Raw genomic sequence first — 115,343 nt, forward strand, 5'->3', positions numbered from 1 at the left:
ACCGGCGTGTCGAAAACACGGGTGCCGATGAAACCTCTCAGTCTCATCGGTACCCGGATACCGTCCGTTGCGGCGACGCAACGCACACACGACGCAATGGCGTCCCTACGCAACATGATCCGGCGGTGCACCTCCCATCGGCGGGATCACGCCGGCGACGATGCTGCGTCACCGCATCGCGTATGGCGAATCAATACAGTTCGATGAAGATCTTCAGCACGCGGTCGTAATCCAGCGGCACGAAATTGTTGCGCATGAGCCGCTCCTGCGTGGTCATCACACGTTCGGCGAACTCTGGCAGATCCTCGCGGGTCACGCCGTACTCGTGCAGCGCCTTCTTCGGTAGGAGCTTGTTGATCAGCTCCTCGAGGCGGTCATAGACCACGCTGGTATCGCATCCGAGGATCTTCGCGAGGAAGGCGTTGAGCGTGGCGATCTCTCCGTCGGATTTGATTTCCATGTAGTTGCGCAACACGCCCGTGAACATGGCGTAGTTCGATTCGCCGTGCGGCACATGGTATTTGCCGCCCAGCTGATAGCTCAACGCGTGCACGGCCGCGCATCCGGCGGTGTCAAAGGCGATGCCGGCGAAATCGGAGGCGATGAGGAAGTCGTCCATCAGCTCGTTGCGTTTCGCCCGTCGTTCTGCAGACCCCGCCTCACCGGCCTCGGTCACTTGCTGGTATCCGCCGACGATCATTTCGATTGCCTTGTAGCTGAACATCTTCGTGTATGGTGTGGCGTTCGGTGACAGCGCGGATTCGACCGAATGCACGAGCGCATCCATGGAGCTCGTGGCGAAGACGCGATTGGGCAGGCCGGTGAGCAGTTCGGGTATCAGCACGGCGTCATCGGCGAACATCTCCGGCCCGGCGATACCCGCCTTGCAGCCCAGACGCGTGCGGTTCACCGCGGCGATCTCGGTGACCTCGCTGCCTGTACCGCAGGTGGTCGGCACGAGCACCAGACGCACCTTGCGATGATGGTCGGCCAGATGGTCGATGACATCATCGATGCCGTCACCGCCGGCTACGGCCACGATTTTCGACATGTCCATGACGGCGCCGCCGCCGACGGCGATGATGCGGGAATACTTGTATGTGGAGGCGTCGGCGATGAGCGCGTCGACCATCTCGTCGGTCGGCTCCTGGCTGCCGTACTTGTCTACGGTGATCACGTGGGCGCCGTTGGTGATGCCGGCGAAGAACGACTCGTGCATCACATCCATGGTGACCAGCAGGTCGTCAGGCCCAAGATCGAATTCCTTCGCAAATTCCGCGACCGTGGGGAACTTGTGGATCACGGGGCCAACGGTGAGCTGCTTCATACCAACCTTCTTTCAACGGCCCGCACACACACTGCGGCGTGCGGGAACGATACGCGCATTATCGGGCCGGACATTTCACCGGATGTGTCCGGTGTGTTTCCTGCATGTGACAGCGGTCCGGAATCGTTCAAACCCGTGGAGAACATACCAGTGCGGCGTTGGCCATGATGCGGACACATCACGCGCCTGCCCTCAAGGACCGCGGCATGCGGTATGGTTGGTTCACGCGCATGCGGGGCGAACCGATGGACCCGCAATCGATACGGAGGATGTCATGGCACTGACCAAGAAACAAACCAAGCAGCTGAGGGCGATGGCCAATCAGCTCAACCCGTTGCTGTGGATCGGCAAGAACGATGTGACCGATGCGGCCGTCAAGCAGGCCGATGAGACAATCGACAAGCATGAGCTCATCAAATGCGCGGTCCAGGACGGCTCAGGCCTGACTGCCCGCGAAGCGGCCGACCAGCTCGCCCAGCGGCTTGGGGCGGATGTCGTACAGGTGATCGGCAACCGGTTCGTGCTATATCGCGAATCTCGCCGGGATGACGTGAAGAAAATCATACTGGTGCGTGAGTAGGCGTTCCTGATCGTCGTCCATCAATCAGTCTGGGCCGTTGCATCCGATGATGTGTGCGACGCCCCGGACCCGGATTGCGGCGAAGCGTGCTGATCCGGCGATGTCGCCGGCTTGGATTGCGTAGCGTGCCCAGGTTCCGACGATGCTGGTTGGACACCGGTTCCTGTAGCTCCGGAGGTTCCGGTTCCATGCAGAATCGGCTTGATTCGCGTCAGATTCTCCTTCACCTGACGCTCATACCCACGGTCGTTGGGGCGATAATACTCGCGTCCGACCAATTCGTCAGGCATGTACTGCTGTGGTGCCACCGCACCCGGATAATCATGGGCGTACTTGTACCCTTCGTGGTTGCCCCAGCTTTTCATCAGCTTGGTCGGGGCGTTGCGCAAATATAGCGGAACCTGGCCGATATGCCCGGCATCGATGTCGGCGAGCGCCTCATTGATCGCATTGTAGCTGGCGTTGGATTTCGGGGCGGTGGCCACGGCGATGGTCGCCTCGGCGAGGATGATCCGCGCTTCCGGCATGCCGATCATGGCGACCGCTTGGGCGGCGGCGACCGTGACCTGGAGGATCTGCGGGGCGGCCATACCGACTTCCTCGGCCGCTGCGATCATGATGCGCCGGGCGATGAATCTCGGGTCCTCTCCCGCCCTGAGCATCTGGGCGAGATAGTGGATGGCGGCGTCCGGGTCGGAGCCGCGCATGGATTTGATGAACGCCGAGATGACATCGTAATGGTCGTCGCCATGCTTGTCGTATCGTACGGTCGCCACATCCATGACACTGCCGACGATGTCCGGGGTGATTACCGGGGGCTTGCCGGTATCGTTCGCGCGCTTGCCGCCGCTGACCGCCCCCGCGGCCGCTTCGAGGATGGTCAGGGTTTTGCGCCCGTCTCCCCCGCCCATGCGGATGATCTCGTCGCGGGCGTCATCGTCGATGGCGACGGTGCCTTCCAGTCCGCGTGGACTGGCGATGGCACGGTCGATGAGCGTACCGAGGTCGGTGTCGTCGAGCGATTCGAGTTTGACGACGACAGAACGGCTGAGCAACGGTTTGATGACCGAGAAGCTCGGGTTTTCCGTAGTGGCCCCGATGAAGGTCACGTCACGGTTCTCGACGCTGGGCAGGAGGGCGTCCTGCTGGGATTTCGAGAAACGATGGACCTCGTCGATGAACAGGACGGTCTCCTTGTGCGAGGTGACCAGCCGTTCATGGGCGCGTTCGAGGACCGCCCGGACATCCTTGACCCCCGAGGTCACGGCGGAGAGCTCCTCGAAGGCACGCCCGGATTGTTTGGCGACAATGTAGGCGAGCGTGGTTTTGCCCACTCCCGGGGGGCCGAACAGGATGATCGAACTCGGAGCGGTCAATGAGCCTTGCGACTGCGGGTCGGCAAGCCGGCGCAGCGGCGAACCGTCCCCCAGCACATGCTGTTGGCCGACTACTTCATCGAGGGTTTCGGGACGCATACGCACGGCAAGCGGACGCAACACGTCGTCAGGCGCGTCGGCGGCGGCGAACAGATCATCGGTCATGCTTCCACCCTACTCCAATTCGAACAATCGTTCGACTCCGGCGATGCGCGGTCAGTCCTCGATCTGGCCGTCGGAGCCGATCGGGCCGACGTGATAGTCGACAAACACGGTTTCACCGGTTTCCTGCGTGGCATCGAGATCGACCGTGCCGCCGATCGCCCAGTCATGGTCACCGTCGGAATCGTCGATGATCTGCCTGACCTGCCATGTATGTTCCTTGTGCTCGTTCGTGTCGTCGACGATGAACAGTTCGGGCGAGCGGGCGGCTGCGTCGATACCGACATAGTCGTGCTCGTCATAGTAGTCTTCGAGCGCGTCCTCCCATTCGTGCACGCCGTAGCCCCAATCATGGTCGAGGTCTCCCAGTGCCTCGGGACGGTCGAGATCCATGAGCTGAATGCGGCGGAACATCGCGTTGCGGATGAGCACGGTGAGCCCGCGACGGTCGGCGACCACGGCGTCACGGCTGGTGGGCGCCGCCGCGTCAAGCGCGGATTCATCGTTCTGGCCGGCATGCTCCCACTCGTCCACGAGGCTGGAATCAACGGAGCGGACGACAAGCCGCAGCCAGGAGATGACGTCGCGCAGCTGGTCGTCAAGCATGTCCTGCGGAACCGTGCGTGCGAGCGAACGGTAGGCGTCCGACAGGTAACGCAACAGGGTGCCCTCGCAGCGGGCGATATTGTACCGGGCGATGTACCCGTTGAAATCGGAGGCGGTTTCGACCATGTCACGCAGCACGGATTTGGGGCTGAGCATGTAGTCGCCCGCCCACGGCACCGACTGGCGGTACGTGTCGAAGGCCTGATTCAGCAGATCCTCAAGCGGCTTGGGATACGTGATCTCCTGGAGGCGTTCCATGCGTTCGTCATAGTCGATGTCGTCGGCTTTCATCTCCTGCATCGCCTTGTCGCGGGCTTGCCGTTGCTGGGCTTTGAGCACCGGCATCGGGTCGTCGAGCGTCGCCTCGACCATCGAGATGACGTCGAGCGCATACGTGGGCGAATCCGGGTCGAGCAGGTCGAGCGCGGCGACAAGGAACGGGGACAACGGCTGGTCGAGCGCGAAATCATCAGGCATGTCGACGTCAAGCACGTAATCCGTGGTGTCGTCGTCACGCGGAACGGCCTCGATGAAATGCTCGTCGAGCATGGTGCGGAAGATGTCGTCCGCCAGCTGGTGCAGATGCGCTTTCTGCTCGTCGGTCTGCGCTGAGTCGTCGATGAGCTTGTCGACGCGGGCACGGGCGTCGCCGCCTTGGGCGACCTCGTTGAGCACCATCGAATGCGTGATTTTCAAATGCGGGACCAGAGTCTCGGGGGCCGCCTCGATGAGCTTGTCGAAGGTGTGCTCATTCCAGGTGACGAACCCCTCCGGCGGCTTCTTGCGCTTGACTTTCTTGAGTTTCTTCGGGTCATTGCCGGCTTTGGCCAGCTGGTGCGCGTTCTCGATCTCGTATTCCGGAGCCTCGGCGACTACCAGCCCTTCCGTGTCGAAGCCCATGCGGCCGGCGCGGCCGGCAATCTGGTGGAATTCGCGGGCGCGAAGACGGCGGGTCTTGACACCGTCGAATTTCGTCAACGCGGTGAGTACCACGGAGTGGATCGGCACGTTGATGCCGACGCCCAAGGTATCGGTACCGCAGATCACCGGAAGCAGGCCCTGCTGGGCGAGCTGCTCGACCAGCCGGCGGTAGCGCGGGAGCATGCCGGCATGATGCACGCCGACACCGGTGCGCAGCAGACGTTGCAAAATCTTGCCGAACGCCGTGGTGAACTTCGTGCCCTTCATCGCCTCGGCGATGGCCTGACGCTGCTCCTTGGTGGAGACATTGCTGTTGGCGAGCGCCTGCGCGGTGGTCAATGCGGCATCCTGCGAGAAGTGGACGATGTAGATCGGGGTGTCGCCCTTGCCGACCAGCAGCTCGATGGTCGCTGGCAGCGGCTTGTCGGTGTATTCGTAGGTGAGCGGCACCGGGCGCGGGGCGTCGGCGATGATGTCGACATCCGTGTCGGTGGCGTCTTCGAGCCGGTCGGCGATCGCATCGACGTTGCCGAGCGTCGCGCTCATGAGCAGGAACTGCGTGTTCGGCAGCGTAATCAGTGGGACCTGCCAAGCCCAGCCGCGCTCACTATCGCCGTAATAGTGGAATTCGTCCATCGCCACGCAGCCGATATCCGCCTGGTCGCCTTCCCTGAGCGCCTGGTTCGCGAGGATTTCCGCCGTGCAGCAGATGATGGGCGCGTCGGCGTTGATATGCGTGTCACCGGTGATCATGCCGACGTTGTCCCTGCCGAACACCTCGACCAGGTCGAAGAACTTCTCGGAGACGAGCGCCTTGATCGGCGCGGTGTAGTAGGAGCGGCGGCCGGTGCACAACGCGGCGAAATGCATACCGAGCGCCACCAGCGACTTGCCGGAGCCGGTCGGGGTGTTGAGGATCACGTGGTCGCCCGAAAGCAGGTCCATGATGGCCTCTTCCTGGTGGGGCCACGGGGTGATGCCCTTGGTGTCCTCCACCCAACCGAAGAAGCGATCGAAAATCGCGTCGGCGTCAAGGTTGCGTTGCTCGCCGTCGTGCGGGGCCAACACCCCGAGTGACCCGTACCCGTTCGTTCCGTCGGCATCCAGCCGTTGCTCGTCCTGCGTCATACCCCTGAGTCTAACGCGTGGCGTGCCTTGCGGGCGATGGGGACAGCGGAAGCTCGGCGTGCAGGCGCCATATGCCCCCAGTATCTTGGAGTCACGCGACGGAATCATCGCACGGTAAGCGGATAGGAGCCGGTTCTACGACGGGGACGTCGGTACTCGTCAGCCGTGTTACCGGGTAGTCGCACGCCAGTGAGATATCGCAGGCGCTGACGGATGGATGGAATGGCATCTGGCTGCTGTGCGGCAGGTGAGTCGCAGAGCAGGCCAGTTAAGACGGATGCGGAGGTAGGGCAGCCGGTACTGAGCTGTTGTGAGACCGGGCAGGTGCACAGCACCAAGGATCCGGGAATCTCAGCAGCCGAACTGAAGGCATCGGGCCACTGTGCGACAGACAATCGCACGAAGGCCAGATACCAACGGACTGAGCAGCCGAGACGCAGGCACCGAGCCTGGGTGCGACCAAGGAGTCGCGCAACGGCGAGACAGCAGGAGAATCAGCGGGACAGGCGGCGATATCAAAGCACAGTGCGACCGGGAAATCGCACGACAGCAAGATAGCACGGGCATCGGCGAGGCAGGCAACGGCATCAGAGCGCAATGTGACAGGAAAATCGCACAACGGCAAGATAGCCGGGACTTACCGGACAGAACAGAAGACACCTGACCATCATGCAATCGGAAAGTCACACGGCGGCAGGATAGCGTGGGAATCGGCAGGGCAGGCGGCGGTACCGGGCAGCAGTGCGACCGGGGAGTCGCACGGCGGCGGAGTTATCCAAGCACCAAACACCACACGCCGAGCCGCTCCCCCAGCCGCTACTCCTCATCGAGGCGACGGCGCATCGCGTCCGCGTCGCAGTTCAGCGGCGGCCAGCTCAGGCCCATATCGCGCAGGGATGTGCGCAGCAGCTCGCTGACGACCGCCCTGGAATACCAGCGGTTGTCCGCGGGGACCAGGTACCACGGCGCCTCCGGGGTGCTGGTTTTCTCGAACACCTCCTGCCATGCTGCCATGTAGTCATCCCACCGGGCTCGGGCGTCCAAATCGCTCACGTCGAACTTCCAGTGCTTGGTCGGGTCGCTCAGGCGCGTGAGGAAGTGCTCTTTCTGCTTGTCCTTGGTGATCACGAGGAAGATCTTGATGACCGTGCAGCCGCTGTCCACAAGCTCGTGCTCGAACTCGTTGACCTGGTCGTACCGGGCGCGCCACACATCCTCAGGGAACGTGCCATAGATATGCGGCATGACGATGTCCTCGTAATGGGACCGGTCGAACAGCGAAATCCAGCCGGGTTTCGGCAGTTCACGGCGGACCCGCCACAGGTAGTCGTGCGCCTGCTCCTCCTTGGTAGGGGCGCCGAAGCCGTGGTAATGGATGCCCATCGGGTCGGTCTGGCTGAACACATGCCGTACGATGCCGCCCTTGCCGGACGCATCCATGCCTTGCAGCACGATGAGCATACGCCTCGGGGACCCTTTCGTCCCGTTCGCGTACAGCAATTGCTGGTATCTCGCGATTTCGCCGGAGCTGATGGCGATGAAACGCTCACCTTGCGCCTTGTTGCCGGGAAAGCCGGGGGTGGAACCGCCATCGACATCCGTCAACCGGTCTCCCGGATGGAATTGCAGAAGCTCAGCGGGCGGCTCGTCCCACACCGAACTGAGCAGCTTGGACGACGCGTCGGCACGTTCGAGACGGCGTTCGATATCGTCATCCGGGCCCTTGTCGAGGTTCTCGATATGATGCTCGGCTTTGCGCAGCGCCTTGCCGACCTGCTTGGCACCGTCCTTGTCCCTGGCTTTATCTTTATCCTTGTCGTGGCCCTTATGCTCGTGGTTGCGCTGCTTGCCGTCTTCGGCAGTATGTGGTGCCGTGTCTGTCATCGTATGCCTCCTGATACGTGCGGAAGCAGGCCTACCGACGAATTGCCGCGCCTACCCGCGAGGCCTGCCGAGCCCTTCGATGACACGCACACCCGGCAGGTATGCGAACAGTGCGCCGTTGACGACCAGTTTCGAAGGACGTATGCCGCTTCCGATGAACAGTGTAGGCGTTTCCAGGATGCGCGCGTCGACCAACACGGGCCATTGAGGAGGCAAACCGATCGGCGACATGCCTCCGGACTCCATACCGGTGGCGGCTGTGGCGTCGGCCACGGGGGCGAACGAGACCTTGCTGACCTGCAACGTGTGCTTGACCAGGCCGTTGAGATCCGCCCGCGTGTCGCCGTTGACCAGTGCCGCGGCGAATTGCGGCGGGGCCTTGCGCGTCTTATGCGTATGCACGATGACGACATTGCCGGCTTGCGCAAGATCGAGCCCGTGCCGCGGGCAGAAGATATCCGTATCCGATTCCTCGTCGAGGTTCTCGGTGACACCGAGTATCTGGGCCGGATCGATGATGCCTTCCGAAGTGAATCGCGTCAGGGCGTCCAATACGGGCTGGGCGAGCAGCTTGCTGCCGTGCCAGTCGTGAAGTTCCAGATCGCCGGTCGTCGCCTTGAAATCCGCCATGGGATCCTCGCTTTCATGTCCGTACCTGTTGTTGCCTACGCTCTATTCGTGGGCGATTGTGGTTGCGAGCATAACGCGGGGATGTGTGGGGAAACGCCTGCCGGGGCCTTCAGCGTATACGCGTTGGTTATGGCCGGTGTTCATGGCCACAGACACCGCCGATATGCGACGGAGTCAGGCACGGGCAAGGACGGCGTCTACAGTGGCATCCACTCCCCTACGGACACCGCCGCTCAACGGCACCGGCCCGGCCGGCGGGATATCGAATCCGCCGACCGGGCCGGTGCCGGTATGTTCGGGCATACTGATGCCAGATGTCGGTCAGTCTGCGCGTCTGGCGTCGTCGCGACCTTCACCACCCTGCCCCGCATCACTGTCCCGCTTCTTGTGGGTACCGGGTATGCCGGGCAAGGCAACCTCGAGATGATGGCGCTGCTGGGCCACATCCGGGTGTTTCTCGTCGTAACCCTGCATGTACCGGGTCTTCTGCCATTCATGGATGGACGCGTTCGAACCACGGTGGTGCTCATGATAGGTGCGTGGCGCACCGCCGCGCGGCAATTCGCCCGATTCCTTGGCCACCGCGATCTGGTTGACATTGGACGGGTCCATGATGGCAATCGGCGCGACCACTTCCGGTTCGGCCGGTGCCGCCGTATGGCGCTGCATGCGCGAGGGCAGCCATTCAGCGAGCCGGGACAGCAGCCAGCACAGCACGAAGTAGATGACCGCGGCGACCACGAGCGTTTGCAGGATGTTGAAGTACATCGAGCCGAGGCGACGGGACTCCTGCAGCAGATCCGTATACATGATGATCGAGCCGAGCGCGGTGTCCTTCAACACGACCACCAGCTGGGTGACCGCCGCGGGGAGCATCGCGTAAATCGCCTGCGGGACCTCGACCTGCATGAGGGACTGCGTGCGGGTCAGGCCGAGGGCGAGCGCCGCCTCATGCTGCCCGTTCGGCAGGTTGCCGACGCCGGAGCGCACGAGTTCGGCGACCACGGAACCGTTGTAGAGCACCAGACCGAGGACCACCGACCAGTAGGCGGGGTCTTCCATGCCCATGAAGGCGAACAGGCGCCAGAAGAAGATCATCATCATGAGCACAGGCACGGCACGGCAGAATTCCACGATCACCGCGGAGACCCAGCGCACCGGGGCCGCCGGCAACAGGCGCCCGATGCCGAAGACGATGCCGAAGAGCACGGCGCCGATCACCGCGACGAACGCGGCCTTGACGGTCATCCACAGGCCGGGCAGATAGAAGTCGGTCCACGCCTCGGCGTCCAGCGCAGGTTTCCACAGTTCCCATGCGAGCTGGTTCTCGCCTTGTGGCGGGTTGTGCAGGCGCATGAGGATGAGCACGAGCACGACGGCGAAGACGACGACCGCCACCGCGTTGGCGATGCGGATGCGTTTGCGGCCGCGCGGGCCGGGCGCGTCGAACAGGACCGACGTGTCGGTGTCGTTGTTGCTTGTTGCGTTCGCCATACCGGTCACCTCCGTACCGCGAGCTTGTTGGACAGATATGTGGTCAGCGCCCCGAACGGGATGATGAGGATCACGTAGCCGAAGGCGAAGGTCAGGAAGATCGGCACGATCACATCCGCGTGGTATTCGATCATCTCGCTCATCATGGTCGAGGTTTCCGTCGCCACCGATGCCGCCGCGGCGACGGTGGAGTTCTTGAGCAGCGCGATGAACGTGTTGCCCAACGGCGCGACCGAGCCGCGGATGGCCTGCGGCAGGATGACCTGTGTGGCCGCCTGCCAGAAATTCAGTCCCAGGGCGCGTGCGGCTTCGGCCTGGCCGATCGGCACGGTGTTGATGCCCGAGCGCAGGGACTCGCATACGAACGCCGCCGTATACAGGGACAGGCCGGTGATGGCCAGCCAGAAGAAGTTCGTGGCGAAGGTGTTCGAGAAGCTGAGTTTGAGCTGCGCGTACACGCCAAGCACCATGAACACCATGATGATGGTCAGCGGCATGTTCTTGAACAGCTCGACGTACCCGCTGGCCACCCGGCGCAACGAGGAGATCGGCGAGATCCGCATGAGCAGCAGGATGACGCCGAGTATCGTGGAGAACAGCGCCGACCACAGGGTCAGCTCGATATTCACCAGGAAGGCGCCAGGAATGTCATACTGGCTGAATAGCTGGGCAAACGCGTTCATTGCTTCTCCCCTTCCGTCGGTGTCGGCGGGTTGTATTTGGCGTTCGGCGTGTAGGCGACACCCTGGGTGTTGTCGTCGATCGCACGCTTCCAGGAGCCGTCCTGGATCATCTGGGTGATGGCATTGTTGATTTGCGCGGCGAGTTTGGTGTTGCCTTTCTTGATGCCGACGCCGTAGCGTTCGACAGTGAACGGCTTGCCTACCACCCGCAGCCTTCCGCGGGACGCCGAGGCGAGACCGGCGAGGATGATGTCGTCCGTGGTGACCGCGTCGACGATACCGGACAGCAGCGCGGTCGCACATTCCGCGTATCCGGGCTGTTCCATGAGCTGCACCTTGCTGGCGAACCGCTCCTTGACTGTGACGGCGGACGTCGAGCCGGTCACCGAGCACAGGCGCTTGCCGTTGAGGTCCTGCGGGCCGTTGATGCCCTTCTCGTCCTTGCGTACCAGCAGGTCCTGCCCGGCGACGAAATACGGGCCGGCGAAGGAGACCACGCGCTTGCGGTCATCGGTGATGGAATAGGAAGCGAGAATCATGTCGACGTCGCCGTTCTGCAGCATCGCCTCACGCTGTTTGGACGGGGCCTCCTTCCAGATGATCTCGTCCTCGGAATACCCCAGGCTTTTGGCGATGTACTTGGCCACATCCACATCGAAACCGACATACGTGCCGGACTTCTTGAAGCCCAGGCCGGGCTGGTCGAATTTGATGCCGATGCGGATCTTGCCCGCCTCGTCATCCGCCCCGCAGGCGGCGACGGACAGCACGCAAGCGACCGCGCATACGGCCGCCACGACCGTGCGTATCATACGCCCGGTCATACTGCTCAATCTCTTGTTCATAATGCCTTTCCTTGGCGCCACCGGTGTCTGCGCCCTCATCCCCGCAGGGCGGCCCCACACCGATGGATTGCAATGCTCAGTGGGTGAGGATCTTCGACAGGAAGTCCTTGGCACGGTCGGTCTTGGGGTGTTCGAAGAACTCGTCGGGCGCGCCGGATTCGAGGATCTTGCCGTCCGCCATGAACACGACCCGGTCGGCCACGTTGCGGGCGAACCCCATTTCGTGGGTCACGCAGATCATGGTCATGCCCTCGTGGGCGAGTTCGGTCATCACGTCCAGAACCTCGTTGACCATTTCCGGGTCGAGCGCGGAGGTCGGCTCATCGAACAGCATGACCTTCGGCTTCATCGCGAGAGCGCGGGCGATGGCCACGCGCTGCTGCTGGCCACCGGACAGCTGGGCCGGCATCTTGCTTGCCTGGGAGTCGACGCCGACGCGTGCGAGCAGGTCCATGGCGAGGTTCTCGGCCTCGTCCTTGGGCATGTGACGCACCTTGATCGGAGCGAGCGTGACATTGTCGAGGATCGTCTTGTTGGCGAACAGGTTGAAGGACTGGAAGACCATGCCGACTTCGGCGCGCAGGGCGGCCAGCTCCTTGCCTTCCTGCGGCAGCGGCTTGCCGTCGATGCGGATGTCGCCCGAATCGATGGTCTCGAGGCGGTTGATGGTGCGGCACATCGTGGATTTGCCGGAGCCGGACGGCCCGACCACGACCAGCACCTCGCCTTTGTTGACGGTGAGGTTGATGTCCTTGAGCACGTGCAGGTGGCCGAAGTGCTTCTCGACGTGGGTCAGTTCGACCAGCGGATGCGCATCCTGCCCCTGTATGGTAGTGGTATTCGCGGTGTGTTGTTCTTGGATTTCAGACATGCATGCCAGTCTAACCGGTTCGAGCCGACAATTCAGGATGCATTCCGCCTATTCGCCTCGATGGCCGCCGGCAGCGGCATGCGGGCCGGAACGCAGGATGCCCTGTTCCGCACCGTTGCGCGGGACAGGGCATCATGTTTCCTGGAGGTTAATTTTTTGTGTTCGCGGCATCAACCCCCAGACGTCCTGGCGAACGCGGACTCAGTCCTCGTCCTCCTCGGGGTCGTAGTCGACACCGGTTTCGGCGCGCTGCTCGTCCGAAATCGGGGCAGGGGCACCGGTCAGCGGGTCGCGGCCGCCGCCAGCCTTCGGGAAGGCGATGACATCGCGGATGGAATCGGCACCGGCGAGCAGAGACACCGTACGATCCCAGCCGAGCGCGATACCCGCGTGCGGCGGGGCGCCGTACTTGAAGGCCTCGAGCAGGAAGCCGAACTTCTCCTCGGCCTCTTCTTTGCCAATGCCCAGCACGTTGAGCACACGGTCCTGGATATCCACGCGGTGGATACGCACGGAGCCGCCGCCCATTTCCTCGCCGTTGCACACGATGTCATACGAATCGCTCATCGCATGTTCCGGATCCTTGTCGAACTTGTCAATCCAGTCGGCGCTCGGCATGGTGAACGGGTGATGCATCGAAGTCCACTTGGAGTGGCCGACTGCCACATCATCGTCATCCGGATCATCGGTCGGCTTGAACAGCGGGAAGTCGACAACCCACGTAAACGCGAACTCGTCCGGATGCAGCAGACCAGCACGACGGGCAAGTTCGACACGAGCCGCACCCAGCAGCAGCTGGGAGGATTCACGGGCGCCAGCGGCGAAGAACACCGCGTCGCCGTCCTCGGCGCCCACAGCCTCCTTGAGGCCATTGCGCTCCTGCTCGGACAGGTTCTTGGCAACCGGTCCCTTCAGCTCGCCGTCCTCGGTGAACTGCACGTAGGCGAGACCCTTCGCGCCACGCTGGCGCGCCCACTCCTGCCATGCGTCGAACTGACGGCGAGGAGTCGAGGCACCGCCCTTGAACAGCACCGCGCCGACATACGGAGCCTGGAACACGCGGAACGGCGTGTCCTTGAAGTAGTCAGTCAGCTCGATGAGCTGATTGCCGAACCGCAGATCAGGCTTGTCGGAGCCGTACTTGTCCATCGCATCCTTCCAGGAGATGCGAGGCAGCGGAAGCTTGATGTCATAGCCGCGGGTCTTCCAGATCGCCTGGATGACCTTCTCGGCCATCGCGATGACGTCCTCCTGGTCGACATAGCTCATTTCCATATCGAGCTGGGTGAACTCCGGCTGGCGGTCCGCACGGAAGTCCTCGTCGCGGTAGCAGCGCGCCAGCTGGTAGTAGCGCTCAACACCGCCGACCATGAGCAGCTGCTTGAGCAGCTGCGGGCTTTGCGGCAGCGCGTACCAGGAGCCCGGCACCAAGCGGGCAGGCACGAGGAAGTCGCGGGCGCCTTCAGGAGTGGACTTGATGAAGGTCGGGGTCTCCACCTCGGTGAAGTCCATGTCCTCGAGCGCGTGGCGCGCGGCCTTCGTCATATCGGAACGCAGTTTCAAGTTGCGTTGCATCTGCGGGCGGCGCAAATCAAGATAACGGTACTTTAGGCGCACGTCCTCACCCGGAAGCTTGTTCTCGGACTCGTTCTCGAGCGCAGTGGACACCTGGAACGGCAGGGCGTCGGCCTTGGCGAGCACCTTGAGATCCTCGACGACGACCTCGATCTTGCCGGTGGCCAGATGCGTGTTCTCATTGCCGTCCGGGCGCAGGCGGACCTCGCCGGTGACCTGGATGACGAATTCGCTGCGCAGCGGGCGCGCGATTTCCTCGTCATAGATGACAATCTGCACGAGACCGGTGTTGTCGCGCAAATCGATGAACGCCACACCGCCGTGGTCGCGACGACGATCGACCCAACCGGCGAGCGTGACCTTCTGCCCGACCAGCGCCTCGGTCACTTCCGTGGCATGATGTGTTCTGTAAGCCGTCTGGCTCATGCTTCCTCTATTCTTGTCAAGTCCTCAGAAATCGGCGGAAAACCGGGTTTTCCAAGCATTTCAGTGTGTTTACAGGTTGACAGTTTGCCGGGCATACACAGTATCCGGCTCCCACGACTTGGCATCGGCAGGGGCCTGGTCGCCGGTGATGATGTTCTTCACCTCGTCGCCCTTGGCCTCGCCATCCTCGCTCGCCGCAGCGGGGAACCACACGTACGGGATGCCCAGTTTGTCGGCGTACTTGATCTGCTTGCCGAGCTTCGCCGCGGTCGGGGCGACATCGGCCGCGATGCCACGGGCACGCAGCTGGTTGGCGATGGCATTGGCGGCGGGACGGTCCTCCTCGTTCCACACGGCGACCATGACCGCGGCCGGGGAGATACGCGAGGCATGCGCCCCTGCGGTGTGCAGCATGTAGGAGACCAGGCGGGACAGGCCGATGGACAGGCCGACACCCGGGTAGCGCTTGCTGCCCTGCGAGGCGAGGTTGTCGTAGCGGCCGCCCGAGCAGATGGAGCCGAGCGAATCGGCACCGTCAAGGAAGGTCTCATACACGGAACCGGTGTAATAATCCAGACCGCGGGCGATCTTGAGGTCCGCGATCACCGAGCCGGGGCGGATACGCGCCGCCTCGTCGACGATCATCGCAAGCGTATCCAGACCCTGGCGGGCCAGGGCGTATGCTTCGCTGTCCGTCGCGATGCCGTGCTTGGCGCACAGGGCATCGAACTTCCCGGCGAGCTCCTTGCCGTCCGCCGCCGTCAATTCGGCGAGTTCCAGGCAGGCACGGGCCTGCGATTCATCCGCCCCACAGCCCTCGACCAAGAGACGGGCCACTTCGTCGGCACCGATCTTGTCGAGCTTGTCGATCTCGCGCAGCACGCCCTCGATGTCGGTCAGGCCAAGCCCGCGGTAGAAGCCTTCGGACAGCTTGCGGTTGTTCGCGTGTACGGTCGCCTTCGGCAGGCCATACTCGCGCAGCTGCTCCAATGCGCTCACCATGACCAGCGGCAGCTCGACCTCGTAATGCTCAGGCAGGTCCCCGTTGCCGACCACGTCGATATCGGCCTGCACGAACTCACGGAACCGGCCCTCCTGCGGACGTTCGCCACGCCAGACCTTCTGGATCTGCCAACGCTTGAACGGGAACGCCAACGTGCCGGAATGCTCGACCACATAGCGGCTCAGCGGCACTGTCAGATCGAAATGCAAGCCAAGACGCTCCTCGATCGGCGTGTCGGATTCATGGCCGACTTCCTGAAGACGCGACAGCAGGTAGATCTCCTTGCTGGTCTCGCCCTTCTTCAGCAGACTCGCGCCGGTTTCAACGGCACGCGTCTCGATGCCGATGAAACCATTGAGCTCGAAAACCCTACGGAGCGTGTCGATGACACGCTGCTCCACAACACGTTCAGAGGGGAGCCACTCTGGAAATCCTGAAATTGATGCGCCTTTAGCCACGATTCCCTATAATAAGTGAAGTTGCGGAAAACATGCGACCGATGTCTCATGCCCCCGCGACCCCTCACCACATGAGCTTAAGGAGCTGGCCATGGCCGACGAAAACGTCACCGAACCCAAGAACACCACCGAACCCATCGCGCAGACGACGGAGCCTGACGCGAAACAGCAGACCGGCGCCACGCCCGCAGCGGTCCCCTCCCCCGCGAACATCATGCACCACGCGCCGTCGCCCGCCGCGTTCGCCAAGAAGAAGCCCGCGCACCACCAGGCCGTGCCGTCGGCACACGTGTCCTATTCCGATGCGGACGTCAAGCAGGCCGAGGCGTTCGGGCGTGTCGACGACAACGGCACCGTATACGTCAAGGAAGGCGAAGGGGAACGCGAAGTCGGCCAGTTCCCCGACGCGTCCAAGGAGGAGGCGCTCGCCCTGTACGCCCGCCGCTTCCTCGACCTCAAGGAGAAGCTGGACGTGTTCGCGAACCGTCTGAACTCCGGCACCATCAAGCCTCGCGAAATCGACGAATCCGTCAAGCTGCTCGGCGAAGAGACCAAGGAACCCGCCGTTGTCGGCGATGTCGCCGCGCTCAAGGCGCAGTTCGAGCAGCTCAAGGCGCAGGGCGCCGCCAAGAAGGAGGAACTGTCCAACCGCCGCAAGGAGGCGGTCGCCAAGGCGGTGCAGGAACGCACGGCGATCGTGGAGAAGGCGGAGGCGCTCGCCGCGGGGCTGGGCGACGACACGAACTGGCGTTCCACCGCCGACAAGTTCCGCGCCCTCTTCGACGAGTGGCAGTCGCACCAGCGCAATTCCGTGCGCATCGACCGGGCCGACGCGGACGCGCTGTGGAAGCGTTTCTCCGCCGCCCGCACGACCTTCAACCAGCAGCGCCGCAAGTGGGCGCAGGCCCGCGACAACGAGCGCGCGCAAGCCAAGGCCGAGAAGGAAGCCATCATCGCCGAGGCGAACGACATCAAGGATTCCACCGACTGGGGCGAAACCTCGCACAAGTTCAACGAGCTCATGGACCGCTGGAAGCGCGCCGGACGCGCCGGACGCAGCGATGACGACGCACTGTGGGCCAAGTTCCGTGAAGCCGCGGACACGTTCTTCAACGCCCGTCAAGCCGACCGGGACCAGGTCAGCTCCTCCGAGAAGGAGAACCTCGCCAAGAAGGAGGAGCTCCTGAAGAAGGCCGAGGCGCTGGTGCCGGTCGCCGACGAGAAGGCCGCGAAGCAGGCCCGGCAGAAGCTCGCGGAGATCCAAGGCGAATGGGACCAGATCGGCTATGTGCCCCGTGACGACATGCGCCGCATCGAGGACCGTCTCGACGCGGTCGACCGCCAGATCAAGGCCGTCGAGGACGCCGCGTGGAAGAAGAGCGATCCGGAGGCGGACGCCCGCAAGTCCAGCTTCGAAGAGCAGCTCAACGCCCAGCTCAAGGAGCTTGACGACAAGATCGCCGCCGAGTCCGACCCGAAGAAGAAGGCCGGGCTCGAGGCCGAGAAGGCCACCAAGGAGCAGTGGCTGAACGCCATCAAGTAGCTTTCGGCAGCCTGCAATATACGAATCGCCGGGATCGCGCACAACGCGAGGTCCCGGCGATTCGTATACCGGTCGCCGAAAGCGGGCGGCACCGGGCGTATCCCATGGTCCATGGGAATGCCGGAGACGAGCGATAGCACCAGCGATAGAGCCCAAGAGGGGTGGTCCCGCGTCATGCAGGACCACCCCTCTTCGAACAGTGGCGGTATCTGTGGCGTTATGCCAGCGACGGCGTATCCCCGCCATCAGCCGCGGCGCCGGACGTATCCGCCGATGCGGTGGCGCCGACCAGCTTGTCGGCATCCTCATGCCCGTCGCCATCCTGCCCGGCGAAATCCTCACCGGCGAACGTGAATTCACCGAGGATGCCTTCACCTTCGGCATCCACGACCACGCGTTCACCGTCATGGAGCTCACCCATGAGGATCTTCTCGGAGATGGCGTCCTCGATGTCACGCTGGATCACGCGACGCAGCGGACGCGCGCCGAGCAGCGGGTCGAAGCCCTTCTCGGCGAGCAGGTCCTTCGCCTTGTCGGTAAGCTCGAGCGACATGTGCCGGTCGAACAGACGGTCGTTGAGCTGCTTGACGTCCAGGTCGACGATCTGGCGCACCTGCGGCTCGGTGAGCTGGCGGAACACGATGATGTCGTCCAGGCGGTTGAGGAACTCGGGACGGAATTGCTCCTTGAGCTCGCTGTACACCTGCTCCTTCATCCGGTCATAGCTCGTCTCGGTATCCGAACCCAGGTTGAAGCCCGTGTTCGCGGTCTTGGCGATATTGCGCGTACCAAGATTGGTGGTCAGGATGATGATGGTGTTCTTGAAGTCGACCTTGCGACCCTGGCCGTCGGTGAGATGACCGTCGTCAAGCACCTGCAACAGCGTGTTGAAGATGTCCGGATGGGCCTTCTCGATCTCGTCGAACAGGACGACGGAGAACGGCTTGCGACGCACCTTCTCGGTGAGTTCGCCGCCCTCCTCGTACCCGACATACCCCGGAGGCGCGCCGAACAGACGCGACGCGGCGTACTTCTCGGAGAACTCGGACATGTCGACGCGGATCAACGCGTCCTCGTCGTCGAACAGGAACTGCGCCAGCGTCTTGGCGAGCTCCGTCTTACCGACACCGGTGGGGCCGGCGAAGATGAAGGAGCCTGCGGGGCGCTTCGGATCCTTGAGACCGACACGCGTGCGCCGGATGGACCGGGCGAGCGCGGAGACCGCCTCATCCTGGCCGATGATGCGCTTGTGCAGCTCGGATTCCATGTTGAGCAGCTTCTTCGACTCCGCCTGGGTGAGCTTGAACACCGGGATGCCGGTCGTGCTGGAGACGACTTCGGCGATGACGTCCTCGTTCACTTCCATCTTGACGTTGGACTCGCCCTGACGCCACGAGGATTCCTTCTCCTTGCGCTCGGCCTCGAGTTTCTCCTGGCTGTCGCGCAATTCGGCGGCCTTCTCGAAGTCCTGCTTCTTGATGGCCTCATCCTTCTCGGCGGACACCTTGGCGACCTGCGCGTCAAGGTCCTTGAGCTCCGGCGGTGCGGTCAGGCGCTTGATGCGCAGCCGAGCGCCGGCCTCATCGATCAGGTCGATGGCCTTGTCCGGCAGGTGGCGGTCCTGGATGTAGCGCGCGGACAGCTCGGCGGCCGCCTGCAGCGCGCCATCCGTGATGGTCACGTGATGATGGTTCTCATAGCGCGAGCGCAGGCCCTTGAGGATCTCGATCGTCTCGGCGATCGACGGCTCGTGGACCTGGATGGGCTGGAACCGGCGTTCCAGCGCGGCATCCTTCTCGATGTACTTGCGGTACTCCTCGGTCGTGGTCGCGCCGATGGTCTGCAGCTCGCCGCGGGCGAGCATCGGCTTGAGCATGTCGGACGCACCCAGGGCGCCATCCGCACTGCCTGCGCCGACAATCGTATGGATCTCGTCGATGAACAGGACGATATCCCCGCGGGTCTTGATTTCCTTGAGCACCTTCTTCAGACGCTCCTCGAAATCGCCGCGGTACCGTGAACCGGCGACCATGGAGCCCAAATCGAGGGAATAGACCTGCTTGTCCTTGAGCGTCTCCGGGACATCGCCGGCGACGATCTTCTGGGCGAGACCCTCGACGACGGCGGTCTTGCCGACACCCGGCTCGCCGATCAGCACCGGGTTGTTCTTGGTGCGGCGGGACAGGACGACCATGACGCGTTCGATCTCCTCGGAGCGTCCGATCACCGGGTCAAGCTTGCCGGCGGCGGCTTCGGCGGTCAGGTTGCGGCCGAACTGGTCGAGGATCGCCGAACCGGTCTGCCCGCGCTTGTCCTGGACGCCGCCGGCGTTCGCCAGCTCGCCCTTGTTGTCGGTATCCGGGCCGGTCGAATTGCCGCGGATCATATCGATGACCGTGCTGCGCAGCTCCCCAAGGTCGACATCCATCTTGATGAGCACCTGCGTGCCGACGCCTTCGCCCTCGCGAATCAGGCCGAGCAGGATATGCTCGGTGCCGATATAGCTGTGCCCCAGCTGCAGCGCCTCGCGCAGACTCAGCTCGAGCACCTGCTTGGCGTGCGGGGTGAAGGGGATATGACCATTGGGCGACGCATTGCCCTTGCCGATCATCTCTTCGACCTGCTTACGGGTATCCTGCAGATTCACGCCCTTGGCGGCGAGCGCCTTGGCGGCGACCCCCTCGCCCTCGCGAATCAGGCCGAGCAGCAGATGTTCGGTGCCGATGTAATTGTGCTGGAGAGTGCGAGCCTCCTCCTGCGCCAATACGATCACGCGCCGCGCACGGTCGGTAAACCGTTCGAACATGCTTGTCCTTCCACTGTTGTTTGTCCACTTCACTCTACCGATTCACGGTGACGTTTCTTCCACAAGGCGCGGGAATTGCGCTATCAACGCAAACAAGACGATATGCTGGGAAGGGAAAGCTGCCTCAAGGAGGAAGACATGACGGACAATCGTGAATATGCCGTCGCCCGGACGGCGGACATCGTGGTCGGCGTGGACGGTTCGGATGAATCGTTCGCGGCATTGCGCTGGGCGATACGCGAGGCCACCCTGACCGGACAGCATGTCAATGCCGTATTCGGCTGGACGCACTCGTGGGACATGGGCTCGCAGCCGCAAAGCGACGAGGCGTGGGGCCAGGTTCGTGAGCAGATGGCACAACGGCTGCGCGACTGGGTCGACCAGGCGTGCTCGGATATCGATTTCGATGTCTCACGGCTCAAACTCACCTCGGTCAGGGCGACCGGCACGCATGCGCTGCTGGAACTGGGATCCGGCGCGCAGCAGATTGTCGTCGGCCGCCGTTCCTTGGGCCGCGTGGCGCGCTGGTTCCTGGGATCACTGTCCGCCTCGCTTGCCGAGGAGGCCAAAGTGCCGGTGACGGTCGTGCGTTTCGCCAGCGACGAGGAGGCGAGCGTCCAGGACGAGATCGCCAACTCGCTGACCCCCGGCGAGACCACCGTGCATTACGCGCAGCCGCCGGTGGTCGGCCAAGGGCGGGTCAAGCCGGTCGTCGTCGGCATTGACGGCTCGCCGATCGCACGGCGGGCGCTCGTCTATGCCGCCGACGAGGCGAGGATCCACCATGCACCGTTGCATGTCCTGTTCTGCTGGCAGATCAAGGACCTTGATGCGGTCCCGGGATATGAGAACGCCGTGCCTCCTCTGCATGTCGCTGAACAGCGGGCGCAGCAGCTGCTGGATGAGGCGGTTGCCCACGCCGATTTCGGCGACGGGCTCGACGTCCAGGCGAACGCCTTCCATATCCCGGCGGCCAAGGGGCTGATCAGCGCATCGCGGTATGCGAGCCATCTCATTGTCGGATCACGCGGACTCAACGGGCTGGATGCGCATTTCCTCGGTTCGGTCTCCCGCCAGCTCGTGAATTTCGCCGAGTGCACGGTGACCGTCGTGCACTGAGCGTTTGGACCGGCCCCGGGGCATCTGCCCGCCAGCGGCGACACGGTCGGACCCGCTGGCGGGCCGGCCGCACGCCTGATGATGTGACGGATACGCTGTTACGGATATGGCAAGGGCCGTCCGCCCGCAGGATTCATGCTCCTGCGGGCGGACGGCCCTTGCCTAGTCTGTCTTCAACGGCAGTGCCCGTTCAGCCGGCGCTTTGGGAGTTATCCTCGGCGCTGCCTGCATCCGCGGCATCAGCGGCACCAGCGGCATCGGTGACATTCGTGGCATCGGGATTATCGGCGCTGTCGTTGCCGGCATCGGTCGTATCGTCGGCTTGCACAGCTGCTGCCGGTTGCGCGGCATCTGAGGATTGCGCGGCACCAGCGGCACCAGCGTCCTCGGCGGACGCCGAGTGCTCGACTGTCGCTGTGCTCGCCGCGGTTTCAACGGTTTCGCCACCCTCAGCGGATTCGTCGGCCCCGTCGGTGTCGTCGTCATCGCTGTCAGGGAATCCCGCGGCTTCCAGGTCGTCCATGGTAATCACCGATTCGACCTGCGGGGTCTGCGAGGTTTCACCGGTATCTTCGATGTCCGTCTCGTCATCCTCAACAGTGTTGTTGTCGATATCGTCCTCGCTGGCTTCCTCGAGCAGCTCGACCTGGCCGCGTTCCTCGCGCGGCGCCTGTGCGATGACATCGATGTGCGTGTCATCGTATGCGGGCTTGGATTGGACCCACAGATGCGATGGCTCGGGCGGGTCGATCTCGGAATGTTCCCCGCACCCGTGGTCCAATGAGACCACACGGCCGTCATCGGGGCTCCACTTGTTCGCGCACACGCCGAACATGCGGTCGAAATCGCCTTTGAGCGGCACGAAGAACCCGCATGTCGAGCATACGTTGCCGGCGGCGGTTTTCGTAGACAGCGCCTTGGGGCCGTGCGGCCCCTCATACCAGCGTTTGGCGGTCTGGTCGCGCCCAAGCGGGCTGAGCACGTGACGCCGGGAGAGCATGAACTCCTCGACGCTGTCCTCGATATCCTGCCTAGCGGTGCCGTCTTCGTCGGTGTCCTCCGGCTGCGTCTGGGTCGTCGTTGCCGCGGCTATGGCTTCACCGTCGCCCTGTGGCCCGTCACCGGTCGCGTCCTGGACGCGTGCGCCGGAGCCGGCCGGCTCATCGTCCTGGCCGTTCGCGGCTTGCGCCGCCGGGGATTCGGGTTGCCGGGCCTCAACCTGCGCGTCGGAGGCGGGGCGCGTGGGACGGAACCCGTCCTCAAGGCGCGGGTCATCCGGCTCGGTGCCGATGGCATCGGTGACCGACAGGTCAGTCGGCAGCAGACGGTCCTTCCACGGCACCCACGCCGGGGGAACCAGTGCCGCGTCCGTAGGCACGAGCGAGGATTCGTTGACCGTCCATTCGTCAAGCTCGACGTCATGGTACAGGGTCACCGACCATTCCCAGCCCTCATAGCCACGTTTGTTCGATGCGAACCGGAAATCGGTGACATTGTCGTCGAGCCCGATCTGCCGGGTCGCTTCACCGACCTGCTCCGGCTCGTCCGCCACGGTCTGGGCGACGGAACGCGCCAGCGCCTGCGGCGTGACGTGCACCGTCTGCCCGTGTTCCTGTTGCGATGATTCCACGTTCATGCCCATCAGTGTCCGTCAGTCCTGTACGTCGAAGTCGTCGGCGAGCGCGCGCATCACCGTCGCCAGTTTCTTGCTGTCCGCCGGCGACGGGTAGTGGTGGCGGCGCAGGTCGTTGCCGGCCTTGTCAAGCAGCTTGATGAGGTCTTCGACGATGGCGGCCATGTCATCCGGCTTCGGCCGGGTCGCCTTGACCAGGGACGGCGCAGAGGCGACCGGCCTTACACCCATCGCCTGCGGCCCCTTGTGGCCGTCGACGACGGAGAACTCCACTTTGGTGCCCTTGCGCAATGTGGTGATGCCGTGCGGCAGCGCCGTAGCGGGCAGGAACACGTCCTTGCCCTGGTCTGCGACGATGAAACCGTACCCCTTGTTCGCATCAAACCAACGTACCCGTCCCGTGGGCATAACCGCACCTCACAAACTCCGTATCAAGGCAGATCTTTCCTGCCACATGTCAACCAGCTTATCAGTCTACCGCATGGACGGGCGTATCAGCTGTGCGCAATGTCACTTCCTGCCGGCCTGGGGGTTCTTGTCCTTGCGTCGCCTGTCGTTCTTGGGCTTTCTGCCACGGCTGCCGGCCTGTTCAAGCCCGGCTGCCGGGCAACCGGGCTTGGCCGGGGCGGCGGTCTGGGCGGGGTCCAATGGCAGGATGACGGTCAGGGTCAGGCCTCCCCCGGGGGTCGTGGTGGCGCTGACCAGCCCGCGATGCGCCTTGACCACCGACTGGGCGATCGCCATGCCGAGGCCGGTGCCGCCTTTCTGCCTCGCCCGCGACGGGTCGGCGGTGTAGAAGCGTTCGAAGATCTGCGATTGGGATGCCTCGGGGACGCCAGGGCCATGGTCGGCGAAGCGGATCACCGCATACGGGATGCCGGTGCCGAGGCTCTGCCCCACTTCCGCGGCTTCCAGGAAGGAGGTAAGCCCCTTGCCGTTCGAGGCGAGATGGCTGAGCTGGTTGGGCGCAATCGACGCCGACAGCACGCTGAGCCCCACCTCCACCGGGGAATCCGGCGGGGTGTAGCGGTGGATGTTGCCGACGATATTGGTGATGACCTGGCGCAGCCTGGACCCGTCCCCGGTCAGGGTGACCTGCGGAAGGTCGTCGGGGCTGAAGCTGAGCCATGTACCTTGGTTCTCGCCGCCGTGGCGCAACTGCAGCACCCCCTTGGTGATACCGCGTTGCGGGTCCAGGGCGTGCAGATCATCGCACGCATCGTTGACCTGGGCGGTGATCGGCACCTGCTGGGTGATGTCGATGCCCCGGCCTTCGTCAAGCCGTGCCAAAGACAGCAGGTCTTCCACGAGGACGGTCATGCGGGCGCTTGACGCCTCGATATGGCTGATGGATTCGTCAGCGCGCTCCAGTGCGCCCGGCATATCGCGTTGGAGGGTATACAGCTCGGCATACCCGTGGATGGCGGCGAGCGGGGTGCGCAGTTCGTGGCTGGCGTCGGAGACGAAGCGTTTCATCTTCTCCGTGGTCTCCTGCTGCTCGTTGAAACTGTGCTCGATGCGCGCGAGCATGGTGTTCAGCGATGCCGCAAGGGAGCCGACCTCGGTGTTCTCCGGTGCGCTCGGCACACGCTGGCTGAGGTCGCCCGCGGCGATTTTCGCGGCGGTCTTCTCGATGCGCTTGAGCGGGGCGAGGGTGCTCTGGATCAGGACCGTGGCGATGACCGCGCCGACCAGCACGATGGCGATGCTCACCAGCGTGCAGTATTTGGTCAGGGTGTTCACGGTGTCGATCTGGTCGTTCAGTGACAGGCCGATGTAAATCACGCCTTGGATCTGGGCTCCCCCGTCAGCGGTCTTCTTGCCCCAGGACAGGGCGAGGACCCGCCATGGGGCGCTTGCGGCCTGCAGGGTGCTGCGGCTGACCGAGGAACCGTTCGTCGCCCGCACTTCGGAGGACGTGGTGAACGGCTCGCCGATCTTGACGTCGCCCATGGAACCGTCCGCCGGCAGGCGGGGCATGGAGATCACATCCTCGCGCATGACCGGCACCAGCGGCGTGTTGAGGATGCGGTTGTCCGTATCGCGGATCTGCATGAAGTAGTCGTTGGGCCCCACGCTGCCCTGTTCGCTGCTGTCCTTGTTACGCAGCACGTCGATATTGTCGTAGACGAGCTGCGCCTGTTCCGCGAGCTGGGTGTCGGTTTTCTGCAGCAGATAGCTGCCGACGAGCTGCCTGATGGAGAAGGTGATGCCCGCCGCGCATACCGCGAGCAGGACCATCATGCAGGCCAGCAGCTTGGTGCTCAGCGGTACCATATCCAGACGGTGGATGACCAGGGATCGCAGGGCGTTCCATCCGCGCACCGCGGCGGCGAGCGGCTTGGGCAGACGCCTGATGCGCGAGTCGGCAGCCTCGCCGGCGGCATGCTGGTCTGACGTGCCGGGATCGTCCTGGACAGCCGTCGCGCATGATGCCGCTTGACCTGCATGGCCGGACGCGGTCTTCGCGGTCGCGGACGCGCAATCCCCGCCTGCGGTGTGGGCGCATTGCGGGGATTGCGGCTGGTGCGTGTCTTGCTCGGCCTGCATCAGGCGTCTTTCTTCGGCGACGTCTTCGGCGCGCGGATCATGTAGCCGATGCCTCGCTTGGTCTCGATCAGCGGGGTCACCTTGTGCTTGTCGCCGTTCTCGTCTTCGACGACCACGCCGTCGACCTTCTTGCGCAGGTAGGAGATATACGATTCGACGATCGCCGCATCCCCGCCCCAGTCATATTGCCAGACATGGTCGAGGATCTGCGTCTTGGATAGTACGCGGCCCTCGTTGTCCATGAGATAGCGCAGCAGCTTGTATTCGGTGGGGCTCAGATCGACCTGCACACCGGCGCGCGTCACATCGTGGGAGTCCTCGTTGATTTCGAGGTCGCCGACGCGGATGATCGGATCGTCGGCCTCCTGGTGACTGGTGCGCCGAAGGATCGCGCGGATGCGGGCCACGACCTCCTCGAGGCTGAACGGCTTGGTCACGTAGTCGTCCCCGCCGACGGTCAGTCCCATGACCTTGTCCTGGGTGTCGTCGCGCGCGGTGAGGAACAGGACCGGCGAGTCGATGCCCTCCTGCCGGATGCGGCGGGTTACGGTGAACCCGTCGATATCCGGAAGCATGACATCGAGGACGATCAGGTCGGGATGGACCTTCTCGATGACTTCGATCGCCTCCGAGCCCGAGGCGGCGGTGGTCACCTCGAATCCGGCGAAATGCAACGAGGCGACCAGCAGGTCGCGAATGGACGGCTCGTCATCGACAACTACGATGGATGCTTCAATTGGTTTGCTCATGATGACCAGCATTCCTCTTATGTCTTCGAGTTTCCTGAGAATGTCCTGTGTCTTGCTGTGCGAAACGTTCCAGATAGGCAGAGACATCAATGGTTTGCGTCACCTGGCCGGCTGAAGCATCGTCCCCCTGCGGTTCACTATCGGATGAACCGGCTGTTTGCCCATCGTCGGCATACTCGCGGTACCCCGGTGTCTGCGTGTTGTCGCGACCCGTTCTGGCCGCGCGGCGTGCCCGGGCCCGACGCGACCGGTGCTGCCTGCCGCCACGGCTATGCGCACCCCGGGCGTTGCGTGCGAGGATGACAGTGACGGCTATGAGGACGACCATCAGCGCCGCCACCCCCGCGTAGATCGCCGTGGACGCCACCTTCGTGCCGCGCGACGTCGAGGTCTCCTTGATGTCGCCGATCCTGTTCATCATCGCGATGGCCGACCCGGACCAGTCAGGGGTCTTCTTCTTGACCAGCGGCTCCTGGGCCGCCGCCGACAGCTCATCCACGGTCGACTGGCTTTTCAGCCACGCGTCCGAATTGCTCGACACGGCGACGACAAGGCTGCCATCCTGGCTGGCGACCGCCAGCATGACCGTGTTGGGGGACGGGTCCGTCGACTGCAACAGCCTGCTGGCCCAGGTGTCCGGCTTGTCTGAGGTATTGAAGGTGTCGAGGTACAGCAGACGCACCGAGACGCCGTACTCCTTCTTGGTGTTCGTGATGGCATCGGTCACGGCGGTCACGTTCTCGCCGAGCAGGTTGTTCGGGTCGGTGATATCGGTGCTCAGCGTGGCTCCCGACGAGGAATCCGCGTCGGCGGACTGCGACGCCGAAGCCGACGCCGAAGCCGACGCCGAAGGACTTGCGCTTGACGCGTCATCGGCCCAGGCCACCTCGGAAAACCCGACAGCGGGAAACGCCACGGCGAGCAGGCATACGAGTATCAGCGGCAGTATCACGGCACGGCGGGGCACGCCATGATACCCGCTGCGGCCGCGGGCGGACAGGCACCGTCTTCTGACCACATATCCCGTGTGGACGTGAGACTTATTCAACAAACGCATAGGCTCCACTGTAGCGGCCGGTTTCGCCAAGCGCAGCAGAGGCCTCCGGTCTGCACCAACCATGCCAGAACCGTCCCCGGACGGCATAGAGAAAGGACCATCATGCCACAATATCGGGTTGACAGCGAACAGATCCAGTCGTCAAGCGCCGCCGTACGCTCGTCCATCGAGCAGATCCGGCAGGCGGTGCAAGGAATGTACGCGAATCTTGACGGATTGCAAAGCGTGTGGAGCGGGTCTGCATCCAGCCAGTTCGCCGGGGTGATCCAGCAATGGCGGGCGGCCCAGCAGCAGATGGACGCATCCCTTGAGGCGATCGGCATGTCGCTGACGCAGGCATCCACTGTCTACGCCGACGCCGAGGCGCAGGCTTCGCGGTTGTTCGCCGTGTCGTGATGCCCCGCCGGCATGCGGCCGGCAAACATTGAGGGGCGCCGACGGTTTCCCGCCGACGCCCCTCAATGCGTCTATGCGCACGTCTATGCGCAAATCCTGCCCTCGTCGTCCCGCGGATGCGGGCACGGGCCAGGATTGATGAACCAGTCCCTAGGGATCAGTAGCCCATGTCAGCGCCCTGGGCCGGAGCCGCGGTCTTCGGTTCCGGCTTGTTGGCCACCACTGCCTCGGTGGTCAGGAACAGGCCGGCGATGGAGGCGGCGTTCTGCAGCGCGGAACGGGTCACCTTGACCGGGTCGGTGACGCCCGCGGCCATGAGATCCTCGAAGGTGTTGGTGGCGGCGTTGAAGCCCTGGCCTTCCGGCAGCTCGCGCACCTTGTTGAAGACCACGTCACCGGAGACACCGGAGTTCTCGGCGATCTGCTTGATCGGGGCCTCGACAGCACGGAAGACGATGGACGCACCGGTCGCCTCTTCGCCGGTCAGCGAAGCCAGAGCCTCGCTCTTCTCGGCCTTCTTGGCGGCCTGCACAAGCGCGACACCGCCACCGGGCACCAGGCCCTCCTCGACGGCCGCCTTCGCGTTGCGCACGGCGTCCTCGATGCGGTGCTTGCGTTCCTTGGCCTCGACCTCGGTCGCGGCGCCGACCTTGATGACGGCCACACCACCGGCGAGCTTGGCGAGACGCTCCTGCAGCTTCTCGCGATCATAGTCGGAATCGGTGTTGTCGATCTCGGAACGGATCTGGGCGACACGGGCTGCCACGTCCTCCTTGGAGCCGCCGCCGGAGACGATGGTGGTCTCGTCCTTGGAGACGATGACCTTCTGCGCGGTGCCGAACACGTCGATATCGATGGAGTCGAGCTTCAGGCCCAGCTCATCGGAGACGACCTGGCCGCCGGTGAGGATGGCCATATCCTGCAGCATGGCCTTGCGACGGTCGCCGAAGCCGGGGGCCTTGACCGCGCAGGTGTTGAACGTGCCGCGGATCTTGTTGAGGATCAGGGTCGGCAACGCTTCGCCGTCGACGTCCTCGGCCACGATCAGCAGCGGACGGCCGCTCTTCATGACCAGGTCGGCGAGGTGGACGATGTCCTGCTGGCTGGACACCTTGCCCGAGGTGAGCAGGATGTACGGGTTCTCCAGCACTGCGGTCTGGTCGTCGGCGTTGGTGACGAAGTACGGGGCGATATAGCCCTTGTCGAAGCGCATACCCTCGGTGAACTCGAGATCGAGACCGAAGCGGTTGTTGTCCTCGACGGTCACGACGCCATCCTGACCGACCTTGTCGAGCGCCTCGGCGATCTTCTCGCCGACCTCGGGATCAGCAGCGGAAATCGTTGCGGTGGCCGCGATCTGGTCCTTGGTCTCCACATCCTTGGCGGAAGCGACCAGTTCCTTGACAATCTCGTCGGTGGCCTTCTCGATGCCGCGACGCAGGGCGATCGGGTTGGAGCCGGCGACCACGTTCTTCAGGCCCTCATGGACCAGGGACTGGGCGAGCACGGTAGCGGTCGTGGTGCCATCGCCTGCGACGTCGTCGGTCTTCTTGGCGACTTCCTTGACGAGCTCGGCGCCGATGCGCTCGTACGGCTCCTCAAGATCGATCTCCTTGGCGATGGAGACGCCGTCGTTGGTGATGGTCGGAGCGCCGTAGGTCTTGTCGAGCACGACGTTGCGGCCCTTCGGGCCGAGCGTGACCTTGACGGTGTTGGCGAGCTTGTCGAGACCCGCGAGCATTCCCTGGCGAGCTTCCTCGTCGTATGCAATGATCTTTGCCATTGTTCCTCCACATATGGCTACACGGTATGGTCTTCCACCCGAGGCCCAAAGTTCGCCCGACCGTCAGCTGCCGGTTATCACTCTCGGCTTCCGAGTGCTAATTGGGACATTAGCACTCTCGGACCTCGAGTGCCAACATCGTCGCCGGTATTGCGCTGTTGGCATGAAACGCGTGTCGACCGCGAACAACGGGAATATCGACGGTGATACCACAGAAAAACCCCGGACCGTGCGACGACCTACTCGATCGCGCATGCCGGGGACAACACAACAGGCGCCCGCCCGGGGCGCCTGTACCATCAGGACAGCGCAAGCATCACAGCTTGGTCACCGTGGTGGCCTGGAAGCCTTTCGGGCCATGCTCCGCCTCGTATTCGACACGGTCGCCTTCGTCGAGCTTCTTGAAACCGTCCTGCTGGATCACGGAATAATGCACGAACACGTCTTCTCCTCCCTCGTCAGGGGCGATGAAGCCGTACCCCTTGCCCGCATTGAAAAACTTCACTGTGCCTTGTGCCATTTCGACCACCCCTTGCATGGAACCGGCCCGGCGCCCCATACACGCCGACGGCCGCCCATCTGGTGCCCAATTGTAGCGGCGGTTGGCGAAGAAACGCCGAGGCTCAGTTCATCAGTACGACGACGACCGGGGCGGACAGGTTGGACACCTGGCTGACATTGGAGATGCCGAGTTTCGCCGCAACGTCCTGGGCAGTCGCCGAATCGGCCTCGTTCTGATACCAGACAACCGATGCGCTCGGCAGACTGCCGGACGGGTTGGCGGCCACGACATTGGAATACCCGGCCTTTTGGAGGGTTGATGCCTGGGCAGCCGCATACCCCGTCTTCTTGGTGCCGTTGACGACGCGCACCTGGGTCGCCAGGTTCGCCGCCGCCGGCGTTGGCGATTGCGACGGGGAATCCGAAGCGGTCTGCGACGGTGACGGGGAGGCGGACTCGGAAGCCGAAGCCGACTCGCTGGCGGAAGCGGATGACGACGCGGAAGCGGACGCCGAGGAAGACGCCGAGGCGGACGCCTTGGAAGACGCCGACGAAGACACCTTCTGCGAGGATGTCGCCGTGCTCTTCCACGGCATGGCCTTCATGCCCTCGCCCGACATGACGGCCCACACCGCCAGACCGGCGACCGCGGCGACGACAACCACGATCAGGAACGGCACCAGGCGCGCCATGACCGAACGGTTGCCGCGATGAACACCGACAGGACCCTGAGGCGGGTTGTCGAACACGTCTTCCGCGTACGACTCATCAGTGTTCCGGTCTTTGCGTGCCATATGCAGTCCCTTTCGAATGGATTCACCATCGAGTGTACATGGTCTCATGGGCCGCCCGCCCCAATCCGCGCACACCGTGTCGGATATCCACAGCTTCGTCACGTCACGGGCGCCGTGGACGTCCGGATACGCCATAGAGTAGAAGACATGAATAGAGTAGAGGACATGAATACCCCTCATGTCAAACCGTTGTCCCAGCTCGTCGACCCGGGATGGGCACGGGCGCTGGCCGGCGTGGAGCCGGACATACACCGCATGGGCGACTTCCTGCGCGGGGAGATCGCTGCAGGACGCCACTATCTTCCGGCCTCGCACAATATCCTGCGCGCCTTCACCATTCCCTTCGACAGCATCAAGGTGCTCATCGTCGGGCAGGACCCCTACCCGACCCCGGGACACCCGGTGGGCCTGAGCTTCTGCGTCGCCCCGGACGTGCACCCGCTACCCAAAAGCCTGGTCAACATCTACAGGGAGCTGTCCGATGACCTGGGCGTACCGGCACCCGCCAACGGCGACCTGACCCCGTGGACGCAGCGCGGGGTGATGCTGCTCAACCGATGCCTGACCGTGCAGGCGGGACGCCCGAACAGCCATCAGGGCAAAGGCTGGGAACACATCACCGATGCCGCGATCCGCGCGCTCAACGCACGCACCGACGGGCACGGCAACCCCAAGCCGCTGGTCGCCATCCTCTGGGGCCGTAATGCGCAGACCCTCAAGCCGCTGCTCACCAACGCCGCGGTCATCGAATCCCCCCACCCCAGCCCCTTATCGGCCTCACGAGGATTTTTCGGGTCACGTCCGTTCTCCCGCGCGAACCAGGCCTTGGTGGCGATGGGCGCGCAACCCGTGGACTGGGCCCTGCCTCCGGCCGCTTCCCCCGCATACGGCGCCGTGCCGGCACCGGACGCCGCCGACAGCCCCGCAGCCGACGACGGCAGCGCCGCACGCCCGCCAATGACGCCTCTGCTGTGAGAGGACCGGCTCCGTCCGCTACTATGCTGGAATACCAGGTCGCGGCCGCGGGTCGCACACCCGACCATCCATCAACCGTTGGAGCGCACACCATGGCACTATTCCCACCACAACCGAACATCGCGCAACCGATACCACCCATGCCCCAACAGCCGGCGGCGACGACATCGGCGGGACTGTCCCCCGAAGACCTCAACAAGGCCCGACAGCTCGCCGACCATATCAGGGCACGGTTCGCCCAGACCCTGATCGGCCAGGACCATCTGCGTGAAGCACTCATCGTCACCATGGTCGCCGGCGGGCACATCCTCATCGAATCCGTGCCCGGCCTGGCGAAAACAACAGCCGCCCAGACCCTGGCGACCTCGGTCTCCGGCAGCTTCAAACGCGTGCAATGCACCCCCGACCTCATGCCCTCCGACCTGGTGGGAACCCAGGTCTTCGACTTCTCCACACAACGGTTCACCACCCAGATCGGACCCATCCACGCCAACTTCGTCCTGCTTGACGAAATCAACCGGTCCAACGCCAAAACCCAGTCCGCCATGCTCGAAGCCATGGCGGAAGGCGCCACCACCATCGGCGGCGAACGCATAGCACTGCCCAAACCCTTCATGGTCATCGCCACCGAGAACCCGATCGAGGAGGAAGGCACCTTCAACCTGCCCGAAGCGCAGATGGACCGGTTCACCATGAAAGCAGTCATGACCTACCCCAGCGCCGACGAGGAACGACAGATGCTCGCCATGCTCGCACGTCGCGGCCGCGACACCGTCGACCCCGCGCTGCTGCAAGGCGACACCCTCTCACTCACCGACGTCGAATTCCTCCGCGCCGCGGCCCGACGCGTCCACGTATCGGACGCGATCATGGGATACGCGGTCGATATCGCAGCGACCTCGCGCGGCGCCGGCACCAAACCGATCTCCGGCCTGTCGGCGAAAGTCCGTCTCGGCGCCAGCCCCCGCGCGTCCATCGCCCTGATCCGTGTCGGCCAGGCGGCGGCCCTGCTGGCCGGACGCGACTACGTCATCCCTGAAGACATCAGGATGTTCGCCCACGAAATCCTACGGCACCGCATCCTGCTCACCTTCGAGGCGCTCGCCGACGGCGTGACCAGCGACCAGGTCGTCGACTCCGTCGTCGCGACGGTACCGGTGCCATGACCGGCCGCATGACGGGCGAGGACACGATCAGACGCAAGATCGAGGCGCTCGCCACCACACTGACCTTGCCGACCGTGCGACGCGCCATGGGCGTCATCGAAGGGGAACACCCCTCGAACCGGCGCTTCGGCAGCGACGACATCATGGATATCCGCCCCTATGAGCCGGGAGACGAGGCACGGCGCATCGATTGGCATACCAGTGCGCGTTCGGGCAGGCCGATGGTCGTGCAGCGGCAGCGCCAGGTCACCTCACGGGTGTGGATGCTCCTCGATACCGGCAAGGAGATGACCGGCGCATGCGAAAGCGGGGAGCAGGCCTGGCAGGTCGCGGCCAACGGCCTGCGCATGTTCGCGGCGCTCAGCCTGAGACGTTCCGACGATATCTCGCTGGTATGCGCAGACTCGTCCAGCATCACCAGAGCGCCCTTCCATGGCGGTTTCGCCCAGTTCGAAGGCATGCTCCAGCGCGCCCTGGACCAGGCGTGGGCCCACCCGCGCAACATGGACGCCCTGCTTGACTACGCCAGGCGCATCACCGACAGGAACGCGCTCATCGTGCTGGCCACCGACGAGCATGCCATCGGGGACCGCCAGCTCGCCTCATTGCGCACCATCGCACGCTTCCACCCGGTCGTGCTCATCGACGTGGCGACCATCAACCCGTTCACGGCACGGCATCGGCATGTGGCCGACGCGGATACCGGGCGCAGGCTGCCGGCATTCCTTATCAACACCACAAGCGCGGGCGAAGTCGACACCCATCGGCGGTATCTCGCCGCGCAGCTGGAATCGGAGCTGCACGCCGGCGGCGGGATGCTCATGCGAGCCCCGTCAAGCCAAGCCATGTTCGACACCTTCATCCACACCATCTCCCTGTCACTGGCCGGCACCGGGCTGTCCTCCCCGACCGGCCCGACCGCCACCCATGGAAGGCGCGCATGAATCGCATTCCCCTCTCCATTACGCCGGCCATCAAGCTCGATGACCTCAAACCGGTGAGTGAACTCGACCAGACCGCAATGTTCATCGCCATCCTCGCAGGAAGCCTCGCCGTCGCCTGTCTGCTCATCGCGCTGATCGTCGTACTGTCACGGCAACGCACCACGCCCCCTCGGGCGTCCCACCCCCGCGGCGTGCACCATCCCGCCGGCGGCAACCGTGCCTGGCACCAGCGTATCGACGCGGTCGTGGAACGCTACCGCGCAGGGCGGATCACCCGCGACCAGGCGTTCACGCAGCTTGCGGCCATCGCCAGGCAATACGCGTCCGGCATGTCAGGGACCGCCATGGCCACACAGACCCTGTCCGACCTCAACCGCGCCACGCCGCCCACCACAGGCAAGGAGGGATTCACTCTGCTCAGGCAGACCATCGCGGCGCTCTACCCGCCGCAGTTCGCCGACGAACGCTACAATGACGCCGCCCGCACGACCAGTGTCGAGCAGGGCGCGGAATGGGTATCCACACTGATCGAAAGGTGGCGCCGATGAGATGGCAATGGCCTTGGGCGGCATGCATCGCCATCGTCGCCGCATTCGCGATCGCAAGCGCGGCCATGGCGCTGGCGCTGTGGCGCGAACGCCGTGCGGACAGACGCGACACGAGCCTCAAATCATACAGCCTTGACGACGACCTCAACACCGAATACGCCTCGGCATTGTTTCACCGATGGCGCATCTTCGGGCGGATCGCCGCATCGGCGCTCACCATCGCGCTTATCCTGTCCATCGCCCTGGTGGCCCGGCCGTCACGGATCGGCGCAGGGCGCGAGCAGGCCTCAAGCCGGGACATCGTACTCTGCCTTGACGTCTCGGGCTCGACCCTGCCCTACGACCGGCAGATCATCGACACGTATCTCAAACTCGCCTCCACCTTCCAGGGCGAGCGCATCGGCATGAGCATCTTCAATTCGACATCGCGCACCGTCTTCCCCCTGACCGACGATTACACGCTCGTGACCGGCCAGCTCAAATCCGCGGCGTCGATCCTCAAAGGCGTGCAAACCCAGGACGACATCGATCATATGAGCGACCAGGACTACCAGAAGGTCTCCGACTGGCTTGACGGCACACAGAACAAGACCAACGCCACCTCACTGATCGGCGACGGGCTGGTCAGCTGCGCGGCGATGCTCCCCGGCTTTGCCTACGGCGGCGCATCATCCGCCGCCTCCACGGGCGACACCGCATCGGGCACGGCACGGCGACGCTCCGCATCCATCGTGCTCGCCACCGACAATGTCGCCTCCGGCCAGGAGACCTACACGCTCAAGCAGGCGCTCGACTTGGCATCCAAGGCGTCGATCAGCGTGGACGCCATCTACGCCGGAGCGAAGGAAAGCCTGTCCGACGAGACGACCACCGCCCTGAAAACCGGGATCGAGTCGCACGGCGGCACCTTCATGTCACAGGCGGACGGCTCGTCCATCGAATCGCTGGTCCGGCAGATCGAACAGCGCCATGCCGCACGCAACGAACGCGACGCCCAATCCGCGGTCGACGATGCCCCGGGCTGGTGGATACTCGCCCTCGCCGTGTGCGTCCTGGTATGGCTTGTCTTCGCTTGGAGGCTGAGACGATGAGCACCTGGACACTCTCCCCCGCACTCGGCTGGCCCGCAGGCTGCGCCATCGCCACCGCCATGGCCGTCTGCGCCGTCGCCGGCATCGTCATCCATCTGCGCACCCACGGGTCAAGCGACGAGACCGTCGGCTCATGCATCCGGCGCACGCTCATCTGCCTGCTCGTGGCGCTCGCCGCGCTCACCCCCAGCACCGTGGCGACGACGACCAGCAAGGCGGTCAACGCCACCGACATCGTCATCGCGGTCGACACGACCAGTTCCATGGCGGTCAAGGACGCGGCCTATGGCGACAGCGGGACCATCAGCCGCCTGGATGCCGCCACCAGGGTCGTGCACGACCTGACCAAGGCTTACCCAGCCGCCAGTTTCTCGGCGCTGCGATTCGGTGCGAGCGCCTCGCTCGACGTGCCGCTGACCCCCGACACGCTCGCCATCGACAATTGGGCGGATTCGCTCAGCGTCGAACCTACGTCCGCGTCATCGGGTTCCTCGCTGGACACGCCGCTTGACAAGCTCCTGCTCACGCTCAAGGACATCCGGCAGCGTCATACGGACGACACCATCGTCCTGGTCCTGATCAGCGACGGCGAACAGACCTCGACCACCACGCGCCGCACCTACTCGTCACTGCGGCGTTACGTCACCGATGCGCTCGTCATGGGAACGGGATCGGCCGCAGGCGGCAACATCCCCGCCGATGGCTCGGACGACGGCGCCGGCGAAACCTGGGTCACCGACCCCGCCACAGGCCAGCCGGGCGTGTCGAAACTCGACAAGGACACGCTCGACACCATCGCCGACGAGCTGGGCGGCACAGCCATCATGCTCGACGCCGGCCACACCGTGACCAATGCGCTGCCCGCCGCTTCGAAACAGTGGAGAACCGGCACCACCGCGAAGACACGGCAACGCGCCACCCCCGTGGTCTGGCCCATCGCCATCGCATTGTGCACGCTGCTCGCCTGGGAGCTCGGCGCCTGGATCGGACTGTCAAGGAGACTGCTATGAGCGACACACCGCAACGACCCGAACGCCGGCAGACGCCCCGTCGGCATGCGCGCGCCCCGCTCGCCGTACGGATCATCCTGGCGGCGCTCGCAGCGGCCGCCCTAGCTGGCGCCGTCCTCGCCGTAGCCAACATCCAGGCGCAGGACTCCTATAACCAGGCGACCCGCAGCCTCAACGCCGACCTCAAGGCCAGCGCCTCCCCCACCGCCGACTGGTCCACGCTGGCGGCCCGCCAGGAACAGGCCGACGCGCAATTCAAGGAGGCGCAGTCGTGGAGCGCCGTGCTCGCACCGAATCTCAAGACGAGCATCGAAACGAACAGCGCCATCTCGCGTACGCTGACCAAGCGGATCCAAGCCGAGCTCGCCACGCAGCAATCCGGCTCTCCATCCTCGCACAATTCAGCCAACGCCTCGCCGTCAGACCCGGCCGGCTCCCCGAGTCCATCGTCATCGGACGGGTTGAGCGACGAACAGCGCCGGAAAGTGCAAGACCTGCTCGAATCCAACAAATCGGCATCACCATCGCCTTCATCAAGCTCGACGACCAACAGCACCACGCCCTCACCGGGCGCCACCGTCAAACCATGGTGACGCAACCATGGTGACCCGCCGAACCCGTATCGTCTTCTGACCACATTGCCCCGATCGGCGTGCATCGCGCGGACGTGTGCGGTGTGATTGATGACATGAACCACCATGTCATCAATCACACCGGTCCGGCGACCGCATGCACCTGCCAGCCAACGATCACCGGCGCCCTCAACCATCTCGATACCGCTTGCGCAGACACCGGGCGCTGCACTGCCATGCTCACCGACGCGGCGGCGCTCGCCACATCCATCGACTGGCATGGCCAGGCGGCCACACTCATGCGCGACAGCATGACAGCCATCATCCGCATGAATGAGGATGTCCGGCAACGTACGCACACCATGCTGGCCATCCGTCAGGAGGCGGCCTGATGCCCTGGGAAGTCACCTCGCGAATCAGGGGCGGAGTGCCGCTCAGCGTGGCCGACGCGCAGCAGTTCAGCGCGTTGATCACCGCCCTCGCCGACACGTCGCTGCGGTTCGCCGCCCAGTCAGCGGCATGGTCGGCGTTGCTGGACCAGCTCACCCGCACCCGTCTGCAGGTCTTGGCATGCCCGACCCACCGCGATTCGTGGCCGAACGATTCGTGGGCTGCAGCGGCAACGCCGCGACTGTCATTCATCGTCACGCTGACGCAGACATGCAAAGACCAGATACGCACATGCTCGACCGCCTCGCAGCGTCTGGACACCCTGGCCCAGCTGGTGGCGCGCGCACAGGGATTGTATACGGACGCCGAAGCCAGAGCGGCACGGGCCTGCGGCGATATCCCCAATGATCCCCTGTCTACGGCTTCAGCCGCGCTCAAAGGCATGGCAGGCGATATCCTGCATTCCATCGGCGTGGCCATCACCGGCGACGACAGGTCGCAGATCCTGCCTGATGCGCTGCATGCCACAGCGCCCTACCATCAGGCCCTCATGCGCGGGTTCAGTATGGTCGTGCTCGGCGGCATCGCCAGGTCACGTCTCTTCCGGCCGGGTTCCGGCATGACGGCAGCCGATCCGCTGCGCGGCATGCTCTCCAAGAACAGCGTCAACATCGCCGCCGAACAACTCGCGTCGATCAGCGCGCAGCTCAACGACAGCCGGCAAGGCAACCGCATCGAGCTGAGCAGACGGTACCCGCCCCGGCAGGTCGTCCGTCACGCCGACGATATCGCCGGGGCGATCGTGCAGCTTCGCTCCCTTGCCGAACACCAGTACGGCACCGGCGAAGACAACGGGCTGTCATACGCGACCATCGCCATCCAGCGGTACCGGCGCGCGGACGGCAGCACGGCATGGCTGGTCATCGTTCCGGGAACCGACGGGCATGCCGATTCCCCATTCGGCTGGCCCCAGAACGTCGAGCTCATGAGTTCGCAAGCCGAAACACGGATGCAGGCAGACAGCGCCCGCATGGTGCTTGCAGCGATGGAACGCGCCGGCGTCGGGCAAGACGATCCCGTCGCCATCATCGGGCATTCACAAGGCGGTATCGTCGCCGCGGCACTCGCCGCGGACAGCGAGTACAACATCCGCCATATCGTCACCGCGGGCTCGCCGGTGGCGAACCATCCCATCAAGGGGGACACATGGACCACCAGCATCGAAATGGACGACGAGCTGGTGCCGGCGCTCGACGGAGCCGCCAATCCGGTTGGCGAGCGCTGGCTGACCATCCACGGTTCGGTCGCCGAAACAACGCGCGATGACGGCCGCGCCCCCACGCTGGCCGAGCCTGTCGCCGGAGCGACAACGGAGAGGCAGATTTCGCATTATCTCACGTTCCATCAGGCCGCCTATGCGAATGCCTCGGCGCTCGGTTCCGGCGCGGTAGCCTCACATGACCGGCATTTCCGGCAGGTTATCGCAGGCGAGCTGGAAGAGACGAGCTACTGGCAGGGACGGATGGCCCGGTGACGCGTGCCGGCGGGCGGATGCCGAGCGGCGGTCCGGTTCACGGTAGGAAGTATCCTGAGCAGTATGAAGCTTACTGATATCACCCCAGCAATCGCACTGACCCCTCTTGACGGGCGCTACCACCAGCAGACGGCGCCCCTGGTGGAATACATGAGCGAGCCGGCGCTCAACCGCGAGCGCATGCGCGTGGAGGTCGAATGGATGATCCTGCTGGCCAACGGGTTCGCCGGCAACGGCAACCAGCCGATCGTCCCGGGCGTCAAGCCGCTGAGCGAGGCCGAGCAGGCGTATCTGCGAGACATCCCCGAGCGGTTCGGCGCCGAGGGCATCGCCCGTCATGCCGCGCATGAGGCGGTCACGCATCATGATGTGAAAGCCGTCGAATACTATATCGACGATGAGCTCGACAAGGCGGCGGACACGCTCGGCGCCGATACGCAGCTGACCCACTTGAAGACCTTGGTGCATTTCGCCTGCACCAGTGAGGATATCAACAACCTGTCCATCGCCCGGTGCGTGAAGAACGCGGTCGAGCAGGTGTGGCTGCCGGACGCGCAGGCGATCGTCGATCTGCTGGCCGAAAAGGCCGACCAGTATCGCGACATGTCCCTGCTCGCCCTGACCCACGGTCAGCCGGCGACCCCGACGACCCTCGGCAAGGAGCTCGCCGTGTTCGTCCACCGGCTCAACCGTCAGCTCAGGCATGTGCGCGAGCAGGAGTATCTCGGCAAGATCAACGGCGCCACCGGCACGTTCGGCGCGCATCTGGCGGCACTGCCGGATGTCGACTGGATCGCCGTGTCCGAGGAGTTCGTCACGAACCGCATGGGCCTGACCTGGAATCCGCTGACCACGCAGATCGAAAGCCACGATTGGCAGGCGGAGCTCTACGGCACGATCAGCCACACCAACCGTATCCTGCACAATCTCGCGGTGGACGTGTGGATGTACATCTCCCGCGGCGTGTTCGCCCAGGAGCCCGTCAAGGGCGCCACCGGCTCCTCCACCATGCCGCATAAGGTCAACCCGATCCGTTTCGAGAACGCCGAGGCGAACCTCGAGATCTCCTGCTCGCTGCTGGACACCCTGTCCGCCACGCTGGTGGAAAGCCGCTGGCAGCGCGACCTGACCGATTCGACCACCCAGCGCAATATCGGTTCCGCGCTCGGATACTCGGTGCTCGCACTGACCAACCTGCTGGGCGGCCTCAGGTCCATCCACCCCAACGAGATCGTCATCCGCCGCGAGCTGGACGAGAACTGGGAGGTGCTCGGCGAGCCGATCCAGACGGCGATGCGCGCCGGCGAACTCGCGGGCGAGCCCGGCATGGACCACCCGTACGAGAAGGTCAAGGAACTCATGCGCGGCCACAGCATCGGCAAGGAAGACGTCGAGCGTTTCATCGACGAACAGTCCTTCGACCCGGCGACGGCCAGCCGGCTCAAGGCGCTCACCCCGGCGACCTATACGGGTGCGGCATCCCGCCTGGTCGACTACGACCGGCAGTGACACGTCACCGGCATGATGCGCGGCGGCAGCACCATCGCGCGTGATACCGCCACGCCGTGAAGGCGCACCACCGGCTTGAAACGGTGGCGCGCCTTCATGGCGTTATACCGATATGCCCGTACGACACCCGGAATACCATCCATCAGTTCACTTTTCGGAAAGACCAGCCGTGCAACACAGCCCAGCATCATCGACCAGCAACGTGGACAGCCAGCGGACGGCACAGGACCCACAGGCGGAACACCAGGCGGAAACGCCGCTCATCCACGACACCCCGCCGAAACGGACCCGCGATTTCACCGATCTGCTGCATGCGGTCGGCGCCCTGCTGGCGTTGGTTGTCGTCCTGCTGGTCGCCGCCTACCTCAACGGCATGACCAAGGGTGTGGAAACCGATGCGCGCAACGCCGGCCAGGCGCTCGACTGGCTGATGGACGTCCCGACCACGCTCTTGCAGCAGCTGACCGCCGTATGCATCGTCATCAGCGTCCTGATCCAGATCCTGGTGAACCGCGAATGGCTGCATTCGGTCATATCCATCATCGCCCTGCTCAGCGGCTACGCTGCTTGCGCGCTGCTGAGCGCGGGGCTCCATGCCGCCGGCAGCCTCGACCTCATCTCGGCGCTGGCTTCGAACGGGACAGGCGCCTCCCCCATCTCCCTGCTGCCCGACATGTATGCGGGACTCGGCGCGTTCCTGACCGTCGCCGGCCCCCGTCGCATGCATTCGACCGTGAAATGGGGCTGGAACGCGCTGTACGTGGTCGCGGCGATCATGATCATGGTCTCGTGGCATTCCCTGCCGGGCGTGCTGGTCTCCTTCGCGCTCGCCAGAATCATCGGCATGCTGATCCGTTTCGCATCGGGCAGCGAGAACAAGGGGACGTGGGGCAGGCATCTGGCACAGGCCCTCGCGGACATCGGCATCCACGTGACCGTACTGGACCGGCGGGAAGACGCCAATAACGAGCATGCGGTCATCCAGGCAAACGTGCAGGACGATCTCATCGAGAATTCGCGCATCTATGACGCGACCGGCGAAGACGGTTCCCATTACATCGTCTCGGTACTCGACAACCAGAAGCACAGCGCCGGGTATCTCAGCCAGCTGTGGCAGTGGATCCGGCTCAACGGTGTGGTGGTGCGGCGCGACCGGTCCGCACAGGATGCCATGCACCATCATCTGTCCATGCTCCTCGGCCTGGGCCATATCGGCCTGCCGACCCCGCAAGCCTATGGCGTCACAGATTCCGGGGAATCCTCGGTGCTGGTCTTCGACGCGGGGAACACCCCCGGTCCCTTCGACCTGAGCTGGCTCGACGACGCCCAGGCGCGCAGCCTGCTCACCTATGTGGGTACGGCCAACAGCCGCGGGTATACGCATCGCCGGATCACCCCGGATTGCATCGTCACGCTCAACGGGACCGACCCGATTGTCGCAGGCTGGCAGAACGGTGATTGCGCCAGCAGCCAGGCCAACATCGCCTTGGACAAGGTGCAGCTGCTCGCCCTGCTGTCCGCCGTCATCGGTATCGACCGGGCCGTCGCCGCGGCCCGCGAGACCTGGGGCGACAACACGCTCATCGATATCGCGCCGTTCGTCCAGAAAGCCGCCGTCCCCGCGGCGACCCGCGCGCTCGAGGGATGGGACAAGCATCTGCTGGGCGGCCTGCGCGACAGACTCAAGGCCCTGTTACCCCAGGATGCGGACGAACAGCTGGAAACCGTCACGCTTTCCCGGTTCAGCCTCCGATCGTTCATCGCGCTGACCCTGACCATCGTCGCCATCGCCGTGGTGTTCACCCAATTGCGCCCCGACGCGATGATCCAGGCGGTGCGCAACGCCAACCCGTGGTGGGCGCTGCTGTGCATGGTCTTCAGTGTCATCGCGTGGCTGGGCACCGGACTGACCCTCGCCGCATTCATGGACCAGGGGCGCCGGCACTGGTTCGGCATCTTCTGCTCGCAGGCGGCATCCGGATTCACCGCGGTGTCCATGCCTGCGGGCGTGGGCCCCGCCTTCGTGAACCTGCAGTTCCTACGCAGGAGCGGGTACAAGAACACGGCGGCGACCGCCATCATGAGCGCCGTGGTGGTGTCCCAGGCGTTGACGACCGTCGTCCTGCTCATCGGCATCGGCATCTTCTCGGGCCGCAATACGCTGTCCGGCATGGTGCCGACGAACACGCTCATCATCGCCATCGCGATTGTCGCCCTGGTGGTCTCGCTCGCCATGATCATCCCGCCGGTGCGCAAGCGGGTCATCACCACCTACCTGCCGATCATCCGCTCGTATGCCCGCCAGCTCTTGGAAATGCTCACCAAACCCAAGGAGTTCGCCATCGCGATCGCCGGGGCGATCGTCTTGAACGTGGCCATCGGCCTGGGATTCTGGGCGGCGTTGCTCGCGTTCGGCTACCGGACCAACCCCATCGAGACGATGTTCATCTTCATCCTCGCCAACACCCTGGGTTCGGCGGTGCCAACCCCAGGCGGTCTGGGCGCGGTGGAGGCCGCGCTCACCTTCGCATTCTCATCCGTCGGCGTCCCCGCGGCGGTCGCCCTGTCGGCGACCCTGCTGTACCGCGTCTGCTTCTACTGGCTGCGTATCCCGATCGGCGCCCTCGCCATGCACTGGCTCGACCGGCACAACCTCATCTGAATGTGTCAATTTGCGAAAAAACGGCGGAAAACCGCCGAAAACAGCCGTGTTTCTCTCAAACGTGCGCTATTATCGTCTCTTGACATGGTCTCCAGGAATATGGAGGCCCCCGACCAAGAAGGATGCTTTATGGCATACAACAAGTCTGATCTCGTCTCGAAGATCGCTCAGAAGTCCAACCTGACCAAGGCTCAGGCCGAAGCCGCCGTGAATGCGTTCCAGGATGTGTTCGTCGAGGCAATGAAGTCCGGCGAAGGCCTGAAGCTCACCGGCCTGTTCTCCGCTGAGCGTGTCAAGCGTGCTGCCCGTACCGGCCGCAACCCGCGTACCGGTGAGACCATCAAGATCCCGGCTTCCTACGGCGTGCGCATCTCCGCAGGCTCCCTGCTGAAGAAGGCCGTCGCCGAGTGAGCTGAGTACAGCATCACCCTGTGACAGCAGGATATGTGAAAACCCCGGTCGTTCGCGGCCGGGGTTTTCACATATCCGCCCATCCGCGCGGATATAGACACGCACAGCCGGGCACTCACAGACAGGCCCGCACAGCAGCGTGGATCCTCAGGGCGTATCCGCCTGTTCCACCCGTGCAAGCAGCGCATCGAACCGGGGGGTCGATGCCGCATCGAACGGGTCGAGCAGTACGACCTCGTCGTGCGCCGGCTGGGTGAGCGTCAAACGAGTCCAATCGCATGAGAACTGCGCTCCATGCCGTAACGCCGCCTGGACGAAACGCCCGCGAAGCGCGGCACGCGTGTCCTGCGGAGGATGCTCGACCGCATCCTTGATATCGTGCTCGCCAATGAGGGTCCGCATCATGCCGCGACGGACCAGCGACGGGTAGACGCTGCCGTTGACGATATCGTGGTAATCCATATCCAGCTGCTGGATACGCCACAGGTCCGCATGCGGGTCATGCCGCCGCACCGCGTTGAACAGCCGATACTTCGCCGCCCAGTCAAGCCGCTCCGCGAGCGCATCCACATCCCCCGCGGCGACCAGATCCAACAGTTCCCGCCACTGGGCAAGCACCCGGTCGACATCGGTGCGCGGCAGGGATCCGGCGACGGCATCCCGGTCGTCTTGCACCGCGCGGGTGACAATATCAAGGTAGCGTCGTTGGATATCCAGTGCGCTGGCGGTTCCCTGACGATGCCATGCCGCGTCGTTTCCGTCGCGATCGGCTGCAAGCCGTACGCCTGCCGTGCCGGTGATATCGCGGCTGATGGCCCGGTTCGCGGCATTCGGGTCGGCGAGCGCACAGGACCCGAATCCTGTCGGTCGTCCTGCATGTACACCTGCTTCGATCGCCCCGAGCACCAGATGCGTGGTGGCGAGTTTCATGAAGGTGACGAACTGGGAGCGGTTGGAATCGCCGATGATTACATGCAAGCGGCGGAATTCCCTAGGATCGGCGTGCGGCTCGTCACGCGTGTTGACCATTGGCCGGGCGCGCGTGGTCGCCGACGAGACCGCCTCGTCCAGATAGTCGGCGCGCTGGGAGAGCTCGAATCCGTGTCCGGTCATTCTGCCGGCACCGGAAAACAGTTGCCGGGTGATGAGGAATGGCAGAAGCTCACGCTCGATGACGGCCAGCGGCACGTATCGCCGTACCAGGTAGTTCTCATGGCAGCCGAAGGCGTGGCCTGCGGAATCGACGTTGTTCTTGAAGACGTGGATGCTCGAATCCCGCCCGGCCTTGACGCGGATGCGCCGCTGTGCCTGATCGGCAAGCCGGCGTATCACCCATTCGCCTGCAAGATCCTGTGCCAGCGCGTCGAGCGGGTCGCGCGTCTCCGCGGTCGCGTACTCGGGGTGTGAGCCGACATCGAGGTACAGCCGCGCCCCATTGGACAGGTATGTGTTGGTCGACCGTGACCGGACGACTACCGGCTGGAACATCGTCGCGGCGACCTGCCGGGCATCCACATGCCGGTCGGCCCCCGTGATGGCGACGCCGTATTCGGTTTCGATGCCGAAAATGCGCGCACCCGTGCCGAATTGCGGCGAATGCGCCGTGTCGGCACCGTCTGATCCGGCGCCGGCATGGGTGGTGCTGTCGCGCAGTTGCGGCATCACTCGCCGCCTTGTTGCACGAAGCTGTTCACGTAATCCTGCGCGTTGGTCTCCAACGTGCCGGCGATGTCGTCAAGTACCGCGTCGAGCGCATCCGTGTGCGTTTCGGCTTGCGCCCGTTCAAGGCTGGCCGGCGCATCCTCGTGCCGTTCGCGCGTCTGATCGCCTGGTTGCGCATATTGTTGTGGCATGTCCAGCTCCTTCATCTTCATCTGTTGCCTGATGACAACACTACCGTCTTGCCGCGTGCACGGTTGGGCGTGACCGCATGCCGTCCGGCGGTCAGCCGTGCAGATACGGCCGCAACTGGTTGATCAACAGCCCGTTGCTGGCGACGACATCATTCTCTTCGCGCCAGCGGATATCCTGCCCGTCCCAGCGTGACACCTGGCCCTGCGCCTCGCGGACGACCACGGTGCCGGCGGACACCGCGGGAATGTCCCAGGAATGCAGGTGCGGCTCGAAATATGCGTCATACGTGCCGTCCGCCACACGGCACATGTCGAGGGAAACCGGGCCGACCCGCTTGATATCCGCGGGCTTGCCGGCGAGCGCGGCGACAACGTGCAGCGCGCGTTCGGATTCCGACGGCACGTAGGACATGCCGAAACTGATGACGGAACCTTCAAGTCTGGCACGCGTCGTGGGGATGATCTTCTGTCGCTTGTTGCCGAACGGGGTGTTCCAGATACGAATCGCGCCCTTGCCTCGCGCGGCGAGATACGTCAGGTCGAGCGCCGGGGCGTGCACCACGCCGAGCACCGGGTTCGCACCCCCATGCTCGTCGATCTCGAACAGTGAGATCGTCACCGTCCATTCGGACATGTCGCGCACGAAATTGATGGCGCCGTCGATACGTCCGACGCACCAATAGTGTTCCCCCGGCCGGCAGTGCTCCGGACGGTCATGCCAGAAGCCGTTGAACCGGCCAAGATAGGTCAAGCGGTTTTCGATGAACGGCACCAGCCGCTCGTTGACCGGCAGCACTGGAGGTTCACCGGGAACATCCGGAATGCGCGCTTGAACCATACTGGATGGATTCGCCTGCGCCTGGAACGCATGCTTGCCTACATCCTGCGCCACACGAGCTGCTTCGAGCGCCAGCTGTTGCAGATCCATGTCCTCACCTTCACCTGTCTTATGGGATTCAATCCGGCTTGTATACATTGCGGTCTATCCGGTCTGCGCGGCACCGGAACCGGCGGCGCGGCGGCCGACGGTCCGTCCTGCGCAGTCAGGGCCTTTCGGGGGTATTCTACCGTTGACCGATGATGCCACGCAGCACGTCCGCCGCCGATTCGCCCGTAGCCAAGCCGTCGCGCACGGCGTGTTCGCAACGTTCCCGGGTCCACGCCAACGGGTCGGACATATCGAAGCCGAACAGCGAACCATCCGCTTCGCGTACCGTCAGCCGCGACCATGATGCGGCGACCACCTGCGGCGTGAACTGCCCGACGATATGGGCCCGCAGCCATGCGCGCGTCGAATCCGGGGCTTGCGCGGCGGCTTCGGCGACCATCGCATCGGCATCCGGCCCGTCCAACCGCTCGGTGTGTGCCTTGAGCGCGTCGAACAGCGAGACCTTCGGGTCCAGGGCCGCCCAACGCAGGTCGAGTGCGGCGAGCCGGGGATCCGCCCACGAGGTCTGCCGCGCTGGGGCCGAAGCGGCGAGCCGGCGGCGCATCCGTTCCAGCAGCTGCCATTTGAGCAGCCATTCCAAGCGCGATCCTTCGTCGGTCATAGCCAGTCGGGTATCGGCATCCGCGTGGCGGACCGCGGCGACATCGGCGAGGGCCCGGCGCCACAATCCGATGGCCCGGCGCGTCTGCCCGTCCGGCCATACCGGCATGCCCTGGCTGTCGGTGCCGTACCGCATCGCCGCGACTTCGAACACGGCGGTGAGCAGTCTGGCCTGGATCTGCCATGCGGTCATCGTCCCGCCATCGGCGAGCCGCAACGGAACACCCAACGTCAAGTCATGGGAGACCTCGTGCATCGCGGCGACCGGATCGTCCAGCGCCACCGATGCGAGCAGGCCGTCCACGTCATAGGAGACTTCGGGTGCGACCTCCAGCAGCCACAGCAGCATGCTGGTCGTGCCGAGTTTCAGCGCTTGCGGCACATCCATACGGTTGGCGTCCCCGACGATCACATGCAGACGCCGGTACGCATCGGTACTGTGCGATTCGTCGCGCGTGTTGACGATCGGCCGGTCGAAGGTGGTCTGCAATCCCACGCGCATATGGATATAGTCGGCGCGTTGGCTGAGCTGGAAACCCGCGTGTTCGCACCGCTCCCCCAGCCCCACACGCCCGGAGCCCGTATACAGCTGGCGGGTGACAAGATGCGCGGTCATGAGCGCCGCGACCTGGTCGAACGGCACGGCACGCAGCATCATGTAGTTCTCGTGGGTGCCCCAGCTCGCCCCTTTGCCGTCGACATTGTTGCGGTACAGCACTATCGGTCTGCCGGATCGACGCGACGCCTCCTGCGCCGCATGACGCATGACGAGGTCGCCCGCATGGTCGTAGCGGACGGCCTCGAACGGGTCGGTCGTCTCGGGCGCGGAATACTCGGGGTGCGCATGGTCGACATACACCCTGCCGCCGTTGGGCGCGATGATATTGGTGATATGCAGCTGGGGCGCGTCCGTGAGCATATCAGGGCGTGCGGCGGCACGCTCCAGCCGGTGTCCGCGGGCATCGTTGACCGGGTCCTCCTGCCGGTAATCCCAGCGGATATCACCGCGCGTGCCATCATCGGCGGCTGCGACCACATCGAAACTCAGACGCACCGGATTCGCGTGCGCATCGCCGGGTCGGCTGACCGCATACTCGGTTTCCGTCCCCATCACCCTGCGAACGCTCATGCAACCTCCTCGATTCGCCGCACCTGCATCATGCGAAACGGTTACTCGCCGTCTGCACCGGCCTCGTCTACACCGGCATCATAACCCGCCGCCGGCCTGATACGCGTCACCCGGCCGCCGGCAATCCCGTTGATCCGGGACCATTGCACTGGATCGGCGTCAAGCACGGCATCACGCGTTTCCTGGAACTCGCCGTCCACCGCCTCGGCAAGCATGCCGACACTGAGCGCGACGTCTTCTCCTGTCTCGATCGACGCCTTGACCGCACGGGTCTTGGCACGGTCGACGATATTCTTGAGCATCGCGCCGGAGACGACATCGCCTAGATACAGCGGGGACCACACCCCGGAATCGTCGAGGACATCCGCCACATGCCGGTGTTCGCCGTGCGCGTACAGGTCATGGACCAGCACCCCGACCAGCGCGCCGACATCGACCCCGGGTTCCAGCGGCAGGTCATCGGTCAGATAATGCCGCACGATCTGGCATGCCTGCGGCTCGCGCGGCCGATCGATGCGGATCTTCACGTCGAGCCGCCCGGGCCTCAAAACCGCCGGGTCGATCATGTCCACACGGTTCGAAGCGCCGATCACCATCACATTGTCCAGGCGTTCCACCCCGTCAAGCTCGGCGAGGAACTGCGGGACGATCGTCGTCTCCACGTCGCTGGAGACGCCCGAGCCGCGGGTGCGCAGCAGCGAATCCATCTCGTCGATGAACACGATGACCGGGCGCCCGTCGGCCGCCCGTTCGCGCGCACGACGGAAAATCAGGCGGATCAGCCGTTCGGATTCGCCCACGTATTTGTTGAGCAGCTCAGGGCCCTTGACCGACAGGAACACCCCGGCCCCAACGTCCGTCCCCTCGGCGAGCGCATGCGCGACGGCCTTGGCGATCATCGTCTTGCCATTGCCGGGAGGGCCATACAGGAGAATGCCCTTCGGGGCACTGAGATGATATCTGCGGTACAGTTCCCGATGCTGGTACGGCAATTGGACGGCGTCCCGGATACGCCCGATCTGCTCGTCAAGGCCGCCGATATCCTCGAACGTGACATCCGGGGTCTCCTCGAGCACCAGATCGGCCTCCTCTTCGGCAGGCAACACGTCGAGCACGAACCGACGGGCAGCATCAGCCAGCACGCGGTCCCCGGGTTCCAGCGACGATCCGAGCGACACCGTCGCCGGACGGACGACCTGCGAAGCACCGCCGGCATCGGCGACCAGCACCCGGCCGTCCGCGAATACCTGCTTGACTTGCAGCACGGCACCAAGGCGGTCGGCATCCCTGCGCCCGACTATCACCATATTCTCGTTGAGCAGTACCGTATCTCCCGGCTTCAGGCGCGATGCCTGCAAACTCGTGGCGACGGGGACGATCATGCGACGGGAACCGGACAGGATCTCCGCGCTCGCATGCTGGACACCGAGGTCATCGGTGGTGCAGGATTCGACCGCGACCATCGTCGCGAAGTTCAGGGGCGGCTGGGCGAATTGGCCGAGCTGGGATTTGGCTTTCGTCAGCTCCTGGCTCGCACGGGTGAGCGCGGCCGCCAGCGCATGGTTCTTCGCCATGAGCTGGTCGTTGGCTTGGGCGAGCTCATCCAACGCGCGGTCCCGGGCCTTGAGCGTGTCGGCTTGTTCGTCCCCGCGGCCGCCGGATAGTCCCTGGCCCGGTAACGCCTTCGTCTCGTCATCGCTCATGGTCGTCTCGCTTTCCAACGGTGATGTTGTCATTCACCGTTCCTGCATGTCATCCGCCGCCGGCACGCTGTCGGATTCGCCGGCACGCGCGCGCCTGCCGGCAACCAGCTTACGCGCCCGCGGCACGATGAACGCGAGCACGATCACGATGACGACACCGATGACGACATCCTCGAACACGTTGAGCACGCCCAGGATCGAGCACCAGTTATCACCGAGCAGGTAGCCGGCGGTGACGAGCACGGTGTTCCAGATGGCCGAACCGAGCAGGGTCCAGCCGCTGAATTGCAGCAGGTTCATACGGTTGAAACCCGCGGGGATCGAGATCAGCGAACGCACGACGGGAATGATCCTGCCGATGAGCACGGACCATGTGCCGTAGCGTTCGAACCATGTGCTGGCCCGGTTGACGTCGTTCCGGCTGACACCGGGAATGATGTCGGCGGCCCGGTGGATGCGATGCAACCCGACAAGTCTCGACACGCCGTACAAGGTCAACGCGCCGATAAGCGAACCGACCGTGGCCCATATGATGGCCGCCGGCAGGGACATGGTGCCGTGGGAAGCGGTGAACCCCGCCAACGGGAGGATGATCTCGCTGGGGATGGGCGGGAAGATGGATTCGAGTGCGATGGCGAGCATGACGCCGATGCCGCCGATGGAGTCCATCAGACTCACCAGCCATGCGGTGATGGTGCCGATGAGGCCGCCGTCGGATGTGTCGCACATGGGGGCAGTGGTCGCAAGAGCATAAACACGCATGTCGGTATTGTCCCAGTATTTTCAGACAATCGAAGGCATGACCGATGAACCTTTGCAAGCTCCGAACGAATCCAACCCCACACTGGCCCGCCCGGGCATCCTGGTGATGGACGTGGATTCCACGCTCATCGACCAGGAGGTGATCGACGAGCTGGGTGTCGCCGCCGGCGTGGGCGAGCAGATCGCCGACGTGACCGCCCGTGCGATGGCCGGCGAACTGGAGTTCTGCGAGGCGCTACGCGAGCGGGTCAAACTGCTTGCCGGGCTGCCGGTGAACGTGTTCGACGAGGTATACCACAGGGTCACGTTCACCAATGGCGCGTTGGATTTGATTGATGCGTTGCATGAGCATGGCTGGACGGTCGGCGTGGTCAGCGGCGGGTTCCACGAGGTCGTGGACCGGCTGGTCGACGACGCGCAGATCGACCATGCGCTGGCGAACCGGCTCGAGGTCGTCGACGGCCGGCTGACCGGCAACGTACTCGGTGAAATCGTATGCAAGACCACGAAACTGCACGCATTGCAGGCTTGGGCGCGACAGGATGGCATCCCCGCGGCGCAGACGGTCGCGGTCGGCGACGGCGCCAACGACATCCCGATGATCAAGGCCGCCGGTCTCGGTATTGCGTTCTGCGCGAAACCGAAGGTACAGCTTGCCGCCGATATCGCGATCAACGAACGCGACCTGTGCCAGGTGCTTGGGCTCCTGGCGCGCGACTAGCCCCAATCCGCTTGTGCCGACGCTGACGGCACGCTCGGCGTCGGCGCAAGCAGGCAACGCGGGACACTCCACCTGTTTGCGGTCTACTTCCGCTTACTTCCGGTCAATCGCAGTATGCGTCGCCGCCAAGCCGGGCACCTCGCGCCCAATCCGCGGCACGCATCGTCTTCTTGCCTTGTGCCTTGACCTGGATCAGCTCAAGCGGCTGGCTTTTCGTGCCGACCCACACATGCTTCTTGCTTGCCGCAAGCCTGCCCGGGACAAGCGCCCCCGGTAGATTCGGATCGCCCATATCAGCCACAGCGGCTTCCAGCACATGCAGGGTCTGGGATTCGCCGTCCGCTCCTTCGGCGTGGAGCGTGCACCATGCGCCGGGATGCGGGGTGCAGGCGCGAATCTGCCGGTCGGCGGCGAACACCGGCACATCAAACCGGATATGCGCGTCCTCGGTGCGGATCTTGTCAGCGACCTCATACGCCCCCTGCGGCTGGTCGACCGGGCTGATACGCCCTTCAGCCATCGCCTCAAGCGACGCGGCGAGCAGATGCGAACCGTCCTCGGCAAGACGCCCCAGCAGCTCCCCCGCGGTCTCATGCGCGCCGATCTCCACCGTGGACTGGGCGAGCACCGGCCCCTCATCCATGCCCCGGGTGATGCGGAACACCGTGGCCCCGGTAATGGTGTCGCCCGCCCAGATCGCCCGCTGCACCGGCGCGGCACCACGCCATTGCGGCAGCAGGGAGAAATGCAGGTTGTACCAGCCCAGAGGCAGCGCGTCCAACACCCGCTGCTTGAGGATTTTCCCGTAGGCGACGACCGCTGCGGCCTCAGCGCCGGTGGCGGCAAGCTCGGCGACGAAGCATTCCTCCGACGGATCGGATTCAATCACCGGCAGCCCCAATTCCAGTGCGGCCTGCTTGACCGGGCTCGCGGTCAGCTTGCGTCCCCTGCCCTGCGGCGCATCAGGACGCGTCAGCACCGCCACCACTTCGAAATGCTCCGTGTCGGCAGCCAGCAGTTTCAGCGACGGCACCGCCACATCAGGCGTACCCGCGAACAAGACCTTGAGCATAATCCTCGATTCTGTACATCGATGCCGTATTCCACTCACGCATCGGCGACCGGCACTCCGGCCGGCAACAAACTACTGCAACAGCACCTTACCAGAGTGCCGGCATCGCTACGGTTCGCCCGATTCGGCCGATCAGTCTCGCACTGGCGGAATCGGTACGCCCGCCGCGATCAGGCACGCCCGTAGCTTCCTTGGATCGCGGAACCTGATGCCACGGATCCCCGCCTGGTTCGCCCCGACAATATTCATCGCCTTGTCATCGATGAATACGCTGTCACAGGCGCGAATGCCGAACGTACGCAACGCGTACTCGTAGATGTCACGGTCCGGTTTGCGCATCCACACTTGCCCCGAAACGACCTTGCCATCGAGCATGCCGAGCAGATCACAATCGCGGTCGGCGATTTGATACAGGTCCTGCTGCCAGTTTGACAGCCCCCACACCCCGATTCCGGCGGCGTGCAGATCGTCGATCAGCACGCGCGCCCCGGTGACGACACCGGTGAGCGAGTCGCGGAAATTATCCACGTAATAGCGCATCATCGACGCCCACGGCTCACCCTTATGCTCACGGACATAGGCGACACCTTCATCGATTGACGCGCCCGCGTCCATCAGGTCGTTCGCGTCGTAGAACGATGACACGTCATTGTCGAGAAACCCGTCGACAAGCCGCTGGCTATAGCGCGGCACCATCACCGCTTCGGGATCCCAGTACAGCAGCACATTGCCGAAATCGAAGATCACCTGGGTGATCGGCATCCCGTCGGCGGCTGCGGCGGCATCCCGCGCCATCAGCTCGTCATACGCCATCTGTGGTTCTCCCGGCCAGCCTTTCATATCCACCTCACTATGTCGTCATCGCGGAACGTCCGTCGAACCGGGTTCCTGCCTTACCAGCATAGCCGGAATGGCGAGCCGCGAGACACGGCAGACAGCGCGTGACATGCCCGTGCTAAGACTGGAGTGATGATCACATCGCGTCTCACCGGCTGAGACGCCCAACGTATGGAGGAACCATGCTCACCATCGAACAACTTGACGCGAACGGAACCACCGTACAGGGCACCATGGTGGTCGCCCCGGGCGGCGAAGGCCACCCGAACATGATCCTGGTGCAGGGGCGCAAAGGCTACCTGATGTGCGGGTATCTCAATCTCGCCGCCGCCGAGAAGTTCGGGGACGCCGCCGTACTCGTGGGCGGCGCGGATTTCGCCGCCGTGCTCGCCAACCCCATCAAGGGCATGACCGAGGCCGCCCGTCTCGCCGGCGTCAAGGACGGCATGACCGGCGCCGAAGCCGCCGCCGTGCTGGCATAGCGTACCGCCCTGGACCGGTTTTCAACCACCACTGCCGAGCCTGATACACGAGCGCGGCCGGACTCGATTCAGATGAGATCCTTCGGATCGAGTTGGAAGCGCAGTTCGCCGGGCTCGCGCGAAGCGACATGCCGGGCGCTTTCCCGGTGCAGACGCTCGGCGAGTTCGGCGCGCTTGGATTGCGGGACACGCACGACGGCCTTGACACGGTCCGCCATCGTCTCGAGCTCGCGCGCGTCGACGGTCCGCGGCGGCGGGATCGGCACCGGGCCGAGCACCGCGGGCATGGGGCCGAATGCCGTGTCCAGCAGGGCCCAATCGCCTCCTGCCAGCAATCCCGCACCTCGAAGCATGGCGCGGACCGCGGGGCGTGACCCCCATACACATGCCGAGGCGAATGCGGGTGGCAATCCGGTCTGCGCACGCTCCTCAAGTTCCTTGGTGGCGAGCAGCCGCGCGTTCCACGTCATCAAAGCCTGCGCGACCTGCGTGTCCGCCTCCCCGATGAGCAGCGCCTGGCCGCCGGCGGACCGCGGAACGCACCATTGCACGACCCGCATCCACGAATCAAGCGCATCTATCCTGGCATCGATGCCTGGGGCGTACAGGCTGGTCCAAGCGTCGAGAATCGCCACCGCCCGGTACGCCCCCACACCGCCGCCGTCCGAACGCACCCGCGGTTCGGCACCCGGAGTGGACACCACCAGCATCGGCGCGTCCGCGATATCCGCGATCACCCCCCGGGGCTGATGGGGCGAAGACACCACCATGGGGACGTTTCTGAACAGGCCGTGCAGCTCCTGCACGGTTCCTGCAGCCCCCACCCGCACGACGCGCATACGCTCGCCATGGCAGTGCGGGCAAGTCCAGTTCACGGCAGCGGCGGCACACCAACGGCACCGGGGCTGGGAGACGCCCGGCACCATTTCCAACGGGCCGGTGCACCGGGTGCACCGCGCCTGCCGGTGGCATGCGGCACAGCTGAGCGTCTGCGCGATACCGTCCTGGGGTATGGACAGCAGCACCGGACCGGTTTTCAGGGCACGGGACAATATCGCTACCGCGGTGTGCGGCACCCGCGAACCGATGGTGGGATCGGCAAGCCGTGCGAGCTCCTCCCGGTTGAGCCACCTGACCCATGGCAGCTGGTTCTTCAACGCCGCCTGCAACGGCTGGATGGACGTGCTGTACCCGCTCACCGGCGATTCGCCGGTGTGGCCACTGTCGGTCTCCCACTGGCTCAGCGGGCTTCGCGCATTGCCAAGTGCAACGAACACGCCGTCGTGCGCCCGCGCCCGCAGCCGCAGCACACCACGGGCGTTCGCGTATGGCATCATCCCGTCAGCCTGCTGGTAGGCGGTGTCATCGACGATGATGAACAGCGCGTTGCCGTCCATCGGCGCGTACATCGCGGCACGCGTCCCGATGACGCAACGCACCTGCCCGCATGCGACGGCAAGATAGGACCGGTACCGTTCGGCTGGCGCCATCGATGCGCCGAGCACCGCGATATCCCCCGTATATCCGCCGTGTTGCGAGTTGCTTGGCCCGAAGACGCTCAGGCCCTGTGATCGCAGCTGCCGTACGGCATCGTCCACGGCACGCATGGACGGCATGACCGCGACGACCCCACGGCCGGCGGCGAGCGCCGACAGGACCATCCACGCAAACAGTTCGACCCAGTGGCCCGCCCCGGGCATCGCATCCACGACGAAAGCCCCTTTGCCGCCCGATGACAGGGTGTCGGAAAGCAGACGCAGGTTCTCATAGTCGGGCAGCAGCAGCGAGCCGAGTTCGGCGGACCGTTGCGCGGACAGCGCCTGCCGCATCCCGGCATCCGTGCCGAACGAGACTGCCAGCCGCTGTTCCTTCTCGACCCAGGCGACGCGTGGCGGGACTGCGAGCCGAACGATATTGGCGCGGGTGCCGCCGTATGCCTTGGCGATCAGCGTGATATCGTTCCTGAGCTGTGGGGGGACCAGGATCTCGCCGCCAAGGACGCGTTCCAGGTACCGTAGCGAGGAATCCGGGGTGTCGCTGCGATCGGTGCGCTCCCAGATGATGCCGTTGACACGGCGGTTGCCGAACCGTACACGCACCAAGGTGCCGGGGACCGCTTGCGTATCCTGGCTGTCCTGCACCAGATAGTCGAAGGTCTGCCCCAGGTGCGCGGCCTGCACGTCCAGCACGACTCGCGCGATCGGCCGATGCTGGGCACGCTGCCGCTTTGCCGCCGTGCGCTTGCGTCTGCGCCGCGGCTCGAGCCCGTCGAAGGCGGGTTGCTCGGCATCTGGCATGGTCATGCTGTTTACCATATCACCAGCGTGGCTGGGCGTGTCGCAGTGCAGGACATGTTTCCGCCGGCCCTGCGTATGCGACAGCGGCGGCGCACGATAAGCCGTGACAGCCCGCATACGAACAGGGGCGTGGTGCGGCATGTCCGCGTGTCCCACGCCCCTGGAATGCGCCTGAGCAGAGATCAACCGGTCACTGCTGCGCTGCTATCGGGTCAGTCCTGGTGCACCCACCAAGGCCGGAGCGGATAGGTGTCCGTTCCCTCCTCGTTCGGCTTGACGCACAGGTACTGGTGGATCTGGATGTTGTCCATCTCGAAGTTGTACGCGCAGCCGGCCATGTACAGGCCCCACAGGCGTGCCTTCGGCTCGCCCACCAGCTTGACCGCGGCGTTCCAGTTGTCCACGAGATTGCGGTTCCAATGGTGCAGGGTCAGCGCGTAATGCTGGCGCAGGTTCTCCTCGTGGATCACTTCGAAGCCGGTGTCCTGGATGTTCGTCTCGATCTCGCCCGGGGAGGCGAGCTGGCCGTCGGGGAAGATATACCGGTCGATGAACTCGCCCGCCGCGTGCCCGGCATGCGAATTGATGCGGGTGATCTGATGGTTGAGCAGCATGCCGTTGGGCTTGAGTTTGTCGAAGATCTCACGGAAATAGGATGGATAGTTCTTGACGCCCACATGCTCCATCATGCCCAGCGAGCAGATACCGTCGAATCCGGCTTCCGGTACGTCGCGATAGTCCATGAGGCGGATTTCGGCGAGGTCCTCGAGGCCTTCGCGTTTGATCCATTCCTTGCCCCATGCGACCTGTTCGTCCGCGAGGGTCACGCCAATCACATGGATGCCTCGCCGGGCGGCGACGACTTCCATGGATCCCCACCCGCAGCCGATGTCGAGCAGCCGGTCGCCCGCCTTGAGGCCGAGCTTGTCGAGCACGAGGTTGAGCTTGGCTTCCTGCGCGGCTTCCAGCGTGTCGGTCGGCGTGTTGAACAGGGCGCACGTGTAGGTCATGGTCGGCCCGAGGATGAGCCGGTAGAAGTCGTTCGACTGGTCGTAATGGTAGCTGACGGTGGCCGCGTCGCCCGCCTTGCTGTGCGGCAGCAGGCCTTCGGCGGCGCGGCGCAGGCGGCTCGGCCCCTCGATGCTCGGCGCCTTGGGGTGCCGGATGCCATGCGAGGCCACCGAGGCGAGCGCCTTCGCCACGCCGACCGGGTCGGGCTTATGGAAGTAGGGCTTGACATTGACCAAGTCCTTGAACACCTCGTACGGGTCGCCCGGAATCATCTGCGGCGAGGAGATATCACCCTGCAAATAGGCGCGGGCCAGCCCCAGCTCGTTGGGGTGGTCGACCATGTAGTAGACGGCCCTTGAATTGTTGACCTTGATGCATACCGGGGCATCCGAGGGCCCGAATGCGGACCCGTCGAACGCTTCGACGCGCAGCGGTGCGTTCGGTTCGACGAACAGCTCGATCATCTGTGCAACGGTCATGCCTGCCATATCCAGTTCCTCCTATGGATTCTGGTTGTTCCAGCGTACGTTATCGGCCGGCGGCCCTCCCGCCGGTGAACCTTATGGAAACGTGCCTATGGAAACGTGCCGGGCAGCGTAGTGCGCCCGGCACGTTTCGGTCATGACAGTCGACATCGGCCCTGCGGCCGGTACAGCGGCGTCATCATGGTGCGGTCGGTCATTTGATGGCGGCCTTGAGCTCGTCGACCTTGTCGGTACGCTCCCACGTGAAGTCCGGGTCGTTGCGTCCGAAATGTCCGTATGCCGCGGTCTTGGAGTAGATCGGGCGCAGCAGGTCGAGTTCGTCGATGATGGCCGCGGGCCGCAAATCGAAGACCTTGCGTACGGCGGCCTGGATCTGGTCGCGGGTGACCCCGCCGATCTCGGTGCCGAACGGCTCCACGTTGACGCTCACCGGGTCGGCAACACCGATCGCGTAGGCGACCTGCACCTCGACCTTGTGCGCGAGGCCGGCGGCCACGATGTTCTTCGCCACCCAACGGGCCGCGTATGCCGCGGAGCGGTCGACCTTGCTCGGGTCCTTGCCCGAGAACGCGCCGCCGCCATGGTGTGCGGCACCGCCATACGTGTCGACGATGATCTTGCGGCCTGTCAGGCCGGCGTCCGCCGCCGGGCCGCCCAGCACGAACGAGCCGGTCGGGTTGACGAGGATGCGGTAATCGTCGTGCCGCACCTTGGCGCCGAGCACTTCGGCGAGCACCGGCTCGATCACATGCCCGCGCAGCTGGGCGAGCAACCAGTCGTGGTCGACCTCGGGGTCATGCTGCGTGGAGACGAGCACCGTGTCCAGACGGACCGGCCGGTCATGCTGGTCATATTCGATGGTCACCTGGGTCTTGCCATCCGGGCGCAGATGCGGCACGATGCCGTCCTTGCGCACCTGGGCCAGGCGGAAGGCGAGCCGATGCGCCAGATAGATCGGCAGCGGCATGAGCGCCTCGGTCTCGTCGGTCGCATAGCCGAACATCACGCCCTGGTCGCCCGCGCCCTGGGCCTCGTAGCGTTCCTCGCGCGATGCCGCGGATTCCTGTTCGCGGTTCAGACGTTCGACGCCCTGGTTGATTTCCTTGCTCTGCTCGCTCAGTGACACCACGACGCCGCAGGAATCGGCATCAAGCCCGATCTCGGAGCTCGTATATCCGATATTGCGCACCACGTCGCGCACGATGCGCTGGATGTCGCTGTACCCTTCGCTGGTCACCTCGCCGAAGATGAAGAACTGGCCCTTGGTGGCCGATGTCTCCACCGCGACATGCGAGTGCGGGTCCTGCCGCAGCATGTCATCGAGGATCGCATCCGAAATCTGGTCGCAGATCTTGTCGGGATGCCCTTCGGTGACCGATTCCGCAGAAATCAGGCGACGCTCCATATTCCCCTCGCTGTCCTTCCGTCATGATCCGCCCCACGGCGACGACGGAAAGCCGGCGCAGGTATCGCACAACATGCAACTGGTTAGTAAGAATAACGCCCCCGGCTGAACTTCGCTAACCCTCACGGGACGAAATTCAACATCGGGGGCGTCGTTGACGCATCAGGCGAATCAGTTGCCTTCGCTCAGATCGTCCTCGCCCAATGTCTCTTCAAGCAGGCCACTGTTGATTTCGCGGAAAGCGATGGACAGCGGCTTCTCCTGATTCTCGTATTCGACCAGCGGGCCGACGTTCTGCAGGAGACCCTCATTGAGCTGCGTGAAATACGAATTGATCTGACGGGCGCGCTTCGCGGCGAAAATCGCCAGCGCGTACTTGGAATCAGCGTGCTGCATCAGGTCGTCGATAGGCGGATCCGCGAGTCCCTGCGGATGCGGCTCAGTGCCAAGTGCCATATGTGTCAATCTCCCATCATGCGCATGGCCACACCCAATGCGGGCATGGTATTTCAAAATCATCAGTATAATTCGTACCCACGATATTCCGGCACGTATGGCATGCAGCCTCGATACTCGGCCGATACTCGATGGCGCGAAACCCGACAAACCCCTACTCCCATAGCGTAATTTCATTATTCGGCCCAAGACAGCCACCTGTCCGAGCTGGGCACTTGAATGGAACCATGGCAGAAATGAGATCCGCAAAATTGATGAATGGGCGAGTGTTTGCGGGCGCTCGCGCTCTGTACCGCGCCGCTGGCGTTGACGGCAAGGACTTCGGCAAGCCGATCGTGGCCATCGCCAATTCCTTCGATGAATTCGTCCCCGGCCACGTCCACCTGAACAAGGTCGGCCGCCTGGTGTCCGAAGCCGTGAAGAAGGCCGGCGGCATCCCCCGCGAGTTCAACACCATCGCCGTTGACGACGGCATTGCCATGGGCCATACCGGCATGCTCTACTCGCTGCCGAGCCGCGACATCATTGCCGACGCCGTCGAGTATTCCGTCAACGCGCATTGCGCCGACGCCCTCATCTGCATTTCCAACTGCGACAAGATCACTCCGGGCATGCTCATGGCGGCGCTGCGCCTGAACATCCCGACGATCTTTGTCTCCGGCGGCCCGATGGAAGCCGGCACCACCGTCCTGTCCGACGGCACCGTCAAGGAGCACACCGACCTCATCGACGTCATGTATGCGACGGCCGACGATAACTGCTCCGACGAGGACCTGCTCGCCTACGAAAAGACCGTGTGCCCGACCTGTGGCTCCTGCGCCGGCATGTTCACCGCCAACTCGATGAACTGCCTGACCGAGGCAATCGGCCTGGCACTGCCCGGCAACGGCACCACGCTCGCCTCCCACGTCTACCGCAAGAAGCTGTTCGAGCGCGCCGGCGAGATGATCGTCAAGCTCGCCCACCGCTATTACGACGAGGACGACGACTCTGTGCTGCCGCGTTCCATCGCCACCAAGCACGCCTTCGAAAACGCGATGACCATGGACGTGGCCATGGGCGGCTCCACGAACACCGTGCTGCATATCCTCGCCGCCGCCCAGAGCGCCGACGTCGATTTCACGCTTGACGACATCGAACGCATCTCCCACACCGTGCCCTGCATCTGCAAGGCCGCGCCTTCCGGCGAATGGGAGATTTCCGACGTGCACCGTGCCGGCGGCATCTGCGGCATCCTCGGCGAGCTCGACCGCGCCGGCAAACTGCATCGCGACACCCATTCGGTCGATTACCCGGATCTCGAATCCAAGCTCGACGACTGGGACATCATGCGCGACACCTGCAAGCCCGAGGCGAAGCAGCTGTTCCACGCGGCCCCCGGCCATATCGTCTCCCCGGAACCGTGGACGCATGAGACCCTGTTCGACTCGCTCGACACCGACCGCGCGCACGGCGCCATCCACGACATCGACCACCCGGAGATCGCCGAAGGCGGCCTGGCGGTGCTGCGCGGCAACCTTGCTCCTGACGGCTGCGTGGTCAAGACCGCCGGCGTACCGGAAAGCATCTGGAAGTTCCATGGTCCGGCGCTGGTCGTCGAATCCCAGGAAGAGGCCATCAAGGTCATCCTCAACGACACACTCAAGCCCGGCCAGGCGCTCGTCATCCGCTACGAGGGTCCGAAGGGCGGCCCGGGCATGCAGGAGATGCTCTACCCGACCTCCTTCGTCAAGGGCAAGGGCATCGGCAAGGATGTCGCCCTGATCACCGACGGCCGTTACTCCGGCGGTTCCTCCGGCCTGGCGATCGGCCACGTGGCGCCTGAAGCGGCGAATAAGGGTCCGATCGCGCTGATCAAGAACGGCGACATGATCGACATCGATATCCCGAACCGTTCCATCAACGTGGAGCTGACCGACGAGCAGCTTGCGCAACGCCGTGCCGAACTCGAGGCCGGCGACGGCTATGTCGCCCACCGCGACCGTCACGTCAGCCAGGCGCTCAAGGCGTACGCCGCCTTCGCCCGCTCGGCGGACAAGGGCGCGACCCGCGATCCTGAGCTCATCAACAAGCTCAGCGGCCTGAAGTGACACCGGCTGTTCGCTGATCGAGACCAACGCAAAGGCCCCCGCATCGACATGCGGGGGCCTTTCCATATCGGATTGAGCTTCGGAATGCCAGGCAAACAGGCGGTTGAAGGACATGCATCCTAGCCACCGGCTACAACAGCCTATTTGCCGGCTTCCAGCCCGTATTCCTCGGCGATGACCTTCCACAGCTCGTCCGCCGCCTGGTCAACCGTATTGTTGACGATGGTGACGTCGAATTCAGGTTCTGCGGCAAGCTCGACCTTCGCGGTTTCCAAGCGCTTGGCGCGTTGCTCCTCGGTTTCCGTGCCGCGGCCGACCAGACGGCGCACCAGCTCGTCGTAGCTCGGCGGCGCGATGAACACATACACGACATCAAGGCCCATCTGCGCGGCCTTCTGCTTGACCCGACGGGCCCCCTGCAGATCGATTTCGAGAATCGTCGGCGTGTTGGCAGCCAAATGGTCGAGGACCGGCTTGAGCGGCGTTCCGTAATGGGCCATGCCGTGGACCACCGCCGTTTCGAGGAACTCCCCCGCGGCTTCCTTGCGTTGGAATTCCGGCTCGCTCATGAACCAATAGTTCACGCCGTCGACCTCGCCGGGGCGTGGCTTACGGGTGGTTGCGGAGACGGATACCCACACTTGCGGATGCTCCTTGAGCAGGGCCGATTCGACCGTCCCCTTGCCGACCGCGGTCGGTCCGGTCAGGACAATCAGCCGTCCGGCGTTCGTGCCGTTTCGCTTCGTGTTCGCTGACGCTGCCATCAAACCATCGCCTTTCTGGAAAATCATGATGGGGTTTCGCACCCCGGCCGCCTGGACGTGCGGTTTCACCTGTTGTCGTCGGTTTCCTGCGTCGCATCCATCAGGGCTTGGCGGATGTCGAGCGCGATGGATTCGGTTGCGGCGCTCAGGCTTGAGATGTCCGGTCCGTTCTTGGCGATGAATCGGGATACTGTCACCAGCACGTTGCCCTTGGTCCCTTTGAACACGGTCCGCAGGTCGTCGGCTTCCGCTCCCTGCCAGCCGTACCCGGGTGACAGGATCGGTCCTGTGAACTGGGCCGGATCGATGCCGCTCTCGTCAATCCATTGGCCGATGGTCGCGCCGATAATCAGCCCGACTGATCCCATGCCCGCCGACTTGTCGTTGAATTTCTGCGCCGTACTGGCAATACCGTAGGCGACAGTCTTGCCCTCGTATTCGCCTTTCTGCCGGATGGCGGTCTGCAGACTGGCTCCTTCGGGATTCGACGTGAGCGACGCGACGAAGACGCCACGGCCGTTGTCGAGCGCCTCATCGATCAATCCGCTGAGCGATCTTGCCCCGTAGTACGGCAGCAGCGTGATGGCATCGGCGAGCAGCGGCGCCCCCGGCTTGAAGTACGCGTCAGCCAAGGCGGAAATCGTGGTCGGCAGACCTCCATGCAGGCAATCCACGATGGTGATGATGCCCATCTGCCGCGCCGCGAAGAGCACACGCTCCAACGCCGCGATGCCTTTCGAACCGTACCGTTCGAACATGGACGACTGGAATTTGACGGCGGCGGCGCGGCCATTCGCAGCCTGGAGCATGCGCATGGAGAACATTTCCGCACCGCTGGCGTCCACGTCGTAGCCCCAGTCGGTCAGCAGCTTGCGATGGGGGTCGATGCCCACGCACAATGGGCCGTAATGGTCCATGGACGTGCGCAGGCGCAGACCGAAGTCAGAGCGCATCGCGGCGATTTCGTTTGGACTGGGGCTGTCGTTCATGAGTTGTCACGCTTCTCGATCGCGAAGAGCTGCTTGGCGTGCTCCTGGATGCTCATCACCTGGTAGTCGTTCTTCTTCACGGCTTCGATGGCCATGAGCACCGCGGAGAACTCGGTCATGGTGGTGAACTGGGGCAGGTCCGCAGAGATGGCCGCGGCGCGGATCGAATAGCCGTCGGCACGGGAGCCGCGGGAATTCGGCGTGTTGAGCACCATGTCGATGGTGCCGTCCTCGATGAGTTCCACGACGTTCTTGCCGACGCTGCCCGGCGCGTGGACGACGTGGGTCTGGGCGTTGCCGTCGCCGTCGAGTCGGGTCGAGAGCTTGTCGACGATCTTCGATTCGATGCCGTAACGGCGCAGGACGGATGCCGTCCCCTCGGTCGCCCAGATCTTGAAGCCGAGCTCGACCAGACGGCTGGCGAACAGCGGCAGCTGCCGCTTGTCCATGTCGTTGACCGAGATGAACACGTTGCCGCCCGTAGGCAGGCCGCCGTCGTATGCGGCGAGCTGGCTCTTGGCGAAGGCGTGCGGGAAGTCACGGTCGAAGCCCATGACCTCGCCCGTGGAACGCATTTCCGGCCCAAGGAGGATGTCCACCGTGCGGCCCACCGGCGTGCGGAACCGCTTGAACGGCAGCACGGACTCCTTGACGGCAACCTGCTGGCCGGGGTGGATGTCCCCGCCGTCGCCCTTCGGCAGCAGCAGGCCGTTGGCGCGCTGCTGGGCGATGGTCTCGCCGACCATGATGCGGGCCGCCGCCTTGGCCAGGGACACACCCGTGGCCTTCGAGGCGAACGGGACCGTGCGCGAGGCGCGCGGGTTGGCTTCGATGACGTACAGGGTGTTCGCCATGAATGCGTACTGCACGTTGATCAGGCCGCGCACGCCGCACCCCTTCGCGATGGCGTAGGTGCCTTCGCGCAGTCGCCGGATCTGGTCGTCGCTGAGCGTGCTCGGCGGCAGGGTGCAGGCCGCGTCACCGGAATGCACGCCGGCTTCCTCGATGTGTTCCATGATGCCGCCGATGTAGAGTTCCTCGCCGTCGAACAATGCGTCGACGTCGATTTCGATGGCGTCCTGCAGGAACTTGTCGATGAGCAGCGGCGAGGGCAGGCGTCCGGAGACAACCATGTCGGCCTTTGCTTCGTTGAGGGCGCGGCTGACGTACTTTTCGAGCTGGTCGTCGTCGTACACGATTTCCATGCCACGGCCGCCGAGCACGTAACTGGGTCGTACCAGCACCGGGTATCCGATGTTGTGGGCCGCCTCGCGTGCCTCGTCGAGGCTGAGCGCCGTGCCGTAGCGTGGCGCGTTCATATGCTCCTTGCGCAGCACTTCGCCGAACAGCTCGCGGTTTTCAGCCAGATCGATGGATTCTGGTGATGTTCCCAGGATCGGGACGCCCGCGGCCTTGAGACGTGCGGCGAGGGACAGCGGGGTCTGTCCGCCGAGCTGGACGATCACGCCCTTGATCGGCCCCATCTTCTTCTCGGCTTCGTAGATTTCGAGCACGTCCTCGAAGGTCAGCGGCTCGAAATACAGGCGATCGGACATGTCATAGTCGGTGGACACGGTCTCCGGGTTGCAGTTGACCATGATGGTGTCATAGTCCTTGCCGAGTTCCTGGACGGCGTGCACGCAGGTGTAGTCGAACTCGATGCCCTGGCCGATGCGGTTGGGGCCGGAACCGAGGATGATCACGGCTTCGCGGTCGCGCTTGCGCAGTTCGGATTCGTCCGCATAGCAGGAGTAGTAGTACGGCGTCGCCGCGTCGAATTCCGCGGCGCAGGTGTCGACCGTCTTGTAGACGGGTCGGATGCCATAGCTCCAGCGCAGCTCGCGGATGGTGTTCTCCCCTTCGTCGCCGAGCCCGCGCAGGTGCGCGATCTGCACGTCGGAGAAACCCGCCTGCTTGGCTTTGCGTAGCAGACGCGGCGAAAGCGTCTCGGATTCGTGGATTTCCATGGCCGTACGGTTGATCAGCGCGAACTGTTCGAGGAACCACGGGTCGATCTTCGTGGCGTCGTACAGCTGCTCGACGGTGGCGCCGCCCCACAGGGCGCGCATGATCTGCAGGTAGCGCTGCTCGGTAGGAATCTTCGCTTGGGCGAGCAGCTGTTCGACCTCCTGCCGGTCCGGCTTGTCGCCGTCCCAGTTGAAGCCCATGTGACGCTTGTCGATGGAACGCATCGCCTTGCCGAGCGATTCCTGGAAGTTGCCGCCCAGGGCCATGGCTTCGCCGACGGATTTCATCGACGTGGTCAGGGTCGGGTCAGCGCCGGGGAACTTCTCGAACGCGAAGCGGGGCACCTTCGTGACCACATAGTCGATGGTCGGCTCGAAGGATGCCGGCGTGGACTTGGTGATATCGTTCTGGATCTCGTCAAGCGTATAGCCCAGCGCCAGCTTGGTCGCGATCTTCGCGATCGGGAAGCCGGTCGCCTTGGATGCGAGCGCCGACGAGCGGGAGACACGCGGGTTCATCTCGATGACGATGATGCGTCCGGTCTTGGGATGGATGGCGAACTGGATGTTGCAGCCGCCGGTGTCCACGCCCACGCCGCGGATGATCGCGATGCCGATATCGCGCATGCGCTGGTATTCGCGGTCCGTGAGGGTGAAGGACGGGGCCACGGTGATGGAATCACCGGTGTGCACACCGACCGGGTCGACGTTCTCGATCGGGCAGACGACCACGACATTGTCCTTGCGGTCGCGCATGAGCTCGAGTTCGAATTCCTTCCAGCCTTCGATGCCTTCCTCGAGCAGCACCTCATCGGTGGGCGAATAGTGCAGGCCGGCTCCGGCGATGCGGTGGAGCTCTTCCTCGTTGTGCGCGATGCCAGAGCCCAGGCCGCCCATGGTGAAGGACGGACGCACGACAATCGGATAGCCGAGTTCGGCGACGATATCGTCGACTTCCTTCATCGAATGGGCGATGGCGGAACGGGCGGATTCGGCGCCGCAGCTATCGACGACCTTCTTGAACAGCTCGCGGTCCTCACCGCGGTCGATGGCTTCCAGTGACGCACCGATAAGCTCGACGTTGTATTTCTTGAGGATGCCCGCCTCGCCGAGCGCGACCGCGGCATTCAACGCGGTCTGGCCGCCGAGGGTCGGCAGCAACGCGTCCGGGCGTTCCTTGGCGATGATCTTCTCGAGGATCGGCGTGGCGATCGGCTCGATATACGTGGCGTCCGCCATCTCCGGGTCGGTCATGATGGTCGCCGGGTTGGAGTTGACGAGGATGACGCGGATGCCTTCCTCACGCAGCACGCGGCACGCCTGGGTACCGGAGTAGTCGAACTCGGCGGCCTGGCCGATGACGATCGGGCCGGAGCCGATGACCATGACGGATTTGATGTCAGTGCGCTTAGGCATGGGCGTTTTCCTCCTTGGCGGAACGCATGAGCTCAACAAAGCGGTCGAAGAGGTATGCGGCATCATGCGGGCCTGCCGCGGCCTCAGGATGGTATTGCACGGAGAATGCGGGGATGTCCACGCACTGCAAGCCCTCGACGACGTTGTCATTGAGGTCGATGTGCGAGACGAAGACCTTGCCGTACTTGCCGTCCTCGAACGGGGCGTCGATGGTCTCGCCGATCGGGGCGTCGACCGCGAACCCATGGTTGTGCGCGGTGATTTCGACCTTGCCGGTGGTCAGATCCTTGACCGGCTGGTTGACCCCTCGATGGCCGAACTTGAGCTTGTAGGTGCCGAAGCCGAGCGCCCTGCCCAGCAGCTGGTTGCCGAAGCAGATGCCGAAGAACGGATAGCCCGCGTCAAGCACCTGGCGCAGCAGGTTGACTTCCGGATCGGCCTGCTCGGGGTCGCCGGGGCCGTTGGAGAAGAACACTCCATCGGGATTGAGATCCTGGAGCTGTTCGAACGTGATGGTCGAAGGCACGATGTGCACGCGGCAGCCGCGTTCCGCCATGCGATGCGGGGTCATGCCCTTGATGCCCAGGTCCACCGCGGCGACCGTGAACAGCGGCTCCTTGCCTTCGAACTCCCCGCAGGGTTCGATGGTGTATGTCTGCTCGGTGCTGACCTCGTCGTACAGGCTCATGCCTTTCATCTGCGGGATGCCCCGCACCTCGTCAAGCATCGATGCCACGGTGCGGATCCTGCCTGTCCCCGCATCGATCAGACCGTCACCGGAGAAGATCCCGGCACGCATGACGCCTGCCGAGCGCAGATGACGGACCAGCTTGCGGGTATCGATATGGCTGATGCCAACGATGCCGCTGCCGGCCAGATCGTCATCGAGGCTACCTGTGGCGCGCCAGTTGCTCACGTTGGGGCTGGGATCGCGCACCACGTATCCGGCGACCCAGATACGGGAGGATTCCGGATCCTCCTTGTTGATTCCGGTGTTCCCGATATGCGGGAACGTCTGTACCACAATCTGGCGATCGTAGCTGGGGTCTGTCAGCGTCTCCTGGTAGCCGGTCATGCCGGTCGTGAAGACGATCTCCCCGTGGGTCGTACCGATTGCGCCGTATGGCTCGCCGACATACACCTGTCCGTCTTCCAGGACAAGGACTGCGTCTTCGAGTGAGAAATCCACGGCTTCGGAATCGTTCTGGTTCACCAAAACCCCCTTATTCTATGGGTATTCGTACCAAGGATACCGGCCGGCTGGGACTCTCGCACCGGCCAATATCCGGTGTCAGTTCGTCGTGTGCTGGTCTTGCGGCGAGTCCTGCTGCGTATCGGGCCCATCGGGTTGGTCCGGTGCCGCCGGCACGTCAGGGACGTCCGCCGTGTCACCCCCGGAGGCACCGTCTGTCTCGCCCGATTGGACCGGTGGCTGCGCGTCCTCGTCCATCGACGCCTGCACCTGCTCGTCCTCACGCTGTCGCGCGAGTTCGGCCTGATGCGCCAGATGCTCATCCTTCACGGCACAGATGGCGCTGAGCAAACCGTGGATGAATGATGTGGAATGTTCATCGCTCAGCGTCTTGGTGAGCGTGATGGCCTCGTCGATGGCGACTTTGTCCGGCACGTCATCGTTGTACAGGATCTCCCATGTGGCGATACGCAGGACATTGCGATCGACCACTGCCATACGTTTGACTTTCCAGCCGGTGGAATGTTCGTCGAGCAGATGGTCGATTTCACCGCGATGCTCGGCAACGCCACGGACGATGTCGATGGCGTAATCGGGAAGCGGGGTCTGTGCGCCCGGGTTGGCGATGCGCTCAGCAAGAAGGGACAGGATATCCTGTCCCTTCTCGTCCGCTTCGTACAACGTGTTCAGAGCCCGCTTACGGGCGGTGGAACGTGCCATGAAGCCTCAAATCCTCGCTCTCAGTTCTCACGACCGAGGTAGGAGCCGTCACGCGTATCGACCTTGACTTTCTCGCCCTCGTTGATGAACAGCGGGACCTGGATCTCAGCGCCGGTCTCGACGGTCGCCGGCTTGGTGCCGGCGTTGGAACGGTTGCCCTGCAGGCCGGGCTCGGTGTGCGTGATGGTCAGGATGACCGACGCGGGGAGCTCGACGCTCAGCGGGGTGCCGTCATGGAAGCTCACGATGCAGTCGGTGCCCTCGAGCAGGTACTTGCTCTGGTCGCCGATCAGCTCCTTGGGGATCATGATCTGGTCGTACGTGGTCATGTCCATGAACACGTAGTTATCGCCGTCCTCGTAGGAGTACTGCAGGGTACGGTTGTCGACGGTCTCGAATTCCATCTTCATGCCGGCATTGAAGGTCTTGTCGACGATCTTGCCCGACAGCACGTTCTTGATGGTGGTGCGCACGAAAGCGGGTCCCTTGCCCGGCTTGACGTGCTGGAACTTAATGACCTGCCACAGCTGGCCGTCGAGATTCAGAACAGAGCCGTTCTTGATGTCATTGGTAGTTTGTGCCACGTGTATTCACCTATTCTTCAGTTACTTGAGGCAAAACAAAAATGCCTTGGCCATTATGCCACAACGAGTTGACCGCAAAACAAGCGCGATTCATTCCGTCCGTGCCACGGCAACGGCGCCTTCACGCGGCAGTGCCGGGAGCGTACGACAGGAAGGCCGACGGCCCCTGCCCTTCCATCAGGAAGGATTCGTCGATATCCGCGATGCGGGACACGCCGGCGGAGTTCATGGTGTGGGCCAGCTCATCGGTGATGCGCTCGACCATCTTCGCGATGCCGTCCTCTCCCCCGGCGGCTGCGGCCCACTGGATGGGACGCCCCAGGCCTACCGCATCGGCGCCGAGCGCAAGCGCGCGGAAGACGTCGCCACCGGTGCGGATGCCGGTATCGGCGAAGATCTCCGCATCACGGCCGAGCGCATGGCGGATCCTGGGCAGCGCGTAGGCCACGGGGACGACGCCGTCGACCTGGCGTCGTCCGTGATTGGATACCATGACACCGGCCGCTCCCGCGTTCATCGCGGTGACGGCGTCCTCGGGGCGCATCACTCCTTTGACATACACCGGCAGCCCGGAAATCTCCTTGAGCCATTGGATGTCCCTCGGGGTGATGGATGTCGCGAGGTTAAGCGTCCAATCGGTCATGTGCATCTTGGGGAAGTTGCCGCTCGCCCCTTCCCACGTGCCGTCGATGCCGTTGCGGAATCCGAAGTCACGGCGGTATCCTGGGCAATCCAGCGTGAGCATCAGCGCCTTGGCCCCGGACGCCACGGAACGTTCGACGAAGGCCTCGGAGACCTTGCGGTCATCGAACAGATAGACCTGCTGCCACCAGTCTCCCTGTACTTCGGCGGCGAAGTGTTCTACAGGCTCTGACGCGTTGGTCGGGTAGATGATGAAGGTGCCAGCGCGATGCATGCCGTTCTGTGAGGCTATCTCGCCGTTCTTGCTGGCAAGCCTGTGGTATGCGGTCGGGGCTCCGAAGATGGGTGTGGGGATGGTGAGCCCTCCGACGGTGACCGACGTGTCGATGTCCCCGACATTGTGGAACGCCCGCGGCAGGATGCCGAAACGCCGCCATGCCAAGGTGTCGATATCGCGCTGTCCGCCGTCGATATCCGCGTTGCCGTCCTCGTATTGCAATCCCGCTACGGTCATGTTGGCCGTTGCCTGCGCGTGTATCGTGGTCCAGTCCATGTTTCCCGTCCTCTCGTCTGTGGTGTCCACTGTCTGCGGTATGGAGACGTGCCGGCCGTATTGGCCATGTAGTGGGAACATTAGAGGCCATGATTTGAGAACCGATGTGACGTTCCGCGATACGACCCGCCTGCGTTATCGCTTCTTCCGATAGCCGGCATTCGATGCCTTGACGCCCAACACGACTGCTGCGGCGCGGGATGCCGGGTACATGTGCAGGGCGATACGCGATAAAAACACGCGATGGAAATGCGTGGCAAATGCGTGGCAAATGAAAACGCCCCCGAGGGGAACCTCAGGGGCGTTTACGCTAGTTCAGCGTATCAGGTAGAACCTGCGAGGCGCAGACTACTCGATGATCTTGGTCACACGACCGGAGCCAACGGTGTGGCCGCCTTCGCGCACAGCGAAGGTGAGGCCCTCTTCCATGGCGACCGGCTGGATCAGCTCGACCGTGAAGGTCGCGTGATCGCCAGGCTGGACCATCTCGACGCCTTCCGGCAGGGTGATCACGCCGGTGACGTCGGTGGTGCGGAAGTAGAACTGCGGACGGTAGTTCGAGAAGAACGGCGAGTGACGGCCGCCCTCGTCCTTGGTCAGGACGTAGACTTCGCCCTCGAACTTGTGGTGCGGGGTCACGGAGCCCGGAGCAGCCACGACCTGGCCACGCTCGACCTGGTCACGGTTGATGCCACGGAGCAGCAGGCCGGTGTTGTCGCCAGCCTCGGCCTCGTCCATCTGCTTGTGGAAGGTCTCGATGGAGGTGACGGTGGTGGTCTGGGTGTCGCGCAGGCCAACGATCTCCACGTTGGAGTTCACCGGGAGCTTACCGCGCTCAACACGGCCGGTCACGACGGTGCCACGGCCGGAGATGGTGAAGACATCCTCGATCGGCATCAGGAACGGCTTGTCGAGATCGTGGACCGGGGTCGGGATGTACTCGTCGACGGCATCCATGAGGTCCTTGACGGTCTGGACCCACTTCTCGTGATCCGGAGCATCGTCGTGCAGGGCGCCGTACGCGGAGGTACGGATGACCGGGCAGTCACGGTCGAAGCCGTTCTCGTCGAGGAGGTCGCGGACCTCTTCTTCGACGAGGTCGATGAGCTCTTCGTCGTCAACCATATCGCACTTGTTCAGCGCAACGAGGATGCGCGGCACGCCGACCTGGCGGGCGAGCAGCACGTGCTCGCGGGTCTGGGCCATCGGGCCGTCGGTGGCGGCCACAACGAGGATGGCGCCATCCATCTGGGCAGCGCCGGTGATCATGTTCTTCACGAAGTCGGCGTGGCCCGGGCAGTCCACGTGAGCGTAGTGGCGCTTCGCGGTCTGGTACTCGATGTGGGCGATGTTGATGGTGATACCACGCTGCTTCTCTTCAGGAGCGGCGTCGATCTGGTCGAAGTCATACTCCGGGTTGAGATCCGGGAACTCCTCGTGCAGCACCTTGGAGATGGCGGCGGTCAGGGTCGTCTTGCCGTGATCGACGTGGCCGATGGTGCCGATGTTAACGTGCGGCTTAGTACGCTCGTACTTTTCCTTTGCCATGTGTGTCCTCCTGGACGTCTCGTAGTTTGCCCGCGCGATCTTCGCGCTAGGCACTCGCTACATATTACTGGGTTTCTGGGTTGTGTGCCACATCAGAGCCCGAACCCAGTCAACGCTAGTCTATTCTAGCGCCGACTGGGGACAGGGCAAGTCCGATGCGGCTCAGTGTGTCACTCGCCGCGCTGGGCCTTGATGATCTCGTCGGAGACGGCCTTCGGGACCTCGGCGTACGAGTCCATCTGCATGGTGAACATGGCGCGACCCTGCGTCTTGGAACGCAGGTCGCCGATGTAACCGAACATCTCGGAGAGCGGGACCTTCGCGTCGATGACCTTCACGCCGGTGGCGTCGGTCATGGACTGGATGGAGCCACGACGGGAGTTCAAGTCGCCCATCACGTCGCCCATGTACTCTTCCGGCGTGCGGACCTCCACGGCCATGATCGGCTCGAGGATGACCGGCTTGGCCTTCGGAGCGGCTTCCTTGAAGCACATGGAGCCGGCGATCTTGAACGCCATTTCCGAGGAATCGACATCGTGGGTCTGGCCATCGGTGACGGTCGCCTTGACGCCGACCACCGGGAACCCGGCGAGCACGCCGGACTGCATGGCTTCCTGGACACCAGCGTCGATGGCCGGGATGAACTCCTTGGTGATGTGGCCGCCGGTGACCTCGTTGACGAACTCGTAGGTCTTGCCGGAAGCCGGGTCGATCGGCTCGAAGTTCATGAGCACCTTAGCGAACTGGCCGGAACCGCCGGTCTGCTTCTTGTGCGTGTACTCCTGGTTCATGACGGCCTTGCGGATGGTCTCGCGGTACGCGACCTGCGGCTTGCCGACATTCGCCTCGACCTTGAACTCGCGGCGCATACGGTCGACGATGATGTCGAGCTGGAGCTCGCCCATGCCGGAGATCAGCGTCTGGCCGGACTCTTCGTCGGTCTTGACGCGGAAGGTCGGATCCTCGTCGGACAGCTTCGCCAGGGCGATGCTCATCTTCTCCTGGTCGGCCTTGGTCTTCGGCTCCACGGCCACCTCGATCACCGGGTCGGGGAAGGTCATGGAGGTCAGGGAGATCGGGCTCTTCTCATCGCACAGCGTATCGCCGGTCGTCACGTTCTTCAGGCCGACGAAGGTGTAGATGTTGCCGGCTTCTGCAGCGTCGACCGGGTTCTCCTTGTCGGCGTGCATCTGGAAGATCTTGCCGACGCGTTCCTTCTTGCCCTTGGTGGAGTCAAGCACCGTGTCGCCGGGCTTGACGACACCGGAGTAGACACGCACGAACACGAGCTTGCCGTAGAACGGGTGGGTCGAGATCTTGAAGACCAGCGCGGAGAACGGGTCGTCCATGGTCGGCTTGCGGTCGATTTCCACGGATTCGTCGCCGGGCTTGAAGCCCTTGATGGCCGGGACGTCCTCAGGGCTCGGCAGGTAGTCGACGACTGCATCGAGCATCGGCTGCACGCCCTTGTCCTTGAACGCGGAGCCGCAGGTCACCGGGAAGGCCTCGCGGGCGATGGTGAGCTTGCGGATCGCGGTACGGATCTCGTCCTCGGTCATCTCGCCGGACTCGAGGTACTTCTCGAGCAGGTCCTCGTCGGTCTCGGCGCACGCGTCGAGCAGCTCGGCACGGTACTGTTCGGCCTTGTCCTTGAGGTCATCCGGGATGTCCACGGTGTCGTAGTGGGCACCGAGATCGTCCTTGACGTCATTCCAGACGTACGCCTTCATGCGGACCAGGTCGACGACGCCGGCGAAATCGTTCTCGGCGCCAATCGGCAGCTGGATGACGAGCGGCTTGACGCCGAGCTTGTCCTTGATGGTCTGCACGGAGTAGTAGAAGTCGGCGCCGAGCTTATCCATCTTGTTGATGAAGCAGATACGCGGGACCGAATACTTGTCAGCCTGGCGCCACACAGTCTCGGACTGCGGCTCCACGCCTTCCTTGCCGTCGAAGACGGCGATGGCGCCATCGAGCACGCGCAGGGAGCGCTCCACCTCGGCGGTGAAGTCCACGTGGCCAGGGGTGTCGATGATGTTGATCTGGAACTGGTCATCCACGTCGTGGGTCTGACGATGCCAGAAGCAGGTGGTTGCGGCGGACTGAATGGTAATGCCGCGCTCCTGTTCCTGAGCCATGAAGTCCATCGTCGAAGCGCCATCGTGCGTCTCACCGATCTTGTAGTTCTTGCCGGTGTAGTACAGGATGCGTTCGGTGGTGGTTGTCTTACCGGCATCGATGTGGGCCATGATGCCGATGTTGCGTACCTTATGCAGGTCGGAAAGCACGTCCAGTGCCATAAGTGTTCCTTAGCTCTTGTTCTCTTCAGTCAATTACCAGCGGTAATGAGCGAAGGCCTTGTTGGCTTCCGCCATCTTGTGGGTGTCCTCGCGACGCTTCACTGAAGCACCGAGACCGTTGGACGCATCGAGAATCTCGTTGGCGAGGCGCTCGGCCATGGTCTTCTCGCGACGAGCGCGGGAGAAGTCGGTCAGCCAGCGCAGCGACAGGGTGTTCGCGCGAGCGGGCTTCACCTCGACCGGGACCTGGTAGGTCGCACCGCCGACACGGCGGGAACGGACCTCAAGGCTCGGACGGATGTTGTCGAGAGCGCGCTTGAGCACAGCCACCGGCTCCTGATCGGTCTTCTCCTTGACCATATCAAGAGCCGAATACACGATGTCCTCGGCGATCGACTTCTTGCCGTCGAGCAGGATCTTGTTGATGAGCTGCGCCACAACGGTCGAACCGTAGATCGGATCGGGCAGCACCTGATGCTTCTTAGCGGGTCCTTTACGTGACATATCTCTTACTTCGCCTTCTTTGCTCCGTACAGGGAACGACCCTGCTTGCGGTCCTTGACGCCCTGGGTATCAAGCGCGCCACGCACGATGTGGTAGCGCACGCCCGGCAGATCCTTCACACGGCCGCCGCGCACGAGCACGATGGAGTGCTCCTGCAGGTTGTGGCCCTCGCCGGGGATGTAGGCGGTGACTTCGATGCCCGAGCTCAGACGCACACGAGCGACCTTACGCAGAGCCGAATTCGGCTTCTTCGGGGTGGTGGTATACACACGGGTGCACACGCCGCGGCGCAGCGGGCTTCCTTTCAGGGCCAAAGTCTTGGACTTCTTCGGCTTGGCCTTACGTCCCTTGCGGACAAGTTGTTCAATCGTAGGCAACTTCAGTTCTCCGATTCATTGATTTCCTGTTCAGGTGAAGCCGCCGCACCGAGGCCCCACATTCCCGCAGAATCGGAGATATGAAACAGCCACAGTCCACCGGCCCGATGGCCCGTCCTCCTCCTGCCGCCACGTCACCGCGCGCAATCTAACGGATTCCGGGATATCCCAGCGCCCACGCCTGTCACATAAGGCATACCGCTGGCACACACGGATTTTTATTATATCATCGGACTGGGTGCGACACGCCCGTGGGAATTATTGGGATATCGGGGAACTTCTGCCGGAACACCATCATGAATGCGTTTGCTCATCCGGAAGCATCCGAACATCGGCGACTTCGGCATGTCGGGGTATCGGGAACCAACGGCATGTCTGGATCTCCTCGCTGGTCATGTTACGCGACCTTGGCGTTGCGGATGCGGGAGAATATGCGGAACCCGGTCGACGGGCCATGAAGTCCCAGATTGGTGCGGGAGTTTATCGCGGTTGCGCCGATACGGCGATATTCTCCCAGTAACGGCTTCAGAGGGCGATTTTCAGAACCGCGGATTTCCAACGGTCCTATTGGGAGATCATCCGCAGGGCCAAGGATTTCCATGATCTCCCAGCCTTCGTGCGGGAGTTTATGCGCTCATCAGGCGAATCCGACAATTCTCCCGGAAAATCACTCCCCCAAGTACCGCCATACATGGCAAGCAGCACCACCCCTGTTGTCGTATCCCGACTCCCGGAAACAGCCACATCCAAACAACCCACGGACGAACCCAGCGACTCTCCAGGCAAACCCGCGCAAACACCGCCCTCAGCGTAACCGGTTTGGATGAGGGATAGCGGGCGGCATGCGCATTGCCGAACCATCGGACACGTATTGCGGCATGCCCCATTGTGATTTATCCCTTTGCGGCCTTCTCCATTGTTGCCCATATCCCCATACCCAAGAAAAAGGTGGCCCCCGCAATGCCGAACTGCATCTGCGGGGGCCACCTGGAAGGAGGTGATCATCATGTCCAACGCCGCGCCACCTTGCGCGGCAACCTAAACCTTATGCCATTCACCAACACAACATACCCAGCGCCTCATGCGCTTGTTACGCCAGCTGGCTTCAGCGGCCCGGCCTACCTTGCCGTACTGCCCGTGCCGCACATAATCATCACCAATATTCAGTTTTCGATATTCAATTATCTCGAAGGCGTTGCACCAGCCCTTGCGGACTTGCGCTCCATTGGATCCCGTCGACTTGCTCGGCTGAATCCAACTCCGGCCTTCAATTGCAATTATACCGGATTTCTCGGTCCGAAAAGAAAAGAAACGCCGAAGTTTCTTCGCGATGCGGGCGTGTCAGCCACAGCTGCCGATACCGCGCAAAGCCTCGTGCAACAAGGGATTATGCAATCCAAAATCACACAGACCAGTCACCACCGAACGGCAACGCACAGAACGCGTCGAAAAACCGGGACGAGCTTGCCGGACCACCGTGCAACCCCAGTCACCTCGCGGTCCATGATCGCTACGAGAAGTTGAGATTCCAGACTTCGCCCCTGACTCGCCTCAGCGTCTCCCGCCTTGGAGACGAACCGTATCGCGTGCAGGGGGCGACAGTCAAGACGACATGGCGGCTGTCGTGCGAATCACTCGTGGGGACGGGAAGCGTATCAAGGTCAATCCACGAATACGGGACTTGATGTAACGAACGACCATCAGCGAACATTCTGCCGATGAAGCCCACGAACCGCCGGGAGAATATCCACGCACGACCTCAAGACGGATTATCTCCCGGCTGTTTGCGGAGTTTACCGCGGATACGCGAATCCGGCTGTTTTCTCCCGAACACGATTTCAGTGGCGAATTCAGGAATCGCATGATTCCAACGTTTCCGTTGGGAAATCATCTTCAGAAGCGCCGGATTCCATAGAACTCCCACATCCTGTGCGGAAAAACAGCACGAAATCGGGCAATCCGCCGACTTCTCCCGGGCACACCGGTGCCGCCGACCCGAATAATCCCAAGCAACCACTATGGACCCCCTTCCGCCCGTAACCGTGGCTGTCCTGCTTCCACCGACACTCACGGCACACTCAGCGTCGGCAGAAGGTCATTGTTCTGCTTCTGCCGACGCTGAGGCGTCCCTAAGCGTCGGCAGAAGGTTGAAGGACGGACACGACGTTGAGCACGAATCTATGGCCGGCCGGGACATGGCTGAGCGCCGAGCAGAGTACGCACCGCACATACCGGATCCCATCGTCACATTACGCGCGGTTCGGCCGATCGCCCTCACGAACTGGCTACGCCGACGGTGGCCCTAGCGTAACCGGTTTGCGAAAGGAACGTCAGCCCGGCGACGCACTGTCGCATCGTGGGCACAAGTCGGGAGGAAAAACAAAACCCCGGGCGAACCCGGGGTTGATGGGGTGGATAACGCGGCTCGAACGCGCGACCTTCTGAACCACAATCAGATGCTCTACCGGCTGAGCTATATCCACCATGTGGCGCCAAACCGAGGTGAACCTCGTTTCGCACAACAGTCAAAGACTATACACGATGTTCAGGACGTATGCTTCCCGGCGCGTCGTTTTTACCCGCAACCCAAGAAACGCACGACACCCATTTACACCGCCATCGACGAAACACCCAACACAACGACAGACAACACTGCAACACTGCAACACACCAACGCCACAACGTACCACCATAAACCGCCCCGCGGAAGTGGAACGACCGTGGCCGAACAGCACCGCATGCGCGATGCCACTCGACCACGGTCGCGAATGACACCCCAAGCCGGGCAAGAGGAGTGCAGTGTATTGGAACCCGGCTTCGGGGAGGCTTGATTGGGGTTACTCAGCGGTCACATCGTGCGCCATCTCGGCGAAGGCGTTGATGTAGGCGTCGCAGGCGGCGTCATCGTGGGCCACCGACAGCGTCCATTCCTCCTCGCGCCCCGGCGTCATGAACACGCCACGGTTGGCGGCGTACAGCCAGCACAGCTGGTTCAAGTCGGTGCGCTGGCCCTGCTTGAAGGTCACATAGTCGACGATCTTGTGCGGGGAGAAGGTGACGCAGCCCTTGGCGCCGAACCCGATGGAGTAGCCCGGGAAGTCGTACTTCTTGATGACTTCGGTGCAGCCTTCCATCAGGCGGTTGTTCAGGTGGTCGAACAGCTTGTAGGCCTCCGGGGTGAGCACCTTCTCGAGGTTGGCGCGGGCGGCGGCCACGCACAGCGGGTTGCCGGAGTAGGTGCCGACCTGGTAGACCTCACCGGATTCGACGACGCTCATCACCTCGTCGGTGCCGCCGATGGCGCCCATCGGCAGGCCGCCGGAAATCGCCTTGGCCATGGTGACCATGTCCGGGGTCACGCCGAACAGCTTGGTGGCGCCGCCAGGTCCAATGGTCAGGCCGGTCTTGACCTCGTCGAAGATGAGCACGATGCCGTGGCGCTTGGTGATCTCGCGCACCTTCTCGAGGTAGCCGGGCTCCGGCGGCACGATGGACATGTTCATCAGGCAGGCTTCCATGATCAGGCACGCAGGAGCCTCGTCATCGGTTTCCATCTCGCGGATGCGGGCCTCGAGCGCGTCGGCGTCGTTGAACGGCACCGGCACGGTCAGCGGGATCAGGGACTTCGGGATGCCGGCGCCGTACGGGATCTTCTTCAAGTGGTTCTTGTCGCCGATGTTCTCGTAATCGCCGACGATGGAGATCATCACCGCGTCATGGTGACCGTGGTAGGAGCCGAAGATCTTCATGATGTGGTCGCGGTGCGTGTAGGCGCGGGCGATGCGGATCGCGTCCATGGTGGCCTCGGAGCCGGAGTTGGTGAAACGCCACTTCGGCAGGCCGAAACGCTGGGTCAGCTCGTCGGCGACTACGAAATCATCCTCGTCAGGGAGCGCGAAATGCGTGCCCTTCGGGAACCGTTCGGCGATCGCCTTGCCGATTTCCGGATTGCCATGGCCCTGCACCATGGCACCGTAGCCGTTGTGGAAGTCGTAATATTCGTTGCCGTCCACATCCCACAGCTTGGAGCCGCTGCCGTGATCGACGTAGATCGGCCATGGGTCGCGCAGCTGATAGGAGGAGGCGACGCCGTTGCACAGGTGCTTGCGGGCTTCGTTATACATCTCGCGGGACTTGCCGAGCTTGGCGTTGAGCTTCTCACCTTCCTTGGCGGTGAGTTCCTTGATCCTGGCTTCACTGATGCTGGCCGTCATGTCGAATCCTTTCCTTCTGCAGCCCGATGATGCGTTTTCCGTCGCATTCCATCATCTTGGCTACGAATTTCGTACATTCATAGGTAAAACCAGCATTATTTCGTTGGGATTTCTGATTCCGGAACCGTTTTTCCGCTCGTAACAATTCGTCAACATGGATGTTCGCTTTCGAGAGTGATTCGCAGCGGCGGCGAGCATCGCGCTGTGCGCATCCGAGTTGCGACCGATGAAGGATATGAGGATTGGCCCGGAATACCAAGGATTCGTGAGCGCCGACGCCGCAGGCGACGATGGGGCCCGGCATGTGAGCATAACCTCGCACGGACCGGTGGACGGACTGCCAGCCAGGCGATGGAAGGCGGGAACATGTCCGCCATGCGAGCGAATCCCCACACATCGCCAGATACGCAGTCTTCAGGCCACATCCCGGTCATACCAGCCGCCATCTTGTGAGTCAATCCTCACACGATGACAGACCCGCACCACCGAATCAACGATCCCGGGCACCAAACCGGTCACCGTGTGAGCCAAACCTCACACAACCATCCTCAAACCACCCCATCCACAACATCCGACCCAACCAACCGGTCACCATGCGAGCGAATCCCCACACATCGCCGGATATGCAGCCTCCGGGACTGCAACCTGGACAACACCAACCGCCTCCGTGCGAGCGAATCCCCACACGATGACAGGCACGACGCCGGGTGACGCGGAAGGCGGCACCACTGTCATCACGCGCCAACCCGCCATTGCGCAATTGACGCACCCCGCATCACGAATGAGCCCAAAGTCCAGTCAAGCACGATCAGTCCAGTACTCCCCCAAACACAACAATGGGTCATACGGAGGTTTCCCTCCGGATGACCCGATTGCCCCGCAACCACGCAAGACGCACAGCCGCACCCGCTGCACTCCTTGCGCAGCCGCATCACTGCTTGAAGTTCTCGAACAGCTGCGTGTAGTTGTCGTTGATGGCGTTCGAGCAGGCCTTCTCAGTCACTGCATGCTTGAGTTCATCCGCGCTCGGCACGATTGTGTTGGACGACCGCATCTCGCTCGGCAGCAACGCATCACCGCCCTTGAGCACAGACCCGGCGCCCGCGGACTCGTCAATCGCCTCCTTGTTCTTCGGATCCAGCATGTAATTGATGAAGGTCTTGGCCTGGTCGATGTTCTGCGCCCCCGCGGCAATCGCCATATTGTCCACGAACTGGGTGGTGCCATCGGACGGGTAGACGAATTCGAGATCCTTGTTCGACTGCTGCGCCTGGTAAGCGTCGTAACTCCAGATCATGCCGATGACTTGCTCCCCGGAAGCCAGACGATCCGCCACACCTTCCGAGCTGACAACCCCGACCTTCGACCGGTAGGACTGCAGCAGATCGTTCGCGTTCTGGTAGGCGTGCGCATCGGTGGTGCACTGCTCAGAGCCCACGGCACGCAACGCGGCATTGGTCACCTCAATGGAATCATTGAGCAGCTGCGACTTGCCGTACTTGGAGGACAGCGCGAAGAACTCCTTCCAGCTGGTCGGCGCCGCGGACTTGGGGATCTTCTTGGTGTTGACCATGAACCCGGTGTAGCCGATGACGTAGGGCGCCGAATACTGGAGCTTGGGGTCGTAGTACGGGCTGGAGAACTCCTTGGAGATGTTCTTGCCGTTGGGCAGTTTGGACACGTCGAACTTGACGAGCATATGCTCCTTGATGAGCTGGTAGACCATGTAGTCGCTCGGCATGACGATGTCATACCCGGACCCGCCGGTGGATTGCAGCTTGGCCTCGAGCGCCTCGTTGCTTTCGAAGGTGTCCACCGTAAGTTTGATGCCGGTGTCCTTCTCGAATTTCTTGATCACGTCATCAGGCATGTAGCCGGCCCACGTGTAGATGTGCAGTTCGCCGCCATGCGCCTCGTGGTATGCCCCATCGGCAATGACATCAGTCGTGCGAGCGGAATCCGAGATACCGCCCGAACATGCGGCGGACGACAGCAGGCCCGCAACAGCGAGCGCCATGCACGCCACACGACGGAACGTCCTGCCCACGTGGCCGCGGACGTACCCGCGGCCACAGCCACGCCCGCTCTCACGGTAGTCGGAATATGAATGATTTGAAGGGATAACAGCTGATGAGGTGCGCATTTCGGCTCCTTTCTTCGGTATGACGGCTGCGCTCTGGCGCACGCCGCCGTTCAGTCGTCCTTGCGGTTGGTCAGGACCGAGGAGATGACGGTCACGATGACGGCGAGCAGGAGCAGAAGCGTGGCGACGACGTTGATGCTCGGGTTCACGCCCTTGCGGATAAGCGAGAAGATGTAGATCGGCAGGGTCGTCGTGCCGGCGGATGTCAGGAAGTTCGAGATCATGAAGTCATCCATCGAGATCACGAAGGCCATCAGCGCGCCGGAGACGATGGCCGGGGCCAGCAGCGGCAGGGTGACGCGGCGGACCGTGGTGATTGGCGACGCGCCGAGATCCACTGCGGCTTCGAAGCACGAGGTGTCGATGGTCTGCAACCTTGCGCGCAACGGCATCACCACGAACGGGATGCAGAAGGTGGTATGCGCGAGAATCAGCGGCAGCAAGCCCGGCTTCAGGCCGATCATACGGATGAAGCCCATGGTGGCGACGCCGAGCACGACCTCCGGGATAATCAGCGACGCGTTGATCAGCCAGCCTGCGAGCGCCGAACCCGCCCGTGACATCTGGTCGGCGGCGAGCACGAACAGCACGCCGATGGCAGTGGACAGGACCATCGCGATGACCGCGACTTCGAGCGAGGTCAGGGTCGCCGAGATGATTGCCGGGTCGTGGAACACCGTGCCGTACCAGGACAGGGAGAACCCTTTCCACAGCAGCGCCTGACGGCCGCCGTTGAAGGAGAACATCACGACCATGAGCATCGGCAGATACAGGAACAGGATGACGAGCACGCTGATGAACGCGACGCCGGGGAAGGTTTTCAGCCGGTTTCGCCCGGAACGCCGGGTGCTCAGCGCCCGGTCGGGCTGCTTGTCTTCGAGCCATTGCGGCATTTGGGCGGACGCGTGTTCGCCGCGTTCGTCGATGGTTCGTTCGACGATGGCGCCGAATTCCGCCGCGGTGCCATAATCCATGTGGACGACCGGAGCGGTTTCGCTGTCGGGTGTCCCGGCGACCGTGCGGATATCCGCCGCTTCCCCGGTACGCTTGGTTTCCTTGTTGCTGCTAGTCATTGCACTCACCTCGTTCTGTTCATACCGCCATGCCGGCGTCACGCGCCGCTTTGCCGCCGCCGATGCTTGCCGCGACACCGCACAGCAGCGTGATCAGCAGAATCACCGTGGACAATGCCGCACCGAACGGCCAGTTGCGCGCTTCGGAGAACTGGGAGGCAATCAGGTTGCCGACCATGAGGACACGGCCGCCGCCAAGCAGCACGGGCTGCACGTAGGAGCCGAAGGCAGGGATGAAGCACAGCGCAATGGCCGAGGTGACGCCTGGTTTCGCGGCGCGCAGGATGATCCGCCGCATCACGGTGAGTTTGCGGGCGCCCAGGTCGTATGCGGCTTCGACCAGACGGAAGTCGAATCCGGACAGCGCCGAATACATCGGCATGATCGCGAACGGCAGGAAGGTGAAGATCAAGCCGATCAACGAGGCACCCGACGTGTACAGCAGCTGTTTGCTGCCGACGCCGATGAACCTCAAGAAGCCGTTGATCGGGCCGTTTTCATTGAGGATGAGCATCCACGCGTAGGTGCGGACGATGAGGTTCGTCCAGAACGGGATGTTGATCAGCAACACCAGCAGGCGCTGGGTTGACGGCTTGCGCAACGACATCCACAGGGCGATGAAGAAGGACAGCACGATGCAGATGAACGTGGTGACAAGCGCCTGCCACAACGAAGTGCCGAACACCTTGAGATACCGCGGGTCGAAGGAGGTGCGACCCAGGAAGTCGGTGGTGAACAGCAGCTTCTTGTAAGCGTTCGTGGAGAACTTGTAGACCACGCCGCCGCCGACATCCGGCTGGCTCATGAAGGAGAACGCGACGATGACGCAGATCGGGCCGAGTGTGAACAGCAGACCGACGATAATAGCGGGAATCGAATACCAGTGCGACAGCATACCGGGCTTGATGCTGCCCGAGGCGGCGAACAGGGTGCGGCGGCGACGGGAGGTCGTTGTCTTGACCTCTTGCGAAGGCGCAGAAATCGGCGGCTTGCTGCCATCCAAGGCGGAAGAGGTTTCACTCATCGTTCCACCACCCTCATGTGGTCGGGGCTGACCGTCACCCCGACGTTCGCGCCGACCGTGAGCAGTTCGGCGTCAAATGGCGGGTTGACACGGATCTGTACGGGCGTGCCGTCGGCGAGACGGACATGGCAGCGTACATCCGAGCCCATGTAGGTGACGGTTTCGACCGTGGCCTGCAGGGCGCCCTCCCCCGCACGGCCGAGCACAATGCGTTCCGGGCGCACGGCCGCGCTCACGGCCGTCCCCTTGCCATACCCGCTCAAATCCTGTGTCACGGGGAAAATCTTGCCTTCGACCTCGACCGAGCCGGCATCATGCACGGTGGCGTCGAGGAAGTTGATATCACCGATGAAGTCGGCGACGAACCGGTTGGCAGGCTTGTCATAGATTTCCTCCGGGGTGCCGACCTGCTCGGGCTTGCCCTTGGAGAACACGGCGATATGGTCGGCCATCGACAGGGCCTCTTCCTGGTCGTGCGTGACGAAAATGAAGATGATGCCGGTCTCTCGCTGCAGACGCTTCAATTCGACTTGCATCTGGCGGCGCAGCTTGAAATCAAGCGCGGACAGGGATTCATCGAGCAACAGCACCTTCGGGCTTTTCGCGAGCGACCGGGCGAGCGCGACACGCTGCTGCTGGCCGCCGGACAACTGGCTGGGCAGGCGCTTGCCGATTTCGCTCAGATGCACCAGATCGAGCATCTCCTGCGTCTTGCGCTTGATGTAGTCCTTCGGCTTCTTTTCCATTTCCAAGCCGAAAGCGATGTTCTGTTCCACCGTCATATTGGGGAACAATGCGTAACTTTGGAATACGGTGTTGACCGGACGCTCGTATGGCGGCATCTCGTCGATGCGCTGGTCACCCAGATAGATTTCGCCGGCATCCAGGGTTTCCAGACCGCCGATGGACCGCAGCAGTGTCGTCTTGCCACAACCGGAGGGGCCGAGCAGCACGAAGAATTCGCCGGCTTCGATGTTCAGGCTCACGTCGTCGATGGCGTGGACCAATTTGCCTTCCGCCGACCGGAAGGTCTTGCGGGCGCGGTTGATAGTCAGGCCGCTTTCTCTCAATTCCACGTCCTTGTCGCGGCCGATACGGACGCCGGTATCATCCGGCTGATGCGATTCCGCCGCAGATGATGACGGGACCGCATCCTGGACAGGTGATTGTGTCGTGGTCATCGCTCCTCCTTGGTAATTCGTCCGGTCATCCTGCGGCGCCTGTCCGCGGGACGCGTCACGTTCGTGCGTGGCTTGCGAGAACTTCGAGTTCGATAGCGTGCGAGGCTTGGTCTCTGCTGTTTTCGTTGTGATTTATCAAAGGTTGCGATGATTTCCGTTGCGTAAACGTAATATTGCGACTAAAAATGCGGCGTAACGCGGAATTTTCCCCTTGGTCTCGCATCGTGAACAAACACCTGCTGATATGGTCGCATGAGAGTTCAGCATGATATCCACGAACCGTTCCCGGCGGCAGGCTCCCCGGACAACGGCGCCGCAGCCATGGAACCACACAAGTGCACGTTGCTCGACGAGACGAACAAGGCGATTATCCGCGAATTGCAGAAAAGCGGACGCAAGCCGTACGGGGCGATCGGCAAGGTGGTCGGCCTGTCCGAAGCCGCCGTGCGAGGGCGCGTCCAGCGACTGGTCGAGGCGGGGATCATCCAGATCGTCGCCGTCACCGATCCCATCCAGCTGGGGTATCGCAGGCAGGCCCTGATCGGCGTGAACACCAGCGGCGACCTGGACGCGATTGCCGACCGGCTGCGCAAGACCGGCGGCATTGATTACATTGTCGCCGCGGCCGGGCGTTTCGACATGCTGCTGGAGGTGTTCACCGCCGATGACGACGACCTGCTCGACCTGGTGATGCGCATCCGCAAAATTCCCGGGGTGGACCATACCGAGGTTTTTACCTATTTGCGGCTCATTGAGCAGCGGTACGATTTCGGCGTGCGGTGAGGCGCGAAGGCCGACAAGCACAGGAGCCGCAGGGCATCGCCCCTTCTCGAAGTCCCCGTATCCAGACCCGCACACAACGTGGCCGATAGTGCCACAACCCGCGCAACCTGGCAGTATTACCGGCGGTCATGCGGATTCATGGTGTCGCCGTCGTCCGGCAATGCCGTCTGGGCCGGGTGGCCCGACAAAGCGATGGCCGGCTGCCATATGCGGCAACCGGCCATCATCGTTCCCGATGCGCCCGCAATCAGCGCGCGGCTTCAGTGACGAGCTTGTAGTTCGCGAATTCGCGGATGCCGAGCGGGCCCATTTCGCGGCCGAACCCGGAGTTCTTCACGCCGCCGAACGGCAGTTCCGCGGAATCGGCGCCGGATTCGTTGATATAGGTCATGCCGGATTCCAGACGGTCCGCGAAGCGCAGCCCCTGCTCATGATCGGTGGTGAACACGTAGGAGCCAAGACCGTACGGCGAATCGTTGGCGACCGCGATGGCCTCATCCTCGCCGGACACCCGGTAGAACTGGGCGACCGGCCCGAAGAACTCCGTGCGTCGCGCGGCGGACCCCTCAGGGATATCGGTCAGGATGGTCGCCGGATAGTAGGCGCCGTCATGCTCGGTGCCGCCCAGCACCACCTTCGCCCCGTCATCGATCGCGGCCTGCACCTGGGCGGCGAGTCCGTCGGCGGCTGAGGCGGAGCACAGCGGCGCAAGCTGGCGCTCCTTGGACACCTTGATGAAGCGCTTCAGGAACTCGTCGTACAGCGAATCAATGATGATGAACCGCTTGGCGCCGTTGCAGATCTGGCCGCTGTTCTCGTACCGGGCGTTCGCACCGGCCTCGACCGCGGCATCCAAATCGTCGGTGCCCATGACGATGAACGCGTCATTGCCGCCCAGTTCGCACACGACCTTCTTCAAAGCGGCGCCGGCCTCCTGGGCGATCGCCTTGCCGGCACGCTCGGAACCGGTCAGGGATACGCCACGGACGCGCGGGTCGGCGATGACCTTGGCGATCTGCTCGTTGGTGGCGTACACGTTGACGAACGCGCCCTTCGGGAAGCCCGCCTCGAGGAAAATCCGCTCCATCGCTGCCGACGACTTGGGACACAGGGAAGCGTGCTTAAGAATGATGGTGTTGCCGAGCATGAGGTTCGGTCCGGCAAACCGGGCCACCTGATAGTACGGGTAATTCCACGGCATCACGCCGACCAGCGGGCCGATCGGCAGGTGCCGGATGAACGCCGTGCCCGCCGCGGCGCGGTCGACCGGCTCGTCGGCAAGGAATTCAGCGGCGTGATCGGCGTAATATTCAAGGATTTCCGCCGAGAATTCCACCTCGACAAGCGCCTCGTCCATGGTCTTGCCCATCTCGTGGTTGATGATCGTGGCAAGCTCCTGCTGCTGGTCGCGATAGGCGGCCACCGCCTTGCGCATCAGCGCCGCACGCTGTTCGATGGTCGTGGTCCTCCCCCACGTGCGATAGGCGTCATCGGCGGCGTCCACCGCCGCGGCGACCTGCTCGTCGGTGAAGGTTTCAAAGCTTTCCTCGACCTGTCCGGTCGCCGGATTGGTCACTGCATATCTGCTCATCATGTCGCCTTTCGTTGTCGCAACTCACGCAATACGCAGCCAGTCAACGATATCCATGCGATATTCGCTGAATATCAATGTTTTGCCCGCGTTTTCCTTTGCGTTTGGCGGCATGATATGCGATTTCCGTATCATCGGCGTTACCGGGATATTGCGGGCATGCGATCAGCAGACCGGATCAGGCACATGCCCGACACCCGCATTCCTACGCAGCAGCATGTTGCGCCGCATCGTTCCCCGTGGGTGTCAGTTGTACGAGTATTGCTTCTGCGCGGTCCCATCGCGCACGGCTTGCAACACCCTCCGGTACGCCGGTTCGCTCGGATCCGGATAAGCACAGTAATATCCGACGGTTTCCCCTGTCTTCGGGTCGAAATGAACCGTCCAGATTTTCGCTATCTTGTCACCGAGCTTGATGTCATCGCTGATGGTCGTGTTTGTCGTCCAAGAGCCGACATTCGTGAGCGTGGATATCTGATAGTGTCCGTCGAGTATCCACCGGTCGTCATCTCCGCCGGCGCCGCAGCTGCCACCGCCGCTTCCATCACTGCTCCAACTTGCGCAAAAGTTCGGCACACCGGTGCCTGCCTCGACAAAATACGTATACGTGAATGTGTTGTAGCCACGGTTTTTCGCCGTCGGATTTACCTTGCCCGACGACGAGAGAAAGGCCTCAATACCCAGCGTTTCCGCACTTTTCGCATGCTCGCGATTCGCGGCGAGCCGCGCTATCCTGACCTGGTTGTTGTAAATCGGAACCGCGATTGCCGCGAGAATCCCTATGATGATAATCACGACAAGGAGTTCGATCAGGGTAAAGCCATCTTGCCTTTTTCTCTCCCGCCACATAAGACATCATCTCCAAACGCCTAGGTCTGCATCATGGGGCACGATGCTGACGCGGCGAAATGCCCATCTTCATATCCACACCTTTGCGGACACCGTAATTATATCCATTGTGTGCCGGCGATTCAACATGTGTGCGGGTTCCCGCAGGCTCCAAGCAAACACCCCCGCTCAAGGTTCAGGCGATCATGGGCGTTCATCGCGAAGATATGCTGTTGAGGCACTCCGGATATACGGGACTCCCACACACCAACCGGTCACGGGGACCACGGCGGACATGACACCCATCACTCACCGCCTGCCGTCGAAGTCGGCGATCGCCTCGCGTTCCATGGCGACGAATTTGCGCACGCATGACTCGATGGAATACTCCTCACGCGTGTGCTCGGCATAGATGGCGCCCCAACGGCTCAATTCGTCGGGGTGGTCGATCCACCAGTCGATGCGCTGGGCGAGCATGGCCGGGTCCTGGGCCTCGAACAGCGAATGGTCGCACAACGCGAACTGCCCGGCGGCGCTCTGCGTGGACCTGGCTATGACAGGCACAAGTCCGGAGGCAATGCCTTCCAGAACGCTCAACGATTCGATATCCACAATCGAAGGGTGCACCAGCAGATCGCACGAACGCAGGAATGCGGGCATCTGCGCGTTGTCGTGAAAACCGATCGACCAACGTCCGGGCAGCAATTGCGCCGCCATCCGCCGCAGTTCATGTTGCAACGGCCCGGTGCCGCAAATCGACAATTCGATATCCTCGGCATGCCGGCTCAACGCGACCGCTCGAATCAGCGTCACATGGTCCTTCTCACTGGCTAGACGCCCCGAAGCGACGATTCTGAACGGTCTTGGCGACGGCGAACCGGGTTCACGCTGCTGTTTGGCGGTGAATCTTGGCGAATAGCCGTTGGAGATCACATGCAGTCGCTGCCGGTAGCCATGCGCCCGCAACTGCGCGGCAATCATATGCGAGGGCGTGTGGATATGCCGGATATGCCGGTACAGCATGCGGTCGAACAGCCAGTAGATGAACGCCGAAGCGCCGGGGATATATCGCAACGGCCCCGCCGAATACAGAACGTTCTCCGGCTGCAAGTGGAATCCGGCAGTTGCGGGGATGCCCATCTCATGTGCGGTCCGCACCGCCATGCGGCCGTATTTGAACGGCAGGTACACGTGGACAACATCCGCGCCCTCAAACGCCTTGCGGAACATCGCCCGGTCAGGCTGTGCGAATTGCATCTGCTGTTTCGCCGCGATCCAAGAGACCAACGGGATGTGACGCACGCGAATCGGATACTCGGGCGAACCAATACCGACCAGACGGACCGTATGACCTTGCCGGCGCAGCTCCTTGGCATACTGCAACGCCGAATTCGACGTGCCGTTGCCTTCATTGCCCGCGGTGTCGACGACCAGCGCGATGACGAGCGGGCGGCCGGCATCCTCGGTACCGCCAGCCGCCACAGAAAACCCCTGATTCTTCATGCTCATACCGGTATCGTAAGCCTCAAGCCCCACGAAGCCGGAATGCCACGCCGATTACCGTACCGTGACAGTCAACGCGTCGGCAACGCGTCCGGCCTTGGCACGGGCGTCATCGGCGCTGTCCCCGATGGCCAGTGCCACGGCCATACGACGATGCCCGTGGACTTCCGGTTTGTTGAAGATACGCAGATTGGTATCCGGCTCGGCGAGCGCCTGCGGCACATTCGAGAAAATCGCTCGGCCGTCGCCTTCGACGACGATGGCATGGCTCGCACCAACCTGCCCGTCGCCGAGCGCCAAATCGACATGCTCCTGGCTGACCGGAATACCCAGAACCGCCCGCGCGTGGAGCGCAAATTCGCTCAGCCGTTGGGAAATCATGGTCACCATGCCGGTGTCGTGCGGACGCGGGGAGACCTCGTTGAACAGCACCGAACCGTCGGTGAGGACGAACAGTTCGACACCGAACACGCCCCAGCCGCGCTCGCCGTGCTCGTGCGCGTCGGCGACCAGCCCTTCGACACAGCGGCGTGCCAGGTCTTTCGCGATTCTCAAGGTGTCCGGGTTGACAGCCGCCGGCTGCCAGGATTCGCGGTAATCGCCGCTTTCCTGACGCTGCCCGATCGGAGTGCAGGTGACGACACCCGCGGACGAGCTGACGGTCAGTACGGTCAGCTCATAATCAAGCGGTGCGAGCGCTTCGACGATAACGCGAGAAATACCGCCTTCGCCAGCCGCACGACGACCGACCTGCGCCTCATGCCAGGCGGCGTCGATGGCATCCGGGGTGCGTACAACAGACTGGCCGTGACCGGAAGAGCTCATGATTGGCTTGACGACGCACGGGTAACCTACGGTTTGCGCGCCGGCACGCAGTTCCTCGAGCGACCCGGCGAAACGGTAGGGTGTGGTCGGCAGCCCAAGCTTCTCGTGGGCGAGCACGCGCAGGCGCTCGCGGTCCATGCAGATGGCGGCGATGCCAGCACTCGGCACGACTTGCACGCCTTTCGCGGCGACGGCATCCAGTTCGGACGTGGCGATTGCCTCAACTTCAGGGATGACGATATCCGGCTTGATTTCGGCGAACAGGGCGTCCAACTGCTCAGGATTGGCCATATCGAGGACACGGTATTCGTGGGCGACCTGCTGTGCCGGGGCGCCTTCGTAGCTGTCGGCGGCGCACACCCACGCGCCCAGGCGCATGAGTTCGATGGCGATTTCGCGGCCAAGCTCACCGGAGCCAAGCAGCAGAACCTTGGTGCGCGCGGCGTCGGCGGATCGGTCGAGCGGGGTACCAAGCCGCGGATCGGCTGGCGTCGCGACGGAGGCTGATTGTGATGCACTGGACTGGCTTGCGTTGACTGTGGCTTCGGCGTAATCACTCATACCCGTCATCTTGCCATCGGGGGTTGTCAGAACCGTTGCCGACGGCGTTGCCCGGCCCCGAATCGAACCCGTTTGCCGCCGCGCCGATACCGGATAGGCAGCCGAGCGATACGCGGACGATTCTCGGGCGATACCGCCCCCACGCCGTGCCGCCCGATGTAGCCGGCGCTTGGTATCCTGTCCACCGTATATACCCCCAATCCATCTCGTGCTTACGAGGAAGGCGAGTCATGCAGAAACTGGAAAAGCTCTATGAGGGCAAGGCCAAAAAAATGTATGCGACCGACGATCCCGACGTTCTGTGGGTCGAATACATGAATCAGGCGACGGCCGGCAACGGCGCGAAGAAGGCGCAGATCGCCGGCAAGGGCAACCTGAACAACCACATCACCTCCGTGATTTTCGAACTGCTCAAGGCTCGCGGCATCGACAGCCACTTCATCAAGCGCCTGTCCGACACCGAACAGCTGGTGCGCAAGATGACCATGTACCCGCTGGAAATCATCATGCGCAACACCGCCGCCGGCTCCTTCGCCAAGCGGTATGGCGTCAAGGAAGGCACGCCGCTGAAGAAGCCGATCCTCGAATTCTGCCTGAAGTCCGATGAACTGGGCGACCCGTTCATCAACGATGACGGTATCGTCGCCCTCGGCCTGGCTTCCGAGGAAGAGCTCGCCGAAATCTCCCGTCAGGCGCGCGCCGTCAACGAAGCGCTCAAGGACATCTTCTCCAAGATCGACGTGCAGCTCGTCGATTTCAAGATCGAGGAAGGCAAGACTTCCGACGGCACGATTCTGCTGGCCGACGAGATCACGCCCGACACCTGCCGTCTGTGGGATTTGAAGGATCATAGCGGCAAGATCGAGCATCTTGACAAGGATCTGTTCCGCCGCGATCTGGGCAACATCATCCCCGCATACGAGGAGATTTACAGCCGCCTCAAGCAGCTCGCCGATTCCGAAGGCGTCAAGGACGCCGAGTGAGCCCGGGCCCGCACCGGTTTTCCGATGCGGGCCACATTTTTCGGATGCGCCGCGCAAGGCGAACACACCCACGCGACCACCTGCATCACCCAGATAACCGCCATACCAACAACAGAAGGAATACCGTGGTTTTTCGCGTTTATGTCGAGAAGAAGCCGGGCTTTGACGTCGAGGCCAGGCAACTGGAAAACGAGCTGAAGACGATTCTCGGGATTAAGGGGCTTACCGGTCTGCGTATCGTCAACCGGTACGACGTCGAAGGCATCAGCCGTGAGCTGTTCGATCAGGCCACCACAACCGTGTTCAGCGAACCGCAGGTGGATAACGCCAGCGAGGAGATGCCCGATTTTGGCGACAGCGCGGTGTTCGCCGTCGAGTTCCTGCCCGGGCAGTTCGATCAGCGCGCCGATTCGGCCAGCGAATGCATCCAGCTGATCAGCCAAGGCGAGCGCCCGACCGTGCGCAGCGCCAAGGTCTACGCGTTGGAGGGCAATCTGGACGAGCAGGCCGTCGAGCAGATCAAACAGTACGTAATCAACCCGGTCGAAGCCCGCGAAGCCTCCCTCGAACCGAAGAGCACGCTCAAGGTGCAGGTCGCCAAGCCGGCGAAGGTCGAGGTGGTCGCCGGATTCGACGAGCTGGATGACGAAGGCCTCCAGCGGTTCATCGACGAGCGCGGTCTCGCGATGGATCTGGCGGATGCGAAGGTGTGCCAGGAGTATTTCCACGGCGAACACCGCGAACCGACCATCACCGAGATCAAGGTAATCGACACCTACTGGTCCGACCACTGCCGCCACACCACCTTCGGCACGCAGCTTGACGAGGTGGATATCGACGACAACGTGGTCAAGGCCGCATTCGACAAGTACATGGCCATGCGCCATGAGCTCGGGCGCGACGGCAAACCGGTGTGTCTCATGGATATGGGCACGATCGGCGCCAAGTGGCTCAAGAAGAACGGCATCCTCAAGAACCTCGACGAATCTGAGGAAATCAACGCCTGCACTGTCAAGGTGAAGGTCGATGTGAACGGCGAGGACCAGGACTGGCTGTTCCTGTTCAAGAACGAGACTCACAACCACCCGACCGAAATCGAGCCGTTCGGCGGCGCGGCCACCTGCATCGGCGGATGCATCCGCGACCCGCTGTCGGGCCGTTCCTACGTGTATCAAGCGATGCGCGTGACCGGCGCCGGCGACCCGCGTGTCCCGGTTTCCGAAACGCTCAAAGGCAAGCTTCCCCAGCGCAAGATCGTCACCACCGCGGCCGCCGGATACTCCTCGTACGGCAACCAAATCGGTCTGGCGACCGGTCAAGTCGACGAAATCTACCATCCGGGCTACGTGGCCAAGCGCATGGAAGTCGGCGCCGTCGTGGGTGCGACCCCGGCCGACCACGTCCGCCGTGAAACCCCGACCCCCGGCGACAAAATCATCCTGTTGGGCGGGCGCACCGGCCGTGACGGCATCGGCGGCGCAACCGGCGCATCAAAGGCGCACGATGAGGAAAGCCTTGAAAAAGACGGTGCAGAAGTGCAGAAGGGCAACGCCCCCGTCGAACGCAAGCTCCAGCGTCTGTTCCGCCGAAAGGACGCCTGCCGTCTGATCAAGCGCTGCAACGATTTCGGCGCGGGCGGCGTGTCCGTGGCAACCGGCGAGATCGCCGACGGCCTGACCATCAACCTTGATCTGGTGCCCAAGAAGTACGAAGGCCTGGACGGCACCGAACTGGCGATTTCCGAATCCCAGGAACGCATGGCCGTCGACGTTGCCGCCGATGACGTGGACGAGTTCCTCGGCTATGCGCGCGAGGAAAACCTCGAAGCCACCGTAATCGCCACTGTCACCGAAGAGAAGGTCATGCGCATGACCTGGCAGGGTGACACCATCGTGAACCTGAGCCGCGCCTTCCTCGCCTCCAACGGCGCGCCGAAGCATCAGACCGTGCACGTCGAGCAGGGGGGCTCCTACACCACCCCGTGGCGCGAAGGCTCGCTCAAGGACCGGATGCACGCGCTGGTCACCGATATCAACGTGGCCTCCAACAAAGGCCTGTCCGAACGCTTCGACTCCACAATCGGCGCCGCCACCGTGCTCATGCCGTTCGGAGGCAAGCGCCAGCTGACCCCGAGCATGGCCATGGTCGCCAAGCTCCCGGTGTTCGGCGAAACCACCACCGCGTCCGCGATGGCATGGGGCTTCAACCCGTACATCATGGAGAAGAATCAGTTCACCGGCGCCTACCTGTCGGTGGTCGAGTCCCTTGCCAAGCTCGTGTCCGCCGGCTTCCGCCGCGAAGACGCCTACTTGAGCTTCCAAGAGTATTTCGGCAAGCTGCGTGACGTGCCAGAACGCTGGGGCAAGCCCGCCGCGGCGGTGCTGGGCGCCCTGATGGCGCAGGTCGACCTCGGCGTCGGCGCCATCGGCGGCAAGGATTCGATGAGCGGCAGCTTCGAGGATCTCGACGTGCCACCGACGCTTATCTCCTTCGCTGTGGCCGTCGGCAACATGCATCGCGCGACCTCTCCCGAGTTCAAGAAGGCCGGTCACCGCATTGTGCGCATCGCTCCGCGCTATGCGGCCGACGGGCTCACCCCCGACAAGGACGGCCTGCTTGAGGCAATGGACGTGGTCGAATCGCTCACCGAATTCCATGATGCGCTCGCCGTGTCCACCCCGGGCTATGGTGCCAGTGCCGAAGCGCTGTTCAAGATGACGCTCGGCAATCGCATCGGCGTCAAGCTGGCCGACACCATCGCCGTGGACGACCTGTTCACCCCGGCCTATGGCTCGTTCCTCGTTGAACTTGATGACAACGCGAAGCTGCCGGCGGTGTCCAACCGCGTCGAAATCGGTGTAATCGGCGAGACGACCGACGCGTACGAATTCGTCGCCGGCGGCGAGCGCCTCGTTCTCGACCAAGTGCAGGAAGACTGGGAATCCGCAATGGAAGGCGTCTTCCCGTACCGCTCCAAAGGCGAGGAACGCGGCAGCGTCACCGAAACCGAGGAATTCCACGCCCCGAAGAAGACCGTATACACGGGCTCTCCCGTCGCCAAGCCGCATGTGGTGATTCCGGTGTTCCCGGGCAACAACTGCGAGTATGATTCCGCCGCCGCGTTCGAACGCGCGGGCGCCGACGTGAGCACGCTTATCGTGAACAACCTCACTCCGCAGGCCGTCGCCGAATCCACGCAGGCGCTGGTCGACGAGATTCGCCGCAGCCAGATTGTCATGATTCCTGGCGGTTTCTCCGGCGGCGACGAGCCTGACGGGTCGGCGAAGTTCATCACCGCGTTCTTCCGCGCCCCAGCCGTCACCGACGCCGTGCGCGACCTGCTCAAGAACCGCGATGGCCTGATGCTTGGCATCTGCAACGGCTTCCAAGCGCTCATCAAGCTTGGCCTCGTGCCGTACGGCGACATCGTGCCGATGACCGACGCGTGCCCGACGCTGACCTTCAACACGATCGGACGCCACCAGAGCCGTCTGGTGCGTACGCGTGTGGCTTCCGACCTGTCCCCGTGGCTGGCACAAAGCGCGGTCGGCGACGTGCACACCATCGCGATTTCGCACGGTGAGGGCCGGTTCGTAGCTTCCGACGACGTGCTCGCCAAGCTCAAGGCCAACGGCCAAATCGCCACGCAGTATGTGGACGCCGGCAGCGTGCCCGGCATGGATCTGGACGTCAACCCGAACGGTTCGATGCTCGCCATCGAAGGCATCACCAGCCCGGACGGCCGCGTGTTCGGCAAGATGGGTCATTCCGAACGGTACACGGACGGCACCTTCATTAACGTGCCCGGCGACAAGCTCCAGCCGCTGTTCACCAGCGGTGTGAAGTACTTCACCGCCTGAGTCGCGACTCATAACAGGGAAGGCTCCCGGCTGTTTACCACAGCCGGGAGCCTTCCCTGTATCGGCCTTCTCTTGGATAATCGCGCGCGTCTGCGCGATACCGCCATACGCCACTTCGCTTTCTATCCCTCGTTCTTCTGGACCGAGCAGGTCAGATCCAGCGCCACGCCGGAATGCGGCAGATCGTGCGCTGTGGCATGCCACGAGCCGGCGTCGCTCGACGGCGGAATCGCGGCATGACAGGCAGCGAACTGACCTTGGGAAATGCGCAACACCACACCGGCGCCGGTGACCGGATCATAGCCCTTCACCTCATACTCGCGTGACGAGAACAGGCCGTGCTGCCCACTGGTCAGCTGGGTGGGCACGAACTGCACCTCATGCCGGGCGAGCAGCGGCGGGACATCACGTGAAGCAAACCCCACGGCCACGAGCGCGACCGCCAGCACCACCATCGCACGGGTCATGGCCGAAGCCGCCGCACTGTGATACCGCGAATCCTTGTGCTGCCTGACCAACGTCACTACCGCCAGCATCGCCGCCGGAATACCGATGCCATCGACGAATACCAGCCATCCCAGATAGTGCACGAGCATATTGTCAGCGAACTGTGCCGCAACGGCAACCCCCAGCAGCACCGGCGCACAGCACGCCAGCACGATGACCGCCGGCGAGATCGCACGGCGTTCCGGAGTGCGGGCGCGCGTATAGGCATCATCACCGGAAAGCGCAGATACCACGTGGCCCGGTACGGTACCGACACCGGACATCGCCAAATCGTCGACATCGGAACGATCTGCTGGCGGAGCGCCGGAAGTCCCCGGAATTTCAGCGGCGGCGCGGACGTGCATACCAGCGAACTGAATCGGCACGTACGTATCCTGCGCCAGCATATTATGCGGGTCGAACGCTTCGAGCAGCGCCTCATCGGATCGGGAATCAGGAAGCGCCGCCACGGATACCGCACAGACGCGGGACTGCTCATCCGCCCGAGCATCGGCAGGTGAGACCGCCGGCTTGCCACCATCATCGGCAGCGTTTTCCGTATCGCCCGTATCAGCTGGCAGTTGGGGCGCAAACACCATACCGGGCGCAGCCATGGCCTCATCGGTGCCATCGATACCGGCAAGGGAATCCGTCATACCGGCGGCATCATTCCATCCCATCGTCTCCGGACGCATCGCAGCCCCTTCCATGCATTGTGATTGCCTACCGGTTCACGTTCTCTTCCTTGACGTGACCGGGCGCGACTATGCGCTGCTGCAACGCTAGGCTAGCAACGCAGGACGACGAGCACCGGCGCTCCGCGCAATCCCGTCGCCGAAACAGCCGGCGTTCATCCAGCGGCTGCGCCGAACCGGACTTGAGTATGACCGGTGGGTATTGGAAGCCATTGGAGACTCAGCTGCGGCGCGCATCGGGGACGACGATGGTGTTGCAGCATACACAGCAGCGTTGCATCAGCGGCCACGGTTCGTCCTCCTTGACCAGGGGTACCGTATTGTCACCTTGACACCATGGGCAGATCCACGTCACCGACCGGCCGGTGGGCTCGCATCGAGACGCGGCTACCGCGTAGCGGAGCACCTTCCTGCCGCGTTCCGCACGGCGCTCATCACGCAAATGCGCCCAGTCGATGAGTATCGCGAATCCGATGGCATGCAACAGCGATCGTGCCAGATCGCTCTGGCTTATCGCCCCTTCGGCAAACGCAACGACTGCTGTGACCGCTACAGCCATGTCAAGCACATACAGGAACGCGATGCACCAGCGTTGGACGGCGAACCTCCTTGCATGCCGCTCGTTGCGACGACGAATCTCACGCTGCCGGGGGTCTTCCATGTCACCGTCTCGCCCGTGCGGGGACGCATTCTGCTGCCACGGTCCCATACCATGCTCCATCCAGCTCTTGCAGCCCTGCGGCATACAATTCCATCGACGCTCGACTTCGAGCCTTCCCCTCCATGGTAACGCATTGAGTATCAGCCATCCGACAGGGCGATTATCATGAACAACGACAACGGGTCGCCGCGCCCTGAGCACGAGGACGCAACGAAATCCGCCCGCACATGTCCCATTACAAGGAGCGTCGCATGTCCACCAACCAGCCGAATCCCGGCCTGCCACCATACCCGAACCAGCCGGACGACAACCAGTCGGCCTATCAAGGCCAGCCCGCGTACGCGAGCCAGCCGGCACCCGATATGCCGCCGCTGCCCGGTCAGACAGCCAACGCAAGCCAAGGCCAGTACACGAACCAGGCCCCATACACCACGCAAACCCCCGGCCCGTCCCCGCAACCGTACGCGCCGGCATACCAGGGATACCCGCAGTACCAGCCGGCACCCGTACAGTCGAGCGGCACTACCGATCTTGGCGGGTGGATCGTGACGCTGATCCTGTCCGCCATCCCCATCGTCGGGTTCATCCTGCTGATCTGCTGGGCTGCCGGCATGGGCGGCGAGCAACACCGGGACCGCCGCAACTGGGCGCTCGCGCAGATCATCATCGGCGTCGCGGTCGCCATCATCACAGTCATCATCATCGCGGCCACCGGTTTCTCGTTCAGCCAGATACTGGACGAAAGCTGACCCATACATGCCGAGGATACCGGCGATGCCGGCAATCACGACAGCTGCCAGCCACGACAACGATGAGGGGCGCCACGCATATGCAGCGTGACGCCCCTCATCGTCTTGCACGTCATCTCACATGGTGACCATGGCAACGCGGCCACACGGTATCAGCGACCGTGCGATACCGGTCCTCGCGTTACTTGCGGTCGCCGTAGCCTTCCGGATGGCTCGAATGCCAAGCCCATGCGGAGGCGATGATCTTGTCGATATTGTCGAACTGCGGCTTCCAACCGAGCACGCTGCGAGCCTTGTCGGAGGCGGCGATGAGCGTATCCGGGTCACCGGGGCGGCGCGGCGCCATCTCGGCGGGGATCTCCTTGCCGGTCACCCGACGGGCGGCCTCAAGGATCTGCAGGTTCGAGAAACCGGTGGACGAACCGAGGTTGAACGCCGAGGACTCGTTGCCCTCGCGCAGGTACTTGACCGCGAGGATATGCGCGTCGGCGAGGTCGTACGGGTGCACGTAATCGCGCACGTTGGTGCCGTCGGGCGTGTTGTAATCGTTGCCGAAGATCTTGAGCACGTCACGCTTGCCCTGCGCCACCTGCAGCACGATCGGCAGCAGGTGCGTCTCGGGATTGTGGTCCTCGCCGATCGAACCATCCGGCTTGGCGCCGGCGACGTTGAAGTAGCGCAGCGCCACGAACTTGATGCCGTAGGCGAGGTCGGACCAGTGCATGATCTTCTCCATCATGAGCTTGCTCTCGCCGTACGGGTTGATCGGCTTCTGCGGGTCGGTCTCGCGAATCGGCATCTTCTCGGGGATGCCGTAGGTCGCCGCGGTCGAGGAGAAGACGATGTTCTTGACGCCCACCTCGTTCATCACCTCAAGCAGCTTGACCATGCCGGCGGTGTTGTTGTCGAAGTATTTGAGCGGCTTCTTCATGGATTCCGCGACGAGCGAGTACGCGGCGAAATGGATGACCGCGTCGACATCCGGATTCTCCTTGAACACGGTACGCATGAAATCCTGGTCGGCGATGTCGCCCTGGTAGAACTTCGCGGCCGGGTTGACGGCGGCACGATGGCCGGTGACCAGACTGTCGACGACCACGACCTTCTCATCCGTGGTGTTGACCAGACGGTCGACCATATGCGAGCCGATATAGCCGGCTCCGCCGAGGACCAATACTGCCATAGTTGCTCCTTGTACATCATTTTCGCAACCCGCATATGCGGGAAACCAATGCCCAGTGTACGCCGCAAGCCCTACTCCGGGGCGGCGCACACGGCAGATGTTGCGATTAACGCCGTATTGCACGCCGGCAATGTCCGCATCGGGCGGGGTGTGACATGCTGGGCGCACCATCTGCAGATGGGGGACGATGCCGGTCGGTGCGGCGAGCGCGGCCGGGTTGCAGTCGTGCGATACGCCAGGCACACAGCGAGCTGATAGGCGGCACTGCCGGAGATGCCATGAACACATCTCGGCAGCTGCGCGACTGACCGGGCACACGGCTGGCGAATAGCACCCGTACGTACAGCACGCCAGTCCCATCCCGGCCGCGGTGTGACCAGCTAATCACACGGCAGCCAGATACCAGCCAGAACTGGACCGGCTCCGACCCTATCCCGCAGCTGTGCAACCAGCCAATCACACCGCGAGCAGATAACATCCTGTACTCATAGCGCACCAACCCTATCCCGGCGGTGGTGCGACCGACCAGTCACACAACAGACAAATACCAGCCATACCTTGACCACCCCCGACCCAATTCCGCCGCCATGCGACCAGCCAATCACACGGCAGGCGGATACCGCCTGACTACCACGTCTGGACTTGTCTAACTCCACCATCATGTACCTCACCAATCACACCGCAGGTAGATGCCTGCCGGAACCACCCCGGTCCCAGCCGATACCGGCGCTATCCCGCCGACATGCGACCGGCAAGGCACACTGCAGACAGATACCCATCCGCCTCTCACCGGCACTGGTCCAATCCGGCCGCCGTGCGACTGGAAAGTCCCAGCGCAGCAGGCTCCCGCATCAGATCCCAGTCACCGTTCCGTCCTCGAACCTGCCCCGAACCCACCTCAAGATGATCGACAACCCGGCCGCCGCGATGTAGCCGGCGGTTGATATGTTGGTTACTAGCGGATCCCCTGTTTCCACGGTTTTGGAAGGAGCTTTGGCTTGTCAGCTGAACTCGAAGACATTCACGAAGAGTGCGGTATTTTCGGTGTCTGGGGACACCCTGACGCCGCTCGCCTCACCTATTTCGGTCTGCACGCGCTGCAGCACCGCGGCCAGGAGGGCGCCGGCATCGTCTCGAACGACAACGGCCACCTGATCGGGCATCGCGGGCTCGGCCTGCTCACCCAGGTATTCTCCGATGAACATGAGATCGAGCGTCTCAAGGGAGACAAGGCCATCGGCCACGTGCGCTACGCGACGTCCGGCTCCGGGTCGGTGGACAACATCCAACCGTTCCTGTTCCGCTTCCACGACGGCGACGTCGCGCTCGGCCATAACGGCAACCTCACCAACTGCGTGAGCCTGCGCCGTCAGCTGGAAGACGAAGGAGCGATCTTCCACTCCAATTCCGACACCGAAGTGCTCATGCACCTGATCCGCCGCTCGAACGCCCCCACCTTCATGGACAAACTCAAGGAAGCGCTCAACAAGGTGCACGGCGGCTTCGCCTACCTGCTCATGACCGAGCATGCGATGATCGGCGCACTCGACCCGAACGGTTTCCGCCCGCTGTCGCTAGGACGCATGAAGAACGGCGCATACGTGCTGGCGTCCGAGACCTGCGCGCTGGACATCGTCGGCGCGGAATTCGTGCGCGACATCGGCCCCGGCGAAATCATCGTCGTGGACGACGAGGGCTACCACATGGACCGCTACACGACCAACACCCAGCTGGCCATCTGCTCGATGGAGTACATCTACTTCGCCCGCCCGGATTCCAACATCTACGGCGTCAACGTGCACTCGGCACGCAAGCGCATGGGCGCAATCCTCGCCAAGGAATCCCCTGCCCCCGCCGACATGGTCATCGCTGTGCCGAACTCCTCGCTGTCCGCGGCATCCGGCTTCTCCGAGACCAGTGGCCTGCCCAACGAGATGGGCCTGATCAAGAACCAGTACGTGGCGCGAACCTTCATCCAGCCTACGCAGGAACTGCGCGAACAGGGCGTTCGCATGAAGCTGTCCGCCGTACGCGGTGTCGTCAAGGGCAAGAGCGTCGCAGTGATTGACGATTCCATCGTCCGCGGCACCACGTCACGTCGCATCGTGCAGCTGCTGCGCGAAGCCGGCGCCCGCGAAGTGCATATGCGTATCTCCTCGCCGCCGCTGAAATACCCGTGCTTCTACGGCATCGACATCCAGACGACCAAGGAACTGATCGCCGCGAAGAAATCCGTCGAGGAAATCCGCGAGTATATCGGCGCCGATTCGTTGGCATTCCTGTCGTTGGATGGTCTGGTCGAGGCCATCGGCCTGCATGCGGACGCCCCGTATGGCGGGTTGTGTGTCGCCTACTTCAACGGCGACTATCCGACCGCGCTCGACGATTACGAGGAGCCGTTCCTCAAGTCGCTGACCCCCGAGGACCGCGTGAGAATCGCCAAGTTCGCGCACGACAAGAGCCATTATCAGGGCAACGAGTTCAGCGCGGATATCGACACGCTCCAATCGCAAGTGGCGAAAGCCTGACATGATGCCGCTGCAATCTTTCGCAGATGCAGCGGCATACTCATGCCCGCGCACCCGCGCCGACTGCACCACCCGCCCACACGCGGCGTGCAGCCCCAACCCGACAAAGCCCATAAAGCTCATAAAGCCAATACCTCACACAACAATCGATACGAATACAAGCAAATCCAAGAAAGGTAAGTCATGCCAGAAGCGTATGAGAAGGCAGGAGTCAGTGTCGAAGCCGGCTACGAGGTAGTCAAGCGCATCAAATCGCACGTGGCCCGCACGAACCGTCCCGGTGTGGTCGGCGGCATCGGCGGCTTCGGCGGCCTGTTTGATCTCGCCTCCCTCGGTTACCGCGAACCGGTGCTGATTTCCGGCACCGACGGCGTGGGCACCAAGCTCATGGTCGCCAAGATGGCGAACAAGCACGATAAGATCGGCATCGACTGCGTGGCCATGTGCGTCAACGACATCGCAGCCCAAGGCGCCGAACCGCTGTTCTTCCTCGACTACATCGCGTGCGGCAAGAACGACCCGGCGCTGCTCGAGCAGGTCGTCTCCGGCGTGGCCGACGGCTGCGTGCAGTCCGAATGCGCCCTCATCGGCGGCGAAACCGCCGAAATGCCCGGCATGTATGACCCGGACGAATATGATCTCGCCGGTTTCGCCGTCGGCGTCGCTGAAAAGTCCGATATCGTCGACGGCTCGACCATCACCGAAGGTGACACGCTGATCGGTCTGCCGTCCACCGGCGTGCACTCCAACGGTTTCTCGCTCGTGCGTAAGGCCCTGTTCGAGCAGGCCGGCTACACGGTGGACACCACGCTTGACGAGCTGGGCGGCAAAACCGTGGGCGAAGTGCTGCTCACCCCGACCAAGATCTACGTCAAGGCGCTCAAGCCGCTGTTTGCCGAGCATCTCATCAAGGGCGTCGCCCACATCACCGGCGGCGGGTTCATCGAGAATATCCCACGCATGATCCCGGACGGCCTCGCGGCAAGCATCAATCTGGACTCCTTCCCCGTCCCTCCGATCTTCGGCGTCATCGAGCGCGCTGGCGAAGTGGACCACATGGAGATGTTCAACATCTTCAACATGGGCATTGGCATGGTGCTCGCCGTGGACGCCTCGAAGGCGCAAGCCACGCTCGACCTGCTCAAGGCCAACGGCGAGACGGCGTACGAAATCGGCTCCATCGTCGCCAAGACCGGCAGAGATGTCGAACTTCACTGAAAAGCATCAGAACGAAAGGAATGCGTAACCATGGGAATGAAGGTTCTGGTCATCGGTTCGGGCGCACGTGAACACGCCATCGCGCATGCCCTGCTCAAGGGTAACAGCGTCAGCGAAGTGACGGTCGCCCCGGGCAATCCGGGCATGCGGCTCGACGGCATCAACACCACGCAGCTCGACCCGTCCAATCACGCCGCCCTCATCGACTTCGTCAAGGACAATCAGGTCGATTGGGTGTTCGTCGGCCCTGAAGTGCCGCTGATCCAAGGCATCGTCGACGATTTCGAGGCGAACGGTATCAAGGCGTTCGGCCCGAACAAGGCGGCCGCCCAAATCGAAGGATCCAAGGATTTCGCCAAGCAACTCATGGAGCGTCACGGCATCCCGACCGCGAAATACCGCACCTTCGACGAGCTCGCCACCGCTGAGGCGTATGTGCGCGACCACGGTGCCCCGATCGTGGTCAAGGCCGACGGGCTCGCCGCCGGCAAGGGCGTGACGGTCGCCATGGATCTAGACACCGCTCTCAAGGCGCTCGAGGATATTTTCGTCGATCACCGCTTCGGTGCCGCCGGCGCAAAGGTCGTTATCGAGGATTACCTCGAAGGCCAGGAATTCTCGCTGATGAGCTTCGTGAACGGCACCGAGTTCTGGCCGATGCCGATTTCGCAGGACCACAAGCGCGCCTTCGACGGCGACAAAGGGCCGAACACGGGCGGCATGGGCGCGTACAGCCCGGTGCCGCAGATCGGCCAGGACGTGGTCGACACGGCGATCGAGACAATTGTGCGCCCGACCGTGCAGGCGATGGCCGATGAGGGTACACCGTTCACCGGTATTCTGTACGCCGGCCTGATTGCCACCGCGGACGGCCCGAAAGTCATCGAGTTCAACGCCCGCTTCGGCGACCCGGAGACGGAAGTCGTACTCCCCCGCCTGACCTCCGATTTCGGTGAAGGCATCAACGCGATCCTCAACAACGAGACCCCGACCTTCACTTGGGAGGATGACAACAAGACGACGCTCGGCGTGGTGCTCGCCTCGAACGGCTACCCGACCAACGTGGTCAAGGGCGCCGCGATTCCGGAGATTCCGGTCGACGAATCCAGCCACGTGTATTACGCGGGCGTCACCACGGACGCAGACGGCAAGCTGGTCGCCAATTCCGGGCGCGTGCTGCTGCTGGAGACCACCGCAGACGATATCCGCTCCGCGCAGGACAAAATCTACGGCGTGCTCGACAAGCTCGACACAACCGGCATGTTCTACCGCCACGATATCGGCGCCAAGGCCCTGAACGCGTGAACAGCTGAACGCGCAACCTGTCACGCGGACCATGGCGAAGGCCCTCGCACCGGAATGTTCCGGTGCGAGGGCCTTCATCGTAGCCTACGGATTACCTGCTGATCATCCGAGGGTCATGAAGCCGAGGGACTTGAGATATCCCTTGCCGGCGGTGATGTCGTACTGGATCAGCTTGTAGTCCTCCATGAGTTGCTTGGTCTCGCTGTCGAAATCGGATTCGGCCATCGGGTTGCCGTTCGAATCCAGGTAGATGTCCTGACCTTCGGGGATGCGGTCCCAGCCTTGGATCTTGTTGGCCACCGGCGGTTCCATCGCAGCGATCTTCTCATGCATGAGCGTCAGGAACGCGATATACGGCGACACCTTCGCATCCATGTGTTCCGCGGTCTGCGCGATGAAGAAGTTCGGCGAGGAATACTCGCTGTTGCTCACCTTGGTTCCTTGCGTGCCCGAGGCCTTGTTCGACCAGATGAAATAGTCGGTCTCATGCAGGACGACCGAGTTGTCGGTATCCTTGCTGGCGGTCTTGTAGATGCCAGGCAGGTGATCGCCGTAGAAGACCACGGTGACCGGCTTATCCAGCTTGTCCAGCTTGTCCAAGAACTCCTTGGTCGCCTTGTCAGTCAGGTTCACGCCCTTGGCGTAGGTTTCGATGGATTCAGTCTCCGTCTTGCCGAGTCTGCTGTCCGGGTCCGTCGACTTCACCTTGAACTGGTTGTTCGCATACCAGTTCTTGTACGGCATGTGGTTCTGCATGGTGATGATCTGCACGAACTGGTTGTCATCCGTGCCGGAAATCGCCTCATACGCGCTCTTGTAGGTCGATTCGTCGCTCACATACGGCGACTTGCCGAGCTTGCTCTTGTATTTGATGATGTCAGAGCCTTGGAGCGCGTAGAAATGGGAGAAACCGAATTTCTTGTAGTTCGTCGCACGCGAATACATGGACGGCTCGTACGGGTGGAAGGCGATGGAATTCGCCGACGATCCCCACAGCTGGTTGATGGTCGGCGTCCACGTCTCGCTGGGCACAAGCTGCTGATAGGGGCTGGTCAGCGAGGAACTGAAGTTCGCCATGCTCAGGCCGGTAAGCCCCATGTATTCAAGGTTCGCGGTACCGCCGCCGTAGCCGCTGGACAGCATGAGCCCGCTCGTGGTGTTCTGTTTGATCGAGCGGATATTCGGCATGGTGTCCTCGTTGAGCTTGATGCCGGGGACGCGCGAGGGGTCGGAGAAGGATTCCGACAGGATGTACACGACAGTGCTGTCGGTGAGATTGTTCGAACGGCTCGCGTTGATGGTCTTCGCCTCCGCCGCGTACCGTGCCGCGACCTTCTTCATGGTCGCCTCGCTGTAGTTCTTGGGTTCCTCCATGACATCGGGGTTCATCTGGCGCAGGAAGGAGGTCACCACGCCGTTGCGTTGCGCGTCATAGACCGAATCCCACATGGACGGGATGTCGCCGAGCCATGAGGAGAAGTTGCGCGCCCACGAGCCCACGGTGCCGACCTGCGCGGTGTACAGTCCCAGGAACATGGCAGGCAGCAGGATGAGCAGGATACGGGTGACCGCACCGAGGGATGCCTTGCGTGCCGAGCCGCCGCCCCGGACCATGCTGCCGTGACGCCCGTCGATATGGCCCAGGAACACGAACAGCGCGATGAACGCGATGATGCCGATGATCACGCCGACGATCAGGCCGGTTGAACCGGTGGGGATGAAACTGACGATATCGCCGGTATTCGATTGCAGGAAGTTCAGATCGGACGGCAGGATCGCCTCATAGCGTGATTCGACCTTGAAATGGTCGGCCACGGCAATCACCGTGGCGAGGGCGAGCACGATCGGCGACGCCACCCACAGCCGGTTGGTGAGCATAAGCACGATGAGATAGAACAGGCCCACCAGGATGAGGTTGAGGATGAACACGAAATTCAGTTGGGTGAACATCTTGCCGACGATGCTCCACGCGCCCAGCAGCGGGCTGGACAATTCGACGCGCGTGCTGCCTTCTGTGACGCCCGTCTGCATGATGAGCACCGCGGCCATGTCGACCACGATGAACACCACGGCGTACAGCCAGTTGGCGAATGGCTTGCGCGGCTTGCCGTTCTTGTCTCGCGGGCCGCCGTTGAGCAGGTCGTCATGGCTGGTGGTCGCGATGTTCAGCTCTTCGATGACCGGCTCACCGTTGCCCGCAGCGCCGGCGACGCTGCTTGTCTGTTCTGTCTGTTCTGTCTGTTCTGTCTGTTCTGCCTGTTCTGTGCGTTCTGTGTGTTTGCCCTGTTCTGTTTGCCCTGACGCGGTGTCCTTGTTGAAGTCTTGGTCGTCACTGGTGTGTGTCATGTGGTCTTTCCTTATCTCGCCCGTGCACTGGCATGCAGGGGCGCCGTCCGATGTCACGACGACGGTCCCGTTGGACCAACCTACGATATTGTCCACGCCGTAAGCGACAAAACGCGTTCACTTCCAGCGTTCACCCAGATTCCGGCGAGCAGCCGCGACGGTCATCCTCACGAATGATTGAACTTCAGATTTCACGTGATTATCGTGGCGGTGTTCCAGCCAAATCCACCCGAAAGGAAGCGGTTGCGGTGAGATTCCTGACCAATATCCATCTGCTCAACGGCTGGTTTCCCCCTACCCTGTTCACGCTGACGGCATTGAGCGCATTGCTGATGGTGATGCTGCCACCGTCTGTCACCCACCGTGGGCAGCCTCGGCGACGTGTCCCGGCATTGTTGCGCGAACTGCTTGCCGGACTGGTCGGATTCGGTGCCGGCGGGCTGGTCATCTGGCTGTTGTCCGACGTGTTCCTCGTATTCGGCGTGAGTCTGGGGTGGATGGTGATGCTCGCCATTGCCGTCGCCATCGGGCTCATCGCCTTCGCTGTCGCGGCAGCCGTGCACTCGCGCGGGGCGAGACGCGCTATCGCCTGCATCATGGCGGTATTGTCGCTATTGAGCGGCGCGCTGCGCGTCGACATGGTGTACGGGGAGTATACGACCATCGGCTCGCTGTTCGGCATGGCCGCCTTCCCGGACATGTCCCAGGCACAGATCAGCGGCAAAGCCACCATGACCATCGAGCAGTGGCAACGGCTGGCTGACCGCAAGCAGCTGCCGTCGATGCCTGAGACCGGCGAGATCCGGACCGTGGATATTCCCGCGACCGCCTCGCATTTCAAGGCGCGCAACGCGGACGTCTACCTGCCGCCCGCCGCGTTGAGCAGCAGGCCCCCGGCACTGCCGGTGATGGTGATGCTCGCCGGGCAACCGGGAAGCCCTGACCGCTTCTTCAACGCGAGCGGTATCGCGACGACACTCAACGCTTATGCCGCGAAGCATCACGGTCTCGCGCCGATTGTCGTCTCCCCCGATCAGAACGGCGCCGCGACGCAGAACTCCCTGTGCTCGGACACGCCGGTCTATGGCAAGGCCGAAACCTACCTGACCGTGGACGTCACCAAGTGGATCCGCAAGACCTTGCCGGTTTCGACATCCCCGAATGACTGGCTGATCGGCGGGTTCTCGCAAGGCGGCACGTGCAGCACCCAGCTCGGCCCGGCACACCCGACCATCTACGGGCATATCTTTGCGGCGGCCGGCGAGCTCGAGCCAACCGACCATAACCGTGAGACCACAGTCAACCGGTATTTCGGCGGGAACGCGAAGCTCTACCAACAGCATGTGCCCGCCACGATCATCAAGCGTCACGCCCCATCAGCACAAACCCTGTTCAGCATTGCCGGCGAGTGGGACACGAAATCGCAACGCAACGCGGCGATCATCGCCAAAGCCGCCAAACAGGCGGGCATGACCGTCCATCTGGCGACGGCGAAAGGGTCGGGCCACGACTGGCATACGGTGAACACGGGGCTCGCCGCGGTCATCGACCGGTTCTGCGCGCAAAGCGGCATCGGCGCGGACCATCGCAAACTGAGCACCTATCCGAATCTCGTGATGCTCAAGGTAAGCGGCTGAGTGCACCGGCGCGCACCAGGAAACCTGCGCGGAACCCGGCAATCGCCACAGTCCGTCATCGCCAGCAATCACATCGAAACCACAGAACCAGATACCAAGTAACAAGCGCACACGAGCGACAACCATGAATCAAACACAACAGCAGACACCACAACAGACACCACAGCAAGCGGCACAGCGGACACCGCACGCCAAGCCGGTACCGCAGCCGACGGGGTGGAAAGCCCTCAACATCGATATGCGCGACTGGTGGGCCAGGCATTGGACCGGACCGGCGGCAGCGGCCGTACTGGTCGTGCTCAACCTCGCGGTATGGATATGGAAACTCGCCCACCATGCCGTCTGGCGCCCCCAAGACATGACCATGCTGCGCATGTTCCGCCACACGGCACAGCCCGGGCAAGGAGGCACGTTCACTCACTTCCTCAAACTACTGTGGTCCATGGTGCTCGTGCGCGGGCCGTTCGCGCTGGTGCTGTATGCGCTTGCGGTCCTCGTGATCTTCGCGGCGGCGCAGGCGGTGCTCGGCGTCGCCCGTACGCTGGCCGCTTCGCTGCTGGGCGCGGTCGCCGGTTCGGCACTGGGCCTCGGATTGTGCGCTATCGCCACGAATCTGTGGGACGCCGAATCATGGCATGCCGTGCAACGCCTACCGTTCTCGCTGTCCCCTCTCACCCTGTCCATCGGGGCGCTCATGGCGGCCAGCGCGTTCGAATCACTGCTGTGGAGACGCCGCATCCGCCTGATCGGTTACGCGTTCGTGTTGGCCGGACTGCTGTTCAGCGGCAATCCGGGCGACTACTGCACGCTCGCCGCCGCACTGGTCGGGCAGGCCGCGGGCGCGCTCATGGCCCGTCGAAACGGCCACACGCAGGAGCACGAACAGTGGTGGCATGGCACGGATTACGAGGTGCGTCGCCTGATCGCCGCAATCCAGCTGATCTTCGCGTTCGGCCCGATCCTCGCCTTGGTTTCCAGCTCCCACGACGGCCCGCTGTCCACCTTCGGATTCTTCCTGTCCGGCCTTGTCGGCGACGAGGACCTGGCCGACGTGTGCGCCGACAATCTGCGGGCGAACAGCTGCGTGGCGATGGCGAAGCATTACCATTTCGCGATGACCGGCGTGTGGACCCGGACCATCCTGCTGGTGGCCGCCCTGGCGATTCTCGCCTGGGGCCTGTACCACGGGCGTAGGCTCGCCGCGCGCATCAGCATCGCGATCAACGGGCTGACCATTCTCCTCTCGCTGATCTACTGCGTGGTATTCCCGTTGCTTGACAGCATCACCATGCCGATCGACGCCGAACTGTGGGCCGCCCTGCTGCAGCTGCTGGTCGCCACCGCATTGCCGTCTGTGGTTCTGGTCGTGGCGATCGCCGCGAATATGGGCCATTTCCCAGTGCTGACCGGCCGTTCGCGCATCCGCCGGGGCGTGGGTGCCATCGGTGTGACGCTGCTGGCCACTGCGGGCGGATTCCTCGCGTTCGGCGTGCTCAACCGTGACGCATACACCCCGCCGGCCACCTTCGGCATGCTGCTGCGCGACCTGCCGCACCGCTACCTGCCGATGGGACTGATCGGGTCAAGCCGGCTGCACATGCATTCGACCACAGTGGCATCGATGGTTATCAATCAGCTGCCCGGACTGGTGTTCTGGATTGTGGTGCTCGTGGTGTTCCTGCTGTGGTTCCGTGACGCCGTGTCGCTGAACGCCGCGGACCGCGAGCGCGCCAGCACGCTGGTGGAACGTGGCGGCGAATCAATGAGCTTCATGACCACATGGGAAGACAACCACTACTGGTTCTCCCCGAGCGGCCGGTCGGCGATCGCCTACCGGGTGAGCCATGGCGTGGCCCTGACCGTGACCGGCCCGTTCGGCGACCCCGGTGAATTCGACACGTCGCTGCGCGAGTTCATGCGCTTTTGCGAGCGCAACTCGTGGTCGCCGGCCTTCTACGCGGTGCACGACAACTCCCGTGAGACCTTGGAATCATTGGGTTGCTCGTCCATCCAAGTGGGTACGGAGATGCTGGTCATCCCCAGCACCTGGCAGACTCGCGGCAAGAAGTGGCAGGATATCCGCACGGCGATCAACAAGGCGCGTCGCAGCGGCCTGACCGATGTGCTGACCACATTCAACGAGGCGCCGTGGGAGGTGCGCGAGCAGATCATCGAGATTTCCGAACAGTGGGCGGAACTCAAGTCGTTGCCTGAGATGAAGTTCACGCTGGGCGGCATCGAGGAGTTGCGCGACCCGCGTGTCATGCTGCTGTATGCGATTGACGCCGACGGCGTGGTGCAGGGCGCGACCAGCTGGCTGCCTACCTACCGCGACGGCAAAGTGATTGGCTGGACGCTTGATTTCATGCGGCATCGCACGGACAGCCCGAACGGGATCATGGAATTCCTCATCGCCCGCATGGCCGAACGCCTGCATGAGCAGTGCGTCGAGGAGCCTGACAGCGCCCCGCAGTTCATGAGCCTGTCCGCCGCGCCGCTCGCCGGTATCGGCGACAATACCGCCGACCCGGAGGATGTCGCGGTCATCGAGCACGCGTTGCAGATCGTGGCCGATACGCTCGAACCCGCGTACGGGTTCAAGTCCCTGTACTTCTTCAAGCGCAAGTTCCAGCCGACGCCTTCGCCGATCTATATCTGCTATCCGGATGCGGCCGCGCTGCCGCGCATCGGGCTTGCCGTGCTATCCGCGTATCTGCCGGGGCTCAAGGCCTCGCAGATCCCGGACATGCTCAAGTCGCTGCGGCCCGCCCCGAAAGCCAAGGAGCAGGAGCACCGGTGATATGCGGGGCGGCGGTATCTGGCTGTTGTGTGATTGGTCGATCGCACTCCGTGGAGATACGCGAGACTTGACCGTCCCGGACGACGCTATCTGCGTCGATATGTGACTGGCCAATCACATATCGACGCAGATATCCAGGGTCAGGTAGCCCTGGGTTCCGCTATCTCGCCGCTGTGAGACCGACGAGTCACACCACGGCGAGATACCGACCGTTCCCCCATCGGCGCAACAACTATCGGGCCGCAGTGCGACTGTCCAATCACACCACGGCCCGATAGGCGATAGCACAACTACATCAAGAATGTGAGGTCATGGCCACTTCCCAGCAATCGCCGGGATCATTCCCGCGTGGAGGGCGGCGAGAATCGACCCGGCGATGTTGCTGCGGTCGTCTGATGCCGGCTCAGGCCTTCCCGGCTGTTGCGAACGATGCGACCAGCGCGGTCATCCAATCGGTCAGCGTGCTGTATTGCTTGGGCATCTGCTCGGTGAGTTCCACCACCCGCACGCCCCCTTGGCCGGCGGCGGTGGTCAGCTGCTTGGTCGTGGCGTTGGATTCCTGGGTGTTGACTACCAGCAACGCCACCGAACCGGCCTGGAGCAGCTTGCTGAATGCAGTGACATCGCCGGAGGCAGGTTCGCTTTCGTTGGCGACCGCTTGCGCGTATCCGGCCGGCGTGGCATCCGTCAATCCCAGATCAGCGGCCAGATATGCGGCCACGGACTCGGTGGCCGCATATTTCTTGCCATCGAGCCGCTGCTTCGCCTCGGCGATGGCCGATTCCAAGGTCTTCTCCTTGTCTTGCCACGCCTTGAGCTGCTTGGCGTATTCCTCGGCGTGGGCGGCATCGCTGTGCTGGTATGCTGCGGCGATCGCCTTGGCAGCCGCCGTGCGCACGGCTGCGGAGAACCAGACGTGGGGGTTGTCGCCGTCATGCTTGCCGCCGCTTTCGGCCGCGTTCACGACCTGCGCCTTGGTGGATGACGCGGCTTTCGTGGCCCAGCTGTCATATCCGGCACCGTTGACGATGATGACGTCCGCCTTCGCCATGGCGGCGATGTCGGCACTGGTCGGCTCGTAATCGTGCGCTTCGACCGCGGTGCTGTTGATGATGCTGGTCACCTTGACGTGGGAGCCGCCGATCTCGCCCGCGACCGAGCCCCACTGGTTGATGCTGGCGACCACGTTAAGGGTTCCCGACGCGTTGGATGAGGCCGTTCCGGCTGATTCGCGCGAGCCACACGCCCCCATGGCGACGACCAATCCCGCTGCCGCGATGCATGCCGCCGCCCGGGCGATCCGTCGATATGTTCCGGTTGCTGTCATGTCTGCTCCTGATCTTCTCTTCGGTGACGCGATGCGGCAATCGCCGCATCCGATGACCAGACCAGATTATCGTTAATGATAATTATTATCAATTACAGCGTGTCGAAAAGCAGGCTGGTACCAAGGATTCCTTGCAACAAGCCATGCACAACCGTCTATCGACGCTGAGCGACGTGCAGCTCCGAGCGGAAAAGAACACCCGTGTGTCCGCGATGAGACAGTCGAGGGGCATTCATCTGTAGGTATATGAGTTGTTTATCATTGCGTATCGTATGCTATCATTGATGGCATGCAGGTTCGCGAATGGGCGGAGCGGGAACACCTCAACCCGTATACCGTGTGGAAATGGTGCAGGGAGGGCAGGATGCCCGTCCCGGTGGAGCATACGCCCACCGGCATGTGGCTCATCCACGACCCAAAATACGAGACCATACCCACGCCCACGGCCGTGGGACGCACCGTATGCTACGCGCGGGTCAGCTCCGGCGACCAGAAAGACGACCTGCAACGGCAAGTCGACCGGCTCAAGGCGTTCGCCGTCAACCTCGGCGTCAACGACACGCAAGTAGTCACCGAAATCGGGTCCGGAATGAATGACAGGCGCCGCAAACTCAACCGCCTGCTCAAAGACCCGACCGTCACCACGCTCATCGTGGAACACCGGGACCGGCTCGCCCGCATGAACGCGGGACTCATCGAAAGCGCATTGGAGGCGTCCGGGCGCAGGCTCGTCATCGTGGACGACACCGAACTCGACGACGATCTGGTACGCGACATGACCGAGGTGCTGACCTCGTTCTGCGCCCGCCTGTACGGGCGCCGCTCCGCCAAACATCGCGCGGAAAAAGCGTTGGAGGCGATACGCGATGACCGCGTATGAGGCCGTCAAGGTCAGGCTCGACCCCACGCCCCGGCAGGCGCGGCTGCTCGCAAGCCATGCCGGGGCCGCCCGGTTCGCGTACAATCTCATGCTTTCCCATGTCCGCCGGCAATTGTCCCTCGGCGAGCACCCGGACTGGACGATGTACGCGATGCGCCGCTGGTGGAACGAATGGAAGGACGAGATCGCCCCATGGTGGCGGGAGAACAGCAAGGAGGCGTACAACAGCGCCTTCGAATGGCTGTCCCAAGCGTTGAAAAACTGGGCGGACAGCCGCAAGGGCCGGCGCGGCGGGCGCCGGGTGGGCTGGCCGAAATACAAGTCGAAGAGGACGAGCATTCCCCGGTTCGCGTACACGACCGGGAGCTTCGGGCTTATCGACGGCGACCCGAAAGCCCTGCGTCTGCCGCGCATCGGGCGCGTCCACTGCATGGAGAACACCGCAAGACTCGTACACGGCAGGCGTATCGTGCGCATGACCGTCAGCCGCCGGGCGGGCGCATGGTATGCGGCGCTCACCGTGGAACAACAGCCCGACACCCGCCCCATGGCGAAAACACGCCGCCGTGACTATCCGGTAGGCGTGGATCTGGGTGTCAAGACCCTCGCGACCCTGTCCGACGGCACCATATTCCCCAACCCGCACGGGTATGACCGCGCACAGCGCAGGCTCCGCCGCGCCCAGCGGACGCTGAGCCGCCGCGACAAGGATACGAACCATGGACGCGGGTCGAACCGGTGGCGCAAGGCGCTGGACCGTGTGCAACGCATTTACGCCCGTATCGCCGCGCAACGCGCCGACCGTATCGGCAAACTCACCACATGGCTCGCGGTGACCTACCCCGACATCAGCATCGAGGACCTTAATGTGCAGGGCATGACCCGCAACCACAGTCTCGCCAAGCATGTCCTCGACGCGGATTTCGGCGAATTCCGCCGTCAACTCGAATACAAGACCGCACGCGCCGGCACGAGACTGCATGTCATCGACCGGTGGTATCCAAGCAGCAAGACATGCCACCGCTGCGGGACAGTGAAAGCCAAACTGCCTCTGAGTGAGCGTGTCTACCGTTGCGACGAGTGCGGCATGACCATGGACCGCGACCTGAACGCGGCCATCAACATCATGGTCGCCGGGAGTGCCCCGGAGACCCTAAACGCGCGTGGAGGGGATGTAAGATGACCCGGCTTGGCCGAGGCGACGCAGACCTCTGTGAAACGCGAACCAAGCGGGCATGCGAATGCCGTGAGACTTGGAGCTGCCCCGGGCAACCGGGGCATGTAAGCACAGGTTAACAATAACCAACATGCTTACAACGGTAACGCCCGGTCGGTCAGGCGGCTCGCTTCTTTTGGCAGTCGGCGCACAGGCCGAAGATCTCGAGGGTGTGCGAGTTGATCTTGAAACCGTGGGAGCGGGCGACCTGCCGCATCCACTCCATATCCGGAGGCTCGATCTCGATGGTCTTGCCGCAGCCGCTGCAAATCAGGTGATGATGATGCGAATCGTCATCGCAGATACGGAACATCTGCTGCCCGTCCAAGCGCACGGTGTCCACCGCGCCGGATTCCGCCAGCGAATTGAGCTGCCGGTACACCGTCGCCAGCCCTACGGACGCCCCGGAATCGGTGAGCCGCCGGTGCAGTTCCTGCGCCGAAACGAAGCCCTCGCACGCACGCAACTGCTGCAACAGCGCATCCTTCTGCCGCGTGTGCCGTGCGACGCCATGCTCAGCCATATCCATGCCCTCTACTGTAGCGAATCTTTGAACAACCATGCCAGCCCATCGCAAAACCCGGCCGCGCAGGCGGCCAGTCAACGAAACGACGAACTTGCAC

At 63.2% G+C, this 115,343-nt stretch carries 90 protein-coding genes and 1 tRNA gene; 31 read left to right on the forward strand and 60 right to left on the reverse strand.

Features of this window, described 5'->3' with window-relative positions; all coding sequences use genetic code 11:
* Positions 1 to 190: 190 nt before the first annotated feature.
* A complete protein-coding gene (locus tag WD012_RS00005; RefSeq protein ID WP_339561784.1) occupies positions 191 to 1,327 on the reverse strand; it encodes a 4-hydroxybutyrate dehydrogenase in 1,137 nt (378 codons plus the stop codon).
* Between the two features lie 274 nt (positions 1,328 to 1,601).
* On the opposite strand from WD012_RS00005, the gene WD012_RS00010 reads away from it, so the two are divergent.
* Positions 1,602 to 1,907 carry a YhbY family RNA-binding protein gene (locus tag WD012_RS00010; RefSeq protein ID WP_339561785.1) on the forward strand — a complete coding sequence of 102 codons (306 nt, stop codon included), beginning with the start codon at positions 1,602 to 1,604 and terminating at the stop codon, positions 1,905 to 1,907.
* 20 nt (positions 1,908 to 1,927) lie between these two features.
* Here the strand turns inward: WD012_RS00010 and WD012_RS00015 are convergent, their stop codons facing one another.
* The 11 genes from WD012_RS00015 to hisS all read right to left on the reverse strand — a co-directional run bounded on the left by WD012_RS00015 (position 1,928) and on the right by hisS (position 15,969).
* Positions 1,928 to 3,448 carry a replication-associated recombination protein A gene (locus WD012_RS00015; RefSeq protein ID WP_339561786.1) on the reverse strand — a complete coding sequence of 507 codons (1,521 nt, stop codon included), beginning with the start codon at positions 3,446 to 3,448 and terminating at the stop codon, positions 1,928 to 1,930.
* Between the two features lie 51 nt (positions 3,449 to 3,499).
* Complete coding sequence (locus WD012_RS00020) at positions 3,500 to 6,100, reverse strand: DEAD/DEAH box helicase (protein WP_339561787.1); 2,601 nt, start codon at positions 6,098 to 6,100, stop codon at positions 3,500 to 3,502.
* Positions 6,101 to 6,916: 816 nt separating this feature from the next.
* On the reverse strand, positions 6,917 to 7,984 hold the full coding sequence (locus tag WD012_RS00025) for a PPK2 family polyphosphate kinase (protein ID WP_339561788.1): 1,068 nt from the start codon (positions 7,982 to 7,984) through the stop codon (positions 6,917 to 6,919).
* A 51-nt stretch (positions 7,985 to 8,035) separates the two neighbouring features.
* On the reverse strand, positions 8,036 to 8,614 hold the full coding sequence (locus WD012_RS00030; RefSeq protein WP_339561789.1) for a YbaK/EbsC family protein: 579 nt from the start codon (positions 8,612 to 8,614) through the stop codon (positions 8,036 to 8,038).
* Between the two features lie 174 nt (positions 8,615 to 8,788).
* Positions 8,789 to 8,917, reverse strand: coding sequence for a hypothetical protein (locus WD012_RS00035; protein ID WP_273303273.1), 129 nt, complete (start codon positions 8,915 to 8,917; stop codon positions 8,789 to 8,791).
* Positions 8,918 to 8,935: 18 nt separating this feature from the next.
* Positions 8,936 to 10,108: an amino acid ABC transporter permease gene (locus tag WD012_RS00040; protein ID WP_339561790.1), complete on the reverse strand. Its 1,173-nt coding sequence runs from the start codon at positions 10,106 to 10,108 to the stop codon at positions 8,936 to 8,938.
* Positions 10,109 to 10,113: 5 nt separating this feature from the next.
* A complete protein-coding gene (locus WD012_RS00045; RefSeq protein WP_339561791.1) occupies positions 10,114 to 10,791 on the reverse strand; it encodes an amino acid ABC transporter permease in 678 nt (225 codons plus the stop codon).
* A complete protein-coding gene (locus WD012_RS00050) occupies positions 10,788 to 11,603 on the reverse strand; it encodes a glutamate ABC transporter substrate-binding protein (RefSeq protein ID WP_339562079.1) in 816 nt (271 codons plus the stop codon). Before WD012_RS00050 ends, WD012_RS00045 begins: the two co-directional genes overlap by 4 nt.
* 109 nt (positions 11,604 to 11,712) lie before the next feature.
* Positions 11,713 to 12,507, reverse strand: coding sequence for an amino acid ABC transporter ATP-binding protein (locus tag WD012_RS00055; RefSeq protein WP_339561792.1), 795 nt, complete (start codon positions 12,505 to 12,507; stop codon positions 11,713 to 11,715).
* A gap of 201 nt (positions 12,508 to 12,708) precedes the next feature.
* On the reverse strand, positions 12,709 to 14,508 hold the full coding sequence (gene aspS, locus WD012_RS00060; protein WP_015450645.1) for an aspartate--tRNA ligase: 1,800 nt from the start codon (positions 14,506 to 14,508) through the stop codon (positions 12,709 to 12,711).
* A 69-nt stretch (positions 14,509 to 14,577) separates the two neighbouring features.
* Positions 14,578 to 15,969, reverse strand: coding sequence for a histidine--tRNA ligase (gene hisS, locus WD012_RS00065; protein ID WP_422614318.1), 1,392 nt, complete (start codon positions 15,967 to 15,969; stop codon positions 14,578 to 14,580).
* Between the two features lie 91 nt (positions 15,970 to 16,060).
* Here hisS and WD012_RS00070 point away from each other — a divergent pair, with 91 nt between their 5' ends.
* Positions 16,061 to 17,512: a DUF349 domain-containing protein gene (locus WD012_RS00070; RefSeq protein ID WP_339561794.1), complete on the forward strand. Its 1,452-nt coding sequence runs from the start codon at positions 16,061 to 16,063 to the stop codon at positions 17,510 to 17,512.
* Positions 17,513 to 17,729: 217 nt separating this feature from the next.
* On the opposite strand, the gene WD012_RS00075 is transcribed toward WD012_RS00070, so the two are convergent.
* The gene (locus tag WD012_RS00075; protein WP_339561795.1) at positions 17,730 to 20,318 is read right to left on the reverse strand and encodes an ATP-dependent Clp protease ATP-binding subunit; all 2,589 of its coding nucleotides are present in this window, start codon (positions 20,316 to 20,318) and stop codon (positions 17,730 to 17,732) included.
* Between the two features lie 138 nt (positions 20,319 to 20,456).
* On the opposite strand from WD012_RS00075, the gene WD012_RS00080 reads away from it, so the two are divergent.
* Positions 20,457 to 21,437, forward strand: coding sequence for a universal stress protein (locus tag WD012_RS00080; protein WP_339561796.1), 981 nt, complete (start codon positions 20,457 to 20,459; stop codon positions 21,435 to 21,437).
* 190 nt (positions 21,438 to 21,627) lie between these two features.
* Here the strand turns inward: WD012_RS00080 and WD012_RS00085 are convergent, their stop codons facing one another.
* From WD012_RS00085 to WD012_RS00105, 5 genes are all read right to left on the reverse strand, one after another.
* A complete protein-coding gene (locus WD012_RS00085) occupies positions 21,628 to 23,079 on the reverse strand; it encodes a DUF3027 domain-containing protein (protein WP_339561797.1) in 1,452 nt (483 codons plus the stop codon).
* Positions 23,080 to 23,088: 9 nt separating this feature from the next.
* Positions 23,089 to 23,478 (reverse strand): cold-shock protein, encoded by a 390-nt coding sequence (locus tag WD012_RS00090; RefSeq protein ID WP_339561798.1) that lies wholly within the window; start codon positions 23,476 to 23,478, stop codon positions 23,089 to 23,091.
* 102 nt (positions 23,479 to 23,580) lie between these two features.
* Positions 23,581 to 25,347 (reverse strand): sensor histidine kinase, encoded by a 1,767-nt coding sequence (locus WD012_RS00095; RefSeq protein WP_339562080.1) that lies wholly within the window; start codon positions 25,345 to 25,347, stop codon positions 23,581 to 23,583.
* Positions 25,348 to 25,619: 272 nt separating this feature from the next.
* Positions 25,620 to 26,369 carry a response regulator transcription factor gene (locus WD012_RS00100; RefSeq protein ID WP_339561799.1) on the reverse strand — a complete coding sequence of 250 codons (750 nt, stop codon included), beginning with the start codon at positions 26,367 to 26,369 and terminating at the stop codon, positions 25,620 to 25,622.
* Complete coding sequence (locus tag WD012_RS00105) at positions 26,353 to 27,426, reverse strand: TPM domain-containing protein (protein ID WP_339561800.1); 1,074 nt, start codon at positions 27,424 to 27,426, stop codon at positions 26,353 to 26,355. Before WD012_RS00105 ends, WD012_RS00100 begins: the two co-directional genes overlap by 17 nt.
* Before the next feature lie 102 nt (positions 27,427 to 27,528).
* Here WD012_RS00105 and WD012_RS00110 point away from each other — a divergent pair, with 102 nt between their 5' ends.
* Entirely contained in the window at positions 27,529 to 27,822 is a 294-nt protein-coding gene (locus WD012_RS00110) for a WXG100 family type VII secretion target (RefSeq protein WP_339561801.1), read from the forward strand.
* A gap of 157 nt (positions 27,823 to 27,979) precedes the next feature.
* Here the strand turns inward: WD012_RS00110 and groL are convergent, their stop codons facing one another.
* From groL to WD012_RS00125, 3 genes are all read right to left on the reverse strand, one after another.
* Positions 27,980 to 29,605 (reverse strand): chaperonin GroEL, encoded by a 1,626-nt coding sequence (gene groL, locus WD012_RS00115; RefSeq protein WP_339561802.1) that lies wholly within the window; start codon positions 29,603 to 29,605, stop codon positions 27,980 to 27,982.
* A 316-nt stretch (positions 29,606 to 29,921) separates the two neighbouring features.
* Positions 29,922 to 30,125: a cold-shock protein gene (locus WD012_RS00120; protein ID WP_339561803.1), complete on the reverse strand. Its 204-nt coding sequence runs from the start codon at positions 30,123 to 30,125 to the stop codon at positions 29,922 to 29,924.
* A 103-nt stretch (positions 30,126 to 30,228) separates the two neighbouring features.
* Entirely contained in the window at positions 30,229 to 30,900 is a 672-nt protein-coding gene (locus tag WD012_RS00125; protein ID WP_339561804.1) for a LytR C-terminal domain-containing protein, read from the reverse strand.
* Between the two features lie 165 nt (positions 30,901 to 31,065).
* On the opposite strand from WD012_RS00125, the gene WD012_RS00130 reads away from it, so the two are divergent.
* The 12 genes from WD012_RS00130 (at position 31,066) to WD012_RS00185 (ending at position 43,712) form a co-directional block, all read left to right on the forward strand.
* Positions 31,066 to 31,875, forward strand: coding sequence for a uracil-DNA glycosylase (locus tag WD012_RS00130; protein ID WP_339562081.1), 810 nt, complete (start codon positions 31,066 to 31,068; stop codon positions 31,873 to 31,875).
* Positions 31,876 to 32,015: 140 nt separating this feature from the next.
* Positions 32,016 to 33,041, forward strand: coding sequence for an AAA family ATPase (locus WD012_RS00135; protein WP_422614319.1), 1,026 nt, complete (start codon positions 32,016 to 32,018; stop codon positions 33,039 to 33,041).
* Entirely contained in the window at positions 33,038 to 33,985 is a 948-nt protein-coding gene (locus WD012_RS00140; RefSeq protein ID WP_339561806.1) for a DUF58 domain-containing protein, read from the forward strand. Before WD012_RS00135 ends, WD012_RS00140 begins: the two co-directional genes overlap by 4 nt.
* Complete coding sequence (locus tag WD012_RS00145) at positions 33,982 to 34,533, forward strand: hypothetical protein (protein WP_339561807.1); 552 nt, start codon at positions 33,982 to 33,984, stop codon at positions 34,531 to 34,533. Before WD012_RS00140 ends, WD012_RS00145 begins: the two co-directional genes overlap by 4 nt.
* Complete coding sequence (locus WD012_RS00150; RefSeq protein ID WP_339561808.1) at positions 34,530 to 35,624, forward strand: vWA domain-containing protein; 1,095 nt, start codon at positions 34,530 to 34,532, stop codon at positions 35,622 to 35,624. The genes WD012_RS00145 and WD012_RS00150 overlap by 4 nt, the downstream gene beginning before the upstream one ends.
* Positions 35,621 to 36,634: a VWA domain-containing protein gene (locus WD012_RS00155; protein WP_339561809.1), complete on the forward strand. Its 1,014-nt coding sequence runs from the start codon at positions 35,621 to 35,623 to the stop codon at positions 36,632 to 36,634. The genes WD012_RS00150 and WD012_RS00155 overlap by 4 nt, the downstream gene beginning before the upstream one ends.
* Positions 36,631 to 37,227, forward strand: a complete 597-nt coding sequence (locus WD012_RS00160; protein ID WP_339561810.1) for a DUF6466 family protein — start codon at positions 36,631 to 36,633, stop codon at positions 37,225 to 37,227. The genes WD012_RS00155 and WD012_RS00160 overlap by 4 nt, the downstream gene beginning before the upstream one ends.
* Positions 37,228 to 37,322: 95 nt before the next feature.
* A complete protein-coding gene (locus WD012_RS00165; RefSeq protein WP_339561811.1) occupies positions 37,323 to 37,598 on the forward strand; it encodes a hypothetical protein in 276 nt (91 codons plus the stop codon).
* Entirely contained in the window at positions 37,598 to 39,130 is a 1,533-nt protein-coding gene (locus WD012_RS00170; protein WP_339561812.1) for an alpha/beta fold hydrolase, read from the forward strand. Before WD012_RS00165 ends, WD012_RS00170 begins: the two co-directional genes overlap by 1 nt.
* Before the next feature lie 63 nt (positions 39,131 to 39,193).
* Complete coding sequence (gene purB / locus WD012_RS00175) at positions 39,194 to 40,639, forward strand: adenylosuccinate lyase (protein ID WP_339561813.1); 1,446 nt, start codon at positions 39,194 to 39,196, stop codon at positions 40,637 to 40,639.
* Positions 40,640 to 40,808: 169 nt separating this feature from the next.
* Positions 40,809 to 43,301, forward strand: coding sequence for a lysylphosphatidylglycerol synthase transmembrane domain-containing protein (locus WD012_RS00180; RefSeq protein WP_422614320.1), 2,493 nt, complete (start codon positions 40,809 to 40,811; stop codon positions 43,299 to 43,301).
* Between the two features lie 129 nt (positions 43,302 to 43,430).
* Positions 43,431 to 43,712 (forward strand): HU family DNA-binding protein, encoded by a 282-nt coding sequence (locus WD012_RS00185; RefSeq protein ID WP_015450672.1) that lies wholly within the window; start codon positions 43,431 to 43,433, stop codon positions 43,710 to 43,712.
* 147 nt (positions 43,713 to 43,859) lie between these two features.
* Here the strand turns inward: WD012_RS00185 and pafA are convergent, their stop codons facing one another.
* The 6 genes from pafA to WD012_RS00215 form a co-directional block, all read right to left on the reverse strand.
* Entirely contained in the window at positions 43,860 to 45,374 is a 1,515-nt protein-coding gene (gene pafA / locus WD012_RS00190) for a Pup--protein ligase (RefSeq protein WP_339561814.1), read from the reverse strand.
* On the reverse strand, positions 45,374 to 45,565 hold the full coding sequence (locus WD012_RS00195; RefSeq protein ID WP_339561815.1) for a ubiquitin-like protein Pup: 192 nt from the start codon (positions 45,563 to 45,565) through the stop codon (positions 45,374 to 45,376). The genes pafA and WD012_RS00195 overlap by 1 nt, the downstream gene beginning before the upstream one ends.
* Before the next feature lie 91 nt (positions 45,566 to 45,656).
* Complete coding sequence (locus tag WD012_RS00200; protein ID WP_339561816.1) at positions 45,657 to 46,493, reverse strand: inositol monophosphatase family protein; 837 nt, start codon at positions 46,491 to 46,493, stop codon at positions 45,657 to 45,659.
* Positions 46,494 to 46,629: 136 nt separating this feature from the next.
* Positions 46,630 to 48,243 (reverse strand): depupylase/deamidase Dop, encoded by a 1,614-nt coding sequence (dop, locus tag WD012_RS00205; RefSeq protein WP_339561817.1) that lies wholly within the window; start codon positions 48,241 to 48,243, stop codon positions 46,630 to 46,632.
* 41 nt (positions 48,244 to 48,284) lie between these two features.
* On the reverse strand, positions 48,285 to 49,946 hold the full coding sequence (arc, locus tag WD012_RS00210; protein ID WP_422614325.1) for a proteasome ATPase: 1,662 nt from the start codon (positions 49,944 to 49,946) through the stop codon (positions 48,285 to 48,287).
* A gap of 33 nt (positions 49,947 to 49,979) precedes the next feature.
* Positions 49,980 to 50,708, reverse strand: coding sequence for a DedA family protein (locus tag WD012_RS00215; RefSeq protein WP_339561819.1), 729 nt, complete (start codon positions 50,706 to 50,708; stop codon positions 49,980 to 49,982).
* Between the two features lie 37 nt (positions 50,709 to 50,745).
* Here WD012_RS00215 and serB point away from each other — a divergent pair, with 37 nt between their 5' ends.
* On the forward strand, positions 50,746 to 51,429 hold the full coding sequence (gene serB / locus WD012_RS00220) for a phosphoserine phosphatase SerB (protein ID WP_339561820.1): 684 nt from the start codon (positions 50,746 to 50,748) through the stop codon (positions 51,427 to 51,429).
* Between the two features lie 103 nt (positions 51,430 to 51,532).
* Here the strand turns inward: serB and fmt are convergent, their stop codons facing one another.
* Positions 51,533 to 52,501: a methionyl-tRNA formyltransferase gene (gene fmt / locus WD012_RS00225; RefSeq protein WP_339561821.1), complete on the reverse strand. Its 969-nt coding sequence runs from the start codon at positions 52,499 to 52,501 to the stop codon at positions 51,533 to 51,535.
* Between the two features lie 132 nt (positions 52,502 to 52,633).
* Positions 52,634 to 53,341 carry an HAD family hydrolase gene (locus tag WD012_RS00230; RefSeq protein ID WP_339561822.1) on the reverse strand — a complete coding sequence of 236 codons (708 nt, stop codon included), beginning with the start codon at positions 53,339 to 53,341 and terminating at the stop codon, positions 52,634 to 52,636.
* 179 nt (positions 53,342 to 53,520) lie between these two features.
* Between WD012_RS00230 and WD012_RS00235 the strand changes: the two genes are divergently transcribed.
* Positions 53,521 to 53,820, forward strand: coding sequence for a DUF1805 domain-containing protein (locus tag WD012_RS00235; protein ID WP_339561823.1), 300 nt, complete (start codon positions 53,521 to 53,523; stop codon positions 53,818 to 53,820).
* A 68-nt stretch (positions 53,821 to 53,888) separates the two neighbouring features.
* Here the strand turns inward: WD012_RS00235 and WD012_RS00240 are convergent, their stop codons facing one another.
* From WD012_RS00240 to rpoZ, 4 genes are all read right to left on the reverse strand, one after another.
* Positions 53,889 to 56,123 (reverse strand): primosomal protein N', encoded by a 2,235-nt coding sequence (locus tag WD012_RS00240; protein ID WP_339561824.1) that lies wholly within the window; start codon positions 56,121 to 56,123, stop codon positions 53,889 to 53,891.
* A 206-nt stretch (positions 56,124 to 56,329) separates the two neighbouring features.
* On the reverse strand, positions 56,330 to 57,616 hold the full coding sequence (locus WD012_RS00245; RefSeq protein WP_339561825.1) for a class I SAM-dependent methyltransferase: 1,287 nt from the start codon (positions 57,614 to 57,616) through the stop codon (positions 56,330 to 56,332).
* Positions 57,617 to 57,806: 190 nt separating this feature from the next.
* Complete coding sequence (gene metK, locus WD012_RS00250; RefSeq protein WP_339561826.1) at positions 57,807 to 59,018, reverse strand: methionine adenosyltransferase; 1,212 nt, start codon at positions 59,016 to 59,018, stop codon at positions 57,807 to 57,809.
* Between the two features lie 171 nt (positions 59,019 to 59,189).
* Positions 59,190 to 59,474, reverse strand: coding sequence for a DNA-directed RNA polymerase subunit omega (gene rpoZ / locus WD012_RS00255; RefSeq protein WP_015450687.1), 285 nt, complete (start codon positions 59,472 to 59,474; stop codon positions 59,190 to 59,192).
* 227 nt (positions 59,475 to 59,701) lie between these two features.
* Between rpoZ and ilvD the strand changes: the two genes are divergently transcribed.
* Complete coding sequence (gene ilvD, locus WD012_RS00260; protein WP_339561827.1) at positions 59,702 to 61,564, forward strand: dihydroxy-acid dehydratase; 1,863 nt, start codon at positions 59,702 to 59,704, stop codon at positions 61,562 to 61,564.
* A gap of 140 nt (positions 61,565 to 61,704) precedes the next feature.
* On the opposite strand, the gene gmk is transcribed toward ilvD, so the two are convergent.
* From gmk to rpsL, 11 genes are all read right to left on the reverse strand, one after another.
* The gene (gene gmk / locus WD012_RS00265) at positions 61,705 to 62,328 is read right to left on the reverse strand and encodes a guanylate kinase (protein ID WP_339561828.1); all 624 of its coding nucleotides are present in this window, start codon (positions 62,326 to 62,328) and stop codon (positions 61,705 to 61,707) included.
* A gap of 65 nt (positions 62,329 to 62,393) precedes the next feature.
* Positions 62,394 to 63,317, reverse strand: a complete 924-nt coding sequence (gene pyrF / locus WD012_RS00270) for an orotidine-5'-phosphate decarboxylase (RefSeq protein WP_339561829.1) — start codon at positions 63,315 to 63,317, stop codon at positions 62,394 to 62,396.
* Positions 63,314 to 66,700: a carbamoyl-phosphate synthase large subunit gene (gene carB, locus WD012_RS00275; RefSeq protein ID WP_339561830.1), complete on the reverse strand. Its 3,387-nt coding sequence runs from the start codon at positions 66,698 to 66,700 to the stop codon at positions 63,314 to 63,316. The genes pyrF and carB overlap by 4 nt, the downstream gene beginning before the upstream one ends.
* On the reverse strand, positions 66,693 to 67,913 hold the full coding sequence (carA, locus tag WD012_RS00280) for a glutamine-hydrolyzing carbamoyl-phosphate synthase small subunit (RefSeq protein ID WP_339561831.1): 1,221 nt from the start codon (positions 67,911 to 67,913) through the stop codon (positions 66,693 to 66,695). The genes carB and carA overlap by 8 nt, the downstream gene beginning before the upstream one ends.
* Before the next feature lie 78 nt (positions 67,914 to 67,991).
* Entirely contained in the window at positions 67,992 to 68,612 is a 621-nt protein-coding gene (nusB, locus tag WD012_RS00285) for a transcription antitermination factor NusB (protein WP_339561832.1), read from the reverse strand.
* A gap of 20 nt (positions 68,613 to 68,632) precedes the next feature.
* Positions 68,633 to 69,196 (reverse strand): elongation factor P, encoded by a 564-nt coding sequence (gene efp, locus WD012_RS00290; RefSeq protein WP_339561833.1) that lies wholly within the window; start codon positions 69,194 to 69,196, stop codon positions 68,633 to 68,635.
* 121 nt (positions 69,197 to 69,317) lie between these two features.
* Positions 69,318 to 70,391 carry an alpha-hydroxy acid oxidase gene (locus tag WD012_RS00295; RefSeq protein WP_339561834.1) on the reverse strand — a complete coding sequence of 358 codons (1,074 nt, stop codon included), beginning with the start codon at positions 70,389 to 70,391 and terminating at the stop codon, positions 69,318 to 69,320.
* Positions 70,392 to 70,739: 348 nt separating this feature from the next.
* Complete coding sequence (gene tuf / locus WD012_RS00300) at positions 70,740 to 71,939, reverse strand: elongation factor Tu (protein WP_339561835.1); 1,200 nt, start codon at positions 71,937 to 71,939, stop codon at positions 70,740 to 70,742.
* A gap of 170 nt (positions 71,940 to 72,109) precedes the next feature.
* Positions 72,110 to 74,239, reverse strand: coding sequence for an elongation factor G (fusA, locus tag WD012_RS00305; RefSeq protein ID WP_339561836.1), 2,130 nt, complete (start codon positions 74,237 to 74,239; stop codon positions 72,110 to 72,112).
* A gap of 33 nt (positions 74,240 to 74,272) precedes the next feature.
* Positions 74,273 to 74,743 carry a 30S ribosomal protein S7 gene (gene rpsG / locus WD012_RS00310; RefSeq protein WP_015450699.1) on the reverse strand — a complete coding sequence of 157 codons (471 nt, stop codon included), beginning with the start codon at positions 74,741 to 74,743 and terminating at the stop codon, positions 74,273 to 74,275.
* Between the two features lie 5 nt (positions 74,744 to 74,748).
* Complete coding sequence (gene rpsL / locus WD012_RS00315; protein ID WP_004269067.1) at positions 74,749 to 75,120, reverse strand: 30S ribosomal protein S12; 372 nt, start codon at positions 75,118 to 75,120, stop codon at positions 74,749 to 74,751.
* A gap of 960 nt (positions 75,121 to 76,080) precedes the next feature.
* Here rpsL and WD012_RS00320 point away from each other — a divergent pair.
* Positions 76,081 to 76,644: a hypothetical protein gene (locus WD012_RS00320; RefSeq protein ID WP_339561837.1), complete on the forward strand. Its 564-nt coding sequence runs from the start codon at positions 76,081 to 76,083 to the stop codon at positions 76,642 to 76,644.
* A gap of 883 nt (positions 76,645 to 77,527) precedes the next feature.
* On the opposite strand, the gene WD012_RS00325 is transcribed toward WD012_RS00320, so the two are convergent.
* The 6 genes from WD012_RS00325 to WD012_RS00350 form a co-directional block, all read right to left on the reverse strand.
* Positions 77,528 to 77,603 (reverse strand) — tRNA-His (locus tag WD012_RS00325).
* Between the two features lie 354 nt (positions 77,604 to 77,957).
* Positions 77,958 to 79,334 (reverse strand): aspartate aminotransferase family protein, encoded by a 1,377-nt coding sequence (locus tag WD012_RS00330; RefSeq protein ID WP_029576028.1) that lies wholly within the window; start codon positions 79,332 to 79,334, stop codon positions 77,958 to 77,960.
* A gap of 931 nt (positions 79,335 to 80,265) precedes the next feature.
* Positions 80,266 to 81,351: an ABC transporter substrate-binding protein gene (locus WD012_RS00335; RefSeq protein ID WP_339561838.1), complete on the reverse strand. Its 1,086-nt coding sequence runs from the start codon at positions 81,349 to 81,351 to the stop codon at positions 80,266 to 80,268.
* 176 nt (positions 81,352 to 81,527) lie between these two features.
* Positions 81,528 to 82,550 (reverse strand): ABC transporter permease, encoded by a 1,023-nt coding sequence (locus WD012_RS00340; RefSeq protein ID WP_339561839.1) that lies wholly within the window; start codon positions 82,548 to 82,550, stop codon positions 81,528 to 81,530.
* Positions 82,551 to 82,569: 19 nt separating this feature from the next.
* Positions 82,570 to 83,574 (reverse strand): ABC transporter permease, encoded by a 1,005-nt coding sequence (locus tag WD012_RS00345; protein ID WP_339561840.1) that lies wholly within the window; start codon positions 83,572 to 83,574, stop codon positions 82,570 to 82,572.
* Complete coding sequence (locus WD012_RS00350; RefSeq protein ID WP_339561841.1) at positions 83,571 to 84,755, reverse strand: ABC transporter ATP-binding protein; 1,185 nt, start codon at positions 84,753 to 84,755, stop codon at positions 83,571 to 83,573. The genes WD012_RS00345 and WD012_RS00350 overlap by 4 nt, the downstream gene beginning before the upstream one ends.
* A gap of 252 nt (positions 84,756 to 85,007) precedes the next feature.
* Here WD012_RS00350 and WD012_RS00355 point away from each other — a divergent pair, with 252 nt between their 5' ends.
* On the forward strand, positions 85,008 to 85,538 hold the full coding sequence (locus WD012_RS00355) for an Lrp/AsnC family transcriptional regulator (RefSeq protein WP_339561842.1): 531 nt from the start codon (positions 85,008 to 85,010) through the stop codon (positions 85,536 to 85,538).
* Between the two features lie 247 nt (positions 85,539 to 85,785).
* Here the strand turns inward: WD012_RS00355 and WD012_RS00360 are convergent, their stop codons facing one another.
* From WD012_RS00360 to purT, 4 genes are all read right to left on the reverse strand, one after another.
* Positions 85,786 to 87,132, reverse strand: a complete 1,347-nt coding sequence (locus tag WD012_RS00360) for an NAD-dependent succinate-semialdehyde dehydrogenase (RefSeq protein WP_339561843.1) — start codon at positions 87,130 to 87,132, stop codon at positions 85,786 to 85,788.
* 243 nt (positions 87,133 to 87,375) lie between these two features.
* On the reverse strand, positions 87,376 to 87,978 hold the full coding sequence (locus WD012_RS00365) for a prepilin-type N-terminal cleavage/methylation domain-containing protein (protein ID WP_339561844.1): 603 nt from the start codon (positions 87,976 to 87,978) through the stop codon (positions 87,376 to 87,378).
* A 288-nt stretch (positions 87,979 to 88,266) separates the two neighbouring features.
* Entirely contained in the window at positions 88,267 to 89,466 is a 1,200-nt protein-coding gene (locus WD012_RS00370; protein WP_422614321.1) for a glycosyltransferase, read from the reverse strand.
* Positions 89,467 to 89,514: 48 nt separating this feature from the next.
* The gene (gene purT, locus WD012_RS00375; protein ID WP_339562084.1) at positions 89,515 to 90,846 is read right to left on the reverse strand and encodes a formate-dependent phosphoribosylglycinamide formyltransferase; all 1,332 of its coding nucleotides are present in this window, start codon (positions 90,844 to 90,846) and stop codon (positions 89,515 to 89,517) included.
* A 230-nt stretch (positions 90,847 to 91,076) separates the two neighbouring features.
* Between purT and purC the strand changes: the two genes are divergently transcribed.
* Together purC and WD012_RS00385 are read left to right on the forward strand one after the other, a co-directional pair.
* The gene (gene purC / locus WD012_RS00380) at positions 91,077 to 91,829 is read left to right on the forward strand and encodes a phosphoribosylaminoimidazolesuccinocarboxamide synthase (protein ID WP_015450712.1); all 753 of its coding nucleotides are present in this window, start codon (positions 91,077 to 91,079) and stop codon (positions 91,827 to 91,829) included.
* A gap of 125 nt (positions 91,830 to 91,954) precedes the next feature.
* Entirely contained in the window at positions 91,955 to 95,689 is a 3,735-nt protein-coding gene (locus WD012_RS00385) for a phosphoribosylformylglycinamidine synthase (protein ID WP_339561845.1), read from the forward strand.
* A 122-nt stretch (positions 95,690 to 95,811) separates the two neighbouring features.
* Here the strand turns inward: WD012_RS00385 and WD012_RS00390 are convergent, their stop codons facing one another.
* Together WD012_RS00390 and WD012_RS00395 are read right to left on the reverse strand one after the other, a co-directional pair.
* Complete coding sequence (locus WD012_RS00390; RefSeq protein WP_339561846.1) at positions 95,812 to 96,831, reverse strand: hypothetical protein; 1,020 nt, start codon at positions 96,829 to 96,831, stop codon at positions 95,812 to 95,814.
* A 259-nt stretch (positions 96,832 to 97,090) separates the two neighbouring features.
* Positions 97,091 to 97,579, reverse strand: a complete 489-nt coding sequence (locus tag WD012_RS00395) for a hypothetical protein (protein ID WP_339561847.1) — start codon at positions 97,577 to 97,579, stop codon at positions 97,091 to 97,093.
* A 203-nt stretch (positions 97,580 to 97,782) separates the two neighbouring features.
* On the opposite strand from WD012_RS00395, the gene WD012_RS00400 reads away from it, so the two are divergent.
* Entirely contained in the window at positions 97,783 to 98,280 is a 498-nt protein-coding gene (locus tag WD012_RS00400) for a hypothetical protein (protein ID WP_339561848.1), read from the forward strand.
* Between the two features lie 181 nt (positions 98,281 to 98,461).
* Here the strand turns inward: WD012_RS00400 and galE are convergent, their stop codons facing one another.
* Positions 98,462 to 99,463, reverse strand: a complete 1,002-nt coding sequence (gene galE, locus WD012_RS00405) for a UDP-glucose 4-epimerase GalE (RefSeq protein ID WP_026502218.1) — start codon at positions 99,461 to 99,463, stop codon at positions 98,462 to 98,464.
* 998 nt (positions 99,464 to 100,461) lie between these two features.
* Here galE and purF point away from each other — a divergent pair.
* The 3 genes from purF to purD all read left to right on the forward strand — a co-directional run bounded on the left by purF (position 100,462) and on the right by purD (position 104,514).
* Positions 100,462 to 101,991 (forward strand): amidophosphoribosyltransferase, encoded by a 1,530-nt coding sequence (gene purF / locus WD012_RS00410; RefSeq protein WP_339561849.1) that lies wholly within the window; start codon positions 100,462 to 100,464, stop codon positions 101,989 to 101,991.
* A gap of 183 nt (positions 101,992 to 102,174) precedes the next feature.
* A complete protein-coding gene (purM, locus tag WD012_RS00415) occupies positions 102,175 to 103,209 on the forward strand; it encodes a phosphoribosylformylglycinamidine cyclo-ligase (RefSeq protein WP_339561850.1) in 1,035 nt (344 codons plus the stop codon).
* A gap of 30 nt (positions 103,210 to 103,239) precedes the next feature.
* Positions 103,240 to 104,514, forward strand: coding sequence for a phosphoribosylamine--glycine ligase (purD, locus tag WD012_RS00420; protein ID WP_339561851.1), 1,275 nt, complete (start codon positions 103,240 to 103,242; stop codon positions 104,512 to 104,514).
* 102 nt (positions 104,515 to 104,616) lie between these two features.
* Here the strand turns inward: purD and WD012_RS00425 are convergent, their stop codons facing one another.
* Complete coding sequence (locus WD012_RS00425) at positions 104,617 to 106,860, reverse strand: LTA synthase family protein (protein WP_339561852.1); 2,244 nt, start codon at positions 106,858 to 106,860, stop codon at positions 104,617 to 104,619.
* A 248-nt stretch (positions 106,861 to 107,108) separates the two neighbouring features.
* Between WD012_RS00425 and WD012_RS00430 the strand changes: the two genes are divergently transcribed.
* Positions 107,109 to 108,497: an alpha/beta hydrolase-fold protein gene (locus tag WD012_RS00430; RefSeq protein ID WP_339561853.1), complete on the forward strand. Its 1,389-nt coding sequence runs from the start codon at positions 107,109 to 107,111 to the stop codon at positions 108,495 to 108,497.
* A 124-nt stretch (positions 108,498 to 108,621) separates the two neighbouring features.
* Complete coding sequence (locus tag WD012_RS00435; protein WP_339561854.1) at positions 108,622 to 111,297, forward strand: bifunctional lysylphosphatidylglycerol flippase/synthetase MprF; 2,676 nt, start codon at positions 108,622 to 108,624, stop codon at positions 111,295 to 111,297.
* A gap of 403 nt (positions 111,298 to 111,700) precedes the next feature.
* On the opposite strand, the gene WD012_RS00440 is transcribed toward WD012_RS00435, so the two are convergent.
* Positions 111,701 to 112,624 carry a metal ABC transporter solute-binding protein, Zn/Mn family gene (locus WD012_RS00440; RefSeq protein WP_339561855.1) on the reverse strand — a complete coding sequence of 308 codons (924 nt, stop codon included), beginning with the start codon at positions 112,622 to 112,624 and terminating at the stop codon, positions 111,701 to 111,703.
* 289 nt (positions 112,625 to 112,913) lie between these two features.
* On the opposite strand from WD012_RS00440, the gene WD012_RS00445 reads away from it, so the two are divergent.
* Both WD012_RS00445 and tnpB read left to right on the forward strand, forming a co-directional pair.
* Entirely contained in the window at positions 112,914 to 113,504 is a 591-nt protein-coding gene (locus WD012_RS00445) for an IS607 family transposase (RefSeq protein ID WP_339561856.1), read from the forward strand.
* Positions 113,491 to 114,687: an IS607 family element RNA-guided endonuclease TnpB gene (gene tnpB, locus WD012_RS00450; RefSeq protein ID WP_422614322.1), complete on the forward strand. Its 1,197-nt coding sequence runs from the start codon at positions 113,491 to 113,493 to the stop codon at positions 114,685 to 114,687. The genes WD012_RS00445 and tnpB overlap by 14 nt, the downstream gene beginning before the upstream one ends.
* A gap of 151 nt (positions 114,688 to 114,838) precedes the next feature.
* Here the strand turns inward: tnpB and WD012_RS00455 are convergent, their stop codons facing one another.
* Positions 114,839 to 115,243: a Fur family transcriptional regulator gene (locus tag WD012_RS00455; protein ID WP_339561857.1), complete on the reverse strand. Its 405-nt coding sequence runs from the start codon at positions 115,241 to 115,243 to the stop codon at positions 114,839 to 114,841.
* Positions 115,244 to 115,343: the final 100 nt, after the last annotated feature.

This window comes from Bifidobacterium thermophilum (genome assembly GCF_037482445.1).
Classification (GTDB): domain Bacteria; phylum Actinomycetota; class Actinomycetes; order Actinomycetales; family Bifidobacteriaceae; genus Bifidobacterium; species Bifidobacterium thermophilum_B.

Excerpts from the sequence above, each read along its gene's own strand:
- WD012_RS00035 (WP_273303273.1), bottom strand. The coding sequence starts at position 8,917 with ATGCCCGAACATACCGGCACCGGCCCGGTCGGCGGATTCGATATCCCG.
- WD012_RS00445 (WP_339561856.1), top strand. The coding sequence starts at position 112,914 with ATGCAGGTTCGCGAATGGGCGGAGCGGGAACACCTCAACCCGTATACC.
- WD012_RS00235 (WP_339561823.1), top strand. The coding sequence starts at position 53,521 with ATGCTCACCATCGAACAACTTGACGCGAACGGAACCACCGTACAGGGC.
- WD012_RS00105 (WP_339561800.1), bottom strand. The coding sequence starts at position 27,426 with ATGCGTTTGTTGAATAAGTCTCACGTCCACACGGGATATGTGGTCAGA.
- WD012_RS00150 (WP_339561808.1), top strand. The coding sequence starts at position 34,530 with ATGAGATGGCAATGGCCTTGGGCGGCATGCATCGCCATCGTCGCCGCA.
- WD012_RS00295 (WP_339561834.1), bottom strand. The coding sequence starts at position 70,391 with ATGGACTGGACCACGATACACGCGCAGGCAACGGCCAACATGACCGTA.
- WD012_RS00455 (WP_339561857.1), bottom strand. The coding sequence starts at position 115,243 with ATGGCTGAGCATGGCGTCGCACGGCACACGCGGCAGAAGGATGCGCTG.
- WD012_RS00110 (WP_339561801.1), top strand. The coding sequence starts at position 27,529 with ATGCCACAATATCGGGTTGACAGCGAACAGATCCAGTCGTCAAGCGCC.
- ilvD (WP_339561827.1), top strand. The coding sequence starts at position 59,702 with ATGGCAGAAATGAGATCCGCAAAATTGATGAATGGGCGAGTGTTTGCG.
- WD012_RS00200 (WP_339561816.1), bottom strand. The coding sequence starts at position 46,493 with ATGGATCTGCAACAGCTGGCGCTCGAAGCAGCTCGTGTGGCGCAGGAT.
- WD012_RS00170 (WP_339561812.1), top strand. The coding sequence starts at position 37,598 with ATGCCCTGGGAAGTCACCTCGCGAATCAGGGGCGGAGTGCCGCTCAGC.
- WD012_RS00030 (WP_339561789.1), bottom strand. The coding sequence starts at position 8,614 with ATGGCGGATTTCAAGGCGACGACCGGCGATCTGGAACTTCACGACTGG.
- WD012_RS00010 (WP_339561785.1), top strand. The coding sequence starts at position 1,602 with ATGGCACTGACCAAGAAACAAACCAAGCAGCTGAGGGCGATGGCCAAT.
- aspS (WP_015450645.1), bottom strand. The coding sequence starts at position 14,508 with ATGAGCCAGACGGCTTACAGAACACATCATGCCACGGAAGTGACCGAG.
- WD012_RS00015 (WP_339561786.1), bottom strand. The coding sequence starts at position 3,448 with ATGACCGATGATCTGTTCGCCGCCGCCGACGCGCCTGACGACGTGTTG.
- fusA (WP_339561836.1), bottom strand. The coding sequence starts at position 74,239 with ATGGCACTGGACGTGCTTTCCGACCTGCATAAGGTACGCAACATCGGC.
- WD012_RS00360 (WP_339561843.1), bottom strand. The coding sequence starts at position 87,132 with ATGATGAGCAGATATGCAGTGACCAATCCGGCGACCGGACAGGTCGAG.
- WD012_RS00160 (WP_339561810.1), top strand. The coding sequence starts at position 36,631 with ATGAGCGACACACCGCAACGACCCGAACGCCGGCAGACGCCCCGTCGG.
- tuf (WP_339561835.1), bottom strand. The coding sequence starts at position 71,939 with ATGGCAAAGGAAAAGTACGAGCGTACTAAGCCGCACGTTAACATCGGC.
- WD012_RS00125 (WP_339561804.1), bottom strand. The coding sequence starts at position 30,900 with ATGGCACGCAAAGACCGGAACACTGATGAGTCGTACGCGGAAGACGTG.
- nusB (WP_339561832.1), bottom strand. The coding sequence starts at position 68,612 with ATGGCACGTTCCACCGCCCGTAAGCGGGCTCTGAACACGTTGTACGAA.
- WD012_RS00195 (WP_339561815.1), bottom strand. The coding sequence starts at position 45,565 with ATGCCACAACAATATGCGCAACCAGGCGATCAGACGCGCGAACGGCAC.
- WD012_RS00440 (WP_339561855.1), bottom strand. The coding sequence starts at position 112,624 with ATGACAGCAACCGGAACATATCGACGGATCGCCCGGGCGGCGGCATGC.
- WD012_RS00145 (WP_339561807.1), top strand. The coding sequence starts at position 33,982 with ATGAATCGCATTCCCCTCTCCATTACGCCGGCCATCAAGCTCGATGAC.
- purC (WP_015450712.1), top strand. The coding sequence starts at position 91,077 with ATGCAGAAACTGGAAAAGCTCTATGAGGGCAAGGCCAAAAAAATGTAT.
- WD012_RS00345 (WP_339561840.1), bottom strand. The coding sequence starts at position 83,574 with ATGAGTGAAACCTCTTCCGCCTTGGATGGCAGCAAGCCGCCGATTTCT.
- dop (WP_339561817.1), bottom strand. The coding sequence starts at position 48,243 with ATGAGCGTTCGCAGGGTGATGGGGACGGAAACCGAGTATGCGGTCAGC.
- WD012_RS00390 (WP_339561846.1), bottom strand. The coding sequence starts at position 96,831 with ATGACGGATTCCCTTGCCGGTATCGATGGCACCGATGAGGCCATGGCT.
- WD012_RS00425 (WP_339561852.1), bottom strand. The coding sequence starts at position 106,860 with ATGACACACACCAGTGACGACCAAGACTTCAACAAGGACACCGCGTCA.
- groL (WP_339561802.1), bottom strand. The coding sequence starts at position 29,605 with ATGGCAAAGATCATTGCATACGACGAGGAAGCTCGCCAGGGAATGCTC.
- WD012_RS00050 (WP_339562079.1), bottom strand. The coding sequence starts at position 11,603 with ATGATACGCACGGTCGTGGCGGCCGTATGCGCGGTCGCTTGCGTGCTG.
- WD012_RS00025 (WP_339561788.1), bottom strand. The coding sequence starts at position 7,984 with ATGACAGACACGGCACCACATACTGCCGAAGACGGCAAGCAGCGCAAC.
- WD012_RS00040 (WP_339561790.1), bottom strand. The coding sequence starts at position 10,108 with ATGGCGAACGCAACAAGCAACAACGACACCGACACGTCGGTCCTGTTC.
- gmk (WP_339561828.1), bottom strand. The coding sequence starts at position 62,328 with ATGGCAGCGTCAGCGAACACGAAGCGAAACGGCACGAACGCCGGACGG.
- metK (WP_339561826.1), bottom strand. The coding sequence starts at position 59,018 with ATGGAGCGTCGCCTGATTTCTGCGGAATCGGTCACCGAAGGGCATCCC.
- WD012_RS00215 (WP_339561819.1), bottom strand. The coding sequence starts at position 50,708 with ATGCGTGTTTATGCTCTTGCGACCACTGCCCCCATGTGCGACACATCC.
- WD012_RS00340 (WP_339561839.1), bottom strand. The coding sequence starts at position 82,550 with ATGACTAGCAGCAACAAGGAAACCAAGCGTACCGGGGAAGCGGCGGAT.
- WD012_RS00095 (WP_339562080.1), bottom strand. The coding sequence starts at position 25,347 with ATGGTACCGCTGAGCACCAAGCTGCTGGCCTGCATGATGGTCCTGCTC.
- WD012_RS00020 (WP_339561787.1), bottom strand. The coding sequence starts at position 6,100 with ATGACGCAGGACGAGCAACGGCTGGATGCCGACGGAACGAACGGGTAC.
- tnpB (WP_422614322.1), top strand. The coding sequence starts at position 113,491 with ATGACCGCGTATGAGGCCGTCAAGGTCAGGCTCGACCCCACGCCCCGG.
- WD012_RS00435 (WP_339561854.1), top strand. The coding sequence starts at position 108,622 with ATGAATCAAACACAACAGCAGACACCACAACAGACACCACAGCAAGCG.
- WD012_RS00075 (WP_339561795.1), bottom strand. The coding sequence starts at position 20,318 with ATGTTCGAACGGTTTACCGACCGTGCGCGGCGCGTGATCGTATTGGCG.
- purM (WP_339561850.1), top strand. The coding sequence starts at position 102,175 with ATGCCAGAAGCGTATGAGAAGGCAGGAGTCAGTGTCGAAGCCGGCTAC.
- fmt (WP_339561821.1), bottom strand. The coding sequence starts at position 52,501 with ATGCTCAAGGTCTTGTTCGCGGGTACGCCTGATGTGGCGGTGCCGTCG.
- WD012_RS00090 (WP_339561798.1), bottom strand. The coding sequence starts at position 23,478 with ATGCCCACGGGACGGGTACGTTGGTTTGATGCGAACAAGGGGTACGGT.
- galE (WP_026502218.1), bottom strand. The coding sequence starts at position 99,463 with ATGGCAGTATTGGTCCTCGGCGGAGCCGGCTATATCGGCTCGCATATG.
- WD012_RS00330 (WP_029576028.1), bottom strand. The coding sequence starts at position 79,334 with ATGACGGCCAGCATCAGTGAAGCCAGGATCAAGGAACTCACCGCCAAG.
- WD012_RS00350 (WP_339561841.1), bottom strand. The coding sequence starts at position 84,755 with ATGACCACGACACAATCACCTGTCCAGGATGCGGTCCCGTCATCATCT.
- WD012_RS00185 (WP_015450672.1), top strand. The coding sequence starts at position 43,431 with ATGGCATACAACAAGTCTGATCTCGTCTCGAAGATCGCTCAGAAGTCC.
- carB (WP_339561830.1), bottom strand. The coding sequence starts at position 66,700 with ATGCCTAAGCGCACTGACATCAAATCCGTCATGGTCATCGGCTCCGGC.
- WD012_RS00140 (WP_339561806.1), top strand. The coding sequence starts at position 33,038 with ATGACCGGCCGCATGACGGGCGAGGACACGATCAGACGCAAGATCGAG.
- WD012_RS00335 (WP_339561838.1), bottom strand. The coding sequence starts at position 81,351 with ATGGCGCTCGCTGTTGCGGGCCTGCTGTCGTCCGCCGCATGTTCGGGC.
- WD012_RS00080 (WP_339561796.1), top strand. The coding sequence starts at position 20,457 with ATGACGGACAATCGTGAATATGCCGTCGCCCGGACGGCGGACATCGTG.
- WD012_RS00085 (WP_339561797.1), bottom strand. The coding sequence starts at position 23,079 with ATGGGCATGAACGTGGAATCATCGCAACAGGAACACGGGCAGACGGTG.
- WD012_RS00100 (WP_339561799.1), bottom strand. The coding sequence starts at position 26,369 with ATGAGCAAACCAATTGAAGCATCCATCGTAGTTGTCGATGACGAGCCG.
- WD012_RS00370 (WP_422614321.1), bottom strand. The coding sequence starts at position 89,466 with ATGAGCATGAAGAATCAGGGGTTTTCTGTGGCGGCTGGCGGTACCGAG.
- WD012_RS00240 (WP_339561824.1), bottom strand. The coding sequence starts at position 56,123 with ATGACCATGCCAGATGCCGAGCAACCCGCCTTCGACGGGCTCGAGCCG.
- purD (WP_339561851.1), top strand. The coding sequence starts at position 103,240 with ATGGGAATGAAGGTTCTGGTCATCGGTTCGGGCGCACGTGAACACGCC.
- WD012_RS00365 (WP_339561844.1), bottom strand. The coding sequence starts at position 87,978 with ATGTGGCGGGAGAGAAAAAGGCAAGATGGCTTTACCCTGATCGAACTC.
- WD012_RS00055 (WP_339561792.1), bottom strand. The coding sequence starts at position 12,507 with ATGTCTGAAATCCAAGAACAACACACCGCGAATACCACTACCATACAG.
- WD012_RS00320 (WP_339561837.1), top strand. The coding sequence starts at position 76,081 with ATGCCGAACTGCATCTGCGGGGGCCACCTGGAAGGAGGTGATCATCAT.
- WD012_RS00070 (WP_339561794.1), top strand. The coding sequence starts at position 16,061 with ATGGCCGACGAAAACGTCACCGAACCCAAGAACACCACCGAACCCATC.
- WD012_RS00400 (WP_339561848.1), top strand. The coding sequence starts at position 97,783 with ATGTCCACCAACCAGCCGAATCCCGGCCTGCCACCATACCCGAACCAG.
- WD012_RS00045 (WP_339561791.1), bottom strand. The coding sequence starts at position 10,791 with ATGAACGCGTTTGCCCAGCTATTCAGCCAGTATGACATTCCTGGCGCC.
- serB (WP_339561820.1), top strand. The coding sequence starts at position 50,746 with ATGACCGATGAACCTTTGCAAGCTCCGAACGAATCCAACCCCACACTG.
- WD012_RS00155 (WP_339561809.1), top strand. The coding sequence starts at position 35,621 with ATGAGCACCTGGACACTCTCCCCCGCACTCGGCTGGCCCGCAGGCTGC.
- WD012_RS00395 (WP_339561847.1), bottom strand. The coding sequence starts at position 97,579 with ATGGGACCGTGGCAGCAGAATGCGTCCCCGCACGGGCGAGACGGTGAC.
- WD012_RS00135 (WP_422614319.1), top strand. The coding sequence starts at position 32,016 with ATGCCCCAACAGCCGGCGGCGACGACATCGGCGGGACTGTCCCCCGAA.
- WD012_RS00165 (WP_339561811.1), top strand. The coding sequence starts at position 37,323 with ATGAACCACCATGTCATCAATCACACCGGTCCGGCGACCGCATGCACC.
- pyrF (WP_339561829.1), bottom strand. The coding sequence starts at position 63,317 with ATGAACGACAGCCCCAGTCCAAACGAAATCGCCGCGATGCGCTCTGAC.
- WD012_RS00355 (WP_339561842.1), top strand. The coding sequence starts at position 85,008 with ATGAGAGTTCAGCATGATATCCACGAACCGTTCCCGGCGGCAGGCTCC.
- rpsG (WP_015450699.1), bottom strand. The coding sequence starts at position 74,743 with ATGTCACGTAAAGGACCCGCTAAGAAGCATCAGGTGCTGCCCGATCCG.
- WD012_RS00120 (WP_339561803.1), bottom strand. The coding sequence starts at position 30,125 with ATGGCACAAGGCACAGTGAAGTTTTTCAATGCGGGCAAGGGGTACGGC.
- arc (WP_422614325.1), bottom strand. The coding sequence starts at position 49,946 with ATGAGCGATGACGAGACGAAGGCGTTACCGGGCCAGGGACTATCCGGC.
- pafA (WP_339561814.1), bottom strand. The coding sequence starts at position 45,374 with ATGCCGCAACTGCGCGACAGCACCACCCATGCCGGCGCCGGATCAGAC.
- WD012_RS00230 (WP_339561822.1), bottom strand. The coding sequence starts at position 53,341 with ATGAAAGGCTGGCCGGGAGAACCACAGATGGCGTATGACGAGCTGATG.
- purT (WP_339562084.1), bottom strand. The coding sequence starts at position 90,846 with ATGAGTGATTACGCCGAAGCCACAGTCAACGCAAGCCAGTCCAGTGCA.
- WD012_RS00005 (WP_339561784.1), bottom strand. The coding sequence starts at position 1,327 with ATGAAGCAGCTCACCGTTGGCCCCGTGATCCACAAGTTCCCCACGGTC.
- WD012_RS00130 (WP_339562081.1), top strand. The coding sequence starts at position 31,066 with ATGAATACCCCTCATGTCAAACCGTTGTCCCAGCTCGTCGACCCGGGA.
- WD012_RS00245 (WP_339561825.1), bottom strand. The coding sequence starts at position 57,616 with ATGGCAGGCATGACCGTTGCACAGATGATCGAGCTGTTCGTCGAACCG.
- purB (WP_339561813.1), top strand. The coding sequence starts at position 39,194 with ATGAAGCTTACTGATATCACCCCAGCAATCGCACTGACCCCTCTTGAC.
- rpoZ (WP_015450687.1), bottom strand. The coding sequence starts at position 59,474 with ATGGCACTTGGCACTGAGCCGCATCCGCAGGGACTCGCGGATCCGCCT.